General features: G+C 39.5%; 104 protein-coding genes, 1 tRNA gene, 1 other RNA gene, 1 pseudogene and 2 riboswitches (2 of these 109 running past the window's edge). Of the genes and pseudogenes, 12 read left to right on the plus strand and 95 right to left on the minus strand.

All coding sequences use genetic code 11. The features are described 5' to 3' along the window. From EO112_RS02805 to EO112_RS02820, 4 genes are all read right to left on the minus strand, one after another. Positions 1-506, minus strand: the 5' portion of a protein-coding gene (locus tag EO112_RS02805) for a metal ABC transporter permease (RefSeq protein WP_127162828.1). Its footprint begins 298 nt before the window's first position; 506 of the gene's 804 nt are visible here — the first part of the coding sequence; it begins with the start codon at positions 504-506; its stop codon lies off the left edge, out of view. A gap of 1 nt (position 507) precedes the next feature. Further along, positions 508-1,218 (minus strand): metal ABC transporter ATP-binding protein, encoded by a 711-nt coding sequence (locus EO112_RS02810; RefSeq protein WP_009352919.1) that lies wholly within the window; start codon positions 1,216-1,218, stop codon positions 508-510. Between the two features lie 75 nt (positions 1,219-1,293). Further along, complete coding sequence (locus tag EO112_RS02815; RefSeq protein ID WP_126941298.1) at positions 1,294-2,142, minus strand: NlpC/P60 family protein; 849 nt, start codon at positions 2,140-2,142, stop codon at positions 1,294-1,296. A gap of 22 nt (positions 2,143-2,164) precedes the next feature. Then, positions 2,165-3,103 (minus strand): glycosyltransferase family 2 protein, encoded by a 939-nt coding sequence (locus EO112_RS02820; RefSeq protein WP_127162830.1) that lies wholly within the window; start codon positions 3,101-3,103, stop codon positions 2,165-2,167. Positions 3,104-3,467: 364 nt separating this feature from the next. Between EO112_RS02820 and EO112_RS02825 the strand changes: the two genes are divergently transcribed. Next, positions 3,468-5,009 carry an RNA-binding domain-containing protein gene (locus EO112_RS02825; RefSeq protein WP_127010194.1) on the plus strand — a complete coding sequence of 514 codons (1,542 nt, stop codon included), beginning with the start codon at positions 3,468-3,470 and terminating at the stop codon, positions 5,007-5,009. A gap of 200 nt (positions 5,010-5,209) precedes the next feature. On the opposite strand, the gene EO112_RS02830 is transcribed toward EO112_RS02825, so the two are convergent. The 32 genes from EO112_RS02830 to EO112_RS02985 all read right to left on the minus strand — a co-directional run bounded on the left by EO112_RS02830 (position 5,210) and on the right by EO112_RS02985 (position 34,788). Continuing rightward, positions 5,210-6,037, minus strand: a complete 828-nt coding sequence (locus EO112_RS02830; RefSeq protein ID WP_164723936.1) for a thiamine phosphate synthase — start codon at positions 6,035-6,037, stop codon at positions 5,210-5,212. Continuing rightward, entirely contained in the window at positions 6,024-7,220 is a 1,197-nt protein-coding gene (thiH, locus tag EO112_RS02835; RefSeq protein WP_127135597.1) for a 2-iminoacetate synthase ThiH, read from the minus strand. The genes EO112_RS02830 and thiH overlap by 14 nt, the downstream gene beginning before the upstream one ends. Positions 7,221-7,236: 16 nt before the next feature. After that, a complete protein-coding gene (locus EO112_RS02840) occupies positions 7,237-8,028 on the minus strand; it encodes a thiazole synthase (RefSeq protein ID WP_369813338.1) in 792 nt (263 codons plus the stop codon). A 10-nt stretch (positions 8,029-8,038) separates the two neighbouring features. Continuing rightward, entirely contained in the window at positions 8,039-8,614 is a 576-nt protein-coding gene (gene thiF / locus EO112_RS02845) for a sulfur carrier protein ThiS adenylyltransferase ThiF (protein WP_127162832.1), read from the minus strand. Continuing rightward, on the minus strand, positions 8,615-8,806 hold the full coding sequence (thiS, locus tag EO112_RS02850; protein ID WP_009352953.1) for a sulfur carrier protein ThiS: 192 nt from the start codon (positions 8,804-8,806) through the stop codon (positions 8,615-8,617). It abuts the gene before it with no gap. A 274-nt stretch (positions 8,807-9,080) separates the two neighbouring features. Next, positions 9,081-9,180, minus strand: a riboswitch (TPP riboswitch). 50 nt (positions 9,181-9,230) lie between these two features. Continuing rightward, on the minus strand, positions 9,231-9,887 hold the full coding sequence (locus EO112_RS02855) for a coenzyme F420-0:L-glutamate ligase (RefSeq protein ID WP_009352865.1): 657 nt from the start codon (positions 9,885-9,887) through the stop codon (positions 9,231-9,233). A gap of 10 nt (positions 9,888-9,897) precedes the next feature. Beyond that, positions 9,898-10,437 carry a hypothetical protein gene (locus EO112_RS02860; RefSeq protein WP_009352952.1) on the minus strand — a complete coding sequence of 180 codons (540 nt, stop codon included), beginning with the start codon at positions 10,435-10,437 and terminating at the stop codon, positions 9,898-9,900. Positions 10,438-10,445: 8 nt separating this feature from the next. After that, positions 10,446-11,264 carry a glutamate racemase gene (gene murI / locus EO112_RS02865; RefSeq protein ID WP_062401321.1) on the minus strand — a complete coding sequence of 273 codons (819 nt, stop codon included), beginning with the start codon at positions 11,262-11,264 and terminating at the stop codon, positions 10,446-10,448. A gap of 3 nt (positions 11,265-11,267) precedes the next feature. Then, a complete protein-coding gene (locus EO112_RS02870; RefSeq protein ID WP_127135599.1) occupies positions 11,268-11,678 on the minus strand; it encodes a thioesterase family protein in 411 nt (136 codons plus the stop codon). Between the two features lie 52 nt (positions 11,679-11,730). After that, the gene (locus EO112_RS02875; protein ID WP_009352977.1) at positions 11,731-12,075 is read right to left on the minus strand and encodes a YkvA family protein; all 345 of its coding nucleotides are present in this window, start codon (positions 12,073-12,075) and stop codon (positions 11,731-11,733) included. 17 nt (positions 12,076-12,092) lie between these two features. Next, positions 12,093-13,268 (minus strand): hypothetical protein, encoded by a 1,176-nt coding sequence (locus EO112_RS02880; protein ID WP_127135600.1) that lies wholly within the window; start codon positions 13,266-13,268, stop codon positions 12,093-12,095. A 78-nt stretch (positions 13,269-13,346) separates the two neighbouring features. Then, entirely contained in the window at positions 13,347-14,117 is a 771-nt protein-coding gene (locus tag EO112_RS02885; protein ID WP_009352933.1) for an SDR family NAD(P)-dependent oxidoreductase, read from the minus strand. Positions 14,118-14,128: 11 nt separating this feature from the next. Beyond that, a complete protein-coding gene (locus EO112_RS02890; RefSeq protein WP_127135601.1) occupies positions 14,129-14,905 on the minus strand; it encodes a TSUP family transporter in 777 nt (258 codons plus the stop codon). Between the two features lie 52 nt (positions 14,906-14,957). Beyond that, on the minus strand, positions 14,958-15,245 hold the full coding sequence (locus tag EO112_RS02895) for a YerC/YecD family TrpR-related protein (protein WP_009352920.1): 288 nt from the start codon (positions 15,243-15,245) through the stop codon (positions 14,958-14,960). A gap of 175 nt (positions 15,246-15,420) precedes the next feature. Beyond that, the gene (locus tag EO112_RS02900) at positions 15,421-16,230 is read right to left on the minus strand and encodes a MetQ/NlpA family ABC transporter substrate-binding protein (protein WP_127162834.1); all 810 of its coding nucleotides are present in this window, start codon (positions 16,228-16,230) and stop codon (positions 15,421-15,423) included. 10 nt (positions 16,231-16,240) lie between these two features. Continuing rightward, positions 16,241-16,894 carry a methionine ABC transporter permease gene (locus tag EO112_RS02905; RefSeq protein ID WP_127162836.1) on the minus strand — a complete coding sequence of 218 codons (654 nt, stop codon included), beginning with the start codon at positions 16,892-16,894 and terminating at the stop codon, positions 16,241-16,243. Further along, a complete protein-coding gene (locus tag EO112_RS02910; RefSeq protein WP_127162839.1) occupies positions 16,875-17,921 on the minus strand; it encodes a methionine ABC transporter ATP-binding protein in 1,047 nt (348 codons plus the stop codon). Before EO112_RS02910 ends, EO112_RS02905 begins: the two co-directional genes overlap by 20 nt. A gap of 322 nt (positions 17,922-18,243) precedes the next feature. Continuing rightward, positions 18,244-18,765 carry an ECF transporter S component gene (locus EO112_RS02915; protein WP_127162841.1) on the minus strand — a complete coding sequence of 174 codons (522 nt, stop codon included), beginning with the start codon at positions 18,763-18,765 and terminating at the stop codon, positions 18,244-18,246. After that, a complete protein-coding gene (gene dat, locus EO112_RS02920) occupies positions 18,765-19,619 on the minus strand; it encodes a D-amino-acid transaminase (RefSeq protein ID WP_009352893.1) in 855 nt (284 codons plus the stop codon). Before dat ends, EO112_RS02915 begins: the two co-directional genes overlap by 1 nt. A 462-nt stretch (positions 19,620-20,081) precedes the next feature. Beyond that, positions 20,082-21,185 carry an acyltransferase gene (locus tag EO112_RS02925; RefSeq protein WP_126940532.1) on the minus strand — a complete coding sequence of 368 codons (1,104 nt, stop codon included), beginning with the start codon at positions 21,183-21,185 and terminating at the stop codon, positions 20,082-20,084. Between the two features lie 52 nt (positions 21,186-21,237). After that, positions 21,238-22,968, minus strand: a complete 1,731-nt coding sequence (locus EO112_RS02930; RefSeq protein WP_206168565.1) for a DUF4127 family protein — start codon at positions 22,966-22,968, stop codon at positions 21,238-21,240. A gap of 62 nt (positions 22,969-23,030) precedes the next feature. Continuing rightward, positions 23,031-23,669: a trimeric intracellular cation channel family protein gene (locus tag EO112_RS02935; protein ID WP_009352969.1), complete on the minus strand. Its 639-nt coding sequence runs from the start codon at positions 23,667-23,669 to the stop codon at positions 23,031-23,033. Positions 23,670-24,092: 423 nt separating this feature from the next. After that, positions 24,093-24,183: transfer RNA gene (locus EO112_RS02940), tRNA-Ser, on the minus strand. 455 nt (positions 24,184-24,638) lie between these two features. Then, complete coding sequence (locus tag EO112_RS02945; RefSeq protein ID WP_127162843.1) at positions 24,639-25,202, minus strand: manganese efflux pump MntP family protein; 564 nt, start codon at positions 25,200-25,202, stop codon at positions 24,639-24,641. Between the two features lie 112 nt (positions 25,203-25,314). Then, positions 25,315-26,733 carry an Rne/Rng family ribonuclease gene (locus tag EO112_RS02950; RefSeq protein WP_127162845.1) on the minus strand — a complete coding sequence of 473 codons (1,419 nt, stop codon included), beginning with the start codon at positions 26,731-26,733 and terminating at the stop codon, positions 25,315-25,317. 9 nt (positions 26,734-26,742) lie between these two features. Further along, entirely contained in the window at positions 26,743-27,432 is a 690-nt protein-coding gene (locus tag EO112_RS02955) for a TIGR03936 family radical SAM-associated protein (RefSeq protein WP_127163023.1), read from the minus strand. Beyond that, on the minus strand, positions 27,404-29,287 hold the full coding sequence (locus tag EO112_RS02960) for a TIGR03960 family B12-binding radical SAM protein (protein ID WP_127162847.1): 1,884 nt from the start codon (positions 29,285-29,287) through the stop codon (positions 27,404-27,406). Before EO112_RS02960 ends, EO112_RS02955 begins: the two co-directional genes overlap by 29 nt. A 37-nt stretch (positions 29,288-29,324) precedes the next feature. Beyond that, complete coding sequence (gene rodA, locus EO112_RS02965) at positions 29,325-30,428, minus strand: rod shape-determining protein RodA (protein ID WP_062401238.1); 1,104 nt, start codon at positions 30,426-30,428, stop codon at positions 29,325-29,327. Positions 30,429-30,437: 9 nt separating this feature from the next. Continuing rightward, positions 30,438-32,336 carry a penicillin-binding protein 2 gene (gene mrdA / locus EO112_RS02970; protein ID WP_127162849.1) on the minus strand — a complete coding sequence of 633 codons (1,899 nt, stop codon included), beginning with the start codon at positions 32,334-32,336 and terminating at the stop codon, positions 30,438-30,440. A gap of 12 nt (positions 32,337-32,348) precedes the next feature. Beyond that, the gene (mreD, locus tag EO112_RS02975; RefSeq protein ID WP_009352847.1) at positions 32,349-32,840 is read right to left on the minus strand and encodes a rod shape-determining protein MreD; all 492 of its coding nucleotides are present in this window, start codon (positions 32,838-32,840) and stop codon (positions 32,349-32,351) included. Next, on the minus strand, positions 32,837-33,754 hold the full coding sequence (gene mreC / locus EO112_RS02980; RefSeq protein WP_009352838.1) for a rod shape-determining protein MreC: 918 nt from the start codon (positions 33,752-33,754) through the stop codon (positions 32,837-32,839). The genes mreD and mreC overlap by 4 nt, the downstream gene beginning before the upstream one ends. Then, entirely contained in the window at positions 33,754-34,788 is a 1,035-nt protein-coding gene (locus EO112_RS02985; protein WP_062401245.1) for a rod shape-determining protein, read from the minus strand. Before EO112_RS02985 ends, mreC begins: the two co-directional genes overlap by 1 nt. Positions 34,789-35,220: 432 nt before the next feature. Here EO112_RS02985 and rhuM point away from each other — a divergent pair, with 432 nt between their 5' ends. Then, complete coding sequence (gene rhuM, locus EO112_RS08335) at positions 35,221-35,388, plus strand: RhuM family protein (RefSeq protein ID WP_255416886.1); 168 nt, start codon at positions 35,221-35,223, stop codon at positions 35,386-35,388. Between the two features lie 121 nt (positions 35,389-35,509). On the opposite strand, the gene EO112_RS02995 is transcribed toward rhuM, so the two are convergent. The 5 genes from EO112_RS02995 to fic form a co-directional block, all read right to left on the minus strand. Continuing rightward, entirely contained in the window at positions 35,510-38,656 is a 3,147-nt protein-coding gene (locus tag EO112_RS02995) for a type I restriction endonuclease subunit R (protein WP_127162851.1), read from the minus strand. Then, positions 38,656-39,639, minus strand: a complete 984-nt coding sequence (locus EO112_RS03000; protein WP_127162853.1) for a DUF3644 domain-containing protein — start codon at positions 39,637-39,639, stop codon at positions 38,656-38,658. Before EO112_RS03000 ends, EO112_RS02995 begins: the two co-directional genes overlap by 1 nt. A 47-nt stretch (positions 39,640-39,686) precedes the next feature. Beyond that, positions 39,687-40,850, minus strand: coding sequence for a restriction endonuclease subunit S (locus EO112_RS03005; protein WP_127162855.1), 1,164 nt, complete (start codon positions 40,848-40,850; stop codon positions 39,687-39,689). 11 nt (positions 40,851-40,861) lie between these two features. Then, positions 40,862-41,845 carry a site-specific tyrosine recombinase/integron integrase gene (gene xerA, locus EO112_RS03010; protein ID WP_127162857.1) on the minus strand — a complete coding sequence of 328 codons (984 nt, stop codon included), beginning with the start codon at positions 41,843-41,845 and terminating at the stop codon, positions 40,862-40,864. A gap of 84 nt (positions 41,846-41,929) precedes the next feature. Then, positions 41,930-42,535 carry a protein adenylyltransferase Fic gene (gene fic, locus EO112_RS03015; RefSeq protein ID WP_127162860.1) on the minus strand — a complete coding sequence of 202 codons (606 nt, stop codon included), beginning with the start codon at positions 42,533-42,535 and terminating at the stop codon, positions 41,930-41,932. 70 nt (positions 42,536-42,605) lie between these two features. On the opposite strand from fic, the gene EO112_RS03020 reads away from it, so the two are divergent. Then, positions 42,606-43,175, plus strand: a complete 570-nt coding sequence (locus EO112_RS03020) for a restriction endonuclease subunit S (protein ID WP_127162862.1) — start codon at positions 42,606-42,608, stop codon at positions 43,173-43,175. Here the strand turns inward: EO112_RS03020 and EO112_RS03025 are convergent. From EO112_RS03025 to EO112_RS03065, 9 genes are all read right to left on the minus strand, one after another. Beyond that, positions 43,105-43,707, minus strand: coding sequence for a restriction endonuclease subunit S (locus tag EO112_RS03025; protein ID WP_127162864.1), 603 nt, complete (start codon positions 43,705-43,707; stop codon positions 43,105-43,107). The two genes, EO112_RS03020 and EO112_RS03025, sit on opposite strands and share 71 nt — an antisense overlap. Further along, positions 43,697-45,229, minus strand: coding sequence for a class I SAM-dependent DNA methyltransferase (locus EO112_RS03030; RefSeq protein WP_127162866.1), 1,533 nt, complete (start codon positions 45,227-45,229; stop codon positions 43,697-43,699). The genes EO112_RS03025 and EO112_RS03030 overlap by 11 nt, the downstream gene beginning before the upstream one ends. Before the next feature lie 375 nt (positions 45,230-45,604). Then, positions 45,605-47,140 carry a glutamine-hydrolyzing GMP synthase gene (gene guaA / locus EO112_RS03035; RefSeq protein WP_127162868.1) on the minus strand — a complete coding sequence of 512 codons (1,536 nt, stop codon included), beginning with the start codon at positions 47,138-47,140 and terminating at the stop codon, positions 45,605-45,607. An 84-nt stretch (positions 47,141-47,224) separates the two neighbouring features. Then, a complete protein-coding gene (gene hydG / locus EO112_RS03040; RefSeq protein WP_127162870.1) occupies positions 47,225-48,643 on the minus strand; it encodes a [FeFe] hydrogenase H-cluster radical SAM maturase HydG in 1,419 nt (472 codons plus the stop codon). A gap of 296 nt (positions 48,644-48,939) precedes the next feature. Further along, the gene (gene rpmA, locus EO112_RS03045) at positions 48,940-49,227 is read right to left on the minus strand and encodes a 50S ribosomal protein L27 (protein WP_009353004.1); all 288 of its coding nucleotides are present in this window, start codon (positions 49,225-49,227) and stop codon (positions 48,940-48,942) included. Positions 49,228-49,239: 12 nt separating this feature from the next. Next, on the minus strand, positions 49,240-49,554 hold the full coding sequence (locus tag EO112_RS03050) for a ribosomal-processing cysteine protease Prp (protein ID WP_127162872.1): 315 nt from the start codon (positions 49,552-49,554) through the stop codon (positions 49,240-49,242). 5 nt (positions 49,555-49,559) lie between these two features. Beyond that, positions 49,560-49,871, minus strand: coding sequence for a 50S ribosomal protein L21 (rplU, locus tag EO112_RS03055; protein ID WP_009352881.1), 312 nt, complete (start codon positions 49,869-49,871; stop codon positions 49,560-49,562). A gap of 237 nt (positions 49,872-50,108) precedes the next feature. Continuing rightward, positions 50,109-51,293, minus strand: a complete 1,185-nt coding sequence (locus EO112_RS03060) for a multidrug effflux MFS transporter (RefSeq protein ID WP_127162874.1) — start codon at positions 51,291-51,293, stop codon at positions 50,109-50,111. Beyond that, the gene (locus tag EO112_RS03065) at positions 51,280-52,173 is read right to left on the minus strand and encodes an epoxyqueuosine reductase (RefSeq protein WP_127162876.1); all 894 of its coding nucleotides are present in this window, start codon (positions 52,171-52,173) and stop codon (positions 51,280-51,282) included. Before EO112_RS03065 ends, EO112_RS03060 begins: the two co-directional genes overlap by 14 nt. A 425-nt stretch (positions 52,174-52,598) precedes the next feature. Between EO112_RS03065 and EO112_RS03070 the strand changes: the two genes are divergently transcribed. Further along, entirely contained in the window at positions 52,599-53,546 is a 948-nt protein-coding gene (locus EO112_RS03070) for an L-lactate dehydrogenase (RefSeq protein WP_127163025.1), read from the plus strand. A 567-nt stretch (positions 53,547-54,113) separates the two neighbouring features. On the opposite strand, the gene EO112_RS03075 is transcribed toward EO112_RS03070, so the two are convergent. The 36 genes and pseudogenes from EO112_RS03075 to EO112_RS03245 all read right to left on the minus strand — a co-directional run bounded on the left by EO112_RS03075 (position 54,114) and on the right by EO112_RS03245 (position 96,513). After that, positions 54,114-54,896, minus strand: a complete 783-nt coding sequence (locus EO112_RS03075) for a basic amino acid ABC transporter substrate-binding protein (RefSeq protein ID WP_127010208.1) — start codon at positions 54,894-54,896, stop codon at positions 54,114-54,116. Between the two features lie 303 nt (positions 54,897-55,199). Then, the gene (gene rpoD / locus EO112_RS03080) at positions 55,200-56,432 is read right to left on the minus strand and encodes an RNA polymerase sigma factor RpoD (protein ID WP_009352990.1); all 1,233 of its coding nucleotides are present in this window, start codon (positions 56,430-56,432) and stop codon (positions 55,200-55,202) included. A gap of 21 nt (positions 56,433-56,453) precedes the next feature. After that, the gene (gene dnaG, locus EO112_RS03085; RefSeq protein ID WP_127162878.1) at positions 56,454-58,217 is read right to left on the minus strand and encodes a DNA primase; all 1,764 of its coding nucleotides are present in this window, start codon (positions 58,215-58,217) and stop codon (positions 56,454-56,456) included. Positions 58,218-58,422: 205 nt separating this feature from the next. Continuing rightward, the gene (rny, locus tag EO112_RS03090; RefSeq protein WP_369813333.1) at positions 58,423-60,006 is read right to left on the minus strand and encodes a ribonuclease Y; all 1,584 of its coding nucleotides are present in this window, start codon (positions 60,004-60,006) and stop codon (positions 58,423-58,425) included. 106 nt (positions 60,007-60,112) lie between these two features. Then, positions 60,113-60,616, minus strand: coding sequence for a regulatory protein RecX (locus tag EO112_RS03095; protein WP_126940547.1), 504 nt, complete (start codon positions 60,614-60,616; stop codon positions 60,113-60,115). Continuing rightward, the gene (gene recA / locus EO112_RS03100; protein ID WP_369813334.1) at positions 60,616-61,725 is read right to left on the minus strand and encodes a recombinase RecA; all 1,110 of its coding nucleotides are present in this window, start codon (positions 61,723-61,725) and stop codon (positions 60,616-60,618) included. Before recA ends, EO112_RS03095 begins: the two co-directional genes overlap by 1 nt. A gap of 4 nt (positions 61,726-61,729) precedes the next feature. Then, positions 61,730-62,965 carry a competence/damage-inducible protein A gene (locus tag EO112_RS03105; protein WP_127162880.1) on the minus strand — a complete coding sequence of 412 codons (1,236 nt, stop codon included), beginning with the start codon at positions 62,963-62,965 and terminating at the stop codon, positions 61,730-61,732. Positions 62,966-62,977: 12 nt separating this feature from the next. Beyond that, positions 62,978-64,318 (minus strand): 30S ribosomal protein S12 methylthiotransferase RimO, encoded by a 1,341-nt coding sequence (rimO, locus tag EO112_RS03110; protein WP_127010213.1) that lies wholly within the window; start codon positions 64,316-64,318, stop codon positions 62,978-62,980. Continuing rightward, positions 64,315-65,358, minus strand: a complete 1,044-nt coding sequence (locus tag EO112_RS03115; RefSeq protein WP_127162882.1) for an ABC transporter substrate-binding protein — start codon at positions 65,356-65,358, stop codon at positions 64,315-64,317. The genes rimO and EO112_RS03115 overlap by 4 nt, the downstream gene beginning before the upstream one ends. Before the next feature lie 13 nt (positions 65,359-65,371). Continuing rightward, on the minus strand, positions 65,372-67,351 hold the full coding sequence (locus tag EO112_RS03120; protein WP_127162884.1) for a YgiQ family radical SAM protein: 1,980 nt from the start codon (positions 67,349-67,351) through the stop codon (positions 65,372-65,374). A gap of 18 nt (positions 67,352-67,369) precedes the next feature. After that, the gene (locus EO112_RS03125) at positions 67,370-67,816 is read right to left on the minus strand and encodes a helix-turn-helix transcriptional regulator (RefSeq protein ID WP_009352901.1); all 447 of its coding nucleotides are present in this window, start codon (positions 67,814-67,816) and stop codon (positions 67,370-67,372) included. 53 nt (positions 67,817-67,869) lie between these two features. Next, positions 67,870-70,596 (minus strand): DNA translocase FtsK, encoded by a 2,727-nt coding sequence (locus EO112_RS03130; RefSeq protein WP_127162888.1) that lies wholly within the window; start codon positions 70,594-70,596, stop codon positions 67,870-67,872. A gap of 115 nt (positions 70,597-70,711) precedes the next feature. After that, positions 70,712-72,010 (minus strand): replication-associated recombination protein A, encoded by a 1,299-nt coding sequence (locus EO112_RS03135; protein ID WP_127010217.1) that lies wholly within the window; start codon positions 72,008-72,010, stop codon positions 70,712-70,714. Between the two features lie 281 nt (positions 72,011-72,291). Next, positions 72,292-72,464: non-coding RNA, 6S RNA (gene ssrS / locus EO112_RS03140), on the minus strand. Positions 72,465-72,562: 98 nt separating this feature from the next. Continuing rightward, positions 72,563-74,359 (minus strand): aspartate--tRNA ligase, encoded by a 1,797-nt coding sequence (gene aspS, locus EO112_RS03145; protein ID WP_127162890.1) that lies wholly within the window; start codon positions 74,357-74,359, stop codon positions 72,563-72,565. 1 nt (position 74,360) lies between these two features. Beyond that, complete coding sequence (hisS, locus tag EO112_RS03150; RefSeq protein ID WP_009352959.1) at positions 74,361-75,635, minus strand: histidine--tRNA ligase; 1,275 nt, start codon at positions 75,633-75,635, stop codon at positions 74,361-74,363. Then, positions 75,635-77,227: a coproporphyrinogen dehydrogenase HemZ gene (gene hemZ / locus EO112_RS03155; RefSeq protein WP_127163027.1), complete on the minus strand. Its 1,593-nt coding sequence runs from the start codon at positions 77,225-77,227 to the stop codon at positions 75,635-75,637. The genes hisS and hemZ overlap by 1 nt, the downstream gene beginning before the upstream one ends. Before the next feature lie 22 nt (positions 77,228-77,249). Continuing rightward, the gene (locus EO112_RS03160) at positions 77,250-77,741 is read right to left on the minus strand and encodes a Fur family transcriptional regulator (protein WP_009352981.1); all 492 of its coding nucleotides are present in this window, start codon (positions 77,739-77,741) and stop codon (positions 77,250-77,252) included. After that, entirely contained in the window at positions 77,734-78,804 is a 1,071-nt protein-coding gene (locus EO112_RS03165; RefSeq protein ID WP_126940559.1) for an AI-2E family transporter, read from the minus strand. The genes EO112_RS03160 and EO112_RS03165 overlap by 8 nt, the downstream gene beginning before the upstream one ends. 8 nt (positions 78,805-78,812) lie before the next feature. Continuing rightward, positions 78,813-79,436, minus strand: coding sequence for an MBL fold metallo-hydrolase (locus EO112_RS03170; RefSeq protein ID WP_009353002.1), 624 nt, complete (start codon positions 79,434-79,436; stop codon positions 78,813-78,815). Positions 79,437-79,448: 12 nt separating this feature from the next. After that, a complete protein-coding gene (gene dtd, locus EO112_RS03175; RefSeq protein ID WP_009352832.1) occupies positions 79,449-79,898 on the minus strand; it encodes a D-aminoacyl-tRNA deacylase in 450 nt (149 codons plus the stop codon). Further along, complete coding sequence (locus EO112_RS03180; protein WP_369813337.1) at positions 79,895-82,054, minus strand: bifunctional (p)ppGpp synthetase/guanosine-3',5'-bis(diphosphate) 3'-pyrophosphohydrolase; 2,160 nt, start codon at positions 82,052-82,054, stop codon at positions 79,895-79,897. The genes dtd and EO112_RS03180 overlap by 4 nt, the downstream gene beginning before the upstream one ends. Positions 82,055-82,119: 65 nt before the next feature. Continuing rightward, positions 82,120-84,126: a single-stranded-DNA-specific exonuclease RecJ gene (recJ, locus tag EO112_RS03185; protein WP_009352811.1), complete on the minus strand. Its 2,007-nt coding sequence runs from the start codon at positions 84,124-84,126 to the stop codon at positions 82,120-82,122. Positions 84,127-84,565: 439 nt separating this feature from the next. After that, positions 84,566-85,966 (minus strand): DASS family sodium-coupled anion symporter, encoded by a 1,401-nt coding sequence (locus tag EO112_RS03190; protein WP_009352984.1) that lies wholly within the window; start codon positions 85,964-85,966, stop codon positions 84,566-84,568. A 91-nt stretch (positions 85,967-86,057) separates the two neighbouring features. Further along, positions 86,058-86,450, minus strand: coding sequence for a 30S ribosomal protein S9 (gene rpsI / locus EO112_RS03195; RefSeq protein ID WP_009352806.1), 393 nt, complete (start codon positions 86,448-86,450; stop codon positions 86,058-86,060). Between the two features lie 21 nt (positions 86,451-86,471). Then, positions 86,472-86,912 carry a 50S ribosomal protein L13 gene (rplM, locus tag EO112_RS03200; protein WP_009352918.1) on the minus strand — a complete coding sequence of 147 codons (441 nt, stop codon included), beginning with the start codon at positions 86,910-86,912 and terminating at the stop codon, positions 86,472-86,474. A 125-nt stretch (positions 86,913-87,037) separates the two neighbouring features. Next, positions 87,038-87,565, minus strand: a complete 528-nt coding sequence (locus EO112_RS08340; RefSeq protein ID WP_240629340.1) for an N-acetyltransferase — start codon at positions 87,563-87,565, stop codon at positions 87,038-87,040. Between the two features lie 12 nt (positions 87,566-87,577). Further along, positions 87,578-88,480: pseudogene (murB, locus tag EO112_RS08345) on the minus strand (UDP-N-acetylmuramate dehydrogenase); the annotation flags it as partial. A gap of 1 nt (position 88,481) precedes the next feature. Beyond that, on the minus strand, positions 88,482-88,832 hold the full coding sequence (locus EO112_RS03210) for a YlbF family regulator (RefSeq protein ID WP_009352993.1): 351 nt from the start codon (positions 88,830-88,832) through the stop codon (positions 88,482-88,484). A 193-nt stretch (positions 88,833-89,025) separates the two neighbouring features. Further along, the gene (trmL, locus tag EO112_RS03215) at positions 89,026-89,514 is read right to left on the minus strand and encodes a tRNA (uridine(34)/cytosine(34)/5-carboxymethylaminomethyluridine(34)-2'-O)-methyltransferase TrmL (protein ID WP_009352837.1); all 489 of its coding nucleotides are present in this window, start codon (positions 89,512-89,514) and stop codon (positions 89,026-89,028) included. Positions 89,515-89,529: 15 nt separating this feature from the next. Then, positions 89,530-90,000: a cyclic pyranopterin monophosphate synthase MoaC gene (gene moaC / locus EO112_RS03220; protein ID WP_009352949.1), complete on the minus strand. Its 471-nt coding sequence runs from the start codon at positions 89,998-90,000 to the stop codon at positions 89,530-89,532. 246 nt (positions 90,001-90,246) lie between these two features. Next, a complete protein-coding gene (locus tag EO112_RS03225; protein ID WP_062400982.1) occupies positions 90,247-90,921 on the minus strand; it encodes a metal-dependent hydrolase in 675 nt (224 codons plus the stop codon). Positions 90,922-91,096: 175 nt separating this feature from the next. Next, the gene (gene gnd / locus EO112_RS03230) at positions 91,097-92,512 is read right to left on the minus strand and encodes a decarboxylating NADP(+)-dependent phosphogluconate dehydrogenase (protein ID WP_009352833.1); all 1,416 of its coding nucleotides are present in this window, start codon (positions 92,510-92,512) and stop codon (positions 91,097-91,099) included. A 23-nt stretch (positions 92,513-92,535) separates the two neighbouring features. After that, positions 92,536-93,393 carry a DMT family transporter gene (locus EO112_RS03235; RefSeq protein ID WP_009352991.1) on the minus strand — a complete coding sequence of 286 codons (858 nt, stop codon included), beginning with the start codon at positions 93,391-93,393 and terminating at the stop codon, positions 92,536-92,538. 7 nt (positions 93,394-93,400) lie between these two features. Continuing rightward, positions 93,401-94,900 carry a threonine synthase gene (thrC, locus tag EO112_RS03240; RefSeq protein WP_127062123.1) on the minus strand — a complete coding sequence of 500 codons (1,500 nt, stop codon included), beginning with the start codon at positions 94,898-94,900 and terminating at the stop codon, positions 93,401-93,403. A gap of 211 nt (positions 94,901-95,111) precedes the next feature. After that, positions 95,112-95,281: riboswitch (cobalamin riboswitch) on the plus strand. 425 nt (positions 95,282-95,706) lie between these two features. Then, positions 95,707-96,513 carry an ADP-ribosylglycohydrolase family protein gene (locus EO112_RS03245; protein ID WP_164723938.1) on the minus strand — a complete coding sequence of 269 codons (807 nt, stop codon included), beginning with the start codon at positions 96,511-96,513 and terminating at the stop codon, positions 95,707-95,709. Positions 96,514-96,770: 257 nt separating this feature from the next. Here EO112_RS03245 and EO112_RS03250 point away from each other — a divergent pair, with 257 nt between their 5' ends. The 4 genes from EO112_RS03250 (at position 96,771) to ychF (ending at position 102,048) form a co-directional block, all read left to right on the plus strand. Continuing rightward, a complete protein-coding gene (locus EO112_RS03250) occupies positions 96,771-98,108 on the plus strand; it encodes an MATE family efflux transporter (RefSeq protein ID WP_127062135.1) in 1,338 nt (445 codons plus the stop codon). Between the two features lie 140 nt (positions 98,109-98,248). Continuing rightward, entirely contained in the window at positions 98,249-99,478 is a 1,230-nt protein-coding gene (locus EO112_RS03255; protein WP_127062137.1) for an LL-diaminopimelate aminotransferase, read from the plus strand. 164 nt (positions 99,479-99,642) lie between these two features. Further along, entirely contained in the window at positions 99,643-100,617 is a 975-nt protein-coding gene (locus EO112_RS03260) for a diaminopimelate dehydrogenase (RefSeq protein WP_127062140.1), read from the plus strand. A 324-nt stretch (positions 100,618-100,941) separates the two neighbouring features. Then, entirely contained in the window at positions 100,942-102,048 is a 1,107-nt protein-coding gene (gene ychF, locus EO112_RS03265) for a redox-regulated ATPase YchF (RefSeq protein ID WP_127062143.1), read from the plus strand. Positions 102,049-102,118: 70 nt separating this feature from the next. Here ychF and EO112_RS03270 read toward each other — a convergent pair whose 3' ends face one another. From EO112_RS03270 to EO112_RS03290, 4 genes are read right to left on the minus strand one after another with little or no spacing between them, the layout of a single operon-like run. Next, entirely contained in the window at positions 102,119-102,433 is a 315-nt protein-coding gene (locus EO112_RS03270) for a DUF3343 domain-containing protein (RefSeq protein WP_127062145.1), read from the minus strand. A 58-nt stretch (positions 102,434-102,491) separates the two neighbouring features. Next, positions 102,492-103,364: a sulfurtransferase-like selenium metabolism protein YedF gene (yedF, locus tag EO112_RS08350; RefSeq protein WP_240629067.1), complete on the minus strand. Its 873-nt coding sequence runs from the start codon at positions 103,362-103,364 to the stop codon at positions 102,492-102,494. After that, a complete protein-coding gene (gene selD, locus EO112_RS03285) occupies positions 103,354-104,382 on the minus strand; it encodes a selenide, water dikinase SelD (protein ID WP_127062148.1) in 1,029 nt (342 codons plus the stop codon). Before selD ends, yedF begins: the two co-directional genes overlap by 11 nt. A 45-nt stretch (positions 104,383-104,427) precedes the next feature. Continuing rightward, positions 104,428-104,634 carry a DUF951 domain-containing protein gene (locus EO112_RS03290; RefSeq protein WP_127062151.1) on the minus strand — a complete coding sequence of 69 codons (207 nt, stop codon included), beginning with the start codon at positions 104,632-104,634 and terminating at the stop codon, positions 104,428-104,430. 518 nt (positions 104,635-105,152) lie between these two features. On the opposite strand from EO112_RS03290, the gene rbr reads away from it, so the two are divergent. Beyond that, positions 105,153-105,701, plus strand: a complete 549-nt coding sequence (gene rbr / locus EO112_RS03295) for a rubrerythrin (protein WP_009352954.1) — start codon at positions 105,153-105,155, stop codon at positions 105,699-105,701. Positions 105,702-106,177: 476 nt separating this feature from the next. After that, entirely contained in the window at positions 106,178-106,669 is a 492-nt protein-coding gene (locus EO112_RS03300) for a hypothetical protein (protein ID WP_127062153.1), read from the plus strand. 286 nt (positions 106,670-106,955) lie between these two features. Here the strand turns inward: EO112_RS03300 and EO112_RS03305 are convergent, their stop codons facing one another. Then, positions 106,956-108,344, minus strand: a complete 1,389-nt coding sequence (locus tag EO112_RS03305) for a cation:dicarboxylate symporter family transporter (protein WP_009352814.1) — start codon at positions 108,342-108,344, stop codon at positions 106,956-106,958. A 331-nt stretch (positions 108,345-108,675) separates the two neighbouring features. Between EO112_RS03305 and EO112_RS03310 the strand changes: the two genes are divergently transcribed. Then, complete coding sequence (locus EO112_RS03310) at positions 108,676-109,572, plus strand: LysR family transcriptional regulator (RefSeq protein WP_009352925.1); 897 nt, start codon at positions 108,676-108,678, stop codon at positions 109,570-109,572. Positions 109,573-109,870: 298 nt separating this feature from the next. Here EO112_RS03310 and EO112_RS03315 read toward each other — a convergent pair whose 3' ends face one another. From EO112_RS03315 to EO112_RS03325, 3 genes are all read right to left on the minus strand, one after another. Then, the gene (locus EO112_RS03315; RefSeq protein WP_127162897.1) at positions 109,871-110,587 is read right to left on the minus strand and encodes a gamma-glutamyl-gamma-aminobutyrate hydrolase family protein; all 717 of its coding nucleotides are present in this window, start codon (positions 110,585-110,587) and stop codon (positions 109,871-109,873) included. 214 nt (positions 110,588-110,801) lie between these two features. After that, positions 110,802-111,956 (minus strand): 2-methylaconitate cis-trans isomerase PrpF family protein, encoded by a 1,155-nt coding sequence (locus tag EO112_RS03320; RefSeq protein ID WP_240629332.1) that lies wholly within the window; start codon positions 111,954-111,956, stop codon positions 110,802-110,804. 89 nt (positions 111,957-112,045) lie between these two features. Next, positions 112,046-113,980: an aconitate hydratase gene (locus tag EO112_RS03325; RefSeq protein WP_127162901.1), complete on the minus strand. Its 1,935-nt coding sequence runs from the start codon at positions 113,978-113,980 to the stop codon at positions 112,046-112,048. A 143-nt stretch (positions 113,981-114,123) separates the two neighbouring features. On the opposite strand from EO112_RS03325, the gene EO112_RS03330 reads away from it, so the two are divergent. Next, positions 114,124-115,005 carry a LysR family transcriptional regulator gene (locus EO112_RS03330; RefSeq protein WP_127162903.1) on the plus strand — a complete coding sequence of 294 codons (882 nt, stop codon included), beginning with the start codon at positions 114,124-114,126 and terminating at the stop codon, positions 115,003-115,005. Positions 115,006-115,089: 84 nt separating this feature from the next. On the opposite strand, the gene citF is transcribed toward EO112_RS03330, so the two are convergent. Further along, positions 115,090-115,343 carry the 3' portion of a citrate lyase subunit alpha gene (citF, locus tag EO112_RS03335; RefSeq protein WP_127162905.1) on the minus strand. Its footprint extends 1,297 nt past the window's final position, so only the last 254 of its 1,551 coding nucleotides appear in the window; its start codon lies off the right edge, out of view; it ends in the stop codon at positions 115,090-115,092.

Here is a 115,343-nt window from a genome sequence, read left to right on the forward strand (position 1 = left end):
ACATTGATACCTACAGTGCGAGCAATTTCCTCATCAAAGGAAGTAAGCATTAAGGAGTGATACACAAATTTCATGATAATACCCACTACGACAGCTACCGCACCGATACCATAAATATCTGTCATAGTCACCGTTAGAATACTGCCAAATAAAAAGTTCAATAGTCCAGTGCTAGGCATTTTTACCATTGTAGAAAATACGATAGCCAGAGCTAAGCCTGCATAAAAGAATAATGCCATTATCATATCTGCGTATTGTTTTTGGTAGCGACGCACGAGTTCTATGCCCATGGCAGAAAGAACGGTCAATATAACAGCACCTAATGGAGGGTATACTTTTAGTAAGGATGCCCCCGTCACACCAGCAAAGGCAATATGTCCTAATCCATCGCCGAGCATAGATTGCCGTTTAATGACGATGAACATACCAATTAGGGGGCACATTAGCGCCACTATGAGGCCCGCTAAAAAGGCACGTTGCATAAATGTATAGGATAAAATATCCATCTTAACCTCCTAAATGCCATGCCAAACGAGAGCCTTGATGACTTTCCATAAAGCCTTTACAAGGTCCATAGTAACAAGCATGTCCATCCACACATAAAATTGTATCTGCTACTTCCATAGCTTCTGTCACATCATGAGTGACCATAATAACAGTGATGTTTTCTTCTTTTAAAGATCGCAACACTTCGTATATTTTTTTGCTTGTTTCAAAGTCGATACCACTGGTGGGCTCATCTAGCAAAATATAGTTCGGTTTCCGTGCTAAGGCCTGTGCTAACATGACACGTTGTTGTTGACCGCCGCTGAGTTCTCCAATGCGGCGTTTCAAGAAATCTTGCATGCCCACCAATTCCAAAGCATCCAAGATGCGTCCTTTTCTATCTTCCTTCGGTACGTGAAATAAAGCGAGTCCCACTACCTCTTCTACGGTAGCTGGAAATTGGGCTGCATTCTTGTTATAAATTTGTGGCACTAAGTGAATGAGTCCTTTCATTTGTGCTTCTTTCGGACTAATGCCGTCTAAACAAAGATGTCCGGCTGTGGGTTCTAATAGTCCTGCTACCATACGAAGCCAGGTGGTTTTACCAGATCCATTAGGTCCCACCACCAGTACAAACTCACCTTTGGGAATGGTGATGGTCATATTATGGATAACCGTCTGAGATCCATAGGAAAATTGTACATCTTGTATGTGAATGCCTGCGTGCGTCATAGTTAACTCCTTTATGTTTCTAGTTATCGCATATATGGCAAAAGCTGTAATGACATCATCACTACAGCTTGTGTATTATAGTACGCGTTTTGCCCCTACATAGCGTGGTCCCCAGTAGCTATCATCAATATCTGCTACGGCTACACCACTGCTAGATGTGGCACTGATGAATTGTCCATCACCGATGTAAATACCAGAATGGGAAATCCCTGGTTCATAAGTTTCAAAGAACACTAAATCACCCGGTTGTAGATTACTTTTCTCTACTTTTTTACCTACTGTATACTGTTCGTCAGCTTGGCGCGGCATATCAAAGCCTATCTTTTGGAATACATAGCGAATATATCCTGAGCAATCAAATCCCGCTGGCGTAGTGCCTCCAAATTTATAAGGCACTCCCGTAAACGTATTGGCATAGGTCAAAATCTCTTTCACATTGCCAGATATAGGTTGATGTCCAATCTCTAAGCCTTTGTATGTTTTGCCTTTCTTTTTGAAAGTCAGCCCTTGTGGGGCAGAGCTTTTGTCTTTTTTATGCTTTAACGTAGATGTGATAGCTGTGGATTCTCTATTTGGATCGATATGGGCTAATAATTTAGCATCTTTTTCAGAAATTTCTTTCTTTTTAGATACCGTTTTTGTTGTTGCCGGCAGTGGTTTGCCCATCAATTTTTTATAGGTCACTGCTCCCAATATTCCGTCCACTGTTAATCCATTATCTTTTTGGAACAATCTAACAGCCCACTTTGTATTTGCATCATATTCGCTAGTTTCCCTAGCTTTATAACCAGCAGCGATGAGTTTCTTTTGAATACCAAGAATTTCATTGCCTGTATCACCATATTGGTAAGCTCCTTGTACACTAGTACCTAAAAAGCCTACTAATAGAGCGACTGCCAGGTATTGTTTCTTTTTACTCGTCATAGGACTCCTCTCTTATATACGATTATTTGTCTTGTATGTGACAGTTTATGGCGTCTTTCACCCAATATAACGGTCGTTGTTTGACTTCTTCAAAAATTCGTCCCACATATTCTCCGATGATACCAATACCTACCAGTTGTACACCACCTAGGAAGAAGATAGCCACTCCTAAGGTAGACCAACCACTGATAACATTGTCAGAGAAGAAGTGAACAAACAATATGTGTCCGATCATAATCAGGCTTAATAGTCCGCATAGCAAGCCGATATATAAGGCTAACCGCAAGGGTACTCTAGAAAATGCTGTAATGCCGTCTAAAGCAAAGCGCATCATTTTTTTTACACTAAATTTAGAAGTCCCTGCAAAGCGTGGGGGTGCTACGAAATGAAATTCATGTTGCACGAATCCCAAGTCGCCTACAATGCCCCGCAAAAACCTACCATGTTCACGGAATTTTTTCAATGTTTCTAGGGATTTTCGATTCATCAACCGGAAATCGGAACCACCTTCCACGATAGGAACATTGGCTAATTTGTTAAGCACTTTGTAATAGTATTTCGATGTAAAAGCTTTTGCCCAACTAGCATCTTCTGTGGAATCACGAATGGTACGTACTACATCTGCACCTGCTTCCCAATGCTTCACTAGTTCTGGAATCAACTCTGGTGGATGTTGCATATCTCCATCCATAGTGATTACCGCATCACCTTGGGCGTAATCTAATCCACAGGTCAAGGCTAATTGATGACCGAAATTTCTTGCCAATAACAGCACTTTTACCTTTGGATCTTGATTACCAATATATCGTAGCATGCCTGCACTATCATCACTGGACCCATCATCGACGAAAATAATTTCATGGTCATAGTCAAGTGTTTGCAATACATCTTTGACTGTAGTATAAAATTTTTGAATATTATCTTCCTCATTAAATACGGGAACAACAATTGACAGTAACATAGCTCCTCCTTATGATCTTTACCTATCTATTTTACAGGATTGAGACTTGTTTTGCAAACTCCGCTGTATATGGAGACGATATCTGACATGCAGAACATATGCTACAACAAGGATTCATAATATATAGTGGCAAACACATTTTATATCCTGTATACTGATGATAAGAATATTTCTCTTTTCTGATACTGATTATTTTTCATCATATTCCTTGTTGCCCTTCAATAACAAGAATCCCGATTTTATTTAACATTTATTTAGCACTTTTAAACTCATTCTTTCACAACATATATAAAGAATGTGATATTACCCCCATTCAGCAGTTAATTTTATTTACTATTTATTTAGCACTTTTAGGAAAAATACTATGAAACTAACTACATTAGAAGCAATTATATCATTAAAAGAGTCTTCACAAGTTGAATACAAAAAGGCTAAAAATGACTTCCCCAAAGATGCATGGAAATCATATTCTGCATTCGCTAATACTACAGGTGGCTATTTAATTTTAGGAATTTCTGAAGACGAGTGTAAAAAACCAGTTTTAACCGGAGTAAAAGATGCTGAAAAAATAATAAGCGACTTCTGTTCTACCCTAGGTGATAGATCTAAAGTTAGCTTAAATATCATAGAAAATGAAGATATACGAACAGCTATTATTGAAGATAAAACTATAGTTATTATACATATTAAGGAGGCTGCAATTACAGATAAACCTGTTTATCTTAATAACAACCTTGCTCATACTTATATCAGATTACACTCACAAGATCATTTAGTAGATACACAGCAATTAAGTACAATATTAAGAAATCAATCTGATCAATTAGATTATGAATTACTCCATAATTATGATATATCTGATTTAGATTTAGATAGCATTAATAGTTATAAATCAATACTATCTAAGAGATATCCCAGTTTAAACTACTCAGAAATGGACAACCAAAGCTTCTTAGAGAATATTGGCGTATTTCGTAAAAATCGAAATACTAATAAGATACACCTAACGGTTGCTGGATTATTATTCTTCGGCAAATACAACTCTATTATCGATCGATTCCCACATTATCATGTAGATTTTTTTGATAAACGCGGTAATTCACAAAGATGGAGTTTCCGAATTGAGTCAGGCAATTTAGATTTTCCAGATTTAAATTTATTTAATTATTATCGCTTAGTAAGTGAAAAACTCTTATTATCTGTAAACAGAAATTTTGAACTTGATGAGTACACGATCAGAAAAAACCCTACAGATTTAACAATTGCTTTACGCGAAGCATTTGTCAATATGATAATCCATGCGGACTACTTTTTAAATACAACCGCTTTAATTGCGGAAATTCATGAACCTTTTTATATTTTTATTAATCCCGGAATTATGAAAATCCCTGTAAAAGAATTTTTCACTGGAGGCGGTAGATCCTTGGTCAGAAATCCTCTTCTCGTTAGCTTATTCACTAGAATGGGCGCCTCTGAACATGCTGGTAGCGGCAGTCAAAAAATAATTGATGTTGTAGTAAAAAATAGATTCAAAGTTCCTGAATTAAAAAGCGACTTAGAAAGAACGTACTTAAAATTATGGATAGCAGAACCTCTAGTAGACGTTTCTAATCTAAAAGAGGATGAGAAAAAAGTGTATACATTTATCTGCAATCCTCCAACTTCAAATAAATCATCTATTAAATTTACAAAAAAAGAAATTGCCAATGCTCACCCTGATATAACCTCTGCTCGCTTAACAAGAATACTTAACAAGTTATCTGAACAAAATTTAATTGTAAAGATGGGCGCATACAAAAACAGAACTTATGTTAAAGCAGTTTCTTCAGTAGAAGTGATTCATCATTGGGGAGAAACTTATGATATTATAAAACATCTATTTTATAAAGATAAATCTGATTCATAGCAGATATCTTCTTTTTTTACCCATATGCACTTTTTACTAAAACATTAAATTTCATTATAATCATCTTCTACTTATCATACGGTAGAACATAAAAGAAGGTCTTCTTTACAATAATTTCTATTCACTCATTGTAATAAAAGATGACCTTCTTTTTCTATTTTATTTCTCTCAATAATTTTATACTATTTTTACCTTCGTTCTTATGTGTCGATATTGCTATGCACTCGCTTCATGAAATCAGACATAATAGCTACGCCAGTGAAAGAATGTTGCAAACACGTTTGGTAATTGTGCTCGTGGATACCTCCCAAAGCAATACCTTGTACTTGTGGGTAATGTGTCCGAATTAGTTTCAACAGTTCCTTCCCCCGCTTAACGCCAATGCCAGGGTGTCCTGTTTTGCATTGTGTGGGAAAGATGGGACTGATTAAGACGTACTCCAAATTAGGGATTCCTAGGGATGCTAATAACTTGATGTCATCTTCGTTGTGAACGGTGCTCCACATAGTTATGTCCTGAAAATGTTGTTGCAAGATAATCCATAGTTCTTCTTGTTCGGATTGCCAATAGCGTATTAGATTAGTGGGTAGATGGATTCGTTTTGCTGTTGCCAAAACAATAGCTAATTGCTCTCGATTCGTAATAACTTTTCCATGGTGTACTACGGTATCCCCGATGGCATCGCAGAGTTGGAGATACTCCTCAAAGGGTAAATCAGTGTCACGGCACAGGGTGTACAGACTACTGTGATTTCTCATCCAGTTGTCTGGTTCAGCACTATCTGCCCTCGCATCAGGCAATTTAGTACTATGAAGATTCGCTTTTACTGTAGATCTATATGCTCTACGTATATTATACGTTAAACTGCTTTCTTCTGTATGATTAATACAATGCTTGCCATACTTTTGTATTCTTTCTATCCCTCTAGACAGTGCTACACCATATGTGGCTAAGCTAATGTCATCTTTCAGTAACTGGCGATTTGTAATCAACACTAAGGTGTCTATAGATTGGTTATTTTTCTTCATAGAGCACATCGATATAATCACTCATCACCACTTGCATTCCTAAGGCTTTCACATCTTCCATGGCTTCTGCTACAGTTCTACTGTCAGCAATTTCAAATTGTGCATCCCCTTCTTCTTGTTTCTTTTCTTCTGAGGAATGTTCACCAATACCTGTGCTGACACCTGCTGACAGTTTCGTCGCTGCTAATGGTAGGACCCCGTTGCGGAACCTGGCTGTTTCTCTAGTGGAAATCGTAATATTTGCATAAGGTAGGAATAAGCGATATGCCAAGATGACTTGCAATAATTGAGCTTCTCCTACGTCCCCTGCATTGATGGTATCATCATTGACGATAGGCCGCAGGCGTGGACAGGAAATACTAATTTCTCCATGAGGATACGCACGTTGTAGCATATGGGCATGCAAGGCTGTGGCAAAGGCATCTTTTCGAAAATCATCTAACCCCAATAAGGCTGCTAAACCTACTCCCCGCATACCCCCTCGCAAAGCTCGTTCTTGCGTTTCAAGTCGATAGGGAAATACGCTTTTATTTCCTAACAAATGCAATGTTTTATAATTTTCCCAATTATACGTTTCTTGGAATACGGTCACATAATCACAACCGCATTCTCGTAGGTACGCATAATCGTCTACATTGGCAGGATAAATTTCTACGCCCACTACCTTAAAATATTTTTTTGCTAATTCACAGGCACGCCCAATGTAAGAAATAGGACTATGGCGTTCACTTTCCCCAGTCAAAATTAAAATATCCTGTAATCCTGTTTTGGCAATATTTTTTAACTCTTCTTCAATACCTGCTTCATCTAACTTCGCCCGATGGATCTGATTTTTACAGTTGAAGCCACAATACACGCATAGGTTATCGCAATAGTTTGAAATATATAACGGTGTAAATAAATACACAGAATTGCCAAAGTATCGTGTTCGTACGGCCTTTGCTTTTTCCGCTAGTTCTTCCAAAAATGGTTCTGCTGCAGGAGATAATAAAATTTTCAGTCCTTCTACATCAATGGTATCTTCTTGCAACACACGGCGCACATCATCTGCTGTGTATCGATCGTACGTATATTGCTCACGTTCTCGCAATACCGTCTCTAAAATAGGACTTTCAATTTGATCCATGTGGGGGCGATACTTCCAACATGGATCATCTATATGGTATCTGGTGGTACTAGACATGGCTATTCCTTTCCTATTATCTCAAAAATCCAGTCAACGGAGATGAAGCGCTACCACCGGTTTCAAGAGTAGGCCCTAATTTTGACAAATATGCCAATCTTCCTGCTTGGATGGCTAAACCAAATGCTTTCGCCATACCTCGAATATGGCCCGCAGAAGCTACGGCTGTATTTGCCATGATTGCAGCTACGCCCATTTCCATTGCTTCTGCTGCTTGGGATGGAGCACCAATACCAGCATCTACAATGATAGGCAAATCAATTTCATTCACTAAAATTTTGATAAATTCCTTTGTCTGCAATCCACGATTAGATCCAATTGGCGCCGCTAACGGCATCACCGCAGCGGCTCCAGCATTCACCAAATCACGAGCCACTTCTAAGTCTGGATACATGTATGGCATAACGATGAATCCTTCTTTTGCTAATATTTCTGTAGCTTTAATGGTCTCCCCATTATGTGGCAATAAATATTTTGAATCTTTCATAATTTCTACTTTTACAAAATCTCCACAACCTGTAGCTCGGGATAATCTTGCTATACGCACCGCTTCTTCAGCATCTCTAGCGCCACTCGTATTAGGGATTAAGATAGTATCCTTTGGGATAGCATCTAGGATATTTTCCACTTCTCCACCTACCGCACGACGTAGGGCTAAGGTAATCATTTCTGCGCCCGCTTCTTCTAGGACAGCCTCGATTAAGTCGATAGAAAATTTTCCAGACCCCAAGATAAATCGAGAATGCAATGTATGTCCCCCTAAGGTCCATGTATCTTGTGTTTCCATATCTTTCACTGAAAGTGTCATAGGTTCCTCCTTAATCAATATCTTCTCCATGTAATAGTTGAATCACAGCATTTGCCATATGTCCGGCACAAACCATGACACGAGCGGCAGTAATTTTTCCGATAGAATCGATATCGCTCACACCATCACCGCATAAATACCAACGATGATGTCTTCGTTCACGGCGGATACCATTACTATCGCCCCAACCTGCCATACCGGAACAGCCTACCAATAAAGGCTCTGCTGGATGGGTCAAAATAACTTCTGTCATCCACGCTTTTGTGACAGCCTTGTCCACTGCTTCTACGACCATGTCATAGCCATCGATTAATTCAGATAATCTTTCTGGTGTGAGGCATTCATTATGAACAATGACTTCACAGTTTGGATTCATCCGATTGAGGTGACCTTTCATAGCCTCTACTTTTAAAACTCCTACATCATTCACGTCATAGTATTGACGGCCTAGATTACTCTCATCCACAACGTCGAAGTCTACGATTTCTAACTGACCAATTCCAGCACGGCACAATGCCACTGCCACATGGGAGCCAACACCACCCACACCGATAAGCAGAACTTTTTTATCTTGTAAAGATACCATTTAGCCACCTCCTACAAAGGTTACTACTTCCATTGTGTCTGCAGGACTCACACGAGTCGATTCCCAGTCTGCTTTAGAAAGAATCTTCCCATTATATTCCACTACGATGCGATCCATTCGAAACGCTAGGGCTGCCAGTACTTCTTGCACTGTTTGCCCCTCATAATGATAAGTTGCTCCATTTACTTTCATCATATCCTCCTAACTATAGCGTATGCTATATACCTATTTCAAACTAGTATCATACCAATTATCCGTCATGGCTCCTTCACCACATACTAGTATAAAAAAACAGCACGAAAAACCATACCCGCGGTGGTATGCCCCTTCATGCTGTAGCACTCTATCGTCTCACTATTCTTTTCCACTTGTACATCCATTTCGATGTACCTCTATTCTGTACCCATATAGGATAGACTATCCTATGAAAGACACAAAAAAAGGACATCCTGTTGGATGTCCTCAGTATGACGAATCAAACTTATCCTACGTTGGCATTATCCAAATCAGGTTATGGGTCAAAACTTTCGTTTACTCTCAGCCAGTAGGCTCCCCAAAGTTCTCTTTCAGTATACGCTGATACGACTCAATTTGCAAGCCTAAGTATCAACAATTTTTATCGTCTCCGTGCAGACACAGAGGCATAATTTTTAATTACAACGATAGGTGTCATTTGACTATCGTTGCCAAATGGATTATCGATTAAAATTTGCGCAATTTGCTGCGGTTTCAATCCGCGACTATGACCTAAGATAGCCGCTCGTTTTAAATCATTCACGTCCGCTACACAAGCCCCATAGGCTCCTGTTGCTTTCATAATAGCATCGGCTACTGCATGTGGTTGTTTTGGTCCATATACAATGCATTTATCAAATGGAGGCATAGTACCTGTCACATCATCTGTTAAGGATGCGGTCCGTGCCATTTGATAGAACACGCCAGATTTTTTAAACACTTTAGCTACGGCTCCACAGAGGAAGGCAAACATCATTTTCCATTCCCCTTCTTTATCCATAGCTGCTTGCATACCATACACAGATGCCATAGAACCATCCGGATGGATAAAGCGATTTAAAAATTTAGCTTGCCAAGATACTTTTAAATCTTCTGGTCGTGTAAACTCCCCTTGCGTGATAGCCACGACGGATTCTGCTACGCACACAATATCTTCTGGTCCAATATAAGGACCTGCAAATTCTACGATAGCCTCTACGATATCATCTTTGTTCGTTAAAATGCGCGTAGGGATTGGTAAAAGTTCTAATTCTGCCATGATGTACCTCCTATTTACGCATTGCTACTTCTAACTCTTCTGCAGTTAGAGTAATTCTAGTTTTTGAAATACGGTATGCCTCACGACCTACTACTTGATGGTAGATATCGATAGGCATGTCTGGGAATCCCACTAAGTCTTTACGAATATTGCCACTATTAGCCGTCATCACTAGACGCAAACGAATGGTACTGCCTTGTCGTTGTTTATAGACTAACGCTTCCCAATAGCCATCATGACGTTCTGCCTTTGCATCGGTTAACCACGATTGAATTCGCACATTGTCAAATTGTTCTTGTGGTAATAAATGACGAGGGAACATATCCATGATGGTTCCGTATTGTTTACCTCTGTTCACAAATGGAATATCCGTAGATAACACTACTTGATCAAAACTAATGTCTTCTACCACAAATGGAGTGCGACGTTTCACCATGATCACAATGTCTTCATTGCCTTGGCGCCATGCAAATATGCGGTAGGCAATATAAATGATAGCAATGATACAGGCTATCCACACTAGGGTATCTATTAATGTGTAAATATACATAGTTCCTCCTATAGAGTAATGAGCTTAGCTGTTAAGCTAGTATCCTTGAAAATATCTTGTACGATAGACGTTACTCGATCCGCATGGCTAGTAACACAAACTTGTATAGAACCTTTTCTACCTGATGTCTGCTCCAAATCTTCTCCGTACAAAATAGCTCCTACAGCATCAGATGTTTCCCACGCAGGGTCTACAAAGCAAATTTGTTCTTTAGCCAACTCACGCAGTATGGGTTCTACTAAGGGATAGTGGGTACATCCTAAAATGGCCACTTCCACATTTGCCTCTACCAAAGGCTGTACATATTCTTTTGCACAATGTCGTAAAACTGCATCATCTAAATGACCTTCTTCAATACAGGCCGCCAAATCTTTACAGCCTTGTTCTACTACTTTTACATGAGGCTTCAAGGTATGGACTGCATCCATATGTTTATGACTATTAATAGTCGCTACCGTAGCCATAATGCCTAAAGGTCCTTTACGTTTCTGTTTAACCTTAATACGCAGAGCATCATGAATCCCCTGTGCCATCCCCACAATAGGTACATCAAATTGTTTGGATAGTTTGTCCAAGGCTACCACAGAAAATGTATTGCAAGCGATGACTATTAGTTTCACTGGTTGGGCCACTAAAAACTCTGCAATTTTCGTAGCAATGCCTTCAATTTCCTCAATCGGCCTATTGCCTACTGGATTGTTTGCACTATCTCCAACATAAATAAAATCTTCTTCCGGAAATTCTTGTGCTAGCACAGATAATACAGACAATCCACCGATTCCAGAGTCGAATACTCCAATAGGTAATTCCTTCTGTATGGGCGTCATTCCCTACTCCTCCTCTGCTACGGCTTTCATGGGTTTAAAAAATACATCTGGCAAGCGAATAATTTTACCTGTTTCTTTAGCCGTAAATACATTTTGTGTTTCCCCTGTACAGATCAATGCATTATCACTGTCACGGATAATCCGATATGTGAAAGTACATTGAGCCCGCGACAAAGAGGCTACTGTTAATTCCACCCGCAATACATCATCAAAGCGTGCCACTTCCTTATACTCACAGCTCACTTTTGTAATAGGAAAGACGATGCCCTCTTGCATCATGTCCCATAGACTAATACCACAGCGGCGAAAATATTCAATTCTCCCCATTTCAAACCACCGTAAATGATTCGTATGATGGGCAATCTCCATCATATCCGTTTCATAAAATCGGACACGTAAAGATGTAGAAATCATCGTATACTACCTTTCCTATGCAATAAGAGGCTCCAAAGAGCCCCTTTACTGATTAATCAATTGATCCGATAGGCACAAATTTTTGTGCTTTTTCCTTATGGGAAGCCTTAATATAGCGATTAGCTACTTTCATAGCAATTGCTAATACTGCCACATCATCCACCCAGCCAAGACCTGGTACGCTATCTGGGATAAAATCAATAGGCAATATCAAGTATCCTAAAGCGCCTGCAATAACGGCCTTTACAAATGCTGGTGTATCTGTATCACGTAAACAATAATATAACATAACAGCTTTTCGTGCAAACATAATATTACGACCCATGCGATTCACAGTGGACATAAAGGCATCAGATGTAAAGGTTTTTCCATACTTAAGGATTTGTAAGATATTCATAGTTATAACCTCTCTGATTATTGTTTGAACTTGTCTTTTGCTTGTTCTGCTAAGTCGATGGCTTTTTCTTTTGTTTGTTCTGCCAATTCCACTGCTGTTTCCTTCACAACTTCCGCTTTTTCACGAATGTCTTGCACCGCTTCTTGTGCGTGGTCAATCGCTTTGGCTGTCAATTCAGAAGCTTTTTCTTCTACTTGCTGTAATGTCGGCTCTACCACCTCTTTTACCTGTTGAAGTTTTGGTTCTACCTTTTCTTTCACTTGTTGTAATTTTGGTTCTACCACTTCTTTTACATCTTGCATAACAGCTGTGGCTTTTTCCACCACTGGTTCTACTTTAGTTTGTAAGGAATCATTTAATGTTTGTCGCACCGTATCTGCTTTTTCATAAGCGGCTTTTGTATATACGCTTGCTTTAGATGCTGATGTACCTGCTACGGCACCCGTTAAAGATAATGCTTCAGTTGCTAAAATTTTAAGCAAAGAGCCTACTCCTTTTGCAGCATGACGAGCATTATCTAGTAATTCTTCATTACCACTTTTCTCTAATGTGTCTTTCACCGTAGCTGCCAAGATGGATACGGCTCCTACTGCTAGATCTTTTACAGCACTTACATTAGCCAACAAATCAGCTCCAACAAAAGAACCTGCAAAGCCTTTGGCACTTGCTAAGTAATCATTACCAGACACCTGTACATCATCTAAGAAATCTACAGTTTCATTACCCAACGGCTTATCCCGAAGTGGTGTATTCGCCAATGTGATAACTGTTTCTTTATTATGTTCATAAATATCTACTAAACGTTGACGATATTCTTCATAGTTCGGACATGCTGGCATACCATCTTCAATCCATTTTGCAGCCATTTTACCAACACCATAGGTAATAGCCGCTGCCACCGGAACGCGAAGAATCACTGTTGGTACGACTGTACATACTAACGCTGCTACAGCACTACCACCAAGACCGACTAAAAATCCAGTCACCCCTTCTTTAGCAGGGCATACACCATATACTTGAGCAATGCGTGATACCATGTACACATCATTAGCCAATAAACCTACATAATTAAATTTTGGTAATGCCGCGATACCAGCTGCACGAGCTGCTGCCCAACGGCAAATCATTTCTACTTCTTCTTGTACATTCGTTGCTTGAGGAAGTGTTGCATTATTGTATTCCAACTGCTCCATATTTGTCTCCTATACTGACCACAAAACATTAAGTGTAAATGTACTTATTACCCTTATTGTATCAAATTTCTCAATGAATTACCAACTTGTTAGTCCACCGTCTACAGTCCAAGCTGCACCCGTCACGAAAGATGCTTTCTCACTAATAAGAAAAGCAATGACTTCGCCTACTTCTCGCGGTTGAGCAATCCGTCCTAATGGATAGTGTAAAGCCATTTCTTCCTTAGCTTTCACAATATCACCCGATGGTTCATTGGCTAATTGTTTTGCCACTAATGAAGTGTCTACATCACCAGGACATACACAATTAACGCGAACACGATGAGGTGCCATTTCTAAGGACAGTGATTTCGTAAAACTCACTACAGCCCCTTTGGATGCTCCGTACACAGTGCACGCCACATTACCTTGTAGTCCTGCATCACTTGATATAGTCACAATACTACCATGCACTTGTTTCAAGTACGGTGCTGCGGCTTGGCATAAAAAGACAGTACCTTTTACATTCGTTCCAAACATCTCATCAAAGTTTTGCTCATCCACATCTTCCAATAGTCGTTCTTCATAATACCCAGCTGCCGTTACTAAGGCATTTAAATTGCCAAACAAACGAATCGTATCTTCCACAATACGACGGCAATTCATAACCTTACTTACATCTCCTTGCACAAATCGTACTTTCGAGGAAATACGGCGCAATTTTACAACCGCTTCTTGTCCATCCCATTCATTGCGGCCGTTAATCACCACACACCAGCCTTGCTTTAACAACAATTCTGCAGTAGCAAAGCCTATACCCGATGTGCCGCCGCTAATTAATGCTACTTGATTATCACTAAATTTTTGCATAGTTACTCCTACTATATAATCCCCTGTGAAAGTAAATAGTCATAGGACAATTTCATTAACATTGTCAGAGACATGGCGATAAACAAAAATCTCACTAGTCCTGCGCCTTTCACCATGGCTAACTTTGATCCCGCAGTAGCGCCAATAATTTGTCCCGCTGCAACTGCTAAACCATAGCCATAGTTCACTTGATCCATATAGATGAACACCATCAAGGACCCAAAGTTACTCACTGTATTTAGTACTTTGGCATTTCCTGATGCGCCTAAGAAATCATAACCCATAAACAAGAAATAGAATATTAAAAACACCCCTGTGCCAGGTCCAAGAAATCCATCATATAAGCCGATAACAATAGCCACTGCTACATAAGCAAGTAATTTCCATCCTGATTTACGTTCCACTTGTGCTATGGTACCCCAATCTTTTTTGGTAAGCACCACAATGAACACTGCCAACAATAATACAATAATAAGGGGTTTTAAAAATGTGCCTGGCACATAGACTGCTATATAGGCGCCTACCATAGAGATAAGCAGAGTGAATGGCATGATCCATTTCACGAATGTCCAATCTACCAATTTGTTTCTGGCGAAGTTAATCATTGCTGTGCCAGATCCAAAGACACTAGATAATTTATTGGTCCCTAAGCACATGGCCACCGGCATATTCGTCAACATCAAAGCGGGTAACGAAATCAACCCACCTCCACCTACAATGGAATCAATAAACCCCGCTAGGGCTCCTGCAAAAAATAGTATGATACCTATGAGTAAATCACCTTCCATAGTGTGAGCCCTCCTCTCTTATATACATCACGTTGATGTCCTATTGTATCTTCTAGTCCTCAATACGAGGCAAAATTTTATTATATCCATCGGCACCATAATTTAAGCACCGTTTCACACGACTTATGGTCGCCGTACTAGCTCCTGTTAATTCTACAATTTGCTCATACCCTGTACCTGCTTTTAACAATCGTGCCACTTCTAAGCGTTGAGAGATAGATTTTAATTCTCCAATGGTACAAATATCTTCAAAAAATTCATAACATTCTTCTAGTGTTTCCAACGACAAGACTGCCCGAAATAACTGGTCATGTATTGGATTCTTAAGTTTTTGATTCAACCTTCTACTCCTTCATAATTCTATTCAGAATGTACTTTACTTCACTACCATTATACCATAGGAAATATCATACATATATCATTAATTCATTGTTCTTGTACAAAAAAACAGAGGGCAGTTGATACTCATATATCAACTACCCTCTGTTGTATAATTGTTTGCTGATTCTTTTCACTTAGAACGCTGGGATAATAGATCCTTTGAATTCTTCTTGAATGAATTTACGTACTGGTTCAGATTGGTAAATGGACAATAATTTTTTATATGTTTCATTATTTACATCTTCTGTGCGAACAGCAATTACATTAGCATATGGAGAATCTGTGCTTTCCACTACAACAGCATCTTTTTGTGGGTTCAAACCTGCTGGAATTGCATAGTTTGTATTCACTGCTGCTACATCAACATCATTTAGGGACCGAGCAATTTGTGCCGCTTCTAATTCACGAATATCAATGTTTTTAGGATTGCTTGTAATATCTGCTACAGAAGATTTTACAGTGCCACCGTCTTTTAATGTAATCAAACCTGCTTGTTGTAATAATAACAAGGCACGACCACCATTGGTAGGATCGTTAGGAATCGCTACAGTAGCGCCATTTGGTACATCTTTCAAATCTTTATATTTGTTAGAGTAAATTGCCATTGGTAACAAAATAGTTTTGCCGATAGATTGAATTTTCAAACCTTTATCTTTTACTATGTTATCCAAGAATGGTTGATGTTGGAAAGAGTTCACATTCAATTCTTTTTGATCTAAGGCAATATTCGGTTGAATATAATCGCTGAACTCAACGATTTCGATATTCAATCCTTGTTTTGCTGCTTCACCTTTTACAAATTCCATAACTTTTGCATGAGGACCTGCTGTTACACCTACTTTAATTGGTGCATCTGCTGCTGGTTTTGCTTCTTCTTTACCGCATCCTGCTAATAGTAGCACTAAAGATGCAATGGCTAATAAACCGACTAAAATACGCTTCATAGTATCTCCTTTATTTTTTATTTACTTTACGGGATAAATAGTCACCTGCACTTTGGATGACTTGTACTAATACAATTAAGATGATGATAGTGGCTAACATCACATCTCCTTGGAAACGTTGGTATCCATAGCGAATCGCAATATCCCCAAGACCGCCACCACCGATAGCACCTGCCATAGCAGAATAGCTAATTAAGTTAACGATTAGGACTGTAATATTATCGATTAATGTTGGTAACGCTTCTGGCAACAACACTTTCCAAATAATCTGCAATGGTGTAGCCCCCATGGATTGAGCTGCCTCGATAACACCGCCATTCACTTCTTTGATCGCTGTTTCTACTAAACGAGCTAAGAATGGGATGGCCGCCAATGTCAGTGGCACACAAGCTGCGGTCGTACCAATGGATGTACCTGCTACTAATCGAGTAAATGGAATGATGGCTACCATTAAAATGATGAACGGAATGGAACGCGTGGCATTTACGATAGCACCTAGCACTTTATTCACCGCTTCATTTTGCATGATATGACCACGGCTGGTGATGACTAAAATTACGCCCAATGGAACCCCTAATAGAACGGCTACCACTGTGGAAATCACCGTCATTTGTACGGTTTCTAAGAAACCTTGCAGCAATAAATTAATGATTTGCTGTGACATAACCGATCACCTCGCTTCCAATTGGTAAATTATGTAAATAGTCGATAGCCGCTTCTGATTTAGCACGCTCCCCTTTTAATTCTACAATCAAATGACCAAAGCTCATATCTTGAATATAATCTACACCGCCAAACAAGATACTTACATCTGTATCAAATTTACGAATAATGCTTGCCACTACAGGTTCATCTGTTACATTGCCTTTGAAAGTCAATCGTACAATCGGATTGGCTCCTTCTACCCAAGTTTCATTCAATGTTAAATGAGCAATGGCATCTTCTGGCAAGTCATGACGGATGATGGCAGACACGAATTCTTTCGTTGTAGCTTGTTTTGGTTCTGTAAATACATCCACTACAGGACCTTCTTCAATAATCGTACCACCTTCAATAACAGCTACACGATCACAAATCTCTTTGATAACATTCATTTCATGAGTAATCAAGACAATGGTCAAGTTTAATCGACGATTGATGTCTTTCAATAATGCCAAAATAGATTTCGTAGTTTGTGGGTCGAGCGCTGATGTAGCTTCGTCGCATAACAACACTTTTGGATTGCTTGCCAAGGCACGAGCAATGCCTACCCGTTGTTTTTGTCCACCGGACAATTGGGATGGATAATTGTCCAATCGGTCCGATAATTTTACGATCTCTAAAATTGGTAAAATACGTTCTCTAATTTCTTCTTTTGACAAGCCTTGCAATTCCAATGGAAATGCTACATTGTCGTACACTGTGCGTGATGAAAGTAAATTAAAATGTTGGAAAATCATACCGATGTGTTTTCGTTCTTCACGAAGTTCGGCTGTGTTCAGCTTCGTCAAATCTACACCGTCCACAATAACGGATCCAGATGTAGGACGTTCCAACATATTGATACAACGAATCAAGGTAGATTTACCGGCCCCAGATTGACCAATAACGCCAAAAATTTCGCCTTCTTCTATAGTTACATTAATTTCTTTCAAGGCTTCCACGCGGACAGCACCTTCATAGACTTTTCGAATCTGTTTAAGTTCTATCATGAAATCCTCTCCTTTTCAAACTAAATAAAAAAGAGCCCTCAGTTACCTAAGAGCTCTCGGGTATGCATAAATTGTACAATGTGAGTAGACAGACTGTCAATAATTCCCACTATACTACTTGCCTATCGTCTTTTATAGCTTAAATCTATAACTCCATATTCAGAGGTGCTTACTCTTTATAACAAACGTGCTCCCGCCTAGGTAGGGGGTCCTATGTTAACTCACTATATACTTATTATATAATGATGAAAGATAGCATTTCCACTAAGTATATCCGTAATCTAAAGCACGTACTCTTACTTAGATTTTAATCACATACTAGCTATTTTGATTTCTGCAAATTAATGCCGCCGCGTTTCGCAATAAAAGCCGCCAAGAAAATACCGCAACTACCTGTAATCAGCTGTGGCCAGCCCATGCTGAACAAGATGCCTTTTTGCATCGCTTCAGGAATGCCCGGCATCAACTGGAATAAAGCCAAGAATAGTCCATAAAGAACTACACTCTTTACAATGGCCCCTGTAATTGCTGTCATCCATACACGTTTTGTTCCTAATACCTTTACAGTAATTGCATATGCCATGCTACCAATAGCCACCACAGGTACAAATAAAGGTATGGTCAACATACCTTGTAAAAATGCCATGAGAGGCGTTACACAAGCTACAACGAATCCACTCCACAAACCATAGCGCCAGGTAGCCAATGCCGTACAAGCACCTACGATGGAGCCTACTAAAAATTGCACTAAACCGTGCATAGGAATAATCATGCGAAGAAATCCTTGGCTTAGCAAAGCAATAGCTAAGAGCAAGGCACTTCCTGTTATCGTTTTGACTGACATTATGCTAACCCTTCTTCCATTAAATGTTGTAATTGTTCAGCTAATACTTTTGCAGCTTTACCTGGTTTACCATCACCTACAGGTTCACGATTCAAGGTGGTAATCGGAATAATGCCACCAATGGTATCGGTGAAGAAGATTTCGTCTGCATCTTTTAGGAAAGCTTCATCAAATTCACGCTCAATAATCGTAATCCCTGCTGTTGGTGCTACACGAGTTACCACTAACTGACGGGTGATACCCTTTAAAATATGATGGTTGGCTGGATGCGTATAACACACACCATCTTTCATCACAAATACATTAGATGTAGCCCCTTCTGTAACAATGCCATCACGCACTAAAATAGCTGTATAAGCACCTTTTTTCTCGGCTTTTGTTTGTGCCAAAATATTAGGAATTAAGTTTAGTGTTTTGATGTCTACACGAGCCCACCGTTCATCAGGCAAGGTAATGGCTTTTACACCTTCTTGCAAGGCCCCTAAATCCGTTGTAATCGGTTTAATAAACATATACATTTGCGGTTCTAATTTAGAACGCTCAAACGCATGATGACGTGGTGTTACCCCACGAGTAATCTGTAAGTAAATATATCCATCAGTAATTTCACTTTGTTCAATCATGATTTCGTGCAACTCTTGCAACTCATCAGGAGGCATGCGCACAGGAATGTCCATTTCACGCATCGAACGATACAAGCGATCTTGATGATAGGAAAAGGCAAAAGCGCGACCATTATACACCCGCACTACCTCGTATACACCATCACCAAAACAATATCCTCTATCATCAAGACTAACCACCTTGGCGCCAGACTCTACCATCTCGCCATTAAAATATGTTAATTCTTTCATAGTAACACCTCATAGTATACATACGAATCAAGTATTATCTTCATTATAGTACAGACAAGTATAAAATTCTATATTTATTTTATCCTAAATCTTTTCTAGAAGCACACATTTTATTCCAAAACAAACTAAATAAAGCACAACTTGTAGATAGCATCACCATATACTTCCATCCTCTGAGAAGCGCAGTTACGAGTAGCAGCCTTGTAGCGTTCCTCATCACCTAAATCATACAAACGCAAGAAGACCGTAACATACCCCTGAACAAACATAACCACTGTATAGTTTGAGAAGGGGTGTGTTACGGTCTTCCATTTACCTTATTTAATTACGAACGCCACAGGCTACATAGCAAAACAAGTGACGATACATTATGAAATACAGTTTGAAAAAGGTATGTCGTGCTCTTCCCTTTGCTTATTAAGTTACAAACGCCACAGGCTGCATAGTGTTACAAGAAATGACTTACTTGCCTAACACATAAGCCCGTACTTGTTTAGGCAATGTTTCTAATCCTTTTGTCACGCCAAAAGACAAGATGACTGCGCTCACATACATAAGCACGACTGTCGTTGTTGTATATCCTAATCCGCCGATTTGCAAAACTTTATCTAACAGAATCAACATAAATGGATGTACCAAATAAATCCCATAGGATGCATTTCCCAATTCTGTCCAAAAGGTTTCCACGATGTCACTCATGGATGACACGGTGAAAGCCCATACAAAAAAGATACATCCCATCCCTGTGTATACCAATCCTTGTGGACTTAGCTGATGCACTGTGTAGATAGCCTCTAATCGAGTATATCCCCACTCTGCCATTACATAGTAATAGGAGCCTAACATAGCCACTAAGGATAAAATAAATCCAACCGTGATGCCGAAACCATGGGAGTCAATCCATTCCAACATCGTATCAAAGCGTTCTGCTAATATTCCACCTAATAGGAAAATCCATATATAAAATCCTACAAAATAATTGAGACGCATGCTAAAGATATACTGCAACCATTCTTGCGAAAATTGTACAGAGCCTGCCATATAAGAGGACCAATAATTCACTGCCATTTGCACAAAAAACAATATAGTCATCAGCACTATGGGAGCTTTCAGTATAGACCGTAGGGCCCATCGCCAAAGTGGCATCAAAGCGTAAAACCAAAGAAGTATGACTAGAAAATACAGGTGATACATACCATTTCCAAAAAGTAGAGTCAACCCTAACACATGTGGCATCAGTCCCCATGCGTTATGAGCTAATACCGCATTGTAGGCCGTATATAGGATAGTCCACACAATATAGGGATAGAGCACCACCTGCGTGCGACGGCGCAAAAAGTCAGAATAAGAAAAATCATCCTCCACCGATGTATGATAGAACAACCCGAAGGCAGACAAGAAGAAAAAGGCAGGCACTGTAAAGCGAGATACAATTTCTAACAGTCCTAATAGATGTATATTAATCGTAGGGTTCGCTAATGCATAGGACCCTACATGGATACCGATCACACCTAACATACATAGTCCCCGCATATAGGTAATGGCCGGTATAGCTGGTTTTCTCATAATTCCTCCAAAAAAGAGGGGCTACGCCCCTCTCTCCTTGTATTGTATTACCTTATTGAGCCTTTTGTTTTGCTTTTGCAGCTGCTGCGTCTGCTTTTGCTTTATTAGCTCTTGCCTCTGCTTCCGCTTTTGCTTTTGCCTCAGCTTCTGCTTTAGCTCTTGCTTCTGCTTCACGGCGTAAACGCAACTCTTTTTGTAACGGAGCTACAGGTTCACGATACACGGTAATATCTGTTTCGAATAATCGTCCCCATGGGAATCGAGCGGATACAGTGCGTGGATCCAACTTTAAATAAGTCGCTGCAAAGTCTTGCACTCGCTCACCCATATAACTTTCCAAAGTTTCATTTAAGGTTCCTGTATATTTCACATTATCTGTACGAATGGAATCTTGCATACGATACACATCTTTACGAATATTTGCTTGGTATGCCCAATTATCCAAATATTGTTGTGTCAACATATTTCGATGACTTTGATCATCCATATGCACTCCTAAAATACCCTGTGCTATGGCATAGCCAATAGTATTACTTGCCGTATTCCATCCATTATAAGCACTAACTTTATACAGTAAATCCCGTTGATACAATCCATAGACCAATGTATTATCCGATCCATTGGAATAGGCAATATCTGCAATACTAACAGGTACTCCTTGATTCATAGCTGCTTGAATATGGTCTAAAAATTCATTGGTACTTCTAGAAATCATAGGGAAGTTTTCAAAAGCTTCTGACTCACCTGTCACTGTACCTAATGGCGTATTTACCGCTAGTAACACAGATGGTTTTCCTTTAGTTTTCATCGTGCCACCTACGGCCACTACATGTTCAGCAATTGTTTTTTCTACTTTTTGGTCCTCATAATGCGGTACTGTCTCACCACCACCACCTAATGGATAAATAACCTCAAATGTCGGCGTCAAGTGATTGCGATCCACATGGTCACGAGCGATTAATAACAATCCTAATTGATCTGCTCCTGGGAAACTACCATATTGCGTAGGGGAAAGTCCTTTACTATATTTTTGTAAATAACGACCTTCCATAGCCGATTGAGATAAACTACTAGTATCGTCATGACCTAATGCAAAATATTTAAATACACCTTTTTTAGTGATATCAATTAATTGACGATTAATTTCCATATTTTTTTGACGACGATGGAACCAGTCCTGTAAAAATTCCACTGGCACCGTAGCTTGCAACATGAACAACTCTTTTTGTTCATCTGCCGTCAATTTTTGACTGTCCAATTTATCTTGTAAAGCAGCAATACGGAAAATAGTCGGACCATATTGATCATAATAGGCTGGCTCCACACCGCCACCACTAGCACGAGGAGAGCGCATCACCGTACCAAATGCATACATTGGTATATTAGGATATTTTTTGTGCAAATCTTCAATATGATGCACTCGATATTCCAAGGTATGTAAATCTAAATTGTGTTTTCTAGAATCTACAAGGCCTCCATAGATTAAAGAGTCTGTACTTAACACAAGCACATCTGCTTTACTAATATTCTCATCAACCCACTTCCAAATGGCTTCTGCATTTCCTTGAAAGTTACGACCTGAAATATAATATTGAGGTGGTGTTAACACCGTATATCCTGCATCTTGAGCCGTAGCCACCGTATAGGCTAAACTCACGGGGCGGTCATCTTGTGGTACATAGAGTACTGTCGTAGCCTCTGCAGTGCTCGCATGGCTCAATACCGCAGTTGCCACCGCTGTAGCCATAATCGCAAACTTATGTCGCCATTGTTGTTTTCTCATGTTTTATATATCTCCTATTTTATAGTATTCTTTGCTTATTATCTTGATTAGTCATATGTAAATTATCGATGAATCCGATCAATACGCGGCAGATTCCAATGATACTCAATGGCTATCATGCGAATGATAAAAACGATAAGGAATGTCACATAGGATGCCACTATTTGATGTCCTATAGCATACACTACGAAGTAGGCAATCCCACCTAATAAAGCTGGCAAGGCATACACTTCTTCTTTCAACACACTCGGCGTGCGATGTGCTAAAATATCTCGGATAATACCGCCACCCACAGCTGTAATTCCACCTAACACAACGGTGAGCACCAAGTTAGTTGGATCTGTAGCTATCCCAATAGTCGCTCCTGTCACTGTAAACGAAGCCAAACCTAAGGCATCTGCTATCAGATACACTTTCGTCGCACCTTTACCTTCAATATAACGATTCCAGCCATAACGATACATGATAAACATGATCCCAACCGTAATTAACGTGATAGAAATATATAAGCCCGTTTGCAAAGATGTGGGCGGTATGCGCCCTACCATAACATCTCGCACAATCCCACCGCCAATAGCAGTTACCAGCGCCAAAATCAGTATACCAAAAATATCCATACGCCGTTGAATCCCCAAAAGTGCGCCAGAAATCGCAAAGGCAATTGTTCCAATAATGTCAAATAATAACCATAAAAAATCCATACAAAGCCTCCTCATACGGAATTATTGTACCATTCTTTTGAGTAAGATACTAGGTGTAAAACAAAGCAAAAAGGACGAATATCCGCATATATTCAAGTATAAAATGTGGTATACTTTATATAACCCTTTATTTAAAGAAAGGGGGGTGAGCCCTAAATGGGTGACTTTAACTTTTTATGTATTGGCGTCTTTCTCGCCCCTGTTCTTCAAGGTATCTTAATCCATATTATTTCATATATGGTGATTGAGTTCTTCAAGAACAGAAAATAAGAAAGCAAAAAGGACGGTTGCACCCGTCCTTTTTTGTTTACCCTATAATGGGGACTATAACTTTTGTTGAGTTAATTATATACCATCTTGCCACAAAATACAATAGATATAACAATAAAAGCGCCTATGCAATGCATAAACGCTTTTAAACCTTGGCGGAGAGAGAGGGATTTGAACCCTCGGTACGGTATCACCGCACACATGATTTCCAATCATGCTCCTTAAGCCGCTCGGACACCTCTCCAAGTGAATACTTAACTATTATAAACTACTAAATATATTCCGTCAAGCACTTTTTTCTCCCCCGTGAGCAACACCATGTCGCGTAGAACGTCCCGTGGCACTGTAATTACCTAAATAGCACAAACACTAGAAAAGCGCCGCATGTTCCAGAGCAAACCTAACCACTGTATCAGTTTGTGGAGGAATGCCATTAGGTGTAGTAGCCTTGTGGCATTTTTTACACCTAAATCACAAAAATGCAAGAAGAGCACGGTGTACCCCCATCCCGTGAGGAACGCCATGTCGCGTAGAACGTTCCGTGGCACTGTAATTACCTAAATAGCACAAACGCTAGAAAAGCGCCGCATGTTCCGGAACAAACCTAACCACTGTATCAGTTTGTGGAGGAATGTGCGGCGATTTTCCCTTACACTAACAATAAAGAGCCACGGACAGAATAGCAACACAAGAGACGATTTAGCGAGGCAAGTACCCCAAATGCTGCAGCAATATTTTCACTCCAATCAGGATCAATATAACGCCCCCAGCCATTTCCGCTCTTTCACGGAATGCTTTCATCATATGGTACCCACTAAATATGCCCACCAGACATACTAAGAAGGTAATCACACCAATGGTAACTGACGTAGTGAGTACATCCGCATGTAATAAGGCAATAGTGACTCCCACTGCCAATGCATCGATACTAGTGGCAATGGACAACGCTAACATTTCTTTCCAATCCACCTTTGTTTTATCTTCTTCCTCATCGTTGAGAGAGGCACGAATCATATTAATACCCAAATAGCCTAAGGTAATAAAAATAACCCAGTGGTCCCACTCATCAAAGTTCTGCGAAAACTGAGCTCCTACGGCTGCCCCTATAATAGGCATCATGCATTGAAAGGCGCCAAATAGAAATGCTAATAATACTTTCTTATAAGTAGGATCATCTTTCATTTGTGATGATTTACAAATAGAAACCGCAAAGGCATCCATAGCAAGACCTATCGATAAAATTAATATTTCAAGGTATGACACAAGTCCCTCCTGCAAATAACAACAAAAGTGCTTGGCAATCCCAAGCACTTTTTCTTAAAAACATTACATTTCATATAGAGAACTGTAATTGTTTTTAGTACTAATTTTATTATTATACATCACCTAAGGCTAATAGGGAATAGGCTTCTAATCCCATTGTGGTATCATTTTCAATCTGTATAGTTCTTTGCAACTCTGTACGTAACGACTCCAATACTTGTTTGGTAAAGAATTGCCCCACATCTGGATGCACCACAATGGATACATCCGTTTTTAATCGACCAAATCGATACAATTCCCGCAGACGTCGTAAGATTTGCAAATACACAGTTTCTCCTTTTAGTACATGTCCAGTACCACCACAACTGGAACAAGTATCAAAGAGGATAGATGGAATACTTTGGCGCTCCCGTTTCCGTGTCAACTCCAACAAACCTAAAGAAGTAATACCACATACCACGGTTTTAATAGGATCCTTTTTCACTAAGTGGTTCATCAACTGTACTAGTTCTTCCATATCCTGTTTAGGCATATCTATAAAATCGCATATGATGATTCCCCCAAGATTTCGCAATCGCAATTGTCTAGCAATCATATGGGCCGCTTCTTGATTCACTCGTTTTGCCACCTGTCCCACTTGTTCATTCTTACCACTGTAATGAGCAGAGTTTACATCAATCACAGTGAGAGCCTCTGTTTGATCAATCTGTAAGGATCCACCAGAGGGTAGATCAATGCGATGATTTAAAAGAGCATCAATTTGTTCTTCAATACCATGTGTTTTAAAAATATCTTCCTTCTGATTCCAAAAGCTGACTTCTACAGGCTTACCAAATCGTCCTGCTCCTAATAATTGTTGCAACTCTTCATAAGCAGCTACATCATCCACCATAATAGAACCTACCGTAGGTCCTACGTAGTCACGAATGACACGATACCATAGGTTGGCATCTCCATAGATTTCCGTTCCATTCTGTGCTACCTTGTAGCGCTTTTGCAAGTGTTCCCAAGTCTGATGTAAATAGGCCATATCACAAGCAATTTCTTCTTCACTAGCACCCATAGCTGCGGTGCGCAAAATAAATCCTACTCCCCGCTCTAAATAAGGTTGTGCCATATCTTTCAAAGACTGACGCAACTCTGGGTCTGTAATCTTTTTAGAAATATGAATCTGTTGATCTTGTGGCAATAATACCATGTAGTGACCAGCCAAACTAACATCAGTAGTAACACGAGCGCTTTTTCCCAGCATGGCGTCCTTCACAACTTGAACTAATAAGACTTCCCCTACATGTACTTTTTTCTGTTTCCCTTGTTCTTGTAGGTTTAGGTACACATTTTGACCGATGCCAATGTCGAGGAAAGCTGCACTCATGCCAGGTAGAACATTTTTCACTACCCCTTTATACATATGATTTACGCGATTCGATAGCTGTGGTCGTTCATATATAATTTGTTGTAAATCCCCTGTCTCATCCACAATGGCAAGACGGGTTTCCTCTTTCATCACATTGGCATATAATCGATTCATAGTCTCTCCTTATTCCACTTCTAGAGGCGTAATACAAGCCCCATCCGTTTCAATCAAAATCGCTTCACGGTGAATAGAATAACTATCTGTTACGGGCCAACCGTATTGCTCTTTGCCCAATTTCCACATATCCCCTGGCTTCATAGTCCCTTCTGGATATACGCCAATAGCCATACGAATTGTAACCATATCTCCGTCTACCGTTGCTACCAAGGGTTCTTTAATGAAATGTTTCACATCAATCATTCTTGTTTTCTTCGGTGTTACTTTTTCATATAATACTTCGTCTGCACTATTAAAAGGTTCCAGCAACTGTTCCCAATTTGCGCGTTCTACGGCCGGGCCTGTCACCTCATAGACAGCATAATTGCATATGGCCATCATTTTTTTCACTTTATCCGGCATGAATCGTCCATCCAACACTTCTAAGCCTTTTGGCGCTGATTGTGAAAGTCGGCTCATCAATTCTTCTAATGACCCTTCTTCTAACACATCCATATCACAATATTCAGCACTAGCCGTAATACCCAAGGCAAGGGCAGAGGAAAAACTAATCTTCATATGTGGATTAAATCCCTCAGAATAAGCCATTTTAATCCCACTACGACGAATCATACGCTCTATGGCGGAGGCATAATCTAAATGGGATAAAAAGCGAAGTTCTTCTCCCTTATGTAAGGCCAAACGTAACTTTCTCAACACGTCCACCCTCCTTATAATCAATAATTGGTGTGCCTAGCTCTGGACAAGCATTACAGCCATTACATGGCTTACGACGGCAATCCCACGTCAACATGCCTTCTACAGCACGCTCCCATTCACGTTGTAAAAAGGCTTTACTTACGGTGTCATCAATATGTTCCCAAGGCAATGCCTCTTCAAAGCTACGGTCACGGCGAGCATAATAATCTGGATCAATATTCGTATCTTTGAAAGCCTGCATCCAGGTATCGTATTTAAAATACTCTGTCCAGCCATCAAATTTACAGCCATGTTTCCATGCCTCTATGACGGATGGCGCTAATCGTCTATCTCCACGAGCAAAGATAGCCTCTAAATACCCTGTATGTCCATCATGATAATGATAGGAAATATTCCGATTGTTGATAAGAGATTTTAAATATCTCTGTTTACGATGAATCTCCTCTACATCTTGTTGACCATACCATTGGTAAGGGGAGTGTGTTTTCGGTACGAAGAAAGAACAACTCACTGTCACCTTGCCATTGCGTTTGCCTGTAATATCTCGGTGCAAATCTAATACTTTATAAGCTAAGTCAGCAATGCCTGCTACGTCTTCATCGGTTTCCGTCGGTAAGCCCATCATAAAGTATAATTTCACTGTGTTCCAACCAGATTTGAAAGCATTTTCACAAGCTGCCATCAAATCTTCTTCACTAACACCTTTGTTAATCACATCACGCATACGCTGAGAGCCTGCTTCTGGAGCAAAGGTTAAGCCACTTTTACGCACTTGCTGCACTTTTTTTGCAATATCAATAGAAAATGCGTCAATACGCAAAGATGGTAGACTAACACTGACTTGTTTATCTTTAAATTCTTCCATCAGCATATCTACTAATTCTGGCAATTTAGAATAATCTGCAGAACTTAGAGACATTAAAGAAATTTCATTATATCCGGTATTGGCAATAATATCCTTTGCCATTTGTAATAACCGTTCCGGCGTTCTTTCACGAACAGGACGATATAACATACCAGCTTGGCAGAAACGACAGCCTCGCAAACAACCACGGAATAATTCTAATACAGCCCGATCATGGACTACGTCTAAATATGGCACAATAGGTGCTGTCGGATAATAGGAGTGTTCCACATCTTCTACGATACGTTTTTTTACAACTGCCGGCGCTTCCTCTGCCAAAATTTTTAATCCTTTAAAATGACCGTCCTCTGTGTATTCTGGCTCATATAAAGCAGGTACATAGGTCCCTTCAATTAAGGCTGCTTTGCGCAAGAATGCCTCTTTACCGCCTGGAAAACCTTTCGCTTTTTCTGTTTTAAATAGTTCTACAAATTCCACAAGCCATTCTTCCGATTCACCGATAGACACGATGTCAAAAAAATCTGCAATAGGCTCAATATTATATACACAAGGTCCCCCTGCTAATAGCAATGGGAAAGACATATCTCGATCTTTGCTATAGAAAGGGATCTCTGCCATATCCAGCATATTCAAGATGTTGGTATAGCTCATTTCATATTGCAATGTAAATCCCAATAGATCAAATTCGCGAATTGGTGTTTTGGTTTCCAAAGAAAATAAAGGAATCTTACGGTCTCGCATTTCTTTTTCCATATCGTGCCAAGGCGCAAAGACACGCTCAGCCACCACATCTTGACGTTCATTTAACAAACCATATAAAATTTTTATTCCTAAATGGCTCATACTTACTTCATATACATCAGGAAATGCCAAGGCCATTGTCACATCCACTGTACTGTGGTCTTTTACAATGCTATTCCATTCCCCGCCGGTATAACGAGCCGGTTTTTCCACATGTTGTAACCATGATGGATCTAAGTGAATCATACAACCTCACTAGAGGCACAAGCCTCATTTCTAACAATTAAAACATGCGTTTTTTCTGACGCATTACTATATTCAATAATAAACCTATACTCAATAGATTGGTGGTCAAAGCACTAACACCATAACTGATGAAAGGCAATGGGATCCCTGTTACTGGCATAATCCCTGTCGTCATACCTACATTGACTAAGACTTCAAACAAAAACATAGACCCAATACCTGTAGCAATTAGCATACCAAAGGGATCTACTGATCGTTTGGCAATTAAAAAACTACGATATACAACCACTAACAATAATCCTAAGACCACACAACACCCAAGAAGACCCAATTCTTCTCCGACCACGGAGAAAATAAAATCTGTATGGTTTTCTGGTAAAAAGTTCAGCTGGCTTTGGGTTCCTTCAAAAAGGCCTTTTCCAAATAGCAAACCTGAACCGATTGCAATTTTAGATTGGATAATATGATATCCGGCTCCAAATGGGTCTACATTGGGATTTAAAAATACCATAATCCGTTGTTTTTGATACTCTTGCAAAACAAACCAACTTAGCGGAGCTAATGCCACCATGGTACCTACCATAATCTGCACTAATCGCATTCGAATACCACTAACAAAAAGCATGCCTGCCAAAATAGCCACATACACTAAGGATGTTCCTAAGTCAGGTTGCTTAAATACTAGTAGTGCCGGAATTCCTAAAAACAAGAATACTGGCAACAGTTCTTTAAAGGAATTTAATTTTTCTACCCGACTTTCCAACATATTGGCAAGGCTAATGATCATCATCAGTTTTGTAAACTCTGATGGTTGGATAGTAATCGGACCAATCTGAATCCAGCGCTGCGCACCCAGTGCTGATGTACCCACGATCATAACAGCCAATAACATGAGGATGGTAGCTGCATAAATCCATTTAGCATAGGGACGCAAACGCTCATAATCTAGCCATTGTAGACCTACAATGGCTATGATATTTAATCCAAAAAATAGTAATTGCTTTGATACCAGTCCCGTTAGTTGTAAACCTTCGCGATTCACATGCGTAGCACTACCAATCACAATGCATCCTATGATGATAAGGCTAATCGTGGACAGCACCAAAATCCAATCCCATTCTCGTATAATTCTCTGCCACATAGTATACTCCTAGTCTACTTTTTGCTCTTTTATAGAAGATGTGCCCGTTTTGGGATCACCTTTTTTCCCGTTCACTGGTGCAACAACTGGTTTAGGAATATGAAAATATTCTTCTAAAATAGGACGCACAATAGAGCCGGCTGAGCTAGCTCCAAAGCCACCTTGCTCCACAAGGGCTACTACAACAATACGGGGTTTGTCATAAGGGGCATAGGCAACGAACCAACCGTGGTCAGTACCAGTAGCATTCTCTGCAGTTCCTGTTTTACCAGCTACTGCTAGGGATAATCCTTTAAAAATTTCCCCTGCTGTACCACCTTCCAACGTTACGTCTCTAAGACCATTACGAACAATATCCATAACTGCTTTAGACACTTGTAAAACGCCTAGCTTCTTAGGTCCAAAGATTTCTTCTGGCGTTCCATCTGCATTATCAATGCGGCTCACCACATACGGTTGGTAACGAATCCCTCCATTAGCAATTTCAGACATAACCACTGCCATCTGTATAGGCGTGACTAAGGTAAAAGACTGACCTATAGCAGCATCAAAAGTTTCCCCTAAATACCAATCTTGATTAAATACTTTCCTCTTATATTCTGGACTAGCTAAGTTACCACGACCCTCATCATAGAGCTTAATACCTGTCTTTTCTCCTAATCCAAAGATTTTAGCATATTTATCAATATTTTCTATCCCTAAGCGATTACCCATTTCATAGAAATACACATTATCAGATTTGGCTAAGGCTTTATTAAAGTCAAGCCAGCCCAAGGCTTCTCCCTCTGCATTTCGCTTATCAATTAACCAGTGTTTACCACTATCGTAAATCATTTCATTAGGAGTTACTTTTTTTAATTCTAATGCGGCTGCGCCAGTAATAATTTTAAAAGGAGATCCTGGTGGATATTCACCAGTAACTACTTTATTTTCAAAAGGATGATTCGCATCAGTATTGAGTTGGTTCCATTGTTCTGTGGTAATCCCTTTGGCAAACCAATTCGGATTGAATCCTGGGGCACTAACCATCGCCAATACAGCTCCTGTGTTAGGATCTAGGGCCACAACGGCAGCACCCTTTGCAGGAATACCTTGCGATCTAAGAGTAGCTAATTGATCATACACAGCTTTTTCAGCCACTTTTTGCAAATTCAAGTCAATTGTCAAATGAATATTTCGCCCTGGTACTGTATGTTTACGGCCTACTTCTTCAACAGGTCGTCCGCTAGCATCTACCTCTACTTGACGACCACCATCAACACCACGCAAGACAGAGTCATACATTTTCTCAAGGCCCGATCTTCCTAAAATCGTACCCGCTCCAATAGGGCCTCCAGAATTTGTGCCTTCTAATTCTGCTTGCTTTACTTTTGCCAATTCTTCTTCGCTCACTTCTCCTACATAGCCCAATAGTTGAGATGCCATCGTATCATGAGGGTAATAGCGAAGTGGTTCTACATCTACTGTAATACCTGGTAATTCGTGACGATGTTCTTCAATTTTTGTGACCTTATCTAAGGTTACATCACTAGCTAATCTAATTGGTTCATAACCACCTTTATGAGCTTCTATTTTATCTGCTAAGGTTTTCACTGGCACTTGCAAATAAGCAGCCAATTGTTCTAACACTTTTGGATCTGCCTGTTTTCCAGTTGGCAACATAGATACCATATAAGCAGGTCGTGAGCCGACGATAATTTGACCATTTCGATCATACATCAACCCTCTAGTAGCCGTCATAGATAAAATACGTAACCGGTTCCCCTCTGCTTTTCCACGGTAATAATCACCTTCAATAGCTTGTAAGTAAAATACACGTCCTAATAAAACAGCAAAAACGAGGATGACTATAGTTAACAACACATCAAAGCGTGTAGTTTTTTTCTTTTTATATAGTGCTTTTAACATAGTCTCTCCTTTCTACCACATGTATTCATCTTTTTCTTCCCAGCGCCATACTAGTTTGTGCACTAAGATTCCCACTAAGGCATCAATACCTATCGAAGGAATGCCATGATTCCAAATATAGGTAGTCAATATGATAGGCTCCTGCACAATCCACAATAAGCCTATTTGCACTAGCATCACTAACGCCGCTCCTAGTCCAATCCACCCAGCACTGGCATACCATTGTTCTTCATAAATAGTCAAATGTATAGACCCTAAGGCATAACTCACTGCGGCATAGGATACCACATGTAATCCAAAATAATTACCAATCATCACATCCTGGACAATACCCCCTACAACTGCTAATAGCAGTCCAGAGGAACGCCCTTTCAGTATAGTAACGGCTAAGGCAATATCTAGCAACAAATGAGGTGCCCAAGAGTAGGGAAACCATCTAGGTACGACTAAAGATTGGATAATAATCACACCTACTAACATCAATGTCCAGGCAAATCGCTTCATTGTTGCACCGTCCCTTTAGCACCTTCTACTTGATCTCGTTGCGTGCGAGGAATCAATTTTGGCTCTAATTTTGGTGTTTCTGGTCGCGCCGTGAAGGATTTGGTAATGACGAATACTTCTTCTAAACTTTGAAAGTCTACCGTAGGCTCAATGATTGCATGTTTCACAAAACCTTCTTCATCAGTGACAATATCTTTCACATGACCTAATAATAATCCCTTTGGATACATACCTCCAAACCCTGAAGTTACAATTGTATCGCCTTTTAGCACATCACCATTTAAGGCAATGTTCACCATTTGTGGCTCCATAGGGCGATTCCCATTCCCTTTCAGTATAGATGCAATTCTAGATTCTGGTCGTTGCACGATAACACCAGTAGCAGATCTTGGATCTAATATGCTTTGTACCCGTGCAGAATGTTCATATACATCTGATACAAAGCCTACGACTCCACGGGGAGCAATGACTGCCATATTTGGCTCTACCCCATCTGCACGGCCTCTACTAATAGTGAATGTATCCGTCCAAGCCCCTCTATCACGAGTCACTACAGAGGCTGCTAATAAAGCAAATTGAGGTTGTTCTCCTTTAAATTGTAATAATTGGCGTAACCGAATATTCTCTGCTACCAATTCGTCATAGGCCACTTGCTTTTGCTCTAATTCTGCATTGCGTTCCTCTATATCAGACATATCTTTCACACGTAGAATACCATCATCAATAATCGCTATCCCCGTATGTATTCCTTCTAAGAAACGACTAGCTCCATAGGTAAATGGGGCCATCAAATTTTCTAGAGTTACTGTTACCACTGGAACTTGTGTTCTTTGTTTCCACACATATCCAAAAACACCTAGTACAGTACAAAGAATGACGATCATAGTCAACCATTTGCGTTCAGATTGTTGCATTAAGATCGCCCCTTTCGTAATTTACTTGCCACTAACAATCGTTCTAAACGTTGCACATCTGCGGCAGCTCTTCCTAAACCAAGTGCCACCGTATCGCCGGGCGTATCTGCAATGCGTACAGGAATGCCTAGTTCCTCTTGGATGTGGCGGTCTAACCCTTCAAGTAAGGACGTACCTCCCGTAAGGAGCATGCCACTTTCCATAATATCTGCCACTAATTCAGGTGGTGTTTTTTCCAAAATACTGCGTATAACAACCACCATATCTGCAATAGGTTGTCGCAAAATTTCATAGACTTCACTTTTACGAATGATACAGCGTTTGGTGAGTCCCGTTTCAGAGTGACGACCTACGATAGTGTATTCCCCTTCGATAGATGGAGCGATCGCACAACCAAGAGTTTGCTTAATGTCTTCCACTGTTTCATCGGATACCATAATAGAAAACTCATTACGTATATAATGATATATGGCTTCGTTTAATTCATTACCACCAATCCGTGATGTGCGGCTCGCTACTTTACCACCCATAGATAAAATAGCTACATCTGTAGTACTACCGCCAATATCTACAGCCATACTACCACGGGCCTCAAAGATAGGAAGCCCTGCACCAATCGCTGCTGCCACTGGACTTTCCAGCAAATGAGCTTCCCGAGCTCCTGCCTGAATAATAGCATCTGTCATCGCTCTTCGCTCTACATCGGTAATCCCACAAGGCACTGCCATGACGACACGAGATCTACGAACCGCCTTGGATGCTTTGTTCATAAAATACTTTAACATAGACAACACAATACGATAGTCCACAATAAAGCCCTCTTTCAGAGGACTCATAGGGGCTAATGTTTCTGGATTACGCAATAGCAAGCGATGTGCATCTTCCCCAACGGTGACGATATTCTCTTGCTTTGCATCCGTTGCCACGATGGATGGTTCTGATACAACCACCCCTCGACCTTCCACAAAAATATGCGTATGAAAGGTCCCAATATCTATTCCTAAATCTCTTCCTAATGAAGAAAATAATTTCATCGAATCTCTCCTTATAAAGAATTCCGTATTCTATTAATTGTAACATACTTTAAGGAGATTATAAATAAAAACCATAGTCTTACACCTTCATCCCCCCTAGAGCAATTATTGTATAATGCATTGGGTAATTATCGGATAATTATTAGGTAATTATTGGGTAATTTTCAGATATTTTTTGGGATAATTTTAGGACTTCTATAATAATAATTACACCTAATTATCCAATTATCTAGAACATAAAAATATATATCTACCAATGTTCTATTTAAAGACGAAATATTTTGGGTAACACAAAAAGATATGGCAACGTTGTTTTCTATCCAAGTACCTGCTATCAACAAACACTTAAAAAACATTTTCACTAAACAAGAACTATCAGAAGGTTCAGTTATTTCTAAAATGGAAATAACTGCTAGAGATGGATAAATCTATATTACTAATTTCTACAACTTCGACGCCATCATCGCTGTTGGTTATCGTGTAAACTCAAAAGAGGCTACCCAATTCCGTATTTGGGCTACAAAGGTATTACTCGAATATATTGTAAAATATTTTGCACTCAACGACGATATGTTAGAGAACGGCACGCTATTCGGTTAAAACTATTTTAAAGAACTATTGCATAAATACAAAAACAAAAAGAATAGCGATATCTATTTACATATCTACCGCTATTCTTTACATTATTTACTTTTATTCTCACACCAAAAATGTAACAGTATTATCGATTATATTCCCCTTTTTCTTCTGCAACTAATCGTACGTCATCCTCATAAGTGGCATAAGAAAAAACAACTGATTCAGTTTCAAAATCATAGTTGTCAGTCCACAATTCACACTGAGTCATAACAGTTTGTACTGCATCCTCCATACCTTCAGGTGGATATTTATGTTTTTTTAACAACTTTTTAATCAGCATACGCATTTTTGCTCTTGCCGATTCCCTTTTTTGCCAATCTACCGTTTTATTTTTACGTAGTGAATCTGCTAGTTCTTTCGTCAAAGCAATGAGCGCTTCGTTCGTATAAAAATCCTTAATTGCTTGAGGTTTTGTTAATGCATCATAGAAGGCCGCTTCATCGGGAGTCAACCCTAATTGGTCCCCTTCCTCATGAGCTGCTGCAATCTGTTTGGCTAACTTTAACATCTCTTCAATCACTTCTTCATTCGTGAGCATCCCATTCAGGTACGCATTAAGTGATCGGTGCATAATCTCACTAAACTTTTCCGATTTAACAACATTGGTTTTACGATACACCGAAACTTGCTCTGAAATCAATTTTTTTAATAGTTCTACTGCAAGATTTTTTTCTTTCATATTAGCAACATCCTGCAAGAACTTTGGATCAAATAAAGAAAACTCTTCTTTAATATCTGAGAATAAATGAATCACACCATCACTTTTTATACTTTGCTTCAACAATTCATTAATCCTTGCGTTCATTTCTGGCAAAGATATTTTTTTATCTCCACCAAGATTTGTTAACCTAAGAACTAATACCCTAACCGCTTCAAAAAATGCAGCTTCGAATCTATCATGTTCATTGACTAGGGATGAACAAAGTGATAAAGCTTGATGTAACATAAGTGCTTCTTTCACAAAAGAATCTTTATCATCAATATTCTCTCTATCAATAATAAAGTTGACAGCACCACTAATGGTCTTAGCACGTTCCAAATCTGTGCCATTCATAAATTTACTATAGTCATATCTGTGAAATTTATCTCGGCAAACAGAGAGTTTTTCCAAAAATTTAGGATATGCTACTTTTGCTACATCAGTATTGCCATAATTCTTTTTATCCCTCGACGTATAATCGTTCATAGCCTTTTTCAAAGCTGTAGCAATACCTACATAGTCAACAACAAGTCCACCCTCTTTATCTTGGAATACTCGATTGACACGAGCAATTGCCTGCATAAGATTATGCCCTGACATTGGTTTATACACATACATAGTAGCCAGAGAAGGGACATCGAATCCAGTCAACCACATATCTACTACAATAGCAATTTTCATAGAGCTATTATTATCCTTAAACTTTTTCGCCAATTCATCCTTATATTGTTTATTCCCAATAATCTGATGCCATTCCTCCGGATCATTATTTCCAGATGTCATAACAACGCCTACTTTTTCAGTCCACTCAGGACGCAATTCCAGTATTCGTTTGTAAATTTTCATAGCAATAGGTCTAGAATAGGCTACAATCATCGCCTTACCTGTAAGCAAATGCTCCCGATTGTTTTCATAGTGATCTAAAATGTCCTTTACAAGAGAGTTGATGGTATTTTCATTCCCTAAAATAGCTTCCATATGCCCCAAATCGCGTTTACTCTTTTCAATCACTTCTTGGTCTGCATACTGACTCATCATATCATATTCATCATCAATTGTTTTTAAAACTTCTTCATCAAGATTAAGCTTTATAACACGACTTTCATAATACACAGGACGAGTTGCACCATCCTCAACGGCTTGTGTCATATCGTAGATATCAATATACTCTCCGAATACCTCTCGAGTACTTCTATCTTTTACTGAAATAGGTGTTCCGGTAAATCCAATATATGTAGCATTAGGCAGGGAGTTACGAATAATCCTAGCTGTGCCAACAACTCGTTTAGCAACATCTTCCCCCGCTTCGTTGGTACTTAATATAATCTTCTCAGTAAGTCCATACTGGCCTCTATGCGCTTCATCTGCTATCACTATGATATTACGCCGTTCCGACAAAGGCTCATGAGATTCTTCAAATTTTTGTATAGTTGTAAAAATAATACCATTAGCCGTCCTACCTGCCAGCAATTTTTGCAAGTTTTCACGGCTTTCGGCTTGTATTGGTTCTTGACGCAAAAATTGTTTACACTTAGCAAATTGTCCATACAATTGATCATCAAGGTCATTCCTATCTGTAAGCACTACAATGGTCGGACAATCCAATGCCTCCTGCAATAAATGTGCATAAAACACCATTGAAAGAGACTTGCCACTTCCTTGCGTATGCCAGAATACGCCACCTTTTCCATCTGTCACAATCGCACGCTTCGTAGACTCGATTGCTTTTTTTACTGCAAAATATTGATGATATCCGCCGAGAATTTTGAAACTATGTAAGCCTTCATTAGAGAAACAAATAAAGTTCTTAATAATATCTAGTAATCTATCCCTCTGAAATATCCCTTCGAAGAAAGTATCAAACTGGGCATATTGTGTATTCTCGTAACTGCCATCCTTTGTCTTCCACTCCATAAAACGGTCTTCGCCTGATGTTATGGTACCTGCTTTAGAGGTTAGATGATCACTCATAACACAAATAGCATTATAGATAAACATAGATGGGATTTCTTGCATATAATTACGAATTTGACGATATGCTTCTGATGCATCAGTTTCTTCTCGTGATGGTGATTTCAATTCTATCAACACTATAGGCAAGCCATTCAAGAATACAATAACATCAGGTCTTTTGTTACTATTTTCAATGAAGGTCCATTGATTCGCCACAATGAAAGAGTTATTTTGAGGGGTTATATAGTCAACAATATAAACAATAGCAGAAACTTCCTCACCATCAACAAAATATCTTACAGGAATACCATTTTGTAAGTAATCCATAAACGTTGCATTCTTTTGAACTAGCTCACCATTGTCAAAATTTTTAAGCTTACATATAGCTTCTAGAATACCATCATTAGGTAATCCTGGATTTAATCTATATAACGAGTCAATCAAAACATCTTCATATATAGGAGAATAAAAATCTCTTTCAATATCAGGACCATATACATATTCATAGCCTAAATGATTTTGAAACAATTCAATAATTGAATTTTCATAATCAGCTTCATTATATAATGTTAACATTATCTCACATCCTCACACAAAGCATTTCTATTCTTCTCACAATATTCTTTGACAATATTAAACCACGATTGATACCAATACCAAGTCCCCGAAATACAAACTCCATAGTTATACTTTTGATTACGTGCATCTCTACTTTTCCATAGTTCTGTATGCTTATAAATAGAAAATTTTGTATATCCCAAACTATTCATTTCTGATACAATTTCACCTGGTCTATATTTTTTCTTCTCAGTTTCGGTTAATACTGCATAGCTTTTTTCAAGATTTTCAGCTAACGGAGAGTTACTGTCAACAAATTCAATTACTTTATCAGCCTGACCCTTACGCTTTGCATTAACAGGTACAAACAATACCCTATATGCATATCGAGAATTTTGAAGAGAATCCGGTGAAAGATTATCCTCATATTCAGAAATAAAGTTCTTTACATTTGTTACTATATGATTATTCCCTGTAACTTCTTCTCTTTGTTGTGGCTTTAAGGGTGAAAACTGTATTGTCAACGCTAATTCATCACTTAAAGTATACTTTTTCCCAAATAAAAACGATATATAATAGTCAAAGTTTATAGCACATGCATGTATCTTGGCACTTAAATATTCATCAATTTTATTTGTCATCTGATGTTCTATTTCATGTCTAATACCAATTAAAAACAATAAATTGTTTTTTGTATCCTTATCTAAGGGACACTGATCATCATTTATACATTTTTCTAGTTCCCAATATTTGTAAGCACCATGTTTTGTTTTATCATATCGTTTTACTTTTCCTAACTTCTTATAATACCTATAGTCTATCCTCTTCTTTCTATAATATGCATGAAATAAATAAGTCCACGAAATAATAGCAAGTGTAATAAAAGTTTCTGTCTTAAATACTATAGTAGGATTATTATAAGTTTGAACAGCCGCAATCATAGCTTCTCTAGATTTTCTTATAAGTTCATTTGTTATAGACCACCTATTTCTCTTACCCATATTTTAATCCTTTCATACTTTTATAAATAAAACAATAATTTAGTGGCTTAAATATCTATATTGGAAACATCTAGTTCTCCAGAGAGAAGTTTTGGTAGTAATATATCTCGCATTTGATTTAAACGATGTATTTCATTGTAATTATTACGAATAGTTAAATCCATAAAAGAGACTAATGTTTCAAATTCATCTATCTTTTCAGCTGGAGGAATTAAGATTGGAAAGTTGTTAAGGGCTTGTTTATTAATTGACCCAAAAACAGTGCCTTCACCATTAAAGCTATCCAATTTACGTTTAAGAAAACGTAATGTATAAAAAATAAATGATTGATGATTTAATTTAGACCGAATAGCTGCAAGGCCTCTACCTATACAACATTCTATATGTGCAACATTCAAATCTCCAACAGGAGCTCGAACGCTCATTAATATATCATTAATAGAAGCCATCCGTTTTGGTTCAGTTGTAAAAAGTCGAATATTAGGGAATCTAAAAGAAAAATCTGTTCTTCCTTGAAAGAAGAGTGTTCCATTTCCTTCTGTATTAAGACTAGTTCCTATAGGAGATTGTCCCATCGTAATGTCGGCAACATCACTTAACACCCCTTTTTTCCATTCTTGATTTACATCAGAATCAAAACATTGTTTGTATATTGTCATAGCTTGTTGCTCTAAATTATTGTTTATTTTATTGTTCAAAATTATCCTTTGTTCAATATTATTCATTAAATTTGCTATCTTTTTTTGTCTCAGTAAGCTTGGCACCTCAATATTTATTTCTTTTATAAGCTTTGGAGATGTATGCTTTACTGTTGACCCCGTTGCCGTAGCCGCAACCTTTTTTTGATAGATTTTACTCCTCATAACCCAATATAAATAATCTGGGTTTAGATCTTTGCTTTTTACTGTTACCAATCCAATTCGTTGATTATGTAAATACTGACAACCATCACTTGGAACTCGAGCTGCATATCCCAATATATCAGTCTCTTTGCTTAAATCTGTCATTGCAATAATTATATCATTAGGTTTTAATATATAGCCTTCTATAGATTCTCCTACATAATACTTATTTTTTTCATTCTTAAATCCACCACCCACATAAAAATTGCCTGGTGTTACCAAAATATTATCATTTTTTTCTCTTACTATATATTTCCCTTTATAGGCATATCCATGTTTAATATCAATTAATTCTCCTATTTTAGGCATATAAACTCTCCCTATCCTATATATTTCCTATGCGCAATTTTTACATTGCTTTGTTTAACCATTGCATACTGTAGTGTAGTATCAATCCGTTTATGCCCTAATAATTGTTGCAATTGTTCTATAGGCATCCCTTTATCTATAGCCATTGTCGCTAATGTACGGCGAAATTTATGAGGGTGTACTTTTGAAATTCCTAATACTTTCCCTAACTTTCGCAGTCGCGACTCGATGCCACTAATAGTAACTCGATGGTTAGGTTTATTTAGGGAAACGAATAATGAAGGATTGTCATCTTTTCTAGATGCTAAATATTTTTGCAAGTGAATCTTCGTTCGTGCATCAAAATAAACAATCCTCTCTTTATTTCCTTTTCCTAAAACGACACATTCACGTTCATTAAAATCAATATCAGAACGATTTAATAAAATCATTTCGCCAATACGCATGCCAGTTGAAGCAAGTAACTCAATAATCGCTAAATCTCGTATAGTGTTGCAATGATCACGCATAGCTTCAATCTCTTCATCTGTATACGTTTCTTTAACACTACTTCCTGTTTTTATCTTACGAATCCTCCTAACAGGACTTTTAATAATATAATCCTCATCTTCTAACCAAGTAAAAAAACTTGATAAAATACGACGTATATTATCTATCGTTACTTTGCTTGAACCTTTCTTATGATGATATTCAGTCAAATATCCTCGTATATCATCAGTGGAAATGTATCTAACACATTTGTCCAGTGAATCTAGCATAGCTAAAATTGTAGATTCGTAGTATTTTATAGTTTTCTCAGAACACCCTTCAATTCGTTTAGCAGAAATAAACATTTCTACATAATTAAGATTATCTTCAGTATCAGCACCTTCTGAGATTACCACATCATATGCTAGCAAAACCTTATCTAACACAACTTGTAATTGCTTGCTTTGACCTTGATTCAAATATGGCAGCATAGATTGAAGTATATCAATTGTCAACTGTTCTTTCATGATTTATTCTCCTTTTACTATCAAAAGAGAACTAGTGCAACGGTACCTCTTCTAAAAATCCTACCGTTGCCAGGATAAATCAGTCTACAACTCCTCTGCTTTATATAACGTATATCCTTCGTAATAATAGCTATGGTCTATCCCCTTCATATATACATGACTATCGTTTACTTTATCAGTCAAAGCCTGCTTTAATACATGCTTAATTTCTGTATCTCTAATCGGGCTTCGTTCCATAGCCAATAAGTAATCTTCTTTGTCCACAAGACTCCAATCAATGACAAGGCACAACTCTTGTTTTAATATTAAATCCAACCAAATTCGTGTACTCCTACCATTCCCTTCTCTAAAAGGATGCGCTACATTCATCTCAATATATTTTTCAATAATCTCATCAAATGTAGATTGCGGCATATTTTCGATATTACTTAGTGACGCATCTAAATACATAACTGGAGCAAACCTAAAATTACCTTTTGCTATATTTACAGTTCTAATTTCCCCCGCAAATTCATAGATATCACAAAATAAATATTCATGAATCGCTGCTAACTGTGCAAAGGAACCTACCGAGTATGTATCTAGTATCTTATTTTCAAATAGCTCTGCAGCTTTCTTTTTACTAATTTTTTCTTCTTTCTTTAAAAGCTCTAAGGAATCAACAATATTAAGTTTATTGGGTAAAACCATATAGCCCCTCCTTTCTATAGTTTGATGTATTGATTGAGGTGAGGTAAACAATAATTTAGAGCAACAAGCTATGGTAATTTTTGATTATTTTTTTCCTAATATTACTTACGGTGATAAAGTAATCGGAGATACTATAATACCTAAACGAGGAAAAAACTTATTATCAAAGAATGCTGTATTTGGTAAAGTCCCTGTTGTTGCAGGCGGACTTACTCCATTGACTTATCATAATATTTCTAATACTGTAGCACCAGTTCTTGCAATATCAGCATCAGGCGCTAATGCAGGATATGTTAGTTTATGGGATAAACCTATTTGGTCATCAGATTCATCTTATATTGATAGTTCAATGACCAAGGATGTTTATTTTTGGTATGTATTGTTAAAAAAAAGACAAACAGAGATATATGAATCACAAACAGGATCTGCACAACCTCATATTTATCCTAAACATATTGCTTCAATGCCAGTGTGTGATTTAAAATCTGAAGAAATATCTAACTTTACATTACTTGTGACACCTATTTTTAGCATGATTCACAACAATAAAGAAGAATCTATACAATTATCTATATTACGCGAGACTTTGTTGCCAAAACTTCTCTTCGGAGAACTAGATGTGTCCAATATAGACATTTAAACACTAAATTATTGTTTATTTCTTTATTAAGACTAATTTTATCATCTATTCCCTTTAAAATTTTAGCTATTACTTTTTGCTCTTTTATAGGGGGCATTTCAATATTTAAGCCTTGTACTACACTTGTTTGTACTCGTTGTCTTCCAGATGATCCTACCATTGATTTAATTGCTGGTTCTCTAATAATTGGACTACATACCAAGTAATAAAGATAATCTTCATCTACACCTTCTTTTGCACGAAACACAATATATTCTGTAGATCCAAATCCAATTTCTCCAGGCTTAAGAACATTAACTTGAGCAATTTTCCCGTTCTCTAAACAAGGAGTTATTCGTGCCATAATAGTATCACCATTACGAAATTTACACCCTCCTGAAAACCCTTCGTACTCATAGGCTATAATATCTCTACAAAAAGGTTCTAGTTTATCTAATCCAATTTTTTTAGCAATAGTTCCTTTCTTTAACATCTCACGAGGGTTAATGTATGCGATTTCTTCCATTTTTTTTATTTGCCAATTACACTTCATACCCAATGGCCCCCAGATTTTTTCTAATTTCTTCTTCTAATTCACGTGACTGTTTAAACATATCAGAAAGTTCTGATGTTAATCTTGCCATTTTTTCTTCAAATGGTTCTCCATCATCTTCTTCCTCTTCTATGCCTACATATCGGCCTGGGGTTAATATATAATCTTGTTTTGCCATATCTTCTATAGTGGCAATGGCAGAGAACCCTTTTTTCTCCTCAAGCACACCATTTTGAAAGTCTTCAAATGTTTTTGCTAATAAGTCAATATCGCCAAGTGTCCCATCTTCTTGAATCCCTTCAGTAAAGTCTCTATGTTTCCGGTCCACCATATAGCCCATTTTTCTAGCATCAATAAACAGAGTTTTTCCCTTTTGTTTCTTATTTTTAGTAATGAACCACAAGGTTACAGGTATTGTTACACTGTAAAATAACTGTGTTGGTAAGGCAACGATGCCTTCCACTAGATCATCCTCAATAATCCGTTTCCGTATTTCCCCTTCTCCTGATGTCTGAGATGATAGGGCACCATTGGCAAGCACAAGACCTATTTTTCCATTCGGAGCTAAATGATGAATCATATGTTGTATCCACGCATAGTTTGCATTACCTGCTGGCGGCATACCATATTTCCATCTAACGTCCTCTTTTAATTTGTCCGCTCCCCAATTAGATAAGTTAAATGGTGGATTTGCCATAATAAAGTCAGATTTTAACGTTTGATGAATATCATTAAAGAACGTGTCACTATGGTATGCTCCAAAATTGGCATCGATTCCACGGATTGCCATATTCATTTTAGCCATTTTCCATGTATCTGCATTAGACTCTTGTCCATACACAGAAATACTTCCACGATTATCACTATGCGCTTGCACAAACTTTTCACTTTGCACAAACATACCACCACTGCCACAGCATGGGTCATATACTCGACAGTTATTAAATGGTTTAAGTATAGAAACGATCGTTTTTACAATACTTGGTGGCGTATAAAATTCCCCACCTTTAGTTCCTTCATACGCCGCAAATTGAGCAATGCAATATTCATACGTTCTCCCTAATAAATCCTTACTCGCCTCGGTGCCATCCATTTTGACTTCATTCGTAAATAAATCTACTACTTCACCTAACACTCGTTTATCTAAATCCGGATTCCCATAATTTTTAGGCAATACATTTTTCAAGCTTGCATTTTCTTTTTCAATTGCCCTCATTGCTTCATCAAGAACCGTTCCAATTTCTGGAGTATGTGCTGCAGAGGCAATCTTACTCCATCGAGCCTCTTCCGGCACAAAGAAAATATTTTCTTCTGCATAAGCATCTCTATCGTTTTCGAATCCATCTCCTTCTGCTACTAACTCATCATATCTTTTTTCAAAAGCGCTTGAGATATAACGAAGGAATATAAGACCAACTATTACTTTTCTATATTCAGCCGCTGGAATATGCCCCCAAAGAATACAAGCTGCATCCCATATTTGTTTTTCAAAACCTATATTCACATTTGTTTTTTTTGCCATTACTATACTCCGCTCCATTCAACCATACAGCTTCAATCTTATATAGGTGCATCTACTCAGAAATAATATACATCATATACTTCAATTACTATTCAAGTTTTTATTGTATTATATATTCTTTCTGCTAACCATCATATTACTTACTCTATATTATAATATGCTATCCAAGGATTTTCCAACTATTTCATCCCCCTAAACATGTCTACGTATTTGTTTACATTAAAATATCATATAAACCGACATTTTACCGACATTTTACCGACATTTTTATCAGTAATACTCTTTTAATTAAATAATACTAATATCCCCCACCAACTCTAATACAACACAAAAGCCAGCAGTTCCTAAGTTCTACTGGCTTTCAGTCTATTTACTTTATTCCCACTCAATGGTTGCTGGTGGTTTACTTGTAATATCGTACACGATACGGTTAATGTGGTTTACTTCGTTCACGATGCGGCGGGAGATAGTATCCAATACGTCATAAGGGATACGTGCCCAATCAGCTGTCATAAAGTCAGTTGTAGTTACACCGCGCAATGCCAATGTGTAATCATAGGTACGGAAGTCACCCATAACACCTACTGTGCGTGTGCTTGTTAACACTGCAAAGTATTGGTTAATGGAACGATCTAAACCAGCTTTTGCGATTTCATCACGGAAAATGTAATCCGCATCACGCAATACGTCCAGTTTATCTTTTGTCACTTCACCCATGACACGAATCGCAAGACCTGGTCCTGGGAATGGTTGACGCCATACTAGGTAATCTGCCAAACCAAGTTCAGCACCTAATTGACGAACTTCGTCTTTGAACAAGTTGCGAAGTGGTTCGATTAAACCTTTGAAATCCACTACTGCAGGCAATCCACCTACGTTGTGATGAGATTTAATGACTTCTGCTTCACCAGTACCAGATTCAATCACATCTGGATAAATTGTACCTTGTGCTAAGTAATCAACAGAACCAATTTTGCGACCTTCGTCTTCGAATACACGGATAAACTCTTCACCAATAGCTTTACGTTTCGCTTCTGGATCTTCAAGACCTGCTAATTTTATTAAGAAACGTTCTTCTGCATCCACACGAATGAAGTGCATACCAGAATCTTTAAACGCCGCTTCTACTTCGTCACCTTCGTTTTTACGCATCAAACCATGGTCAACAAAGATACAAGTCAATTGGTCGCCTACAGCTTTGGAGATTAACGCCGCTGCTACGGAGCTATCCACACCACCAGATAATGCCAATAATACTTTGCCATCACCTACTGCATTGCGAATCTCTTCAATAGCAGTTTTTGCATAGTTTGCCATCGTCCATTGGCCTGTGCATCCACATACTTCATACAAGAAGTTGTGCAACATTTCTTTACCATGTTCTGTATGTAATACTTCTGCATGGTATTGCATAGCATATAAACGACGCTCTTCGTTTTGCATGGCTGCTACAGGGCAATCTTTTGTATGTGCCACGATTTTGAAACCTTCTGGCACTTCTGCCACATAATCTACATGGCTCATCCATACGATTTCTTCTTCTGAAAGTCCTTTAAATAATGGTGAGGACACGTCCACATGAGTTGGAGTTTTACCAAATTCACGTGTTTCCGCAGACGTTACATGACCACCTAATGTATGTGCCATAAATTGCATACCATAGCACATACCCAATACTGGAATGCCAAGTTCAAATACTTCCGCTTCCATTTTAGGAGCATTGTCTTCGTATACGCTAGCAGGACCACCTGTGAAGATGATACCTTTTGGCTGTAATTCTTTAATTTTTTCTAATGCTTTATTGTACGGATATACCTCACAATACACATTATTTTCACGTACACGACGCGCGATCAGTTGGTTATATTGACCACCAAAGTCAACGACAACAACCATCTCTTTTTGTTCCATTCTGTCCTCCCACAATCTTCTGTTTATAACTTCAATATATAAACACTATATATTAAATATTATACCCTATGCACTAAATTTTGACTAGAATCGGAAGTCACGTTCTCCCTCTTCCATTTGCGCAATATAAGCTTTGGATTTTTCTTTCACTAGATCATTTTTAATGGAGTCTAATTGCACGTCGATAACAGCCGCACCAACAGCTTTTGTTTCCTCATCTGCATAGTCTAGTAAATATTCTTTCAATGTCATCAATGCATTCGGTTGACAACAGTTAGAAATTTGTCCACTCTTAGCCAGTGCCATAAAGCGGTCACCTGTACGTCCTTCACGGTAGCAAGCCGTACAGAAACTTGGTACATATCCTAATTGTAATAACCATTCCACAATTTCATCCAAGGAACGGCGGTCACTCGTATCAAATTGAGCAGAATTTTCTTCTTCTGGTTCTTCTTCTACATAGCCACCGACAGATGTACGAGACCCTCCAGAAATTTGCGAGATACCTAAGGCTAAACCACGCTCACGCATAGCTTGACTTTCACGAGTAGACATAATCATACCTGCATACGGTGCAGACACACGAATCAAAGCTACAATTTTTTCAAAAATATCGTCTGGTACAGCATTACTGAAATCATCTACATCGATATCATCAGCTGGACAAATTCGAGGCACACTGATCGTATGCGGGCCTACACCAAACTTCGCTTCTAAATGTTCTGCATGCATCAACAAGCCTACGAAGTCATATTTGTAGTGTTCCAATCCATAAAGGACGCCAATGCCCACGTCATCAATACCTGCCTCCATAGCGCGATCCATAGCCGTTGTATGGTATGCATAATCGCTCTTAGGGCCTGTTGGATGAAGGGTTTCATAGTTTTCTTTATTATATGTTTCTTGGAACAATGTGTACGTACCAATACCTGCCTCATGTAATTTTCGATAATCTTCCACTTCACAAGCCGCAATATTGACATTGACACGACGAATTTCTCCATTATCTTTTTTGATGGAGTAAATCGTATCAATACATTCCAAAATATATTCCAGTGGATTTTCTAATGGATGTTCACCAGATTCGATAACAATCCGTTTATGCCCCATGGCTTCTAAGGCCATCACTTCTTCACGCACTTGATCTTGGTTTAACTTTTTGCGAGTGATGGTTTTATTTTTTGCATGGTATGGGCAATAAACACAACCATTGATACAATAGTTTGATAAATACAAAGGAGCAAATAATACAATTCGATTGCCATAAATCGCTTGTTTAATCTCTTTTGCTAAAGCAAATAATTTTTCCTTATATTCTGGCAAGGGACATTCTAACAGTACCATCGCCTCACGGTGATTTAATCCTACACGAGTTTTTGCCTTTTCTAATATAGCATCCAATAAAGGACGGTTTTCCTTATTTTCTTCTGCATATTGTAAAGTGGCTAGAATCTCTTCGTGATTAATAAATTCTTCCGCCTTGGAAGAGTGTACATCATACATAGTAAACTCCTTTTCTACTGACTTAGTAGATCTATGATAGCCTACATCTTTCTAGGCTTTGTCCTAACATAAGCGCTATACCGATTTTATTAGATATAGCCTTTCTTTTATTATACTCCACTTATGAATTGATGTATATAAAATTAGTGTACATTATGAAAGCAAATATTAATACTATGTATGCATAAACAGAAATATACATCTATTCATTTGTTCATTTTGAAAGTTTCCTGCCCCATGCAAACAAAAAAGGCCACCAGATATTACTATCTAGTGACCTTTCATATGTGTTATGATTAAGCTTCTACAGGGTATACAGAAACTTTACGGTTATAACGACCAGCACGTTCAAATGCTACACGGCCAGGAACCAATGCAAACAAAGTATCATCTTTGCCGATACCTACGTTAGCGCCTGGATGGAAATGTGTACCACGTTGACGAACTAGGATGTTACCACTTTTTACAGTAGAACCGTCATGGCATTTAACTCCAAGACGTTTGGACTCGGAATCACGACCATTTTTTGTACTGGAAGCACCTTTTTTAGATGCGAATAGTTGTAATTGGATATTGAATAACATGTAGTTCACCTCCTATTGTTCACTCACTCTAACAAAATCACTATATTGATCCGCCACATTCTTGATACCAAGAAGCATCGTTTCTAATATAGTTTGTCCTCTTTCAGTAACGGGTTCTGAAAGTAGGATATGTAACTCACCGTCTTCTATTTTGTACTCCATGGATTGCTTAGCTACCTCATGAAGACCTAAGATCGATGTCTGTGAAAGCATGGATATAGCGGCACATACAATATCTTCTCCGTAAGGACCTGCTTCAGCATGTCCTCGAAAATGACATTCTATGATTTGCCCTAATCGATTGCGTTTCACATCAATGTGAGTCATGATACTTACGCCTCGATTTTTTCGATGCGAACTTTAGTGAATGGTTGGCGATGGCCTTGACGACGACGATAGTTGGATTTCGCTTTGTATTTGAAAACCAAGATCTTTTTCGCTTTACCATGTTCAAGTACTGTACCAGTAACTTTTGCACCGTCCACAAGTGGTGTACCAACTTTAACATCACCGTCTTTAACTACAGTTACAACTTCGTCAAAAGAAACAGTTCCTTCAGCTGCTACATCCAATTTTTCAATAGTGATTACATCGCCTTCGGAAACGCGATATTGTTTACCACCAGTTTTAATAATTGCGTACATTATGACACCTCCTTGTATTCGTACTCGCTGAATGCGGTTATCTAGCCGAAGCCAAATATTATTGACCTCTTCATGCGGCTTGCAATAGTTGGGCGTACCCAAACTATGACTCAATTATTATACATGACAAGCACTGTTTATGTCAACGAAAGAAACCTAATTTTTTCTATCTGTATAGACTCAATACTTGCCGCTTTCACTACCTTTACCCACAATACTTTGGCTATAGTAATACACCTATGCCCTAGGGCGAGCAAATCGATAATAGCAAAGAATTGCTGCCAAGGAACATATCACCATGGTGATTCCCATAGGAATTGCCGTATGTGACCCTCCGATCCCCACGATAGGTGACACAACACCCGCAGACATCATGGAGAAAAACCCTAATAAGGCAGATGCACTACCTGCTAGGTGACCGTAATTTGCCATAGCCATAGAAAAACTAGCCGCCCCGAATAGAGACACGGTCCCTACGGTAAAGAATAAAATTGTGGTCACCACTAAGAATGGTATATTCAGTGCCATAGCTCCTAAGAACAAAGTGGATCCTAGGAATAGCACACACAAACTACCGTACAACAATTGGTAATCCTTAATAACATTACTCAAACGAGAGCTAATTATACTAAACAAAATGATACCACAACTGTTGATGCCAAATATATAACTAAATTGTTGCGCATCCAACCCAAAAATATTTTGATACACAAAGGATGATCCACTAATGTAACAAAAGAAGGCTCCAAAAGCAAAGCATTGAATACCGCATTGTCCTAAAAAAGCTTTGTCTTTTAATAGCATCTTATAGTTTTTGAGCGCCTCTTGAATGCCCCCTGCTACACGCTGTTCTGTTGGTAAGCTTTCACGGAATAGAATGGACCCCACGAGAAGAAGAATCGCAAAGCCTGCTAAAACGACGAAAATGAATCTCCACGTTTCATATGCCAAAATTTGTCCTCCCACTAATGGAGCAATAACAGGCGCCAAGCCATTGACCATCATCAATGATGCCAACAACTTAATTAGAGCCGCCCCCGATGCATGGTCACGAGCGATAGCTTTAGAGATAACTACTCCAAAGGAACCAGTCACACCTTGCAAAAATCGACCCAACAAGAGTACTTCAATATTTGGTGCATAAGCGCAAACAATGGTAGCTACTACGCAAAGTAGGTTTCCCACAATGAGTAGTCTCTTGCGACCTAGCACATCGCTGATAGGTCCTGCAAAGAGTTGTCCCACTGCAATACCGATGGTCATAATGCCGATGGTCATTTGAATATTTGATGCCGATGTATCCAGTTCTCCAGGCATAATTGGCAAGGCTGGCAAATACATATCCGTCGCCAATGGCGTTACCGCTGTGAGCAATCCTAAGAATATAATTAAAAACAATGAAACAGACTTACTTTCCTTCATGCTTTTCCTTTCTAACAATCTCCGCATTGCGAAGCAACACTTTTTTTCCTCGCCAAGCCCATGCTTTGTGGCCGTACTTCGCTTTAAACTCCTTATTCGTCATTCCTTCTAATTCCTCCACCTCAATGTAGGATGTAACCTGTTGAAACTCTGGTATAGGCGTCATAGGAATATCTCGATTGTGGGGGCACACCTCCTGGCATACATCACACCCAAAAATGAGAGGTGTTTTACCAATAATTCGTTCTTCTTCCTCTGAAAGTTCCCCTTTACATTGGGTAAGATAACTTTTACAGGTTCGATAATCTAAATGATCTCCTTGTAAGGCCTTACCAGGGCAAGCACGCAAACAAGCACCACATTGCAGACAGCTCTGTGCAAGCGGTACAGAAGGAGACAATTCCAACGTCGTCATAATAGTGCCAATAACAGTATAGGAGCCCCACGTAGGGTTGATAAATGTTTGGTTCCACCCATAAAACCCCAAGCCTGCCAAGTATGCCATATACCGATCCGCTAAAGGTGACGTATCACAATGAATTTCGTATATTTCGTCAGGATAGCGCTCACGCAAAATATCCACCAGTCGTTCCAAATACTGTCGTACCACAACATGATAATCATCGCCCCAACAGTACCTAGCTAAATTCGTCACTCCTTCCCTAGGCATATAATAAGGAAACAAACAGACTATCGCGGACTTCGGTGAAGCAATAGTCGTGGACCCCTGCAATCGTTCTTCAATACTTCCATTCGTAAACGGACAAGGATAGGGCGTATCCAAATGTAACGACGCCTCCACCGGCAATGGCCAAGACGCCACCCCCACCGCAGGAATATTTAATTGTATCGCTAATTCTTCAAGTTCTAAATTTGTCATGCATTCATTATACTATACAATCCATAGGTTTTATATATAAACAGCCACTCATATATCATACCAATTCCGAACAAAGACTATGCATTTGGGGAAGCTTTATTTTAAATTATAGTTTTCTCTGGAAGTACTATCAAAAATTCAAAACCAATCCCGCTCCCTAAAGAATGCAGTTAAGCATAGCAGCCTTGCTGCGAGATTTACTGACCGAATCAAAAAACAAGAAGAGCACGGTGTGCTCCGAACAAACATTATGAAATACCGTTTGTGAGGAGTATACCGTGCTCTTCCCATTGCCCTATTCAATTAACACGCTGCAAGCTGCATAGATTAACAAGTGACGTATTGACTAAATGAACTCAAAAGTTTTATCCTATAACATATTACTAATTACTTTTATCATTCAACACAGGAGGAACAATATGTCTATAGAACTACGAAAAGTTGCCATTATCGGCACTGGTCATGTGGGCTCCCACGTGGCATTTTCCCTTGCCACACAAGGTGAGGTTGACCAATTATACATGGTAGACATCGACAAAGACAAAGCCATTGCTCAAGCCACCGATATTAATGATGCGGTAAGTTACTTACCACATCGTGTAGAAGCTATCCCTTGCGAACCTGAAGATATCGGAGACTGCGATATTCTCGTTATTTCTGCAGGTCCTCTACCATCCCCAGAACAAGATCGACTAGATACACTAGGGTCTACCATAGAAGTATTGCGTGAATTCCTTCCTCGTGTGAAAGCCTCGGGATTCAACGGTTTCATCGTTAGCATTTCCAATCCTGCTGATGTGGTAGCTGCCTATGTACAAGAATATCTAAACTACCCAAAACACAAAATCATCTCTTCTGGCACATCCTTAGACTCTGCTCGTTTGCAACGATTAGTAGCTGAACAAATCCACATACATCGTCGCTCTTTATCTTGCTATGCTATGGGTGAACACGGTGGTAGCGCTATGGTCCCTTGGTCTCACGTTACTGTATCTGGTAAACCATTGAAAGAACTTCAACAAGAGCTTCCTCACCGCTTCCCAACCTTTGATGAAAATGCCCTAGTAGAACAAATGAAATACGGCGGCTACCTCGTCCTCATCGGAAAAGGATCCACAGAGTTTGGTATCGCTGCATCCGTTACAGAAATCATCCGTGCTTACTTCCACGATGAACAAAAAGTATTACCTCTATCGTGCAAACTAGAAGGCGAATACGGCGAACACAACGTCTTTGCCTCCGTCCCTGCCATCATCGGCAAAAACGGCATCGAAGAAATCTTGGAATTGCACCTAACCGCTGACGAACAAAAAGCCTTCCACAACTCTTGCGAACGCATTCGGGAATATATTAAACTAGCACACACACTATAATTCCCTGAGGAACGCAGTCATGCGTAGTAGCCCTGTGGCGATCCTTACTAGCTAAATTATAAAAATACAGAAACGAGCAACATGTTCCTGAACAAACATTATGAAATACCGTTTGTGAAGGAATGTGTTGCTCGTTTCCCTTTGCCATATTTTCTTATAGCCGCCACAGAGTACATAGCATTACAAGAGTCGATACATTATGAAATACCGTTTGTGAGGAGTATACCGTGCTCTTCCACATCCCCCACCCCTGAGCAAGGCCCTTATGCGTAGTAGCCTGTGTGGTATTCCCTATGCCAAAATAAGACAAATGCTAGAAGAGCACGACATATTCCGGAGCAAACCTAACCACTGTATCAGTTCGGGTCGGAATATGTCGTGCTCTTCCACTCCCTGAGCGGCGCAGTTACGAGTAGTAGCCATTGTGGCCCCCTTTTTACTAACTCACACAAACGCAAGAAGACCGCAACATGTTCCTGAACAAACCTAACCACTGTATCAGTTTGAGAAGGAATATGTTGCGGTCTTCCATTTGCTAATAAACGCGCCACAGGCTACATAGCGGAATTACTTAGCGAACCATTTGGAGTAAATTTTATCATATGTTCCATCTTCACGCATTGCTTTCAAAGCTTCATTAACTTTATCACGTAATGCTGTGTTAGATTTATTGAACCCTAATACGAATGGAGGTGCATCTGTGCCTTCTCCTACCAATTTAAGATCTTTGTCTGCACCTTGTTTCAAGTAATACATAGCCACTGCTTGGTCAATGATAGCACCATCAATCGTACCTGCTTGTAATGCCATGAAGATATTGCTATTAGAATCCATTTCTTTTACATCTGTACCAGGGATTGCTTTTGCCATTTCCACAGGTACTGTACCAATTTGAACCCCTACACGTTTATTAGCAAGATCATCCATTTTTTTGATATCCGTATTATCTTTACGAACAATAGTGATGAAACCGCCTTCTTTGAAGTATGGCTCAGAGAATGCTAATGCTTTTTCACGTTCTGGAGTTGCATTAATACCAGCTGCAATCATATCAATATTGCCAGATTGTGTAGCAGGAATCAACGCATCGAATCCCATGCTGACAAACTCTAATTTTAAGCCTAACCGTTTGGCTACTTCTTCACTTAAATCTACATCAAAACCAATATATTTATTAGTATTTTCTTCTGCAAATTCAAATGGAGGGAATGTGGTTTCAGAACCAACTTTCAACACCCCTGCTGTTTGTGTTAACTGCGCTTCTTTTTTATCACTACCACAACCAGCTAGCAAACCTACACTAAGAACAGCTGTACATAGGATAAGACCTAGTTTTTTCATGCTAATCATAATTACCTCCCAGAATATATTCACTACTTATGATTATTTATACATAAATTATACCACACAATTATTAAATAGCAAGTATTTTTTATAAAGTTTCTCTTTATAAGTATATCACTATTTTTATTTTACTCTACAAAAGATATTTACTATAATACCATCAAATACATCAAAGGGAAGTTGAACAAAACATATCAACTTCCCCCTGGGTTCATTATTTTAATACGTAAGACTATAACAGCATAATTATTTCACAATTAGTTACAATCCCTACCTACAATACTAACTACTATTACTTAATATTAGGCATTATAAAAAGTCTTTAATTTTATCTCGTTTCCCACGATTCCGCAGTTTTGTTAAAGCTTTTCCTTCAATTTGACGAATCCGTTCCCGTGTCACATTAAAGAATTGACCAACTTCTTCCAATGTGCGTGGCTTCCCATCTTTTAAACCAAAGCGTAATTCTAACACTTGTTGTTCTCGATCTGTTAAGCAACTAAATACTTCAACAATTTGTTCTCGCAACAAAATAAAGCTAGCCGCATCATCTGGAGCTACCGCATCTTTATCTTCTAAGAAATCTCCTAAATGGGAATCTTCTTCTTCCCCAATTGGCGTTTCTAAAGAGACTGGCTCTTGAGAAATTTTTTGAATTTCTCGAACACGCTCCACTGTAATGCCCATGCCTTCAGCAATTTCTTCTGGACTTGGTTCACGGCCTAAGTCTTGTAATAATTGACGCTGAATACGTACTAATTTATTAATCGTTTCTACCATATGTACTGGAATACGAATGGTTCTAGCTTGGTCAGCAATCGCTCTTGTAATGGCTTGACGAATCCACCATGTGGCATAGGTAGAAAATTTATATCCCTTTGTATAGTCAAATTTATCTACTGCTTTAATAAGCCCCAAATTGCCTTCTTGAATTAAATCCAAGAACAACATACCACGGCCTACATAACGTTTTGCAATACTTACCACAAGACGCAAGTTAGCATCAATCAATTTCTGTTTCGCGCTACTACCTAAACGAACTTCTTTATAGGTAGCTCCTTCTTGATTACCTGCCTCAATTTGTTGTGCCAAAATGATTTCTTCATCACCAGATAGCAATGGAACACGTCCAATTTCTTTCAAATACATACGCACTGGATCATCAATATTCATCCCCTCAGGAATAGATAAATCAAGATTAATCTCTTTTTCTTCATCATCTTCTTCCGTAGCAATATCGATGTCACTAGTTAAATGTTCCACATCCACATCTACATCAACTTCGACTTCTATATCCTTATCTAATAATTCATCATGTAGATGCAAGTCACTTTCAGAAGCATGCTCATCATCAGGAATGACTTCAATATTTAAATTATTAAATATTGCATACATACTATCAAGCTGCTCTGCTGTTACTTCCATTTGTTCTGAAAGTGCATCAGAAATTTTCTTAGCTGTAATGACGCCTTCTCGTTTCGCATCTTCTAATAAAACCGCGATAATTTCTTGCACTTGCGATTCTTTTTTCTTCTTTGCCACTGTGCTCTTCCTTTCACTACATCAAGACCACTGTTTAATCAATTCTTGTAAATCCTGACACATTCGTAACTCTTCTATAAATCTAGGATCATTAGCTCTACTTAATTGGTCTGCCAATCGACTATGTTCCTTATATTGATTGCGAAGGGATTTTAATCGCACACTTCGAATTAAATTGTGCAATAATTCCTCATTCATTTCACGGTCAATTAAGACCGACCATTTGCCAAACATGTGCCAAGATTCTGCATCTAAAGCTCCTTCTAAAAGGATGTCCGACAATGTTTCACCTCTAGTTACCAAGTCACCAATCTTTTCATAATAGACGCGATACATAGGATGCGATATATCTTCTACTCCTATATATTGGCTCACTAAGGTATAAATAGTATTATCCTTACCTACCCAGTACAGCAATTCTTCTTCATCTGTGAAATGTTCCTTAGGCACATTAAGATCCTGCTGTTTTAATTCTATATTTCCTTGTCGAAGAAACTGCCTAAAGTAAGTAATGATAGTACTCACATCTAACCACAAAGGTAATGCCATAGCTTTTAAATATTCATCACGGCGCACTTGGCTTTCATGGCCCGCAATAAAGGGGAACATATCTCCCAAAACAGATCGTTTTCCTTCTACCGAATTAGTATCGTGACGACGTAAGCTTTCATTCAGTAAAAACTCAAAATCTCTTGGCGATGTATCCACCAATTCTTGCCATGCTTCAGGACCGTGATTTTTGATAAAATCATCTGGATCCTTTCCATCAGGCATAGATACTACCTTAACAGAAAATTCTGTATTTTGCAATAATTCGATAGCACGCTTAGCCGCTGTACGACCAGCTCCGTCCATATCATAGGCAAGAACAACTTCCTCTGCTTGACGCATTAATAACCTACCATGGTCTTTCGTATAGGCCGTACCCAACGATGCCACTACATTCGTAATGCCTACATTATGACAACTCAGTACATCCATATATCCCTCTACAAGGACTGCTTGTTTCTTTTCACGAATGCTACGGTAGGATTGATAAAAGGCAAATAATAAATGTCCTTTATTAAATATTTCCGTTTCTGGGGAGTTCAAATATTTCGGATTACTGTCATCAATAACACGACCACCGAAGCCTAACACACGCCCCTTTCCATCCATGATAGGAAACATCACACGTTTTCTAAAATAATCGTATATTTTACCTTGCTCATTTTTACGGCATAACCCTAACTCTAATAACAAATTAGGGTCCACTCCACGTCCAATAAAGGCACTGTATAACTTATCCCATCCATCTGGAGCAAAACCTAAGCGAAACTTTGTTATAGTCTCCATGGATAGACCTCGTTTTAGTAAATAGTCTAAACCCTGTTTTCCTAACTCTGTTTTTACTAAACAATTATGAAAGAAATTTGTAGCTAGTTCATTCACTTCATACATAGATTCCATACGGGCCATACGTTTTCGTTCTGCTGATGATACGGTCCGTTCTGGTAAAGCAATGTTAGCACGATTAGCTAATCTTTCTATCGCTTCTGGAAACGTTAAATTATCATATTTCATTAAAAAACTGATAACATTCCCCGATTCTCGACAACCAAAACAATAAAAAAAGCCCTTTTCAGGGGTCACACTAAAAGAAGGTGTCTTTTCATTATGAAATGGACAACAACCCCAATAGTTTTTCCCTTTCTTCTTTAATGGAATATGCTCAGAAATGACAGATACAATGTCATTGGCATCTTTGACTTGTTCAATTATATCATCATCGAAAAACTTGCTCATGTCATTCTCCTAAGCTATGCACTACAGTGTATTTACTAAAAAGTATAAATTATATATACGTTCTCTATCTATACTATTCTACACAAATAAAAAAACTCCTACTTACAGATACTTTCTTTTTCTTCACACTATATATGCAATTCATATATAGTGTGAAAAAAAAGAAGTTAGAGCAGCCAAAGGCTGCTCCAACCACTTATGTAGACTATTTTTTCGCGTAATCTACGACTCGTGTTTCACGAATAACCACAACTTTAATTTGTCCTGGATATTCTAATTCATTTTCGATTCGTTTAATGATGTCACGTACCAACAAGTTCGCTTCCACATCATCCACTTTATCTGGTTTTACCATAACGCGAATCTCTCGACCTGCTTGGATAGCAAAGCATTTTTCAACGCCTTCAAAAGATTCAGCGATTTCTTCCAACTTAGATAATCGTTTTAAATAATTTTCTAATGTTTCGCGTCTAGCTCCTGGTCGTGCTGCAGAAATAGCATCTGCTGCCGCTACCAATACAGCCTCTACAGATTTAAACTCTTCATCACCATGATGAGCGCCAATACAATTTTGTACCAATGCGCTTTCATGATATTTTTTAGCAAGATCTACGCCAATTTCCACGTGAGATCCTTCAATTTCATGTGTTAAGGCTTTGCCTAAATCATGTAATAAACCGCCTCGTTTAGCCAGTACTACATCGCAGCCTAATTCCGCTGCCATCATACCTGCTAAATGAGATACTTCTACAGAATGTTTTAGTACATTCTGTCCATAACTAGTACGATATTTTAGTCTACCTAAAATACGAATCACTTCTGGATGTAAGCCATGTACATCTGCTTCAAAAGTAGCTTGCTCGCCCGCTTCTTTTATAGTTGTTTCCACCTCACGGCGTGCTTTTTCAACCATTTCCTCGATACGAGCTGGATGGATACGTCCATCTACAATGAGTTTTTCTAAAGCAATTCGTGCTACTTCGCGACGAATTGGATCAAATCCGGATAAAATAACTGCTTCTGGTGTATCATCAATAATTAAGTCAATACCCGTCAACGTTTCTAAGGCGCGAATATTACGGCCTTCACGACCGATAATACGGCCTTTCATCTCATCATTTGGCAATGTCACCACAGACACTGTAGATTCTGCTACATGGTCAGCTGCACATCGTTGAATGGCCATAGAAATAATTTCTCTGGCATTCTTTTCCGCCTCTTCTTTTGCTTGTTGCTCAAGATCTTTAAGCATCACAGCAGTGTCGTGACGAATCTCTTGTTCTACTTTTGTCAATAAAATTTGTTTTGCTTCATCAAAGGTTAAGCTAGAAATTCGTTCTAACTCTTCCATTTGTTGTTGATGCAATACCTCAATTTTTTCTTCCGCTTTTTCTAGATTGCGTTCCTTGTGGTGCAAGGACTCCTCTTTGCGTTCAATACTGTCTAGTTTTTTGTCTAATTGCTCTTCTTTTTGTAAAATCCGTCGTTCAAGACGTTGTAATTCATTACGTCTATCCCGATTTTCTTTATCAACATCAGCACGCAATTTATGAATTTCTTCTTTTGCTTCCAGTAACGCTTCTTTTTTCTTAGACTCCGCTAAGCGCTCGCCATCAGCAACAATACGTGCAGCTTCTGTTTCCGCTTTGTTTAGCTTACCTTCTGCAATATTGCGGCGCAATAAATAGCCTACTCCAAGACCAATTAATACCATGACTACGGCAATAATGCTGTATTCTAAAATCGTGTTCACCTCCCACTTGCATAAAAAAAGGAGAAGTCGATACATCCGCTTCCCCGGTTTCTCGCCCATTTTGCTTTTAAATTTTATTTTGCTTATTATTAAGGCTATTTTAATTTTAGTTCATACACCGTGGAATGTCAAGACAAAGCCCCTACTCTAAGTAGGGGCCCCATTCATAACAGATAGATTGAATTGTACTCACAGCGAATCCACGATTCTTCAAAAAATAAATTATTTTTTTCTTGCTAAACTTATCTTCTTCACCCTCTTCGATGGCTGCTAACCGCTCCTCATCGGATATGTGAAATCGTTGCTCTAATAGCTTTACCGCTACCGACCATTCATCATAGTCATCTAATACATAAGATACAGCAAGACCTCGTTCGCGCATTTTTTCACGAATGTAATAGGTACTATGCTTTTCTGCCTCCATATAGGCACGCAACGCTTCTTCCGACAATTCTTCATCATCTAAGTACGATAAGGATAGAAGTTTTTCTTCTACATCCTGTATTAGCTCACTAGGCACAGACCGTTGAGACAATTTACGCCGTAGCTCTAAGGTGCTTAAGGACCGTGGCCCTAATAAGCGCAAAGCTTGCTCCATAGCTGATGCAAATGTCCATTCCTGCTCTTTCGATGTACGAAATGCCATTATTCCATATCCACAGTTTCAGTAGTTGCTACTTCATCCACTTCTTCATCATGACCAAGCACATTCAATGGTTCTGCTGCTAATGTATCACGAATAATAGCATCAATTTCTTGAGCAATTTGAGGGTTTTCTTTCAAGAATACTTTGGCAGCCTCTTTACCTTGACCCATACGCTCTCCATTATAGGAATACCAAGCACCAGATTTTTTGATCACTTCAATATTCGCACCGATGTCAATCAATGTACCTTCGTAGGAAACGCCTTCCCCAAACATCAAATCAAATTCTGCTACTTTGAATGGAGGAGCTACTTTATTTTTCACAACTTTTACTTTTGTACGATTACCGACATGTTCTTTAGCTGAAGTCAATGCTTCCCCTTTGCGTACATCTAAACGAATCGTAGAGTAGAATTTTAAAGCACGGCCACCCGTAGTTGTTTCTGGGTTACCAAACATAACGCCTACTTTTTCACGCAATTGGTTAATAAAGATAATAACCGTTCTAGTTTTACTGATGGAGCTTGTTAATTTACGTAATGCTTTACTCATCAAACGCGCATGTACCCCAACGTGAGCATCTGTCATTTCACCATCAATCTCTACTTTAGGTGTTAAGGCTGCTACGGAGTCCACAACGATTAAGTCTACTGCACCAGAGCGAACCAAAGCCTCTGTAATTTCTAAGCCTTGTTCACCATTATCCGGTTGGGAAATCAACAAGCTATTGATGTCTACGCCTAATTTTTTCGCATATACAGGGTCTAAGGCATGTTCCGCATCGATGAAGGCAACAACGCCACCATTACGTTGTGCTTCTGCTGCTGCATGTAAAGCCACCGTAGTTTTACCAGAAGATTCTGGTCCATAAATTTCAATAATACGGCCCCGTGGGAATCCACCTACACCAACTGCCAAATCCAAGGCCAATACACCTGTAGAAATGACTTCAATGTTCATTTTATCCGCCGCTTCGCCCATGCGCATGATCGCGCCTTGACCAAAGTCTTTTTCAATTTGTTTTAAAGCCCCTTCTAAGGCTCTCATACGATCTTCTTGAGATCCGCTTTTCATATCAATTGCTGCTTCTTTTGCTTTATCCTTTGCCATTGTTCTACCTTTCTATTAATTCTTTATATACATATTGAATCGCTCGTTCCGCTACACTCTTACGGATACTAGTACGATCCCCTATAAATATCTCTTTATGTACAGTAATACCTCGTGGTGTACCAATACCGATATACACAAGACCTACTGGCTTTTCTTGACTGCCACCACCTGGACCTGCTATCCCTGTGGTCGCAATGGCATAGTCTGTACGTAATACACGAAATACACCTTCAACCATTTCCTTAGCCGTTTCTTCACTGACAGCACCGTATGTTGCCAATGTCTCTGATGATACACCTAATACTTGTTCTTTCACCGCATTTGCATAGGAAATAATACCACCCTGATAATATCCACTGCTACCACCTAAGTCAGTCAAGATTTTTCCTACTAGGCCGCCTGTACAAGATTCAGTCGTCCCTATGGTAATGCCGGTTTCTAGCGCCACCTTGTGAAAGTCTTCCAACATCGATGTATCTAAACTACGGATATCTTCCAAGCGTTCTAATAGGATAGACCTCCATGGACCTAATTTCTCCTGACAGTCTGCTTTTGACTCGCCTTTGGCAGTTAAGCGAATTTCAATGTATCCTGGTTTGATCAATAGTGCTATAGTTGGGTTCTGCTGATTCTGAATCAAGTCTTGCAATAGAGTCTCTAGTTGCATTTCACGATATCCATACACAGCATACCGCTCAGAATAGATCATCCCTTGCTGTCCAAAACGTCGCTCTAAAAAGGGACTCACACTTTCTATAAAAGTTCCTTGTAATTCTGATGGAGGACCTGGTAACAATACATATACCGTATCATCCTGTTCCACTACCACTGCTGGTGCCACACCTACTGGATTATGTAGTACCTTTGCCCCTTCTGGCAAATACCGATCTCGGTCAGATTCGTAAGGTTTCACCCTACCTTGTTTCTCATAAAAAGAATCTACCTCACGACCTGCTTCTTCGTGAAATACCAAAGGTAATCCTAGCGCATCTGCCAAGGATTTTCGAGTTATGTCTCCTTGGGTAGCACCTAAGCCTCCAGAACTGATCACAATATCTGCTCGCTCCCCTGCTCGTTGAAATACCTCTTTCATACGCTCAGGATTATCCCCCACCGTCGTTTGATATGCCACAGAATAGCCACGATTGTTCAGTTCTTCGCTGAGCCATTTTACATTTGTATTGACAATATGTCCTAGTAATAATTCTGATCCTGTAGAGATTAATTCTACGATCATGCTATCACCATCCTATACAGTTTCTACTACCACGTCATAAGCGAAACCTTGTGATACTTTTACAGTCACAATATCGCCTTCAGAAAGTCCTGTTACATCTTCTACATACATATTACCATCTACATCTGGAGCCTGCATTTGCAAACGTCCACGAGCCAAAAATTTTCCCGGCTCTACTTCATCGATGGCTTCAATTAGGCCTTGATGAATCGTTCCCTCTAGATCACGATTATGTTCTTCTGAAACTTGTGCTTGAATAGCCATTAATGTATGGTATCGTTCTTCTTTTACTTCTTCAGGAATTTGGTCATCCATCAGACCTGCTGGTGTACCATCCTCTTGAGAGTACGTAAATACACCCATGTGGTCAAATCGAATATCTTTTACAAAGTCTGCCAATTCTTGGAATTGTTCTTCTGTTTCTCCAGGGAATCCAACGATAAGGGATGTGCGCAATGTAATATGCTCGCTGCGATTACGAATTTTATGTAACAAAGCTACAATATTTTCCCGCGTATCCTTACGGTTCATACGTTGTAACACAGTATTGTTAATATGCTGTAGCGGCATATCGATATACTTGCACACCTTTGGCTCTGTCATGATTGTTTCTAGCAATTCATCAGAGAAGTGTTTTGGATACAAGTACAACATGCGAATCCATTCGATACCTTCAATCTTCGCCAATCGTTTCAACAACTCTGAAAGCAGCGGTGTACCATTATTCAAATCTGCGCCATAGTAGGTAGTATCTTGAGCAATTAATACTACTTCTTTCACACCTGCTTCTGCAAGCTGCTGTACTTCTCGTTCAATAGACTCCATAGATCGACTGCGATAGGCCCCACGTACTTTCGGAATGATACAGAACGTACATCCATTATTACATCCTTCAGAAATTTTTACATATGCACTATAGTCCGGTGTTGTCATCATCCGTGGCATGCCTTCATCATACATATTTGTCATACTATCCATAATACAAATACGTTGACCTTGTTGAATGGCCTCCACAGCTTCCATGATACGATTCCAAGATCCTGTTCCAATGAGGGCATCAATTTCTGGAATTTCAGTAAACAATTCTTCTTGGTATTGCTGACTTAAACAGCCCGCCACGATAAGACCTTTACAGTCTCCATATTGTTTATATTGACCAGCCTCTAATATAGTATTGATCGATTCTTCTTTTGCTTTCTCGATAAATGTGCATGTGTTGATAATAATAATTTCTGCTTTTTCTAACTCTTCTGTAATTTCATAGCCATTATCTTGTAAAGCTCCTAACATCACCTCTGTATCCACCAAATTCTTGGCGCAACCTAAACTAATATAACCTAACAACTTACTCATGGTGTATCCTTTCTAAAACGCACTTGTCGTATCCATTCTTGTAATATCTTATCTTGCTCTTCTTTCACAATCCCTGCATTCCATAACACAAGATGATTGCCCTGTCGGTCTTTATGAGATTCCACCGTTTCTCTGGTTGGCAAATAATACCTATCCCCCTCTTTCAATACAGCTTGTACCCGTTCTGAAAGTAACCAACTCACAAACGCTTCACTTTCACCAACATTACTGGATCCTTTTAGAATCCCTACGCCCATCAAATCATAAGGAGTACCTTCCCTAGGATATAAAATCGTCAAAGGATATTTATGAACCTCATAGAATTTGGCATCCGAATAATGTCCTACACTGACCTGTACATCTCCAATAGCAGCCATGCGCACTGAAGATGGCAAGGCTTTTGCATACTGTACAATACGTGGCCGCAAACTATCAAAATAGGAGATAGCACCATCCAGTCCATAGATAGCACCAAAACTATTCAATAAAGTAGTAGACGATGCATCAGCTACAAAATCAGTGACCGCTATACGCCATGGGCCCGTATAAGCTAAGGAAAACCAAGTGTTTACATATTTTCCCTGACCGCTATAGAAGGTATCGTGTAAGGCTAAGACATAAGGATCATACCATATCCCTACCCATTGCTCATCCGGGCCGTGGAATACTGTATCTACCGAATACGTTAAAGTAATTGGCAATCTACGAAAGGCTCCATGCTCAACCCCTTCACTGAGATTGGATTTTGTAGAAATCACAAGATCCCCTTGTTGCTCTGCTTCTGGCAAAGCTAACCGTGTACCCATTTGATTCTGCGGTATGGGAATAACATGTACTCTTACTTGTGCCTCTCTTTCGTAGGCCTGTCCTATAGCCTTCAAGACGTCAGGGTCCCCATCTGTATAGATAGTAATTTCTGCTCTTGTAGAAATCACACGTTGATCCACTTGATCTTGTTTCATATCATTAAGCCACAAGCCTACACTAAACATACCTACTACTACTAGTACATACACCATAAGCAATCGTAACCGTTTCATAGATTCACCTCCTTTACCTATTAGAGATACCTAACCAAAATTCCTTTTTTTTCATACCTTTATTTTTTCGATTTCCTATACCAGTTTTAGAACCACTATTTGTACGTCCTTCCCCTTGCACAGATCTTTTTCCTCTACCTGTTGGTTTCACTCCACCCTTAACTGAAGTTCTAGTATTATCAGATTTTGGTGCATTCCGTTTTATACATCGCGGAGGAATTAAGCATAATGGTCCAAAACCGATTAAATCTCTGCGATTTGCTTTGATTAAGGCTTCTTTTACTAATTCATAATTATCTTCTCGTTTATATTGCATCAAGGCTCGTTGCATAGCTTTATCTCTGCCTTTTTTAGCCACATATACAGGCTCACCTGTAAGGGGATTGATTCCTGTGTAATACATGGCGGTCGATAAGCTACCTGGAGTAGGAATAAAATCTTGCACCTGTTCTGGAGTCATATTTTGATCTCGCAAAAATTCTGCCAATTCAATAGCATCTTCTAATGTACAGCCTGGATGAGAACTCATAAAATAAGGCACCAAAAATTGTTGTTTACCTAATTTACGATTCGCCTCATCAAACCAAGATTTAAATTTTAAGAAGTAACTTTTATTGGCTTTCCCCATGATGGTCGTTACATGCTCGGATACATGTTCAGGGGCAACTTTTAATTGACCACTCACGTGATGTTCGCACAATTCTCGAACGAAGTCTTTGTTATTATCGTCCAATACATAGTCGTACCGTAACCCAGAGCGCACAAACACTTTTTTTACACCTTTTACATTACGTACTTTTCGCAAAATGCTCACATAGTCATCATGATTCGTATTTAACTGAGGACATGCTTTGGGCGCAGCACATGTTTTCCCCTTACAAGCGCCTACTTTCAACTGTTTATCGCAAGCAACATGACGGAAATTTGCCGTAGGACCTCCTACATCATGAATGTATCCTTTAAATCCATCCATAGTTGTCATACGATGAGCCTCATCTAAGATCGACTGATGACTACGATTTTGAATAATTCGTCCTTGATGGCTTGTAATAGCACAGAAAGAACAACTACCAAAACAACCACGATGGCTAGTAATACTAAACTGCACTTCTGCTAAGGCAGGTACTCCACCAGCCGCATCATACATAGGATGCCATTTTCTCGTATAGGGTAAACTATAAACATGATCCATTTCTTCCTGTGTTAATGGTAAGGCTGGACTATTCTGTACAATATACCGATTACCATGCCCTTGCGCCACTGTTTTCCCATAGTATGGATCTTGCTCATCAAATTGCATTTTAAAGGCTTTAGCAAAGATTTCTTTGTCTGCTGATATAGCTTCGTAAGATGGGCATTCAATAGCATTCTCTGGCACGGTGTTGGCAACATAACAAATCCCTTTGATGGCAGGTAATCGTTTTTGTAATTGGTCTTTATCTAAGGCTTCGGCGATTTCACGAATTTGCTTTTCTCCCATACCATAGATAAGGACATCTGCCTTACTATCCATCAAAATAGAGCGGCGCACTGTATCGGACCAATAATCATAATGGGCAAATCGTCGCAAACTAGCTTCAATGCCGCCAATAACAACAGGAACCCCTTTAAAAGCCTCTCGCATACGATTCGCATACACCACCGTAGCTCGGTCTGGGCGTCGCCCAGATTCACCACCTGGAGAATACCCATCATCACGGCGATGTTTCTTGGCTGCTGTAAATTTATTGAGCATACTGTCTAAATTACCTGCTGTCACTAAGGATGCCAATCGAGGCTTTCCCAAAACCTTAAAGGCATTCACATCGTTCCAGTCTGGCTGAGCTATGATACCGACTCGATATCCATAGGACTCTAATAATCTACCAATTACAGTAGGCGCGAAGGAAGGATGATCCACATAGGCATCTCCGCTGATAATGACAAAATCAAGTTCAGCCCACCCTCGTTCGTCCATTTCTGCTTTTGTAGTAATTAAATATTGTTCTTTCATAGTATTCCTTATACTGTATTACACGAAAAATAGCCAACCTAAAAACAGAATAATCAGCAGCAAAATACCACCTACTACAAATCGTTCTATCATCATCGTTTTTTGTCGTTTTGCCTTACGACTTTCATAGGTTAACCGTTGTTTCGGCGCCTCAATCAATTCCTGTTCTCGAAAGGCATCAGTCTTCTCTTGTTCTTTTGATACCATTCTGCGTTTGGGAATCGTCAAGGATTCACCCATTCTATTTTTAAAAGTATCCACCAATCGACGACTATCTAAGCCCAGTAGTTCACTATAATTTTTGATGAACCCTTTCGTGTACACACTACCTGGAATACGACTAAACTCATCATGCTCCAAGGCATGTAGGTAGGCTACTTTTATATGTAATACATCTTCAATTTGTTCTAATGTTAAACCGCGTCGTTGACGCTCACGTCTAAGTTCTTCGCCAATCGATGCCATAGAACCTCCTATACATATAGGTGCCATCTACATAACGCAAATGGCACACTACTCTAATCTACTGTAAAATTTGGGAAATATAGTTCTCTAATTTGGTCTTCTCCCATTAAAATATCGCGACCTTTACTACTATTCGTAGGAGGTCCAATAATTTTCATATCTTGCATAGTATCGATTAAACGACCGGCTCTAGAAAAACCAACTCGTAATCTACGTTGCAAAATAGAGGCTGACGCACTACGTTGTTCTAGTACAATTTGTACAGCTCGCTCCAACAATTCATCCTGTTCCTCATCACTGCTGACGGCATCAGAACTTTCAGCACCTTTATCTGTTTCTGCCATCATCACTTCATCATATTCTGGCTGACCTTGTCCTTTGACAAAAGCAATCAATTCTTCCACCTCTTCATCAGAAATGAATGCCCCTTGAATACGAATTGGTTTATTCGCTCCTATAGGATTAAATAACATATCGCCACGACCTAATAGACGTTCTGCTCCTGCTTGGTCCAAAATGGTGCGAGAATCAATTTGAGTAGCCACTGTGAAAGCAATACGACTCGGCACATTAGCTTTAATTTTGCCTGTAATCACATCCACCGATGGACGTTGCGTTGCCAATACCATATGAATCCCTGCGGCACGTGCTTTTGCGGCTAATCGGTCAATGGATTCTTCCACATCTGGATTGGTCATCATCAAATCAGCTAACTCATCGATAATAATTAAAATGAGAGGCATCGATTTGGTTGGATTTTGCTTATTATAGCTAGCCACATTACGCACGCCTGCTGTGGCTAATGTCATATAGCGGGCATCCATTTCACGAACTGCCCATCGTAATACAGCAGCTGCTTTATTCATATCTGTTACCACCGGCAACATCAAGTGCGGAATACCGTTATACACGGATAACTCTACCATTTTAGGGTCCACCAAAATCAGTTTCACTTCATCTGGCTTACGACTAAATAAGATGCTAGAGATCAATGTATTGACACAAACAGATTTACCAGACCCCGTGGATCCAGCCACCAATAGATGTGGCATTTTAGCCAAGTCCGTAATAACCGGCATGTCTGCAATATCTTTACCAAGTCCTACCGGAATACCACCACTCGCTTGTTGGAACTCTTCACAGTCCAATACATCTCGTAAATGAACAGCAGACACATTTTTATTAGGAATTTCAATGCCTACTGCAGACTTTCCTGGTATAGGTGCTTCCATACGAATATCAACGGCTGCCAAGCTCATTTTTAAATCATCTTGTAAACCCATAATTCGGCTTACTTTTGTCCCTTTCGCAGGTTCTAATTCATAACGTGTTACCGTTGGACCTTGGGTGGCATTCACCACTTTTGCTGTAATACCAAAATTATCTAATGTTTCTTCTAGTAAGACTGCATTATGAGCCACTTCTTCACTGGTCACAGGATTGGATTTTCCCTGTGAAAGCATCGTCAACGGAGGATATTGATAAGGCTTTTCTATCGTCCTAGGACGCGCCACACCATCCGTGTTCACAGCTACTGCTGCAGTATCTTCTTTCGTAGTTTCAATGGTTGGTACTTCTACCAAGGATCCTACATAATTAGTAGTTTGCAAAAATGATGGAGGTTTTATAGGTTCTAAATTTATAGACTCTTCTGGTACATAAGAGTCTTCGTCCACATCTGTGGTCTCCCTATCTTCCCATATATCCTGTAAAGAAGCATCGTCTGTGATAGGTTCCTCTGCTCGATCTACCACTGGAGAATCCTCTAGTGCCTGCACCATAGAAGTACTAGTCACTATCTCATCTTCAAGTAGTTCTGGCTCTGGAATATGGTTATGTGTAGTATCATCTTCTTCCATTTCAGTAAAATCTGCTTCCATCTGTGTATTGGAAGCGATTACTTCTTCCTCTGGTGTGGGGTTTACCGTTTCTTCTAGGTTTGATACCTGTGTTCTCTGAACTTCCTCAATCGCTTTTTCAGTAGATTCAGCACCAGTTTTTTCGGTAATTACATCAACATCAGATTCCAATTCTATATCAAACATATCCTCTTCTATTTTAGGATACCTAGTGTCTTTTTCACGATCATAGGCCTTACGACGTTCTTCACGCCATTCATGTACTTGTTCACGAATGGCACTAGCTGTTTCTGTTGCTTTTTCTTGCGCTATTTCGAGCCCCACACTAGCCTTATCCTTCGCTTTATGCAAGCCTTCACGGAGAGATAATTTTGTAATCCCCAATACACAAGCAAGGCCAAGAATGGATGTCACTAAAATGCCACCAATATTCCCTAATAAATTTCTTAAAAAAACTCCTAACAAACCACCTAGTACACCGCCATTATTTGCTAATGTTGTGGTTCCTAATTCATCTCCATTATCGACATTCCACAGTACCAGTTGCGCTAATACAACAAGTAATAACGCTGTATATAGCAATCCTTTTCTTGTAATTGATGCCAATGACCCTTTATAAAGCCAGCACCAACCATTGTATAGAACCCATATAGCTACAACCCAACCACCTAGGCCAAAACCATAAGAGAAAATACCACTGATAATACTTCCTAAGGCCCCCAGTTCAATACCGGCCATACCTACAAGTGCTAATATAGCAAAACACATGAGAAGTAAGCCTTTTACCTCAGTGCGAATCCCCTTAGGCTGCGATTTAGTTCCCCTAGTGCTACCTCGTTTATCTTCTTTAAGAGGCGTAGAACGTTTCGATTGTATCTTTTGTCCCCTTCTTGGGGCCTTACCTTTCTTTTCCTCTACCATCTTCCACTCCAAAACTCTGTTTCTATCATATACCTTAGCACTTTATTATACCATTTTCACCTATGAAAGTATATCGAATATTCTCAAAGCTGAGCCTTCTCACAAGAAAATAACCTTATCCTTTACGTGCTTTCCAAGCTTTCACAAGTTCCTCTTCACAACCACGTTCTAAAGGGGTATAGAATGTCTCACCTACTAAGGTGTCTGGTAAATACTGTTGCTCCACATAACCATTAGGATAATCCTGTGCATAGCGATAGCCAACTCCATGTCCTAATTGTTTAGCACCTCCATAATGAGCATCTCGTAAATGCTTCGGCACCTCACCTTGCTCTTTATGGCGCACCGCATGGATAGCTGCATCAATTCCTAGGTAGGCACTATTACTCTTAGGTGCTAAAGCTACATATACAGCAGCCTCTGATAATATAATGCGCGCCTCTGGTAGGCCCACCATATGGGATGCTTGGGCCGCTGCATTTGCCACTACCAAGGCTTGTGGATCTGCCAGTCCTACATCTTCTGCCGCACAAATAACGATGCGTCTAGCAATAAATACAGGATCCTCTCCTGCCTCAATCATACGAGCTAAATAATATAGCACCGCATCTGGATCAGAGCCACGCATACTTTTAATGAAAGCAGAAATTACATCATAGTGATTATTCCCCTTCTTATCATACCGATACACTCGTCGACCTAGTACTTTTTCTATAATTTCTACGGTAATTTCTCCACCAGATCGAACCATAGCCCCCACTTGCTCCAGAATATTTAAAGCCATACGGGCATCTCCATCTACAAAGCGGCCTATATCCTCTAATAGATCGTCTGTCACAATCAGCGCTTTCTTACCTAGACCATACTCTTCATCTGTTAAAGCACGACGTAAGATAGCCACTAATGCCGTAGCATCTAATCGCTCTAGAGTAAGCAAGCGCAATCGAGATAAAAGAGGTCGATTCACTTCAAAGAAAGGATTCTCTGTGGTAGCACCAATTAAAATGATTTGACCACTTTCCACTGAAGGCAACAATACATCTTGCTGACTTTTATTGAAGCGATGAATTTCATCTAAGAATAAAATTGTCCTCTGATGCAAAGATGTACGAATACGCATCGCTTCTTCAATAGTACTTCGAAGTTCACCAATCCCCACATTGGTCGCATTAAGCATAACAAAACGACTACTAGTTAGCTCCGAAATAATTTTGGCTAACGTAGTCTTACCTGTCCCAGATGGCCCATATAGCAATAAGGAGGGTACCTTATCTTCTTCAATCATAGAGCGAAGAAATGTTCCAGGCCCTACTACTTGTTCTTGTCCAAAGAAATGGTCCAATGAACGTGGTCGCATGCGGACCGCCAAGGGTTCAAATGGATCTACTGGTTCCATATTCTCAAACAAATTCATCCTTACACCTCCCTATATTTACCATCATATATTGATAACTACTACCGTGCATGCAGTAGTACATACATATATATATTTATACATAGTTGATGCCCGAGCTTCCTTCTTAGTAGCCTTATTGAACAATTCCTGTATAGTTTACAAAATCACGTTGAGCAACAAACTTGTAGAAACCTGATGTTACAACAAATATTATCTGTACATTATTATACATGCATCCAGTTATATAGTCTATATGTTCTTATTAATGCAAAAAAAATAAACCACCATAAGGCGGTTATAAAGGCCCCACTATGCCGTATCCATACCGTGTTTTGATCCTGCAAGGGCAGGTGGGTTTCCTCCTTGTAAGATTACAGTCCTCGTAGAGGCAGAGCGCCCTTACAAGAGTGAGAATCCCTAAGTTAAAATGTTGGCTCAAAACTGCGATATAACACGCACATAGCAGGAATTTCTTTACTCATAGTATAGCAGAAAGGAACGGTCATTTCAAGAAGAAATACACCGTCCCTTTCCTTAAAAGTATATCAATTTTCTATTGGACAAATTCGATTATACTAATTTTTCTTTTGCCACATCTGTTTTGATATGTAATTCACGCAATTGTTTTGGTGCTACCTCAGATGGAGCTTGGCTCATCAAATCAGATGCACTTTGTGTTTTAGGGAATGCAATCACGTCTCGGATGGATTGACGTTTCGCCATCAACATCACCAAACGGTCTAAACCGAAAGCACAACCACCATGTGGAGGAGCACCGTATTCAAAGGCATCTAACATAAAGCCAAATTTAGAACGACTTTCTTCTGTGCTTAAGCCGATCGCATTGAATACTTTTTCTTGTACATCAGATTGATAAATACGGATGGAACCACCACCGATTTCCACACCATTCAATACCATGTCGTAAGCGATGGCTTTTACAGCACCTGGATCTGTGGCTAACAAGTCCATATCCTCTTCACGTGGAGATGTGAACGGATGATGCATTGCCACAAAGCGTTTATCTTCCTCGTCGTATTCAAACATAGGGAAATCAGTTACCCATAAGAAGGCCAATTTGTTTTCATCAATTAATCCGCGGCGTTTACCCATTTCAAGACGTAATTCGCCAAGAGCTTTCGCAACCACAGCTGGTTTGTCCGCAATCATCAATACCAAGTCACCTGGGTCTGCGTTCATTTTTGCACCGATGTTACGAATAGTATCTTCACCTAAGAATTTCATGATTTGAGATTTGATTGTGCCATCTTCATTGAAACAAGCCCAAGCCAAACCTTTGGCACCATAGATACCTACGAAGTTTGTCAAATCATCTAATTCACGACGTGGAATACCTGCATAACCTTTTACAACGATACCTTTTACTTGACCGCCATTGTCGATAACGGAGCGGAATACTTTGAACTCTGTATCTTGCACACAGTCAGTTACATCTGTAAACTTCATATCAAAACGGATATCCGGTTTATCAGAACCATATTGATTCATCGCATCATCCCAAGTCATGCGAGGCATTGGTAATGGAATTTCCACATCTTGTGCCGCTTTAAATACATGGGCAATCATTTGCTCTTGCATGTTCAAGATTTGCTCTTGGTTCATGAAGCTCATTTCGATGTCCAATTGTGTAAATTCAGGTTGACGGTCTGCACGTAAATCTTCATCACGGAAACAACGAGCAATTTGGAAATATCTTTCATAGCCAGCAACCATCAAAATTTGTTTGAAAATTTGTGGAGATTGTGGCAATGCATAAAATGTACCAGGATTTACACGAGATGGAACTAAGTAGTCACGAGCTCCTTCTGGTGTACTTTTTGTCAACATTGGTGTTTCAATTTCCAAGAAACCATTGTTGTCAAAGAAATCGCGCATCGCTTTTGTCACTTTATGACGCAAGATCAAGTTTGCTTGCATTTCTGGACGGCGAAGATCTAAATAGCGATATTTTAAACGAATATTTTCATCTACATCGATATTGTCTTGAATATAGAATGGAGGTGTTTTCGCTGCATTCAATACACGTAACTCTTCACAGTACATTTCATATTTACCAGTTGGTAAATTAGGATTCACAGCCGCTGCATCACGTTCTGTAATTGTACCGCGTACGCACAATACATATTCATTACGTACATCTTCTGCTTTATGGAAGGACTCCATATTATGATCAGGAGATGCCACGATTTGCACAACCCCAGAGCGGTCACGTAAATCAATAAAAATCAATCCACCATGATCACGACGGCGCTCTACCCAACCGCAAAGAACCACTTCTGTTCCTACTTGTTCTGCACCGATAGTTCCACAATGATGTGTACGGTGTAAACCTTTCATAGTTTCCATTCTAATTTCCTTTCACTAACTCAGTTATACGGTTTGTAATCTCAGCTAAGGATACTGTTTCTTGTTCAGATGTATCCATATATTTTAAGATGACCTTACCTTCAGCTAATTCATTATCACCAATTATAATAACATATTTTGCGTTAATTTTGTTAGCATACTTCATTTGGCTCTTCATAGATTTACCAGAACCTTCCATTTCTGCTTTTACATAGGCATTACGCAGGGTATTTGTAATTCTGAAAGCCTCTTTTTGTGCCATTTCTCCTAATGCCACTACGAAGACGGAATCTTCTTGTGTTGGTTCTGGTAATAAGCCTTGTTTTTCTAGAGCCAACAATAACCGTTCCATACCCATCGCAAAGCCTACCGCAGGTGTATGTGGTCCATCTAGTTCTTCTACTAGACCATCATAACGACCACCACCAGCAACAGCACTTTGAGACCCCAATGGAGTGTACTGTACTTCAAAAGCAGTTTTCGTGTAATAGTCTAACCCGCGAACCAAGCGTGGATTTAAACTGAATTTCTCGCCAGCTGCTGTTAAGTATTCTTTCACATGATGGAAATGATCTTGACACTCTTCACATAAATTATCACTTAACTCCGGAACACCTACTGCCAATTGTTGGCACTTTTCTTCTTTACAATCAAGGATACGCAATGGATTCTTGTATAAGCGGCTTTGACACAGTTCACATAGTTCTTCTTTTTTTGGTTCAAAGAAAGCAATTAATTTCTCTCTATACGCAGGGCGACACGTTGGACAACCTACAGAGTTTACTTCTACATTCAAATCTTTTAAACCTAGGTCACGCAATAATTGCAACACCAAAGAGATACATTCCGCATCAGCACTTGGAGCTTGTGTACCCAATAATTCTACCCCAAATTGATGGAATTGACGATAGCGACCAGCTTGCGGCTTATCGTGACGGAACATAGGACCAATATAGAACCATTTTGTAATCGATTCTTGTCCATAAATTTTATTTTCTAAATAAGCCCGTACTGCAGATGCCGTTCCTTCTGGACGCAATGTATAGGATTGATCTTTTTTATCTCCTGTAGGAAAGGAATACATTTCTTTTTGTACGATATCTGTAGTTTCTCCAATACCGCGTAAAAATAAGCCTGTTTCTTCAAACATAGGCGTACGAACTTCTTCAAATCCATAGGTCTTACATAATCGACGAATGGTATTTTCAATATAGTACCAATTTCCAAGAACACTCGGCAATAAATCTTGTGTCCCTCTTGGTTTTTGAATAGCCACTAGCTGTCCCTCCAATGTTCATTACTTAGTAAATCGCGTTTCTCTAATAGTCGTTGTATATCTTGAATATACGTATCTACATCTTTCGGCATGTATTGTTTTTGTTGTCTAAAATCACTGCCACCTATCCATTTAGAGACACTACCTGGTCCTATAGAAAGTATGGACTGACGTTCTTCTATCATTTGTATATTATAAATGCTTTCATAGTTTGGCAAGGTGTAGCCAATGTTCTCCATTTGCCCCACCATGTATTGTTGACGATACATATAGTATGGTATATATCCTAATTGCAATAATGCTTCATGGGTTTCATTTAACATGGTTTGGACCATATCCTCAGAAGGAATCTCTTTGGCAAAGCTACTTCCATATAAAGGACTACCTTTTTTCAACGCTAAGGTATGGACAGTTACATTATGAGGACGTAACTGCTCAATGTATTGCACATTCTCTTCCATATTTTTTACTGTTTGACGTGGTAATCCTGCAATAAAATCCATATTGATAGAACAATTTGTGTGACTCGCCACATACTCATAGATAGATAAAAATTCTGCAACGCTGTGACCACGGCCAATGATACGCAACAAATCATCCTGCATCGTTTGGGGATTCAAGCTAACCCTAGTAACACCCGCATCTACAATAGATTGAACCTTGTTAGCATTCAATGAGTCAGGACGCCCGGCTTCTACAGTAAACTCACGGCCCTTTGGAATCACATCTCCCAATGCATGCACAATATGGTGAAAGTCTCCATCTTCTAAACTGGTTGGAGTTCCTCCACCCATGTATAACGATTGTACCTCTAAACCATGTGTTTTAACAAGTCTTTTCAAGTGTTCTATGTCACGATGATAGACATCCACAAAGTCCTGTATCTTTCCATAATTCTGAATAAGTCCATAGGGAAAGGAACAATAGGTACAATGAGTTTCACAGAAAGGAATACCACTATACAAACTAATCCCCTTAGGAGATTGTTGTACATGTGCTACATACGGGCGTTCCAGTACTGCCACTTGCTCTAATAATTTCCACTTCACATGACTAATACTATGGGTACTTTCCAGTTCTTGCCGAACCTTCTCTAAATCACCTAAAGAGTCCCATAGTTTATGAGTCAACTTTGTAGGGCGTACGCCTACTAAAGTGCCCCATAAACTAGTCCTCACACCCAATATACGTCTAAGCTTTGATAAGACTTCTCTTCCTATCAGTTTCCGACCTTCCACAGTGTCTTTTCCAGAAATAGACCATATATGAAGATAGTCTGCGTATAACTCTGATGGTCTCTGTATACCAGTCTCCAATAGCTCTTCTTGTACTCTAGTATGGCAGAACAACTGTACTACCAACTGTGTACCATCAGTATCTGCCTCTAGTTCACTGATAATATCCCCAAATTGTACTAACACACTCGGAGTAGACTCATTTTGCCTATACTCTATGGGAAATAGACCTTGTACATAAGGACTAGAGCCAGATTCCCTAATATCCGATACATATATAATAAAGTCAGGGTTGTCTTTCGATGAAAACAATCCCACTGCACCACATTGATGAGCTATGACAGAACCTAACTCCATAGGTCCTTCATAGCTATATGTATTATGCATGTTCTTTTTCAGATTCTGCTTGTTTTGCCTTTTCATGACATTCGCCACAGAAACCGTATACTTTTAATTGATGGTCTGTGGTATGGAAGTTCAATTTTTTAGCGATAATGGATTCTAATGTTTCCAACATATCATCTTCAAATTCTTTCACGCAGCCACACTTAACACAAATCAAATGATGATGGAAATGAGATAATTCATCGCTATTTAATTCATAGCGATTACGACCATCACCAAAATCCAAACGTTTCACTAAGTCTAACTCAGTGAATAAGTCCAATGTACGGTAAATCGTAGCTAAACCAATATCTGGATTGTTCTTTTTCACTAAAATATACACATCTTCTGCACTTAAGTGCTTTTCTTCTGCTTCAATGAACGTTTGTAAGATAATTTGACGTTGTGTTGTTAATTTATATTTTTTATCTTTAATACGCTCTTTTAATTTTTCCATTGTTGCTTGTACTTCCATTGCTTTATCCATGATGTTCCTCTTTCTGTAAACTATAATATTTATTAAAATACCACAACCGTTTTGCTATAATTTGTGCTACAGCTGTCAATGGCACGGCAGTCATCATACCGATCATACCAAAGAAATAGCCTCCCACAAAAATGGCTGTAATAATAACTAATGGGGGAAGATTAATAACATGCCCCATAATCTTGGGCATAATAATTTGTCCATCTAGCACTTGCAAGATCCCATATGTAATGGCAACTTTAACGGCTAGAGGACCACTAATAACAGCGGCTAAAATAATGGCTGGCGCTGCACTAATAAATGGTCCAATAATAGGAATCCACTCCGCGATACCCGCTAATACTGCTAATACAAGAGGATACGGCAAATCGTAGCAATAGCATACGATAAATGTAAGGCAAAACATATTACTTGCTAATAGTAATTGTCCCCGTAAATATCCTCCTAAAGTACGAATAATATCATTCACTACGTCTTCCAAATGAGCTGAAGTAGGGCTGGAAAAAATATTTAATATAGCCCGTTTAATACTACGTCCATCTTTCAGTAAATAAAATGTTAAAATCGGTACTAATAACAATTGTAATAAGGTACTAGCAAAGGACACGATAGCAAGCACACCACGTTGTGCTAAATCCACTCCATAATTACCAATCGTAACTAAAGTTGAATTAATCACACCTTCAAATTGATGTGGTATGATACTTTCACCATCGATACCTTGTAATCCTTTTACCACTTCTACAAATTGGTCTAATACATATGGTAAGTTAATTAATAATTTTGTTAATTCACTAATTACTGGTACCATCACATATCGAACCAACACGGTAGATACGAGTGCCACTACCACGAAAGATGGAATAATAGCTAACCATCGTGGGCATTGTTTCCAATACTTTCGAATATATTGTTGCGTCATATTTACCCAAGGCCATAAGAGCAAGGTTAAAATAATAGCAATCACTAAGGGAATCACTACCGGTAATGCAATCGTTAGACCTATACTCGCTAAAATCAGTAAAATACAGCGTAGCCAATATTGTATAGATTTATCTCCCATCCTATCACCTACCGTACAAATGGATTAAATTGCTTTTCATCGCCAATTGTTGTTTCTGGTCCATGTCCAGGATAGACCTTTGTATCTTCTGGCAATGTATATAGCTTTTCTTTAATCCCCTTACTTAATACGTCAAAATCTCCATTAGGAAAATCCGTCCTGCCTATTGACCCTTGGAACAAGGTATCCCCTGCCAGTAAAGTTCCCTCTGTGTAATAACATACTCCACCTGGTGTATGACCTGGTGTTTCAATCACAGTAAAGGTAGTGTCACCTAAGGAAATCGTATCGCCCTCTTTTACATAGCGTACATCATCTACTTCTGCTGTAATATAGCGACCAGAATGAGCACTCAAATTCACCGTTGGATTCGTCAAACATTCCGCATCGCCTTCGTGAATATATACTGGCACATGGTACGCATCCACCAACGTTTTTACAGCCCCAATATGATCACTGTGCCCATGAGTTAATAAAATACCTTGCACCTTAAATTCGTGACTATCTAGAATTTCTTTTAACTTTTCTCCTTCGTCACCTGGATCAGTTACAAGGCACGTATTATCTGCTTCATTATGCGCAATGTAACAATTCGTTCCATACGCCCCTAAGGGCATATAATATAACTTCATTTCTTAACTCCATTAAAACTCTTTACTACTCTCTAATAGAATCGTCACAGGTCCATCATTGACCAATGCTACTTGCATATGAGCTTGAAATTGACCTGTACTCACGATTAAGCCTTTTCCTTTGAAAGCCTCTACTAGCTCCAAATATAAGCGCTCTGCCATCTCTGGTGGAGCTGCTTTCATAAAATTCGGTCGACGCCCCTTACGCGCATCTCCGTAGAGAGTGAATTGCGAAACTACGCACACCTCACCACCTACATCTAATACGGATAGGTTCATCTTATCCTGTTCATCTTCAAAAATGCGTAAGTGGCTTACCTTTTCACAAATATATTGTACATCCTCTATTGTATCCGTATCTGTTACGCCTACTAGTACTAAAAGACCTTGCTTCGTACTACCAATAACAGACTCATCTACGGTAACCGAAGAAGAACTCACACGTTGTACAACGGCTCTCATGCTTTCCCTCCTCGATGGACTGAATATACATCTTTCACTCGACGTAACTTCGTCATCACATAATCGAGTTGTGACAAATCTTTAATATCTAACATTAAATGAATGGTTACATCTTTTGCATCGTCAGTTTTCGCATTAATATTGGAAATGTTAATTTTCATTTCTGACAAGACTGCCATCACTTCCATTAACAAACCACTGCGATCATAGGCATGCACGGACACACTTACTTGGAATTGATCCTGTGTAGCTCCTTCCCAATCGACTTCTATCATACGATTCAAATCATCTGGGGTATGACCAATATTGGTACAATCTGCACGATGTACAGAAACGCCTCGGCCTCTCGTAATATAGCCAATAATGTCGTCTCCTGGTACAGGATTACAGCAACGAGCCATACGAACCATCACACCAGCTTCACCTTTTACAAGAACACCACTGCTACTTTTCTTAGATTTTCCTTGATGTACTTTAAGACGGTCGATGACAGCCATCGTATCTTTTCGCTGCTCTTCCTTAGCGACTTCCTGCTTATGAATGTCCACTAATCTGAGCAATACTGTATTCACTGAAAGTCCACCAAATCCAACGGCAGAGTACAGCTCAGCTTCGCCGCCAGCATTCAAAGATTTTCCAATCTTTTCTAGGCGACCATTTTTTGTTAAGTCCTTCCAATCATAGCCTAAGCGTTTCGCTTCTTTTTCTAATAGTTCGCGACCTTTGACGATATTTTCTTCTTTATTTTCACGCTTAAACCAGTTTCGAATCTTTGTCTTACTTTCTGTAGAGCCGACAATATTTAACCAGTCTAACCGTGGTTTCCCATTTTTAGAAGTGACGATTTCAACGATGTCACCATTTTGCAATTCATAATCCAAAGGAACAATCTTGCCATTAATTTTGGCTCCTACACATTTATTCCCCACATCGGTATGAACACGATACGCAAAATCCAGTGGCACTGTGCCTTTCGGTAACTTCATAACGTCGCCTTTTGGGGTAAAGACGAATACTTCCCCTGTAAAGACATCCAGTTTCAAAGCGTTAAGCAATTCTTTCGGATCGCTTGCATCTTGCCACTCAAGAACATGACGAATCCAGCCTACCTTTGCATCAAAATCAGCTTCTGCTTTCCCTTTATTACCTTCCTTATATCGCCAATGGGCGGCTACACCATATTCAGATACACGATGCATATCCCAAGTACGAATTTGAATTTCTACAGGCTGACCTTTTGTACCGATAACTGTGGTATGCAAGGATTGATACATATTCGACTTCGGCATCGCAATATAATCTTTAAAGCGATACGGCAAAGGTTTCCACAAACTATGTACTGTACCTAGCACAGCATAACAATCTGGAATTGTATCTACGATGACTCGAACGGCATACAAATCATAAATTTGAGATAAATCTCGATTGTCCTTTTTCATTTTCTTATAAATACTATAAAAGTGTTTGGGACGACCTTTTACATCTGCTTTAATATGAGCATGTTCCAAAGCATCTTTCAAAGTATTCATAGTATCATTTACAATATCCTCACGAGCTTGTCGTTTTTCACTCATCTGTTGTACTAGGTCATAATATTTTTCTGGTTCTAAATAACGGAACGATAAGTCCTCTAGTTCCCATTTAATATTAAAAATACCTAAGCGATGTGCCAATGGCGCAAAAATTTCTAACGTTTCTTGGGCTATACGTTGTTGTTTATCGGGACGCATATGCTTTAAGGTACGCATATTGTGTAATCGGTCCCCTAGCTTGATGACCACTACACGCACATCTTTTGCCATGGCCAAAATCATCTTTCGATAATTTTCAATTTGCTGTTCTTCTTTTGTTTGATACTGAAATTGATTTAGTTTTGTAACCCCATCTACCAAGAATGCCACTTCTGGTCCAAATTGTTCTTCTATTTCCTCTAAGCTTATCTCTGTATCTTCCACTACATCATGTAATAAAGCAGATACCAAGGTAGATCGATCAATTTGTAGTTCGCTCAATATGGTGGCAACCCCTAAAGGGTGCAAGATATACGGTTCTCCAGAAGCCCGTTTTTGCGATGCATGCGCTTTATCTGCCAGTGCAAACGCACGCTCTATGACTGGCCAGTCTTCTTCTGGTAAATAGGACCGAACACGATCCATAAATTGTCCATATTCTCGTTCTTTATTAAATGTATGCTCCTGAGGGGTACTTATAGTACTTACCATTATGATCCCTCCTGACTATAAGTCATAAACGTCAACGATGTGTGAAGTTCCAACTTTTGTTGCACATTCACCCAACGATACACATGACGTCCATCATCCAATGCTTCCTCTTTTAGAATGCCTAAATCTTTAAATACATCTAAAGCAAGGATTGCTTCTCGCGAAGTCATTTCTTGTGGCTTACACTCTAATGCTTCTCGCTCCACTATATACTTTGGTGCTGTAGGAGACCGGAAAATATGTTTTACCACAGTATACATCTTGCGTAAGCTATCTACTTCTAGTCGTTCTCTTTGTTGTGAAAGTGGTTCCAAGTCTTGCACAATGAGTTGTGGTGTCACCACGCCTTGCCATTCATTTTTCTGCAAAGAAAACGCTACTTTTACAGGGTCATCTGCAAAGATTTCCTGCATATAATGCGCTCCTTGCCAAGCCACCGCATCAATGGGGCCCTGTTGACCTTGCAAGATAATTTTACAATGATTTTTTTGAAATCCCATAGGGTACAGATTCTGCACACGAATCTTAGGAAGTGCAAACACAGGCGTACTATTCCCCATACCATAAGGCTCTAAAGTAGCTATTTGATCAATTAACTCAATGCTAATATCATCGCTATGCATAGCACCATCAACGGTGACAATAGGAATATAATCTTCTTCTGTTAATTGTTTACGGCAAAACTCACTAGCTTTTTCACGTAAGGCATCAATATGCTCTGCTTGTACACTAAATCCTGCCGCCTGTGCATGTCCACCAAACTGTATTAATGTATCTCCCGCAAAGGTTAACATATCATACATATTACAATGATCAATACTACGACAGGAGCCTTTACCAATTCCATCATGAATACTAATCACCATAGTCGGTTTATAAAAGGCTTCTACCAAACGGGACGCAACGATACCGATAACTCCAGGATGCCAGCCTTCGCCTGCCACTACAATACATTGATCCGCCAAACTTCCTTGTGCTAATACCGATTGATACGCTTCTTCAAAAATAGCTCGTTCAATCTGTTGTCGCTCCGTATTTGTTTCTTGCAACTCTTCTGCAATTTCCATGGCCTCAACTAGGTCTGTGGTAATCAGTAATTCTACAGCTCGTGTCGCATGCGTCACCCGTCCTGCTGCATTTAATCTTGGCGCTAAGGTAAACCCAATATGGCCTGCAGATAGTACTTTTCCTTCTAAACCGGCCACTTGCACTAAGGCTTGAATCCCTACATTGGGAGACTCTGTCATCTTACGCAAACCTTCACGGACGATAATCCGATTTTCTCCCACTAAGGGAACTACATCAGCAACCGTGCCCAAGGCTACAATATCTAAGTCTTCTCGATATTCTTCACCAGTACGACGCTTCCATAAAGCTTGGCAGACTTTGAATGCCACACCTACGCCAGATAAGTTTTTATCTGTATAGGGACACTCTGGCTGTTTATGGTTAACCACCGCTGTAGCCCTTGGTATTTGCGGCGGTGATGTATGATGGTCTGTAATAATCATAGACACGCGATCTCTCACAGCTTCTACAATATCATAGGAACTAATACCGCAATCTACCGAAATAATTAAATCTGTTTTTTGAGCAATCAAATATTCCAAAGCTTCTAAGTTGAGACCATATCCTTCACTTTGTCGCTCTGGAATATAATAAGTTACATTCGCTCCTAATCGCGAAAAAAATCGGTACATTAGTGATGTAGCCGTAATACCATCTACATCATAATCTCCGTAAATGACAATGGACCCATTCATGGCTAAGACGCTTTCGATTTCTTCCACAGCCTGTGCCATTCCTTTTAACATAAAAGGATCTAATAAATCATCCATTGTGCTATATAAGAATGTTCGACCTTCTTCTACAGTGGTAATCCCACGGTTTACCAATAAATGAGAAACAATAGGATGCACTGCTAATCCAGAGGTCAATTGAGACTCTATTTCTTTTTGATGTTCGGCAATTTTCCAACGTTTGCCTTTTCGTTTATCTAGTTTCATACGTACCTCTTGGAGGGATATTTCTTTCATTATCATTATCATTATTATACATGAAAGTCCGAGCATTTTCAATAAGTATCATTATTAAAAATATAATAATTTACTTTTATTATTACATCTTATGACAAAAGTAGTGTTTATAATTAAATTTCTTCACTCTTCAATTATCAATTTCAAACTCTAAAACCCCACCATAACAAATGTGATGACTCCTCGTATATGAGCATCCCACACATTTAGCATAAAACAAAAAAAGGTTGTACCCAAATGCACGTACAGCATTTCAGTACAACCTAATCTAAAACCTATCCTAGGTCTAATTATATAGAATATGACATCCATCACTTCTATGAAGCCATATACTACCATCATTACAGAGAAATCATCTACTCATGCACTACGATGACTACACTGGAAGTATTTCCCTATCTACATCATCTTAGATGATTCCAAATAACTTCATGCTTAGGTTACCAAAGAAGAAATGGAAGATATAATTCAATACGGAAATATAAAATCCTACTTTCCACCAGGTCACTTGTGGCACGTAGTGACTGCCAAAGAAGATTGGTGTTACCCCAGAGCTATAATGTGTCAACGTACAGCCGGGGCTATTCATCAAGCCAAACATTAAAATTGCATAAGGAATTGGTGCTCCTAAGGCAATTAAGATAGACGCAAAGGCAGAAAATAAAGCTGTAATACGAGCGGTGCCGCTGGCGAAGAAATACTGCGAGTATACAAAGACTAACGAAATAATCAAGGCCGCCCACTCCCAAGACATACCACCTAACATAGTGCTGACGAATTTTGCAAAGACAGCTACAACGCCTAATTTACCAAGCAATCCAGCCATACCTACTAGAGTACCCATCCAGATTAAAATATCCCAACCTGTGGTTTCTTTCAAAATGTCATCCCATGTAAGGCATTCGCTAATGACACAGGCCAATACTGCCATAACCGCAATGACCGTCGCATGTAAACCTGTAATTGTCGTAGTAGACCACAATAGTATGGCCCCTACAAAGATAGCTGCTACCTTTTTCTCCATCGTCGTGATCGGACCTAGTTTATCTAACTCTTCACGAGCCATAGCTGGAGCTTCTGGTGTTTCTTTGATTTCAGGTGGGTAAATCTTATAAATAAACCAAGGCATGATAACCATACTGAGCAAACCAGGCAAGGCTCCTGCTAAAAACCACTCCCACCATGTCACAGTGTAGCCAAATAATTTTGCCCCTAAAGATGTAATCAACAAGTTACCACTACAAGCGGTCAAGAATACAGTCACTGTACAGGCATTTACTGTGTGAGCCGTAGTCATTAGGTAGGCTCCCATGCGACGTGCCGTTTCTCCTGGTCTCGAATCAAAGGCCATAGAAATATTTTGCACGATAGGATAGATAATACCACCTCCACGAGCTGTATTAGATGGAGTAGCGGGAGAAATAATTAAATCTGTCATCGCCAAGGCATAGGCTAAACGCAAGGTACTCGTACCGAACCAATGAATTAAGGTATACGCAATGCGTCGACCTAATCCAGAGTTAATGATCCCTCTAGAAAAGAAGATAGCGGATACGATAAGCCATACATTAGGCTCTGCATAGCCTAATAACGCTTCATTCATCTTAATCGAACTAGTAGCTACTGCCGCCGCAGATCCCATAAATGCCATTACCCCAGTGGGATATGGTCGTAGTATAAAGCCCACAATAGTAGCTGTAAAGATAGCTAATAAATGCCATCCTTGATCTGAAATTTCTGGCGTATGTGGCAAATACCATATGATCAGTGCCACAGCTACCACTCCCAATAGTCTTAGTAGTTTATCCATGTAGTATCATTCCTTTCTCTATTAACACAGATCCTCCAGAGGTAACAAAAAACCCAGCACCATAAGGGTACTGGGTTCTGTAATCGCCAAATTAACGTTTGGAGAATTGAGATGCTTTACGAGCTTTTTTAAGACCGTATTTTTTACGTTCTTTCATACGTGGGTCACGAGTTAAGAAGCCAGCCTTTTTAAGACCTTGACGAAGTTCGCCATCAACTTCTAATAATGCACGAGACACACCGTGACGAATTGCACCAGCTTGACCGGATGGACCACCACCAGCTACAGTTGCCACAACGTCGTATTGTTCTAAAGTGTTTGTTAATACCAATGGTTGTTTAACAATCAACTCAAGAGTTTGACGACCGAAATATTCATTTAATTCGCGTTTATTTACAGTGATTTTACCTGTACCCGGTACCAGACGAACTCTAGCAACGGAAGATTTTCTACGACCAGTGCCGTAGTATTGTGCTACTGCCATTATATGTTCCTCCTCCCGGTATTAACGGATATCTAATTCCAAAACTTCTGGTTTTTGAGCAGCATGTGGATGCTCTGCGCCAGCGTATACATTCAATTTACGGTATTGTTGTGCACCCAATTTATTTTTTGGAAGCATACCTTTAACTGCCATTTCGATTACACGTTCAGGATGTTTTTCCAACATCATAGCAAGTGTAGTGAAACGGGATCCGCCTGGATAACCAGAATGACGGAAATATTCTTTTTGTAATAATTTTTTACCTGTTACACGAACTTTTTCTGCGTTCACAACGATAACGTGGTCACCAGTGTCTGCATGTGGTGTAAAAGTTGGTTTATGTTTGCCCCGAAGAACTTTAGCAACTTCGGCAGCAAGACGTCCTAAAGTTTTACCTTCAGCGTCAACAACATACCATTTGCGTTCAATATTGTTCGCATTGGCCATAAATGTAGTTTTCATGCTGCTTTCCTCCTAATAACAAGAATGTATTAACAGAAGCAATTGCCACCTTCCGGGGCTAGTGGAAGTCCGTACAAATTGCTTACCGAAATATTATACTCAAAATACAATGGATATGTCAAGGATTATCGCAAAGATTTCTTCAACAACCAATCGATATCTGTCTTCTCTGGAGTCACAACAAATTGGTGTTCTCCAAATTTTTCAAATCCATAGCGTTTATAAAAATGTTGGGCTTTATAATTTTTCTCCCAAACGCCTAACCATGCCCAAGAAAAATTACCAGATTCAGCGATGCGCAAAGCTTTTTCAAACAAGGCTTTACCCACGCCTTGTCCATGGTACTCTTTGAGCACATATAGGCGCTGTACTTCAAAGGCATTCTCTAATTTACGCTCTGTTTGTGCGTCGCCCCAGTTTATTTTCAAATACCCCGCCAACACATCATCTACGTAAGCTAGATATGTTTCACTCTCGTCATGGTCCAACTCACGTTTCAATACATCATGGTTATAAGCCTCATCAAAGAAAGCCTGTAATTCCTCTTCCGTATTGTCATGACTGAAAGTTTCTCTAAATGTGTCTGCACACAAGTTAGACAATGCCGGAATATCTGTCTCTTGAGCTCTCACAACGGCGACAACAGAACCCATTGGTTCACGAGATTCCCCTAGAATGCGCACCTCTGGTTCCAACTGCACCCCATGAGCTGCATGAATCCGTTTTTGTACCTCATGAATTACACCTAGCACATCATTGGCTGTAGCGCCTCCACGATTGACCACAAATCCAGCATGCTTCATAGATACCTCTGCAGGCCCTACGGATAACCCTTTCAAACCTGTTTGGTCAATCAAAGTTCCTGCATAATATCCCGGTGGGCGCTTGAAGGTAGATCCTGCGCTGGCATGTTCCAATGGTTGTTTAGACTCTCGTTTTTCAGTAAGATCATCCATCCGTCCTTGGATATCCTCAGGATTTCCTTCCTGTAATTCCATAGTCACACGAACGATGATTTCATGGTTCTCATGAAAGCGGCTATGACGATAGGCAAACTGCAATTCTTCTCGGTTATAGTGGTGCAAGTGTCCCTGCATATCTACAGCATCTACACTGGTTACCACTTGATCCATCTCTCCATCATAGGCACCTGCATTCATGAATACAGCACCACCTAAACTACCAGGAATGCCGATGGCAAATTCTAAGCCGCTCAAACTTTCACATTGAGCATATTCAGATACTTCTTTCAAAGTATACCCTGCGCTCATAGTAATGGTTGTACCGTTGCGGTGTTGCTCCTCTTGCAATTCTTTCAAGCAAAGAACGACGCCACGCATACCACCATCTTGAATCAACACATTAGATCCTAGGCCTAGCACAAAAGGTTCTATGTTATGAGCATGTAATACACGCATGCAATCCTGCAATTCTTGTATAGAACGAGGTAGTACAAGTAGATCCGCAGGTCCTCCAATTTGAAAGGTCGTGAAAGGTGCTAACAGCGCATCCCTTTGAATGCGATCCAACGGAATCACCTGTTGCAATGCTTCCCATACAGCACTCATATTAGTTTGCCTTTTCTAAAATTTTCATACCTTCAGTGATTGGTTCGCTAATGATTCGATAAATATCATTCGCCACTTGTGTCCAACGTGCATGCGCTGTTAAGTACGCATTCGCACCGGAATTAGCTTGTACCATTGGCAATAAGCCTTCTAATTTTTTCAATAACTCTTCCGCTTCAGGAGCATCTGCAATTTTTGCATATTCCAGTTGCATTTGTAAAGACATAAATTCTTCTACCATGCCTTTTGCTGCTTGGTCGTCTTTAATTGCCTCTTGGGCTGCCATCATCTCTTTATGTTCTTCGCTGTCACGCATTGCTTTTTGTAATTCATATGCTAAATCGTAATTCATAATTCCTCCTCCATCCTATTAGGATTTCATTCTTATATTCTTTCATATACTGTGTATGCCATACAGTCTATATTATCTAAATCTTTGGTCATTCTGTGAAAGTCTATGATATTTCACTATATATAGGCTATACCATATGATTAGACTTACTATATTTAGTATTTTCTATAGACCAATACCTACTATCAAGAGGTTACACCTCGATAGATACACCTGGTCCAACGGCCTGCAAATCTGGGAAATCCAGTTGGCGCATAGCTTCATAGGCAATGATTGCCACCGCATTCGATAAATTCAAAGACCGCGCTTCATCAATCATCGGAATGCGAATGCATGTATCTGGATTGGCTGCCACAATTTCTTCTGGCAAACCTTTTGTTTCTTTACCAAACACGAGCATATCTCCAATTTCATATTGCACTTCTGCGTGGGTATGGGCAGCCTTTGTCGTAGCATACCAAAAACGCCGATCTTTATATTGTTCATACACTTCATCCAAGGACTTATGTATTTTTACATCTACTAGATGCCAATAATCAAGACCTGCTCGTTTTAAATATTTATCTTCAATGGAAAACCCCAAAGGTTCCACCAAATGTAGTGTCATATGATTTGCTGCACAAAGGCGTGCAATATTGCCTGTATTACCAGGAATTTCCGGTTCTACTAATACAATTTCCATGATTCACCTACTATCTTATCGTTTAAAATGTCCGCTTTTGCCACCTTGTTTTTCCACAAGATACACAGGACCTATGGTCATAGTTTTATCGACGGCTTTTACCATATCATAGACAGTTAACAATCCAACTTGAACTGCTGTTAACGCTTCCATTTCCACCCCTGTAGGACCTGTGGTTTTCACTGTACTACGAATACATACAGCACGTTGTTCTTCTACTAAAGAGCAGTCTACACTCACCTTCGTCAACGCCAATGGATGGCATAACGGAATGAGGTTAGACGTTTGTTTCGCTCCCATGATGGCTGCCAATTGTGCCACTGCTAACACATCACCTTTTTTGACATTCCCACTAGCCACAATACTAAAAGCTTCCTCACTGAGCGTAATAAACCCTTCTGCTACAGCCACGCGCTCTGTATGATCCTTTTGGGACACATCCACCATATGCGCATTACCGCCTTCATCAAAATGTGTTAATTTCATAGATACCTCCATGTGAATTTCATTATACCATAGAGAAGGGATTGACGTCAGTAATCTATGTTAGAGAAAAGAGTCTACGCAAAAAGGATTGCCACATTAGCATATGCTAGTGACAATCCTTTTATGTAGAAATATTTCATATTCTCTACTATCAAGATCCGTATCCCAATGATACATTTCTATCGCTTCTGTAATTTTTATTTGTTCAAGGAACCAAGGAACTATTTATTTTTCATATTCCTTATATTACAGCTCGATAGTTTGCCCTGGATCAACCACAAGTCCAGCTTGTTTATGCTTTGCTTCTAACAAAGCCACAAAGGTTGCTGGCTCTTTATCAATCACAGGCCATGTTTTGTAATGAATTGGGATGGTTGTATTTGCTTGAATCCAAGATGCTGCTGTCACCGCATCTTCCACACCCATCGTAAAGTTATCACCGATTGGTAGTAAAGCATAGTCAATTTCACCATGGCGACTGATTAATTTCATATCACTAAACAACGCCGTATCCCCAGCAAAATACACACGTTTACCAAAAAACTCAATGATCACACCTGCCGCATGACCACCTGGAACACCAGACCCATGAAAAGCTGGTGTTAAACGGATAGAACCAAATGGGAAATTAAACTTTCCACCTAAATGCATCGCATGGCTACGAGCCCCTGCTTCAGCGGCTTTTCGAGCTACCTCTGCAGTAGAGATTACAAGGGCATCATTCTTCTTGGCAATCATATCGGTATCACCATAATGATCATCATGACCATGGGACACAAAAATATATTGGCACTCTATATCCTCTGCCTTTGCCACATCCCATGTATTACCCGTAAAAAACGGATCACATACCAACGTTACATCACCATTGCTCAAAGCAAACGTAGCATGACCATAATACGTTAACGTTACATTGCTCATAAGAATACCTCCCTCAGATTATCTTAGTCCAACAATATTTGTTAAGTAAATTATATCATTCATAGAAAGCTGGTCGCAAGATAAAGAGCATGTATACATAAAAGTCAACATCCCTAGGCCGCCACCTAGGGATGTTTGCTATATATTCATGTTACAAAATCTAGCTATATAGTAGTTACGCTTCCGCCCACTCTGTATGGAATGTGCCTTCTTTGTCTGTACGTTCGTATGTATGAGCACCGAAGAAGTCACGTTGTCCTTGGATTAGATTTGCCGGCAATACACCACGACGATAAGAATCGAAGTAATCTAAGGATGCACTGAAAGCAGGTGTTGGGATACCGTAACGTTTCGCAGCAATGATCGCTTCACGCCATTTTGCTTGGTGTGTTTGCAATGCTTCTGCGAAGAATGGATCCAACATCAAGTTGTTCAACTCTGGGTTGTTTGTGAAGGCTTTTTTAATATCTTCTAAGAAGGCTGCACGGATAATGCAACCACCACGCCACAATAATGCCATGTCACCGAAGTTAATATTCCAGTTATATTCTTTTGCCGCTGCTTTAATCAATGCAAAGCCTTGTGCATAGGAGCAAATTTTAGACGCATATAAGGCAGAATGGATAGCATCTACTAAGGCTTCTTTATCACCTTCAAAAACTTCTGTAGGGCCTGCTAATACTGGTTCTGCCAACACACGTTCAGATTTATAAGCAGACATAGCACGCGCAAATACGGCTTCTGCGATAGTTGGAATTGGCACGCCAAGGTCTAAACCTTCTTGGCTAGTCCATTTACCAGTACCTTTTTGACCAGCTTTGTCCAAGATTTTTTCTACTAATGGAGTTCCATCAGTATCTTTGACTTTCATAATTTTAGCAGTGATTTCAATAAGGTAGGAATCTAATAATCCCGTGTTCCATTTTGCAAATACATCGCCAATTTCATCATCGCTCATGCGAAGTAATTCTTTCATCATGAAGTAGGCTTCGGAAATTAATTGCATATCGCCGTATTCGATACCATTGTGCACCATTTTTACATAGTGACCTGCACCGTCATCACCTACATATGTGCAGCAAGGACCGTCTGCCACTTGGGCTGCAATGGATGTAAAAATAGGCGCCAATTCATTGTAGGAAGCTTCGTTGCCACCTGGCATCAAGCTTGGACCATTTAAAGCCCCTTCTTCACCACCAGATACGCCAACTCCTAAGAAACGGAAACCTTTGGATTCTAAGTATTTTGTACGACGGATCGTATCTGGATAATGGGAATTACCGCCATCAATTAATGTATCGCCTTGGTCCAAGTATGGCAAGAATGCTTCGATCATGTCGTCCACAGGTTGACCTGCTTTCACCAAGAACATGATTTTACGAGGTTTTTCTAACATCGCTACAAACTCTTCTGGAGTATGTGCTCCGCCGATTGTTCCTTCGTGGCTATAGTTGGCTACAAAATCGTCTGTTTTTTGTGGTGTACGGTTGTACACTGCAATGCTGAATCCATGACGGGCAATGTTGCGGGCCAAGTTTTGTCCCATAACAGCCAAACCAACTAGACCAAATTGATATAATTTTTCACTCATCGTCATACCTCTTTCTTGATTGACTACCGTGTGTGAGCTTGTTCTTCTTTCAAACGAGCCAACATCACTGATGAACTAAACATAATAATACCTGCGATGACGGTGGCCAAGGCTAGGTTTTCTCCGAAGACGATAAATCCCCAGAAGGAGTTAAAGAACACCCCTACATATTGCATAAATTGTGCCACTACTGCATTGGTTGCCACAAACGCACCAGTTAGGAAGAATTGCGCCACTACGGAAATGGCTCCGATAATCCCTAAATACAATGCTTGTGTTGCATTAGGCCACACAAAATCTGGTATCATCACGATACCGCCTACTAGCATGGTGGTGACTAAAAAATAAAACATGATTTCATAGGAACTGTGACCACCCTTTAAGCTAATGGTGCGAATCGTTGTATAGGCCGCCGCCGATAAGGCTGCTCCTGCAATGGCAATAAAAGAATACCAATGCAATCCCGATAAATTCCAAGGTTGAATCATATACACAACGGCTAAGAAGATCAATCCTAACCATTTAGCAGATCCATCAGGCAATTTTTCTTTCAACACAAAGTTGCTAAAAATCAGGACGAATATACCTGATAATTGAAATAGTATGGATGCATCTGCCATCGTCATATAGACTAATGCAATGAAATTACTTAAATTTCCTAATCCACCGAAGATACCACGCAAGGTTAATAGTCCTCGATGTTCCGTGGAAAAGGAAATTCCTTTTTGTCGCATCACTATGAGTACGGCAATTGTTCCTATGAGCCCTCTGAAAAATGTCACCTCTGCCGCCGGCATACCATCGCCTAGAAGTTTCACAAATAAATTCATAATACTGAAGGCGAAGGATGACATGAGGGAAAAGAAAAATGCTTGTACCATAGGTCACCTATTGTTTGAAAGTATCCACAAAGGATAGAATTTCTTCTTTCATAGCTTCTTTTGGAATCACCTTGGTGAAACGCAATGGCTTATGTTGCAACTCTGCCAATTGTTTCGGACAACCTACGCCTGTGACTGCCGAAATATTGTCTAAGCTTTCATAAGGAGTTGATCCTACTTTGATATCCAAGGCTTCACAAATCGGTGTTGGGAATTTGAAAGGATGCGCCGTGGAAGCAATCACCGTATGACGGTGACCATCTTCAGGATGAGCCTCTAGCTCTTTCATATAAGCTCCCATCGCCACCGCTGTGTGCGGATCCATTACATAGCCATAGGAATTGTACACTTGCTCGATGACAGCCTTTGTCATGTCATCGTCTACATAGGCGCCAGCAAACTCTTTTTGCACCGCTTGTAGTTCTTCTGGAGTGACAGAGAATTTGCCCTCTCCTTTCAGTGCTTTCATACGCTCAGCTGTCAATTCTGCATTTTCACCGCTCACATAATAAATAAACCGTTCAAAGTTAGAACTTTCCAAAATATCCATAGACGGAGAGATGGTTGTATAGAACGGACGGTTCATATCATAGGTACCAGTGCTGAAGAAATCTGCGAGCACATTGTTTTGATTGGATGCACAAATTAATTTACCAACCGGAATACCCATGCGTTTTGCATAGTAAGCGGCCAAAATATTGCCGAAGTTGCCTGTTGGCACCACCACATTAAACACTTCATCTTCGTGGATAGCCCCCGTATTTACCAATTCAGCATAGGCTGCCACATAGTACACCACTTGTGGCGCTAGACGGCCGATATTAATAGAGTTAGCAGAAGAGAACTTCACTCCTTTGTCTGCCACTTCCTTCGCCACATCAGCATCCACAAAGAGACGCTTCAAAAATTGTTGAGCATCATCAAAGTTACCTTCGATGGCTGTTACATTGACATTTGCACCTTCTTGCTTTTGCATTTGCTCTTGTTGCATAGGGCTAACGCCATCCGTTGGGAAGAACACTTGAATGTGTGTGCCTGGTACATCTTTGAATCCTTCTAAGGCTGCTTTTCCTGTATCACCAGAGGTAGCTGTCAATATCAACACTTCTTTTGTTTCTTTTTCCGCTTCCTTTGCTGCCACCAATAAGTATGGGAACAAAGATAAGGCCATATCTTTAAAAGCTTGGGTGCGACCGTGGAACAACTCCAACACGGATACTCGCTCTAACAAGGAATGCATAGGCGCCATATCTGGTGTATCGAAGTTCACCGTATTATAGGCACTACGAATCATCGTTTCTAATTCCGCTTCTGTGAAAGTCGTAAATAACTTACTCAACACAACCAGTGCAATTTCTTCATAACTCTTGTCTGCTACATCGCGGTAGGACAAACATTGTTCCGGAAACTCCGCCGGCACATATAAACCGCCATCACTTGCCAATCCATGGAGCAACGCAAAGGTTTCACTCACCGTTTCATGACTGCGCGTACTTGTATACTTCATCTCATCATCCTTTATATTACACAATATATTGTATTATCTTCATTCATTATAAATTAATGCTATCTATTTAGCAAGAAAAGGCGCACTTCAATCTCAATCATGACAATTAGTAATAAAAGTCACAATTATACCACTCTAATTATAAAATAGTCATACTTATTCATCTTGTTCTTGACATTGAAAAACTAAAAGAGTACAATACACACATACAATCAAACATTCGGGAATAGGTGCGAAAGCATAATAGAGAAGCCAGTTAAAGTCTGGCACGGTCCCGCCACTGTAAAGCAGAGCAAATCCAATTATGTCACTGGGAAACTGGGAAGGCTGGAGGCGCGTTGAAGCTGAGTCAGGAGAACTGCCTATTCATCATTCACCACTTGACCTACGAGAGATAGGGAGGAGAATCAAAGGCCTTTTTCTGATACTCCAAAATACAAGAAAAAGGATTTTTTATTACTACAATATGCGTTGTATGGGATACGTCACATATTGATGATCGCCTTATCATGGCCAAGTGAATTCACCATTATGGTATTAGCACTCAAAGTGTTGATATAGTTGTCATGATTTTGTATGGGCGTACATCATCATCCTAAAAAGAACCTGCCGGTGGGCAGGTTCTTTTTTTTGCGTCAATAGTAAATAGGGAGACCACTCACATACGAGTAGCCTCCCATATTTTTATCATAATTCTATTTTCTCTCTATCGTCATTGCCTTTCACATGGTACAATACAATTGCATAGGGGATTCCGGCCCCTTGTATCATACCCTCAAAGGCAATATGCGTGTCCAGCGCTAGCTTTAGAGGGTTTTTTCTTTGTCCATATACATGGCTTTGAAATCTTCATAGTCTTCCACCATGTAATCCGGCATTATGGATAAGGCTTTTTCTTGGATCCATTCTGGGATTCCATAATAGGCCCCCGCTACAGCACCGACAATGGCACCCAATGTATCACAGTCACCACCGATGTACATTACATTGCGAATAGCCGATTCATAGTCTTCACTTTCAAAGAAACATTGCATTCCTTCTGGCACTGTTTTTTGACAGCTTGGCTCAAACCTATAAGTCTTATGCAACTCTTCCACACTGTACTCACCAGGATAATAGGATCGTACCATTTCTTGAATTTCTTCTTTCGTCGCTCCATGAAGTGCTTTGAACACGGCTAAAGCCGTCACTTCTCCACCTTTTAATCCTTCCGGATCATTATGGGTGGTACCTGTTACAATTTGGCTCAACAACTTGACTTCCATTTCACTATTCCCTACGTAAGCCACAGGGCTAATACGCATCGCTGCTCCATTACCCCAACTACCATAGGGCTCAGTCACATCAGATAACCCCCATCGGAAAAATTTTGCACCAAATCCGCCCATCGGTAATGGATTGGAAAGAAAATATTCTTTCATACGATAGATAGTAGCTCGTTGTAAATGTGTCCCCCTTCCTTTTACATCAATTAAAGCTCGTGCAATAGCACATGTTAAAATCGAATCATCTGTAGGCTTACAAGCCTCTGACAAAAACTCGAAGTCTCTGCTTTTGATATTATTGAACTCATAGATTGAGCCCGCCATATCTCCAATGATTGCTCCTAACATAGAACTCCTTTCCGGTGTTTCCACCAAACTCATTGCGATAATTACATAGATGTATGCAAAAATTATATACATCTGTGATTTTTCCGCAATATACCTCATTACATCTATTGATATAACTGAATTGTTACCATTATACACCATGTCTTTTTAAGGGACAATACCCCTCAAGAGATATAGACATATAGTGTAGAAAGTGATAAAATTAAATGTTATTAACATTATTAATATCATAAGTAAGTTTGTTTTTGGGAGGCACTATGTCTTTATTTTCGATGATAAAACACTTTTGTTTAGTGGCTGCCCCCGTCACAGCAACACAAGTTTCATTAATTCTCGGCAGCTTCGTAGCTGTCACCTTAACGGGGCAGTATAGTACAGTGGATCTGGCCGGCATGGCTATGGGCTATAATTTATGGGTAGCAGCCTTTTTTGGTCTCACTGGAATTCTTCTAGGAGTCACTCCTATCGTATCTCACGCTTTAGGCGCTAAAAAAACAGAATCTATCGCTTCTATTATGTGGCAAAATGTCTATTTAGGGCTTATTTTTGCCACAGGTCTTATTGTAGCCACCCTGATGGGTCTTTCCCCCTTGCTAGATATACTCGGTATCGAACCCGCTGCCAAAACGGTATGCCTACAATATATGTACGCTATGTGCGTCGCCTTTCCTGCGATGATGATCATGTCCGCCTTTCGGTACATCGTCGACGCTCATGGCAATACACAATATTCTTTATATATCATTAGTAGTAGCGTATTAATTCAGTCCATCGGTAATGCTATCTTCATTCCAGGTCTTGGCCCTATTCCCGCCCTTGGCGGATTTGGTGCTGGCATCGCAACAGTCATCGCCTATTGGTATATGATGTTCTGCTACCTTGGAATGATTACGTATCACAAGAAGTTTAAACACTATCAGTTTTGGTCCTCTTTCACAGGGCCTAGTTGGGTACTCATTCGCGACCAATTATCTTTGGGTATCCCTATTGGATTGTCTATCTTTGCGGAAATCAGTATTTTCAGTGCCGCCGGTATCTCCATGGCCAACTTCGGTACTGACATCATTGCAGCCCACCAAGCTGCAGCTAGTTTTCTAGGAGTTACCTTCTCCTTTCCTCTTAGTTTGAGCATGGCTTCCACCATTGTTATCGCCTATGAATTAGGCGCCAAACGATACGAACAAGCCGTCACCTATACATGGATCACCCGTGGTGTAGCAATCTTTATCGCACTTTGCATTGGCACCTATTCCTTTACCCACATCGATTACTTAGCAGAACTTTTCACCAATGAGGAGCACATGATTCCTTTAATTGAAAGTTTCATCTCCTACGCAGTGTTCTTCACCATCATCGATGCTCTAGGCACTCCGTTACAAGGCGTGCTCCGTGCGTACCGGGATGTGACAAGTGTATCGATCATTGCTATCGGCACCTATTGGGGTGTTACCGTGCCTGTAGCTTACCTTTGTTACACATTTACAGACTTCGGTCCTTATTCCGTTTGGATTGGATTATTAACTAGTACCTCCACTGCTGCACTATGTTATATGTATCGACTACGGAGAGTACAAAGAAAACTATTAGAAATATAACTATATCTCTTACGGAGCTGTTCTTAGAACGGCTCCATTTTTTTGCTTTGACATATCTTTTTAAATACTATAGAATATAGAAATGCAATTTAAACTATATATAAATGTATCATTATTGATGTATAACAGAAGGAGCTCCTATGGCTACTATAAATCCAAATTATGAAAATCTACAAGGTTCTTATTTATTCGCAAATATTGCACGCAAAGTAGAAGCTTTCAAAGAAAGTCACCCTGAAGCAGACATTATTCGCCTTGGTATTGGCGATGTGACACGCCCTCTTGTGCCAGCTGTCATTGAAGCTATGCACGCTGCAGTAGAAGAAATGGGTTCTGCCGATACATTCCGAGGTTATGGCCCTGAGCAAGGCTACGATTTCTTGCGCAATGCCATCGTTGAAGGCGATTATGCCCCCCTAGGCATTACTATTCAAGCTGATGAAATCTTCGTATCTGACGGTGCTAAATCTGATGTGGGCAATATTCAGGAAATTTTCTCTGAAAATAATATCATCGCTATTACTGACCCTGTATACCCTGTATATTTAGATTCTAATGTGATGAGTGGTCGCACTGGTAAAGCTATCGACGGCATCTACGAAAAAGTGGTATATTTACCAACCAATGCGGAGAATCATTTCTCACCGGCATTCCCAAAAGAACGAGTAGATATCGTCTATCTTTGCTGCCCTAACAACCCAACTGGCACTGTATTAAGCCGTGCTCGTTTGGCGGAATGGGTACAGTGGTGTAAAGATAACGAAGCGATCTTAATGTTCGACTCCGCTTATGAAGCTTTCATCACATCCACAGACACCGTTCGTTCCATCTATGAAATTGACGGTGCTCGTAAAGTGGCTATCGAGTTCCGTTCTTTCTCTAAAACAGCCGGATTCACTGGTACTCGTTGCGCCTACACTGTAGTGCCTCACGAAGTAACTGCAAAGAACGCAGAAGGCAAACGTGTTCCTCTGAACCCAATGTGGAATCGTCGCCAGACCACAAAATTCAATGGTGTTCCTTACATCATTCAACGTGGTGCTGCTGCTGTTTACACACCAGAAGGTCGTGCACAAATTAAAGAACACATCGCTTACTACATGGAAAATGCTCGCATTATCCGTGAAGGCTTAGAAGCCATTGGTCTAACTGTATTTGGTGGTGTTGATGCTCCATACATTTGGATTCAAGCACCAAAAGGCATGACTAGCTGGGACTTATTCGATACCCTATTAGAAAAGGTACACATTGTAAGCACTCCTGGTTCTGGCTTTGGTCCAGAAGGCGAAGGCTATTTACGTCTCACTGCATTCGGCAGTCGAGAAAACACCATTCGTGCAGTCGATCGCATTAAAACATTACAATTTTAATATCCCCCCTTTTCTCTATGAGAATTTTTCGCTATAATGGTACATGCGAAAAATAGCGGATATAATCCTCCCTATTTTATTTCATCATATACTGTAATCTTACATTACAGTTCGTATAGCATTAATATTAATGAAAGTATCAACTTTCACGAAAGGAAGTAACAATGAGCAACATTCGTATTGGTATCGTTGGATACGGCAATCTTGGTCGCGGTGTAGAAGCGGCTGTAGCATTACAACCAGATATGGAATTAGTAGGCGTATTCTCTCGCCGTTCTGGTTTACAAACTGTTAGTGGCGTTCCTAGCTACACAATGGAAGAAGCAGAATCTTTCAAAGGCAAAATCGATGTCATGGTATTATGCGGCGGTAGTGCTACAGACCTAATCGACCAAACTCCTGCTTTAGCAGCGCATTTCAATGTGATCGACAGCTTTGACACACATGCTCGCATCCCTGAACATTTCGAAAATGTGCGCAAAGTAGCCCAAGAAGCTGGCACAGCAGCATTAATCTCTTGCGGTTGGGACCCTGGCATGTTTTCCTTGCAACGTGTGTACGCTGAAAGTATCTTACCACAAGGCGATTCCTACACGTTCTGGGGCCGTGGCGTATCCCAAGGTCATTCCGACGCGATCCGTCGTATCGAAGGCGTAGCAGATGCTCGTCAATACACAGTGCCTAAACAAGAAATTATCTCTGCTATCCGCAATGGTGAAACACCAGAAGTGACAGCTACTTCTTCTCATCTTCGTGAATGCTATGTAGTATTGGAAGAAGGCGCTGACGCAGCTCGCATTGAAAATGAAATCAAAACTATGCCTAACTACTTCGTTGGCTATGAGACAACTGTAACATTCATCTCCCAAGAAGAATTGGATACCAACCACAAAGGCATCCCACATGGTGGCCTTGTGATCCGCAGTGGCGAAACTACAACAGGTACAAAACACATCTACGAATTCGGTTTACAATTAGATTCTAACCCTGAATTTACTGGTGCTGTATTAGTAGCCTTCGCTCGTGGCGTACATCGCTTAGCAGCACATGGTGGTCGCGGTGCTTTCACAGTATTCGATATCGCACCAGCTTGGTTATCTCCAAAATCCGCTGAAGAATTACGTGCCCATTATCTATAAGATATACGTTTGATAATAGTATCTTCGTTCATGAGATACACGAGGCTGTAACAAAATAGCACCCAATAAAATAGAGGAACGTTGATCAAGAAGTATCAACATTCCTCTATTTTTATATTTTATATAAATCTATTGGCAGTCTATATGCAATTATGGTATACTATGACTGTAAAAAGAGAGCCCTCAACGTGCACTAGGCGTTAGGCTCATCTCGAATGATGGAACACGAAATGCCTAACGTGTTAAGGTCCACTAAACCTTATATCGTTAGGCATTTATATTACTTTAATAATTTATCGCAACCAACAAAGGAGTTACCCACACATGAGCACAAATTTAGAAGTAGGCATTGTAGGCCTTCCAAATGTCGGAAAAAGTACATTGTTTAATGCTATTACAAAGGCTGGCGCAGAAGCGGCAAACTACCCTTTCTGTACCATCGAACCAAATGTAGGCGTGGTAGACGTACCCGACGCTCGTTTAGCGGTGTTGGCTGAGATGTTCGGTTCTAAACGCATCTTACCTGCTGCTATGCGTTTTGTAGACATCGCCGGCCTTGTGGCTGGTGCATCCAAAGGGGAAGGTTTGGGCAACAAATTCTTAAGCCACATTCGCCAAGTCGATGCCATTGCACAAGTCATCCGTTGTTTCGATGACCCTAACATCACACATGTGGCTGGTTCTGTAGATCCTGTTCGCGATATTGAAATCATCAACACTGAACTTTGCTTAGCTGACCTTGAAAGCGTAGATAAACGCTTACAACGTATTGCTAAATTAGCAAAATCTGGTGACAAAGATGCTCGTGTGGAAGCACCTATTTTAGAAAAAGTATCTGCTGCATTAGGCGATGCTATCCCTGTTCGTGCCCAAGGTTTAACAGAAGATGAGCTAGAGATTTTAAAAGATTTAACCTTATTGACAGCAAAAAAATCTTTATACGTAGCCAATGTGGGAGAAGATGAAGTATCCGACTACTCTGGCAACGAATTTGTCAAACAAGTAGAAGAGTATGCAGCGAAAGAAGGCTCTGGTGTAGTTGTAGTATCTGCTCGTATCGAATCTGAAATCGCTGAATTATCCGACGAAGAAGCAACTGCTTTCTTAGCTGACCTTGGCTTAGAAGAAAGTGGCTTAACGAAATTAATCAAAGCTAGTTACTCCTTATTAGGTTTAATTAACTACTTCACAGCTGGTGAAATGGAAGCTCGTGCCTGGACTATCGTGGAAGGCACAAAAGCTCCACAAGCAGCTGGTAAAATCCACTCCGATATCGAAAAAGGCTTCATTCGTGCGGAAATCGTATCCTTTGACGATTTAGAAGCTTGCGGTAGCCAAAATGCGGCCAAGGAAAAAGGTCTTGTTCGCCTAGAAGGCAAAGACTATATTATGAAAGACGGCGATGTAACACATTTCCGCTTCAACGTATAATAACCTACTAACAATACAGGCATATACAGTGTACTTTTACTTAAAATATCACTGTATATGCCTCTTTTAGTTAGCAAGGTCTGCGTACATATTCAGTTGGTTCTTTTCCCTTTTCATAATAATACATATGCGAAGGGGTTATTTTTTCTACTTCAAAGATACGCAATACTTCTTCTATGTATTCTTCTTGCACACCAATAGAGAGCCCACAAGCGCTAGATAGCTCTGGTGGAACTGGCATTAACTGATGAGGCACTTTATATTGCCCTAACATTTTATCTGCTTTATCTGCAAAATAGTAAGAGCTAAATAGAACGAGTACTTTTTGTGGTACCTTATCTGTAGCTGTATCAGGTTTCTTACTATCTACTGCAAAAACGTTCATATGCGTCTACCTCATTCAATCTTTCCAGGTCTATCTACCAATGTTACCACGCATCTAATTACAATGTAACAAATGGTTCTTGCATCATACTTTCAGTAATAGCATATAGATTCGTAATAGTGCCTACTTGTACTTTATCTTTCACCTCGTAAAAGTCCAAGCAAATGCCACAGCCACTCACAGTTACCCCTGCTGCTTCTAAGGCTTTGAAGTTTTCAATATGTTCAGACCCTTCTACCAGCATTTTAACAGCACTATTAATGCAATAGATGGCTTTGGGTTTCACATCTGTTTCTGTCAATACATAGATGAACGTTTTCATCAAATTACGACCTAACTCTTCACTGCCTTCACCTAAATAGTCTTTTGTCAGCAATAAGACTTTGCCACCCATAGAAGGGGTTGGCACAGACGGTACCGTGGTTCCCATCAATTCAGGGGGAACTGTATCTTGACTAATCGGCGCACCCATTGCTGCTTTTTCTGCTTTTGTTTTTTCATAAGCTGCAATACTGCGCTCCAAGCTACCTGTACCATTTGTCATATAAAATGGGGCCTCTCCACCGGCAATCGTTGTATTCGTTACAATCTTTCCTAGGGGTGCAGCAAATTCATTTTCAAAAATATCTTCCAAATCCAGGTCCTCTAAATCATGCGAAGTTTGAATATTTACAGCACTAACCGCAGTCACTTCCGCTTTCACCGCTGTAGGAGGAATCAATACAACGATGTAATTTCCCTCTTGTTCTAATACATGGTTTTCATAGCCTCGGTATTCTCCTAATTTCACCACATTGTCACGGCTTACATCATTGTCGACAATGACTTTTACATACAGATTCGCATCAGAATCCATCGCTTTTTTTGCTTCAATCACAGGCGCTGGGCATACTTGGCCTCGCATATCTATCGTTACTTCTTTATTTGACATAGACTTGTTTCCTTCCTTCCTGAATGACACGGCCGATCTGTGCAGCCTGTAAACCCTTTGCTTGTAACTCTCTAAGCAGATGTTCCCCTTCACTTTCAGAACAAGCAAATAATAAACCACCTGATGTTTGCGGATCAAAACAAATATCGCTCCATACTGGGTCTAAATGGTCAGCAAACTCAGCTTGATCACCTAATGCTTTACGATTCCCATACGTAGATGCTGGGACTAAGCCCATACTAGCAGCCTCTAATACATCCGTAAAGAGAGGAATTTGCTCCGCATAGAGTTCCACAGATGTTCCACTAGCTTTTGCCATTTCAGATACATGACCAATCAAGCTGAATCCCGTAACATCCGTACAACCATGAATGATAAACTGCGCCGCCACATCTCGAGATCCTTTATTAATCGTTCCCATACTGTGCACAGCTTCCTGCACACCTTCAGGGAATACGCCACCTTTTGCAGCCGTGTTCATAATGCCCGTTCCAATCGGTTTAGATAGAATTAAGACATCACCCACTTGAGCATCTCCATTCGTCCAAATATGACGTGGATTAATGAGACCGGTCACAGCCATTCCAAAAATAGGCACTTCATTTTCGATACTGTGACCACCAAGAAGAGCTACTCCCGTCTCCAGTAAGACCTCATTGGCACCTTCTAAGACCTCACGAAGGACACCTTCTTTCACTAAAGACACAGGAAATCCTACAATATTCAATGCTGATATAGGCGTGCCCCCCATGGCATATATATCACTTAAACTATTGCAAGCCGCTACTCTACCAAAGAATCTCGGATCTGCCACTGGAGGTGTAAAAAAATCCACCGTCTGTACAATAGCTTGACTTTCATTAATTTGATACACTCCAGCATCTTCCATACCAGATGCATCGGTCAATACAGCTGGATGTGTAGGCATCTTCATATGTTGCAACACATCCTCTAAAATGTGCGGCCCAATCTTGCAAGCACAACCGCCCTTAGCTGCATATTTCGTTAAATCAACCATAGGTATCCCTTTCCTAGAAAATTATTATGATTTACGAATCATATTTTATTCTTCTGTTGCTTCTTTTCTGGATACTATCTTTTTTACATTCTTTTCAAACTTAGATCGTGGTATCATCACTTGATGCCCACAGCCTTCACAGACTGTTACGAAATCAACGCCAGTTCGTTTAATCTCCCAATTCTGACTACCACAAGGATGGGGTTTCTTCATTTGTACCACATCACCTACTTGGTATTTTATAAATCCCATAGGCACCTCCTATTTCCATGATTATGTTTATAGTATATCATCTAACTTTATATTTCTCTATAGGGCCGTATGGGTATTACTAAAAGTTTGCACTAAGTCTGTCAACCCTCTCATCAGTACTGATGACTGCTATCACTTGTTAGCAACTGACAACTCCCCTTTTCTGTTTCATAACTAAGAAACCCTATAAATAGAGGGATTTCTATGTATTATCATTACAGCTTTATCTCTTGAGTTCGATTCTCAATTTCTTTTCTGTGTAATCCCTTTATTTTTATAGGGAATTAAATAGCTATAAATGCGATACTATAGCCGATTGAGAGGCTTTATCATTTACAAAAAATTTTAAATTTTTCTAAAAAAAGACTTGCATTTCTCATTTTCATAGTCTATAATGTAATCAACAATGATTATTCGTTAAGTAACGAAATCAATAGGGACTTGTTCAAGTGAACAAGCCCACTATACAAATAAGTATTTATTTTATTACAACAATGTAAAGTACATGGAGGAACAAAATGCCAGAATTAAAAGGTACTCAAACAGAAAAAAATCTTCAAGCAGCATTCGCTGGTGAATCTCAAGCTAACCGTAAATATACATACTATGCAAGTGCAGCTCGTAAAGCTGGTATGAACAAAATCGCTGATTACTTCGAAGAAACAGCAATCAACGAATCCGCTCATGCTAAAGTATGGTTCAAATTGTTACACGGTGGCGATGTAAACGCTGACGTAGCAATCAACTTAAAAGATGCTGCTGCTGGCGAACACTACGAACACACTGTAATGTACCCAGAATTTGCTAAAGTTGCAAAAGAAGAAGGTTTCGCTAAAATCGCTTACTTATTCGAACAAGTTGGTGTTATCGAAGCTCGTCACGAAGAACGTTACCTTGACCTTGTAACTGCTGTTGAAGGCGGTAAAGTGTTCAAACGTGAACAACCAGTTGCTTGGATCTGTGCTAACTGTGGTTATATCCACATCGGTGAAGAAGCTCCAAAACTTTGCCCAGTATGTGCTCATCCACAAGCATTCTTCTCTCAACACGGAGAAACTCTTATCTAATCAGTAAGCCGAGTGGTTTCTTAGATAAGTACTATAAGATTGTATCAAGTGATACAAAACAACCTACATAGAGAACTAAGTAGTTCTAAGGGTAAGTACCCCATACAAATTATATACTAAGTAGTAATGATATATACCCAAGTGGGTCAAATTACATATACCTTATCCCAAGTGGGTTAGAACTAGTATAGGTATACTAAAGCGACTGTGAAAACAGTCGCTTTTTTGTACCCTAACTCATAAGTATATAGGTTCATAGGTATCCTCCATATAGTAGCTATACATATCTTTCACCATGTATCATCGTATCTTCATATTACTAGGATATACTTTAACTACAAGGTCCACTTCTCAAGATGGATACTAGTATGTAACAAACCCTTACACGCAGTTGTTTTCAAAATATACCTGCGGTGATAAACACTACTAGGTACTGAACTATATTTTACAAATGTAATGATGAAAAGGAGACACTTATGAAACGTGCACTACTCTTGACAACACTAGCCATGACTATTGGTTCTTCCGCTTTTGCTTCATCCATCAACTACCCTAGTTTTCAAAGCGACCATACACCTATGTCTTTTAAAATGGTATCTACTGAGGATATGAAAGCATACACGAAAGATTTGGAAACTTACTTAGCAGATACAGATGCAGTGATTCAAATGTTGATTACTAAAAAACGTGCTGCTATCGATGCTTACAATGCGGGTGTACGTGAATATAACAAGGATGATTTTTTTCATAAAGATCGTGTAGAACCTTACTCCTATGATGAAAGTTACTCCCAAACTAAACGTGTAGGTGGTCATACATACCATACCTTTGGTGATACTGTGATTATCACATCACCTAACTCTATTCCTGTAGTTGAAGAAACAAAATCACAAAAAAAGGAAGAGGATGACGCCTTCGCACGCATGATGCGTCGTATGGAACGCCACCTAGGCATTGATCGCTGGTAAGGTTTCCTATATATACCCTTAAATACCCTTAAATAGCCTTACCTATATTCTTTTATATTCCCTTCCCTATATCAATATATACCCCATACAAATAAGGGCCTCTGTCGCACGATAGAGGTCCTTATTTTACATCTGTCATGGCACATTCAAGGAATAGAATATCCTATTTTCTTCAACTCCATGATAGAAAAAAGCTGCAACCTACGCGATATCAATAGGTTGCAGCTGTATATCTTTTAGTACTTTCATCATAGATACATGATGCATCTAATACATTACTTATACCTTATCGAATTGTTTTTGTGTCGTTAAAGGCTTCTTGGTCAAAAGTTCCTTGCAAACGATCTACTACAATAGCATTTGTCATAGAACCACTTACATTTAACATTGTACGTCCCATATCTACAATAGGGTCTACTGCTAAAATTGGAGAAATGGAGCCGAAGAATGCTCCCATACCAGTACCAGATAAGGATACGGATGCTGCCATAGTTGCTGTACCTGGAACTCCTGCAATCCCTAAGGAGCCTAATGCAATTACGATAACGCTCATCACATACATTGTAAAGTCTAATGGCACTCCAGATACGCGAGCGATATAAACGATACATAAGGCTGGGAAGATACCTGCACAGCCTTGCATGCCTGCTGTCGTACCAAAACTTGCTACTGTATTCGCAGTAGCAGGATTAACACCTAATTTTTTAGTTAATGTTTCTACCGTCAATGGTAATACACCCATACTAGAACGAGATGTGAAAGCCAAGATTAAGGCTTCTTTTGCTTTACGGAAATACATGATTGGACTAACGCCAAACATAGTTAATAATACAGCTTGTACTACTAACATGATTGCAACACCTACATAGATTAAGATAATAAACAAGCCCATGTCAGCAATAGCGCCAAACCCTTTTTGCGCCAATGTTGTGGCCAACAACGCCACAACACCATATGGCATTAAGCCGATCACAAAATCTGCTACCCAGAAGATAACTGTGTGCACTTCATCAAATAATTTTGTGACTACTTCTAAATCACTGGCACCATGTTGTTTCACAAGTCTAGCAACACCACCAATAATAACGCCAAATACAACAACAGCAATAACATTAGTTTGCGCCATTGCATTAATAGGATTTGCTGGTATCAAGGCACGCAATGTATCTACAACAGGTTTTACCTCTCGCATTTTAGAATCACCAGCCACTGCTAAAGTACCTTCCCCTAATCCTGTTACAGTACCTAGCACTAAACCTACAATAGCAGCAATACCTACCATGATTAAAGCTACTACACCTGTGGAGGATACAAGGCGTTTTAAATTCGCATTCGTATCCATATGCAAAATAACATGAACAATGGAAATAAATACCACAGGAATGACAAGCATTCGGATTAAATCAATGAATCCTCCCCCAATAAGAGAGAACCACTTCGTGCTTTCCTTAATAAACACCACGTCCATTGGGTTTTTAGGGAATCCTGCAATCAATTGCACCGCAACCCCTAACACAGCACCTACTACAGTGGCAATCATCACCAATGTGCCGAATTGAATATTTCTTTTTTGAAGAAAATACACGTATCCCAACGCAATAAGGAATAACACAAGTATTCCTACTGTCATGGGATCGCTAATCATGAGAAATTGTGTAAAAAATGGCATATCCATACAAATTCCCCTTCCTTTCCAGACCTAACTATAGTCCAATTACTTCTTGATTCCCTGCACTGTACAGGCAACAATATGACCCAATTATATCATTCTCAATATAGCACGTCAATATTCCTACTTTTTATATAGGTTTATATCCATGAGTTATAATCATAAACTAAACCATAATTAACAGCATTAGTTAACAAATATAGGAGACGAATTATAAAATTTATAGTACAATAGAATAGTAAAGGTTAACAATAAGAGATCTATTGTACGATGATGTGCGCCCATGAATAGAAACGAACTAACATGACATCTGACTACGTATGTTTAGGAGGATACCATGGATACATCTTACTATTATAATTTTATCATCTTAGTACAAACGGGGAATATGACGCAAGCAGCAGAGATACTGCACATTACGCAACCAGCTTTAAGTAAGCAACTCAAGTACTTAGAAGCAGAATTTGGTACCCCCCTATTAGTTATCAAACGTGGCCAACGTGGAGCTAGCTTTCACCTCACCGAAGCCGGTCGCATTTTCTATGAAAAAGCACAACAATTGTGTTCCATTGAGGAGTCTACCTACGCTGATGTAAAGCGTCTTAGTTCTGAGGTAGAAGGCACTCTTCGTATCGCCTCCTCTGCCTCTAGGTCTACCGCCTTAATTCAGCAATATTTGCATTTCTTTTCCCGCCAATACCCTGTGGTGCGTTATGAAATCTATGAAGGATTAATGACAGATGTTACAGAATCCTTATTAAATGGTAGCGCTGAAATTGGTCTATGCAACGAGCAAATGGTAGATACCAACAAATTTGATGTTCTCTATACGCAAACGGAGGACTTATATGCTCTGTTCCGAAAAGATTTATTTTGGACAGACCGTGACCTAGAAAGTATTTCTTGGAATGATATTGCCAAATGTCCTCTTAGCTTGTCTGGTGGTTCTGTACGTATGTTGATGCAAGCTCATCACAATGACTTCTCTTCTCTCAATGTTATTTCTGTAACTACCACAAAGAGTTCTGCCATTGAATGGGCTCAATCTGGACGTACCATAGCCATTATTCCTATGGATGGACAGGAAACTGTATCTCATCCAGATATGACTCGCATTAAGTTAACAGAACTGACCAACACATTCTATAAAGCGTTTATCACTATCAAAGGACAACCTTTGTCTATGGTGGCACAACAGTTTTTAGAATTCTACAAAGCGCATTCAGGAGAATAGTAGCTACGAGGCTATGCATTTTATATCCATGTGAATAAAAACACTACAACACTTTACAGTGCATAGAGGAACATTGATCATTGCGTATCAATGTTCCTCTATTTATTTTATATTCATATATTCCGCACTATTGATGCCTTTATCTAAGTATTTTATAGTACAGGGTATCTACAACAATCCGACTAATACACAATACAAAAAAGGGTCCCTAAGGACCCTTTCAATATGTAAATTACATGGTATATCAATTTCCTTACACAAGCTACGCCATTTGAGAGCAAAATTAACTCTTTACATATTACTTAGCAGCGGCTACAAAATCTTCAAAAATTACTTTATTTAACTCTGTATGACGCATCATTTCTGGATGGAATTGATACGTACGTAGGTATGGATAGTCAGTGCCTTCCATTGCTTCTACTACAGTATCTTTCGCACGTCCTACCACACGCAAGCCTTCCCCAACTTCTTTCACGACTTGGTGATGATGGGAATTCACCATCACTTCTTCTGCACCTACCATAGCAAATAATTGGGAGTCCTTTTCAATCACCATGAAATGAGTTGGTAATCCTGCTGTTTGGCTTTGGGCATGCTTAATCGTAGCAAAGGCAGGTAAATCTTGATACAAAGAACCTTTGTGAGCTACATTGATGATTTGATGACCACGACAAATACCCATAATAGGAATGTTTCGCTCTTTCGCAAAGGCTAATAGACGCATATCAAAAATATCGCGTTCTGGCCAAATTTCACCTAATCCACGTTCTGGTTCTTCGCCATAGAATTGTGGAGCAATATCATGACCGCCAGATAAAAGTAACCCATCAATGCGCTCCACCAAAGCTTTCAACACAGCTTCATCTTCTTGGAATGGAATAATCACAGGAATACCACCTGCTTCTAATACGGATTGCACATAATCATCATTTACATAGGATCGTTTATACCCTGGGAATGGACCTCCTTGGTCAATCATATGAGAACCTGAAATGCCGATTAATGGTTGTTTCATGTATATTACCTCTCCTTACTTATATACTATAATATATAGCTATATAATAAAGGAATTTATCCTTCATTACAAGGTGTACATATATCTATTCACAAAAATAGATGTATTTTTTGATTCCCACCATACTATAAAAATAGATATAGAGGAAAGTCCATACTATAGATGGGCTTTTCTCCGTATATCATGGTATATCTCTTACAATAACTTGTTTCTACTAGTATTTACCTACCTTAACATAGGCAATGCCATCCATAATAGGTCTAGCCGTTCTTGCTACACCAGCTTTGGTAACATATAGACTCTCTGTATCTATATCAATAGTAAATGTAAAAGTCCCACTTGGATGACCCAAAGTAACGGTTTTTGTACGCTTAGCTTCTTCACTGACTACATCATTGACGATTGTCCCTGGAATGAGCGCTGCTGTTGCAGTAGCAATACCTCCCGTCACTGCATAGGCCTTATGAATCACTTGTAATGCTTTTGTTCGTGCTACTATATCTATCGATGTACCTTCAATAACACGGCCCTGTATATCTGTATACGTACAAGCCGTTCCCACCATACATACTTTTGGAATGGCTGGACTAGCACTATCTTTTGATGTAGCTAATCCCATTCTGACAGCGGCAGTCCTACGAATATCTTCTAATATAGCCAATAGCCCCTCTTCATCTGTTTCAATGTCACTTGGCAGTTCTGTTCCTGTATATCCTAAATCTTCTGCTTTCACAAATACACTCGGTGTGGCAGAGTCCACAAAACTTACGTCTATCCTATGATTGTTCTTCGCTGTATGCGCATTGCCCACTTCCAAAGTGATGGTATCTCGCACATTGCCTGTAGGCAGTAATTTCCCAGTTTTAGACCCACTAGGGGATTGAAAATAAAGCATAATTTGTGCCCCTGTACCAGGAACTCCATCGATGGCAAAGTCTCCTGTTACCACTGGTAATCCACCTTGTACAGGTATATGAGCTTCTATGATTTTATGGGTATTCGTATTATGTATACGAACTACAGTTATTGGCTCTACTGGTTCTACCAAACCACGTAACATAGCAAAAATACCAACTCCAGATGAAATATTACCACAATTACCTTCATAATCGACAACTGCCCTATCGATACCTACGTAAGCAAATGTATAATCTACATCACATCCTTCTACCGAAGCAGGTCCCACAATAGCCAGTTTACTCGTTAAAGGGTCTGCTCCTCCAATCCCATCAATTTGACGTACATCTGGACTCCCATAGAGGGATAGAATCATTGCATCTCGTTCTGTTGGATCTGTTGGCAAGTCTGGAGCATATAAATAAGCTCCTTTACTAGTTCCGCCACGCATGTATAATACGGGTAATTTCATATAATCTTTCATCATACACCTCGAATATAGAGGATGACACAGTCTGCACTGTGCCATCTCCTACTGCATATATTAACTATTATTACTAATTATTGTCCACCATTACGCAAGAAGTTCAATTTACCTCCTGCTCGAACAATTTCTAGTTGTCGTTCATTTAATGGTGTTCTTAATGTATAAATAGTAGATTTTGTTTTATTCTCTACGGTAAATACACCAGCTGCAAAGGAAGCATCATCACAATGATAGAATAATTCATCACCTTCTTGAATACTCTCATAATCTGCATCATTTTCAAATAATAAAGGCAAAATACCAAAGTTAACAAGATTATCCATATGAATCCGTTCAATAGATTTTGCAATCACTGCTTTTACTCCTAAATACATTGGGCAAAGTGCGGCATGTTCACGAGAAGATCCTTGTCCATAACTTTCACGAGCTACAATCACATTATAGTATCCATGCTCAACATTTTCTTTACATTGCTCAGCAAAATCTGCTTTTACAGGACTAAATACATATTGACTATATTTAGGTACATTCGATCTAAATTTCAAATATGGTCCAGCTGGCATAATATGATCTGTAGTAATTTTATCCTCTACTTTTATAGCCACTTTAGCAGAAATCGTTTCTGGTAAGGCACTATTACTTGGAGGTTCACCAATATTAGGGCCACGTAAAATAGATTGGTTCACATCACAGCTTGGAGCAACAATCAAGGAATCATCAATTTCATACACCTCAGGGAGCTCAATTGTTGGTACTTCTATCCCTATTTCACGAGGATCTGTAATCGTTCCCGTTAAAGCAGAGGCTACCGCTGTTTCTACTGAAACTAAATGCACTAAGGCATCTTTAGTCCCACTACGACCCTCATAGTTACGGTTATTCGTACGTAAAGAAATAGATTTTGTTCGTGGTGCTTGCCCACAACCTACACAGAATCCACAAGCACTTTCAAACAGACGTGCTCCGGAAGCAATTATATCTGCTAACGCTCCATTTTTTGTAATCATTGCTAATGCTTGCTTGGATCCAGGAGCTACCCCAAAACTCACATCTGGATGAATTTTACGTCCTTTCAACATTGCTGCTACGATCATTAAGTCTCGATAACTGGAATTGGTACAGCTTCCCACTAACACTTGATCTACGGCAACATCTTTTAATTCTGCTACTGTTTTTACATTATCTGGAGAGTGTGGACATGCAATCATAGGCACTAATGCATTTAGATCAATTTCAATGACTTCATCATACTGTGCATCTTTATCTGCCTGTAATTCCACCCATACATCTTCACGACCTTGAGCGCGCAAAAACTCTTTTGTTTTTATATCACTTGGAAAAATGGATGTAGTAATCCCCATTTCTGCACCCATATTCGTGATTGTTGCTCTCTCTGGTACTGTTAAAGATGCCACACCTTCACCTGTATACTCGATGGCTGTTCCTACATTTCCTTTAGTGGTTAAAATACTTAATACTTTTAACACGATATCTTTTGCTGCACACCAAGGTTGTAAACGCCCATTTAATTTAATATTCGTAACTTTAGGACAAGTTAAATGGAATGGCTTTCCTGCCATAGATGCCGCCACATCCATACCCCCAACACCGATAGCAAACATCCCTAAACCTCCAGCAGTTGGAGTATGACTATCTGCACCTACTAAGGTTTGACCTGGTCTAGCAAATCGTTCCAAATGTACTTGATGGCAAATCCCATTACCTGCTTTTGAGTAATAAATACCATATTTACTTGCTACATCTTGTAAATATTTATGATCATCTGCATTTTCAAATCCATCTTGTAATGTATTATGATCTACATAGGATACGGATAGGGTTTTTACTGTATCTAAACCTAGTGATTCAAACTCTAAGTACGCCATAGTCCCTGTGGCATCCTGTGTTAACGTTTGGTCTATGGCAACAGCAATATCTTCACCTGCAACCAATCTTCCCTCTACTAAATGAGATTCTAATATTTTATAGATTAAACTTTTTCCTGCCATCTTAGTCCTCCTACTTATGACTAACTACGGTTTTACCTTACTTGAAGGCCTTTATAGTTTAAGTATATATGTTGTAAGTAAATAAATAAAATAGATTACATTTATCTTATGTGATAAAATATTTTTATTAAAGGAGGGCTACCATGGAAACTATGGAAAAAGATTGGCATTTTTTTATTGCTATTGCAGAAGAGGGAAATATGACGAAGGCAGCCAATCGCTTATATATCTCTCAGCCTGCGTTATCTTATCGTCTACAGCAACTAGAAAAGCAGTTCAATAAACCTTTATTTATACGTACATCTCGTGGCGTTACCTTAACAGAAACAGGGGAATTATATTATCACTATGCCTTAGATATGCTACATAGAAAGCGTGAATTTGAAAACATTCTATCCAATTATAGTAAAGAAATAACAGGAACATTACGGCTTGGCGTCTCGAGCATCTATGCCAATTATATGTTACCTGATATTTTATCAGGGTTTACGCAAGCCTATCCAAAGGTAAAGTTAGAAGTTTATACTGGCATTAGCTCTAAAATAGCTCAATTATTTCAGTCTAATGAGGTAGAGGTTGCTATTATTCGCGGTCCTCAATCCATTGACGGTGAATCATTGTTAATTCATACAGATCGCATCGGTTTAGTAACCAATACGTCTTTACCTTCTAAACCTATGCCCAGAGAAGACATCTTGACTTTGCCATTTATACGATATGCAACAGCCCATGATTTATATACTATCATCGATAAATGGTGGAAACAGCATTACCAAGTCCCTCCCAACGATAGTATAAAAGTTGATACCATGGCTACATGTCGACAATTCATCAGAAAAAATTTAGGATGGTCTGTTCTCCCAGAAACAGGATTGGGAAGGTTCTCTGATGAATTTACCTTTGAACCATTACTATGGGAAGATGGTACACCTCTATTGCGAGAAACAAAGCTTTATTATCAAGCAAATGCCCTACAACGTAGAGCTGTTCATACCTTTATTACCTATATAAAAAGCACTATATAATAGTCTATTGCATATACATATACTAGATATACAAAAAGGATTGAACTCGTTGAGTTCAATCCTTTTGTATTTGATAGTATGTAATTATAGTAATGGTTTACGTACTACGTCGATGATAGATCCATCACGATATTCGATGATGGCTACCACATCTTTAGGATCTTGAGATACTTCAATACCTTCTGGTTTACCAACCATGTCGTACGCCATTTGTTGTAACTCTTCAATTGTGTAAATTGGCAAGTTAGAATCTTTGAAACGTTCAATCAAATCTTGACGATTTGGATTGATCGCGATACCACGTTCTGTTACCAAAACGTCGATACTTTCACCTGGAG

Origin of the sequence: Veillonella sp. VA141 (assembly GCF_003992175.1) — a bacterium.
Taxonomy (GTDB): Bacteria; Bacillota; Negativicutes; order Veillonellales; family Veillonellaceae; genus F0422.

What these genes read in the sequence shown, in the direction of transcription:
- gnd (WP_009352833.1), bottom strand. Translation starts at nt 92,512, where the DNA reads ATGAGTGAAAAATTATATCAATTTGGTCTAGTTGGTTTGGCTGTTATG.
- mreD (WP_009352847.1), bottom strand. Translation starts at nt 32,840, where the DNA reads ATGAAGCGATTTGCCTGGACATTGATGTTAGTAGGTGTGATTATTATC.
- EO112_RS03190 (WP_009352984.1), bottom strand. Translation starts at nt 85,966, where the DNA reads ATGGATAAACTACTAAGACTATTGGGAGTGGTAGCTGTGGCACTGATC.
- EO112_RS02900 (WP_127162834.1), bottom strand. Translation starts at nt 16,230, where the DNA reads ATGAAGCGTATTTTAGTCGGTTTATTAGCCATTGCATCTTTAGTGCTA.
- EO112_RS08340 (WP_240629340.1), bottom strand. Translation starts at nt 87,565, where the DNA reads ATGGGTTCTGTTGTCGCCGTTGTGAGAGCTCAAGAGACAGATATTCCG.
- EO112_RS02840 (WP_369813338.1), bottom strand. Translation starts at nt 8,028, where the DNA reads ATGACACTTTCAGTGAAAGATATGGAAACACAAGATACATGGACCTTA.
- trmL (WP_009352837.1), bottom strand. Translation starts at nt 89,514, where the DNA reads ATGGAAATTGTATTAGTAGAACCGGAAATTCCTGGTAATACAGGCAAT.
- EO112_RS02815 (WP_126941298.1), bottom strand. Translation starts at nt 2,142, where the DNA reads ATGACGAGTAAAAAGAAACAATACCTGGCAGTCGCTCTATTAGTAGGC.
- EO112_RS03330 (WP_127162903.1), top strand. Translation starts at nt 114,124, where the DNA reads ATGGAAACTATGGAAAAAGATTGGCATTTTTTTATTGCTATTGCAGAA.
- EO112_RS02915 (WP_127162841.1), bottom strand. Translation starts at nt 18,765, where the DNA reads ATGTCAGTCAAAACGATAACAGGAAGTGCCTTGCTCTTAGCTATTGCT.
- xerA (WP_127162857.1), bottom strand. Translation starts at nt 41,845, where the DNA reads ATGAAAGAACAGTTGACAATTGATATACTTCAATCTATGCTGCCATAT.
- rplM (WP_009352918.1), bottom strand. Translation starts at nt 86,912, where the DNA reads ATGAAAACTACATTTATGGCCAATGCGAACAATATTGAACGCAAATGG.
- recJ (WP_009352811.1), bottom strand. Translation starts at nt 84,126, where the DNA reads ATGAAACTAGATAAACGAAAAGGCAAACGTTGGAAAATTGCCGAACAT.
- thiS (WP_009352953.1), bottom strand. Translation starts at nt 8,806, where the DNA reads ATGAAAGTAAATGGAGCAACTTATCATTATGAGGGGCAAACAGTGCAA.
- EO112_RS03245 (WP_164723938.1), bottom strand. Translation starts at nt 96,513, where the DNA reads ATGTTAGGAGCAATCATTGGAGATATGGCGGGCTCAATCTATGAGTTC.
- EO112_RS03025 (WP_127162864.1), bottom strand. Translation starts at nt 43,707, where the DNA reads ATGAAGTGTAATTGGCAAATAAAAAAAATGGAAGAAATCGCATACATT.
- dat (WP_009352893.1), bottom strand. Translation starts at nt 19,619, where the DNA reads ATGAAAGAATTAACATATTTTAATGGCGAGATGGTAGAGTCTGGCGCC.
- rpmA (WP_009353004.1), bottom strand. Translation starts at nt 49,227, where the DNA reads ATGTTATTCAATATCCAATTACAACTATTCGCATCTAAAAAAGGTGCT.
- EO112_RS03250 (WP_127062135.1), top strand. Translation starts at nt 96,771, where the DNA reads ATGTCTTTATTTTCGATGATAAAACACTTTTGTTTAGTGGCTGCCCCC.
- thiH (WP_127135597.1), bottom strand. Translation starts at nt 7,220, where the DNA reads ATGTCTAGTACCACCAGATACCATATAGATGATCCATGTTGGAAGTAT.
- aspS (WP_127162890.1), bottom strand. Translation starts at nt 74,359, where the DNA reads ATGGAAACTATGAAAGGTTTACACCGTACACATCATTGTGGAACTATC.
- rodA (WP_062401238.1), bottom strand. Translation starts at nt 30,428, where the DNA reads ATGTGGCAGAGAATTATACGAGAATGGGATTGGATTTTGGTGCTGTCC.
- yedF (WP_240629067.1), bottom strand. Translation starts at nt 103,364, where the DNA reads ATGTCAAATAAAGAAGTAACGATAGATATGCGAGGCCAAGTATGCCCA.
- EO112_RS03065 (WP_127162876.1), bottom strand. Translation starts at nt 52,173, where the DNA reads ATGACAAATTTAGAACTTGAAGAATTAGCGATACAATTAAATATTCCT.
- EO112_RS03160 (WP_009352981.1), bottom strand. Translation starts at nt 77,741, where the DNA reads ATGGATAAAGCAATGGAAGTACAAGCAACAATGGAAAAATTAAAAGAG.
- EO112_RS03325 (WP_127162901.1), bottom strand. Translation starts at nt 113,980, where the DNA reads ATGGCAGGAAAAAGTTTAATCTATAAAATATTAGAATCTCATTTAGTA.
- EO112_RS03165 (WP_126940559.1), bottom strand. Translation starts at nt 78,804, where the DNA reads ATGGGAGATAAATCTATACAATATTGGCTACGCTGTATTTTACTGATT.
- mreC (WP_009352838.1), bottom strand. Translation starts at nt 33,754, where the DNA reads ATGCAACAATCTGAACGCAAATGGTTGACTATGATCGTCATTCTTTGT.
- hydG (WP_127162870.1), bottom strand. Translation starts at nt 48,643, where the DNA reads ATGTATGATGTACACTCTTCCAAGGCGGAAGAATTTATTAATCACGAA.
- EO112_RS03050 (WP_127162872.1), bottom strand. Translation starts at nt 49,554, where the DNA reads ATGACTCACATTGATGTGAAACGCAATCGATTAGGGCAAATCATAGAA.
- EO112_RS03005 (WP_127162855.1), bottom strand. Translation starts at nt 40,850, where the DNA reads ATGCCTAAAATAGGAGAATTAATTGATATTAAACATGGATATGCCTAT.
- EO112_RS02860 (WP_009352952.1), bottom strand. Translation starts at nt 10,437, where the DNA reads ATGTATATTTACACATTAATAGATACCCTAGTGTGGATAGCCTGTATC.
- EO112_RS03210 (WP_009352993.1), bottom strand. Translation starts at nt 88,832, where the DNA reads ATGAATTACGATTTAGCATATGAATTACAAAAAGCAATGCGTGACAGC.
- dtd (WP_009352832.1), bottom strand. Translation starts at nt 79,898, where the DNA reads ATGAGAGCCGTTGTACAACGTGTGAGTTCTTCTTCGGTTACCGTAGAT.
- EO112_RS03170 (WP_009353002.1), bottom strand. Translation starts at nt 79,436, where the DNA reads ATGAAGTTATATTATATGCCCTTAGGGGCGTATGGAACGAATTGTTAC.
- EO112_RS03305 (WP_009352814.1), bottom strand. Translation starts at nt 108,344, where the DNA reads ATGGATATGCCATTTTTTACACAATTTCTCATGATTAGCGATCCCATG.
- dnaG (WP_127162878.1), bottom strand. Translation starts at nt 58,217, where the DNA reads ATGAGCAAGTTTTTCGATGATGATATAATTGAACAAGTCAAAGATGCC.
- selD (WP_127062148.1), bottom strand. Translation starts at nt 104,382, where the DNA reads ATGGTTGATTTAACGAAATATGCAGCTAAGGGCGGTTGTGCTTGCAAG.
- EO112_RS02985 (WP_062401245.1), bottom strand. Translation starts at nt 34,788, where the DNA reads ATGAAATTATTTTCTTCATTAGGAAGAGATTTAGGAATAGATATTGGG.
- fic (WP_127162860.1), bottom strand. Translation starts at nt 42,535, where the DNA reads ATGGTTTTACCCAATAAACTTAATATTGTTGATTCCTTAGAGCTTTTA.
- EO112_RS03105 (WP_127162880.1), bottom strand. Translation starts at nt 62,965, where the DNA reads ATGATCGTAGAATTAATCTCTACAGGATCAGAATTATTACTAGGACAT.
- EO112_RS03270 (WP_127062145.1), bottom strand. Translation starts at nt 102,433, where the DNA reads ATGAACGTTTTTGCAGTAGATAGTAAGAAACCTGATACAGCTACAGAT.
- EO112_RS02950 (WP_127162845.1), bottom strand. Translation starts at nt 26,733, where the DNA reads ATGAATCGATTATATGCCAATGTGATGAAAGAGGAAACCCGTCTTGCC.
- EO112_RS03290 (WP_127062151.1), bottom strand. Translation starts at nt 104,634, where the DNA reads ATGGGATTTATAAAATACCAAGTAGGTGATGTGGTACAAATGAAGAAA.
- rbr (WP_009352954.1), top strand. Translation starts at nt 105,153, where the DNA reads ATGCCAGAATTAAAAGGTACTCAAACAGAAAAAAATCTTCAAGCAGCA.
- EO112_RS03135 (WP_127010217.1), bottom strand. Translation starts at nt 72,010, where the DNA reads ATGAATTTGTTTGAGAATATGGAACCAGTAGATCCATTTGAACCCTTG.
- EO112_RS02885 (WP_009352933.1), bottom strand. Translation starts at nt 14,117, where the DNA reads ATGCAAAAATTTAGTGATAATCAAGTAGCATTAATTAGCGGCGGCACA.
- EO112_RS03225 (WP_062400982.1), bottom strand. Translation starts at nt 90,921, where the DNA reads ATGAGCAATGTAACGTTAACGTATTATGGTCATGCTACGTTTGCTTTG.
- EO112_RS03060 (WP_127162874.1), bottom strand. Translation starts at nt 51,293, where the DNA reads ATGAAGGAAAGTAAGTCTGTTTCATTGTTTTTAATTATATTCTTAGGA.
- EO112_RS03125 (WP_009352901.1), bottom strand. Translation starts at nt 67,816, where the DNA reads ATGGCATCGATTGGCGAAGAACTTAGACGTGAGCGTCAACGACGCGGT.
- recA (WP_369813334.1), bottom strand. Translation starts at nt 61,725, where the DNA reads ATGGCAAAGGATAAAGCAAAAGAAGCAGCAATTGATATGAAAAGCGGA.
- EO112_RS02870 (WP_127135599.1), bottom strand. Translation starts at nt 11,678, where the DNA reads ATGATTTCTACATCTTTACGTGTCCGATTTTATGAAACGGATATGATG.
- EO112_RS02810 (WP_009352919.1), bottom strand. Translation starts at nt 1,218, where the DNA reads ATGACGCACGCAGGCATTCACATACAAGATGTACAATTTTCCTATGGA.
- EO112_RS03235 (WP_009352991.1), bottom strand. Translation starts at nt 93,393, where the DNA reads ATGGTACAAGCATTTTTCTTTTCCCTCATGTCATCCTTCGCCTTCAGT.
- EO112_RS02890 (WP_127135601.1), bottom strand. Translation starts at nt 14,905, where the DNA reads ATGGAAGGTGATTTACTCATAGGTATCATACTATTTTTTGCAGGAGCC.
- hemZ (WP_127163027.1), bottom strand. Translation starts at nt 77,227, where the DNA reads ATGGAGTTAGGTTCTGTCATAGCTCATCAATGTGGTGCAGTGGGATTG.
- EO112_RS03020 (WP_127162862.1), top strand. Translation starts at nt 42,606, where the DNA reads ATGGTAATTTTTGATTATTTTTTTCCTAATATTACTTACGGTGATAAA.
- EO112_RS03095 (WP_126940547.1), bottom strand. Translation starts at nt 60,616, where the DNA reads ATGGCATTTCGTACATCGAAAGAGCAGGAATGGACATTTGCATCAGCT.
- EO112_RS02825 (WP_127010194.1), top strand. Translation starts at nt 3,468, where the DNA reads ATGAAACTAACTACATTAGAAGCAATTATATCATTAAAAGAGTCTTCA.
- EO112_RS03180 (WP_369813337.1), bottom strand. Translation starts at nt 82,054, where the DNA reads ATGGATCGTGTTCGGTCCTATTTACCAGAAGAAGACTGGCCAGTCATA.
- guaA (WP_127162868.1), bottom strand. Translation starts at nt 47,140, where the DNA reads ATGGAACAAAAAGAGATGGTTGTTGTCGTTGACTTTGGTGGTCAATAT.
- EO112_RS03115 (WP_127162882.1), bottom strand. Translation starts at nt 65,358, where the DNA reads ATGAAACGGTTACGATTGCTTATGGTGTATGTACTAGTAGTAGTAGGT.
- EO112_RS03255 (WP_127062137.1), top strand. Translation starts at nt 98,249, where the DNA reads ATGGCTACTATAAATCCAAATTATGAAAATCTACAAGGTTCTTATTTA.
- EO112_RS03315 (WP_127162897.1), bottom strand. Translation starts at nt 110,587, where the DNA reads ATGAAACAACCATTAATCGGCATTTCAGGTTCTCATATGATTGACCAA.
- EO112_RS03320 (WP_240629332.1), bottom strand. Translation starts at nt 111,956, where the DNA reads ATGAAATTACCCGTATTATACATGCGTGGCGGAACTAGTAAAGGAGCT.
- EO112_RS02905 (WP_127162836.1), bottom strand. Translation starts at nt 16,894, where the DNA reads ATGTCACAGCAAATCATTAATTTATTGCTGCAAGGTTTCTTAGAAACC.
- EO112_RS03130 (WP_127162888.1), bottom strand. Translation starts at nt 70,596, where the DNA reads ATGGTAGAGGAAAAGAAAGGTAAGGCCCCAAGAAGGGGACAAAAGATA.
- EO112_RS02960 (WP_127162847.1), bottom strand. Translation starts at nt 29,287, where the DNA reads ATGATTCACTTAGATCCATCATGGTTACAACATGTGGAAAAACCGGCT.
- EO112_RS03075 (WP_127010208.1), bottom strand. Translation starts at nt 54,896, where the DNA reads ATGATTAGCATGAAAAAACTAGGTCTTATCCTATGTACAGCTGTTCTT.
- thiF (WP_127162832.1), bottom strand. Translation starts at nt 8,614, where the DNA reads ATGGTATCTTTACAAGATAAAAAAGTTCTGCTTATCGGTGTGGGTGGT.
- EO112_RS03310 (WP_009352925.1), top strand. Translation starts at nt 108,676, where the DNA reads ATGGATACATCTTACTATTATAATTTTATCATCTTAGTACAAACGGGG.
- rplU (WP_009352881.1), bottom strand. Translation starts at nt 49,871, where the DNA reads ATGTACGCAATTATTAAAACTGGTGGTAAACAATATCGCGTTTCCGAA.
- EO112_RS02910 (WP_127162839.1), bottom strand. Translation starts at nt 17,921, where the DNA reads ATGATAGAACTTAAACAGATTCGAAAAGTCTATGAAGGTGCTGTCCGC.
- EO112_RS03030 (WP_127162866.1), bottom strand. Translation starts at nt 45,229, where the DNA reads ATGGCAAAAAAAACAAATGTGAATATAGGTTTTGAAAAACAAATATGG.
- EO112_RS03120 (WP_127162884.1), bottom strand. Translation starts at nt 67,351, where the DNA reads ATGAAAGAACAATATTTAATTACTACAAAAGCAGAAATGGACGAACGA.
- EO112_RS02925 (WP_126940532.1), bottom strand. Translation starts at nt 21,185, where the DNA reads ATGAGAAAACCAGCTATACCGGCCATTACCTATATGCGGGGACTATGT.
- EO112_RS02820 (WP_127162830.1), bottom strand. Translation starts at nt 3,103, where the DNA reads ATGTTACTGTCAATTGTTGTTCCCGTATTTAATGAGGAAGATAATATT.
- EO112_RS02935 (WP_009352969.1), bottom strand. Translation starts at nt 23,669, where the DNA reads ATGGATTTTTTATGGTTATTATTTGACATTATTGGAACAATTGCCTTT.
- moaC (WP_009352949.1), bottom strand. Translation starts at nt 90,000, where the DNA reads ATGAAATTAACACATTTTGATGAAGGCGGTAATGCGCATATGGTGGAT.
- rpsI (WP_009352806.1), bottom strand. Translation starts at nt 86,450, where the DNA reads ATGGCAGTAGCACAATACTACGGCACTGGTCGTAGAAAATCTTCCGTT.
- thrC (WP_127062123.1), bottom strand. Translation starts at nt 94,900, where the DNA reads ATGAAGTATACAAGTACGCGCAGTCATGAAACGGTGAGTGAAACCTTT.
- EO112_RS02855 (WP_009352865.1), bottom strand. Translation starts at nt 9,887, where the DNA reads ATGGCAGAATTAGAACTTTTACCAATCCCTACGCGCATTTTAACGAAC.
- EO112_RS02880 (WP_127135600.1), bottom strand. Translation starts at nt 13,268, where the DNA reads ATGGAGCAGTTGGAATACAATAATGCAACACTTCCTCAAGCAACGAAT.
- ychF (WP_127062143.1), top strand. Translation starts at nt 100,942, where the DNA reads ATGAGCACAAATTTAGAAGTAGGCATTGTAGGCCTTCCAAATGTCGGA.
- rimO (WP_127010213.1), bottom strand. Translation starts at nt 64,318, where the DNA reads ATGAGTAAGTTGTTAGGTTATATTAGTTTAGGTTGCGCCAAGAATTTG.
- EO112_RS03000 (WP_127162853.1), bottom strand. Translation starts at nt 39,639, where the DNA reads ATGGGTAAGAGAAATAGGTGGTCTATAACAAATGAACTTATAAGAAAA.
- EO112_RS03260 (WP_127062140.1), top strand. Translation starts at nt 99,643, where the DNA reads ATGAGCAACATTCGTATTGGTATCGTTGGATACGGCAATCTTGGTCGC.
- EO112_RS02830 (WP_164723936.1), bottom strand. Translation starts at nt 6,037, where the DNA reads ATGAAGAAAAATAACCAATCTATAGACACCTTAGTGTTGATTACAAAT.
- murI (WP_062401321.1), bottom strand. Translation starts at nt 11,264, where the DNA reads ATGACGCCCATACAGAAGGAATTACCTATTGGAGTATTCGACTCTGGA.
- rny (WP_369813333.1), bottom strand. Translation starts at nt 60,006, where the DNA reads ATGTATCGACTTCTCCTTTTTTTATGCAAGTGGGAGGTGAACACGATT.
- mrdA (WP_127162849.1), bottom strand. Translation starts at nt 32,336, where the DNA reads ATGTTAAAAGCACTATATAAAAAGAAAAAAACTACACGCTTTGATGTG.
- EO112_RS03300 (WP_127062153.1), top strand. Translation starts at nt 106,178, where the DNA reads ATGAAACGTGCACTACTCTTGACAACACTAGCCATGACTATTGGTTCT.
- EO112_RS02930 (WP_206168565.1), bottom strand. Translation starts at nt 22,968, where the DNA reads ATGAGAAAACAACAATGGCGACATAAGTTTGCGATTATGGCTACAGCG.
- EO112_RS02875 (WP_009352977.1), bottom strand. Translation starts at nt 12,075, where the DNA reads ATGAATATCTTACAAATCCTTAAGTATGGAAAAACCTTTACATCTGAT.
- EO112_RS02995 (WP_127162851.1), bottom strand. Translation starts at nt 38,656, where the DNA reads ATGTTAACATTATATAATGAAGCTGATTATGAAAATTCAATTATTGAA.